Annotated in this window: 117 protein-coding genes (2 of these 117 only partly in view); 43 read left to right on the top strand and 74 right to left on the bottom strand. The window is 66.5% G+C overall.

All coding sequences use genetic code 11. The annotated features are described in order from the left end of the window. The 12 genes from metK to pyrR form a co-directional block, all read right to left on the bottom strand. On the bottom strand, positions 1-291 hold the start of the coding sequence (metK, locus tag NNX38_RS08480; RefSeq protein ID WP_255797589.1) for a methionine adenosyltransferase. Its footprint begins 933 nt before the window's first position; 291 of the gene's 1,224 nt are visible here — the first part of the coding sequence; its start codon is at positions 289-291; its stop codon lies beyond the left edge, outside the window. A 56-nt stretch (positions 292-347) separates the two neighbouring features. Next, a complete protein-coding gene (gene coaBC / locus NNX38_RS08475; RefSeq protein ID WP_255797588.1) occupies positions 348-1,625 on the bottom strand; it encodes a bifunctional phosphopantothenoylcysteine decarboxylase/phosphopantothenate--cysteine ligase CoaBC in 1,278 nt (425 codons plus the stop codon). A gap of 32 nt (positions 1,626-1,657) precedes the next feature. Then, entirely contained in the window at positions 1,658-1,921 is a 264-nt protein-coding gene (gene rpoZ / locus NNX38_RS08470; RefSeq protein WP_227921386.1) for a DNA-directed RNA polymerase subunit omega, read from the bottom strand. Positions 1,922-1,947: 26 nt separating this feature from the next. Continuing rightward, positions 1,948-2,517: a guanylate kinase gene (gmk, locus tag NNX38_RS08465; RefSeq protein ID WP_255797587.1), complete on the bottom strand. Its 570-nt coding sequence runs from the start codon at positions 2,515-2,517 to the stop codon at positions 1,948-1,950. Between the two features lie 41 nt (positions 2,518-2,558). Next, positions 2,559-2,876: an integration host factor, actinobacterial type gene (gene mihF / locus NNX38_RS08460; RefSeq protein WP_255797586.1), complete on the bottom strand. Its 318-nt coding sequence runs from the start codon at positions 2,874-2,876 to the stop codon at positions 2,559-2,561. A gap of 115 nt (positions 2,877-2,991) precedes the next feature. Beyond that, positions 2,992-3,861, bottom strand: a complete 870-nt coding sequence (pyrF, locus tag NNX38_RS08455; protein WP_255797585.1) for an orotidine-5'-phosphate decarboxylase — start codon at positions 3,859-3,861, stop codon at positions 2,992-2,994. Continuing rightward, a complete protein-coding gene (carB, locus tag NNX38_RS08450) occupies positions 3,854-7,147 on the bottom strand; it encodes a carbamoyl-phosphate synthase large subunit (RefSeq protein ID WP_255797584.1) in 3,294 nt (1,097 codons plus the stop codon). The genes pyrF and carB overlap by 8 nt, the downstream gene beginning before the upstream one ends. Beyond that, complete coding sequence (carA, locus tag NNX38_RS08445; RefSeq protein WP_255797627.1) at positions 7,147-8,283, bottom strand: glutamine-hydrolyzing carbamoyl-phosphate synthase small subunit; 1,137 nt, start codon at positions 8,281-8,283, stop codon at positions 7,147-7,149. Before carA ends, carB begins: the two co-directional genes overlap by 1 nt. Before the next feature lie 38 nt (positions 8,284-8,321). Beyond that, the gene (locus NNX38_RS08440; RefSeq protein ID WP_255797583.1) at positions 8,322-8,837 is read right to left on the bottom strand and encodes a hypothetical protein; all 516 of its coding nucleotides are present in this window, start codon (positions 8,835-8,837) and stop codon (positions 8,322-8,324) included. Continuing rightward, positions 8,837-10,165 (bottom strand): dihydroorotase, encoded by a 1,329-nt coding sequence (locus NNX38_RS08435; protein WP_255797582.1) that lies wholly within the window; start codon positions 10,163-10,165, stop codon positions 8,837-8,839. Before NNX38_RS08435 ends, NNX38_RS08440 begins: the two co-directional genes overlap by 1 nt. Beyond that, a complete protein-coding gene (locus NNX38_RS08430) occupies positions 10,162-11,157 on the bottom strand; it encodes an aspartate carbamoyltransferase catalytic subunit (protein WP_255797581.1) in 996 nt (331 codons plus the stop codon). Before NNX38_RS08430 ends, NNX38_RS08435 begins: the two co-directional genes overlap by 4 nt. Further along, a complete protein-coding gene (gene pyrR, locus NNX38_RS08425; protein WP_255797580.1) occupies positions 11,154-11,738 on the bottom strand; it encodes a bifunctional pyr operon transcriptional regulator/uracil phosphoribosyltransferase PyrR in 585 nt (194 codons plus the stop codon). Before pyrR ends, NNX38_RS08430 begins: the two co-directional genes overlap by 4 nt. Positions 11,739-11,884: 146 nt before the next feature. Between pyrR and NNX38_RS08420 the strand changes: the two genes are divergently transcribed. Continuing rightward, a complete protein-coding gene (locus NNX38_RS08420) occupies positions 11,885-13,105 on the top strand; it encodes a PrsW family intramembrane metalloprotease (protein ID WP_255797579.1) in 1,221 nt (406 codons plus the stop codon). An 88-nt stretch (positions 13,106-13,193) separates the two neighbouring features. On the opposite strand, the gene nusB is transcribed toward NNX38_RS08420, so the two are convergent. The 13 genes from nusB to NNX38_RS08355 all read right to left on the bottom strand — a co-directional run bounded on the left by nusB (position 13,194) and on the right by NNX38_RS08355 (position 25,624). Continuing rightward, positions 13,194-13,604: a transcription antitermination factor NusB gene (nusB, locus tag NNX38_RS08415; RefSeq protein WP_227921364.1), complete on the bottom strand. Its 411-nt coding sequence runs from the start codon at positions 13,602-13,604 to the stop codon at positions 13,194-13,196. After that, positions 13,601-14,164 (bottom strand): elongation factor P, encoded by a 564-nt coding sequence (gene efp / locus NNX38_RS08410; protein ID WP_227911484.1) that lies wholly within the window; start codon positions 14,162-14,164, stop codon positions 13,601-13,603. The genes nusB and efp overlap by 4 nt, the downstream gene beginning before the upstream one ends. A 102-nt stretch (positions 14,165-14,266) precedes the next feature. Beyond that, positions 14,267-15,388, bottom strand: a complete 1,122-nt coding sequence (gene aroB / locus NNX38_RS08405; protein WP_229951787.1) for a 3-dehydroquinate synthase — start codon at positions 15,386-15,388, stop codon at positions 14,267-14,269. Beyond that, positions 15,389-15,931: a shikimate kinase gene (locus NNX38_RS08400; protein WP_255797578.1), complete on the bottom strand. Its 543-nt coding sequence runs from the start codon at positions 15,929-15,931 to the stop codon at positions 15,389-15,391. It abuts the gene before it with no gap. Further along, entirely contained in the window at positions 15,921-17,129 is a 1,209-nt protein-coding gene (gene aroC, locus NNX38_RS08395) for a chorismate synthase (protein ID WP_255797577.1), read from the bottom strand. The genes NNX38_RS08400 and aroC overlap by 11 nt, the downstream gene beginning before the upstream one ends. 32 nt (positions 17,130-17,161) lie before the next feature. Then, complete coding sequence (locus tag NNX38_RS08390) at positions 17,162-18,031, bottom strand: shikimate dehydrogenase (protein ID WP_255797576.1); 870 nt, start codon at positions 18,029-18,031, stop codon at positions 17,162-17,164. A gap of 2 nt (positions 18,032-18,033) precedes the next feature. Further along, positions 18,034-19,248 carry an endolytic transglycosylase MltG gene (gene mltG / locus NNX38_RS08385; protein WP_255797575.1) on the bottom strand — a complete coding sequence of 405 codons (1,215 nt, stop codon included), beginning with the start codon at positions 19,246-19,248 and terminating at the stop codon, positions 18,034-18,036. Next, positions 19,245-19,817, bottom strand: coding sequence for a Holliday junction resolvase RuvX (gene ruvX, locus NNX38_RS08380; protein ID WP_255797574.1), 573 nt, complete (start codon positions 19,815-19,817; stop codon positions 19,245-19,247). The genes mltG and ruvX overlap by 4 nt, the downstream gene beginning before the upstream one ends. Before the next feature lies 1 nt (position 19,818). Then, the gene (gene alaS, locus NNX38_RS08375) at positions 19,819-22,512 is read right to left on the bottom strand and encodes an alanine--tRNA ligase (RefSeq protein ID WP_255797573.1); all 2,694 of its coding nucleotides are present in this window, start codon (positions 22,510-22,512) and stop codon (positions 19,819-19,821) included. 95 nt (positions 22,513-22,607) lie between these two features. Beyond that, complete coding sequence (locus NNX38_RS08370) at positions 22,608-22,862, bottom strand: hypothetical protein (protein WP_227921347.1); 255 nt, start codon at positions 22,860-22,862, stop codon at positions 22,608-22,610. A gap of 27 nt (positions 22,863-22,889) precedes the next feature. Then, on the bottom strand, positions 22,890-23,264 hold the full coding sequence (locus tag NNX38_RS08365; RefSeq protein WP_229951780.1) for a DUF948 domain-containing protein: 375 nt from the start codon (positions 23,262-23,264) through the stop codon (positions 22,890-22,892). Positions 23,265-23,493: 229 nt separating this feature from the next. Then, entirely contained in the window at positions 23,494-24,120 is a 627-nt protein-coding gene (rpsD, locus tag NNX38_RS08360; protein WP_104054795.1) for a 30S ribosomal protein S4, read from the bottom strand. Positions 24,121-24,328: 208 nt separating this feature from the next. Next, the gene (locus NNX38_RS08355) at positions 24,329-25,624 is read right to left on the bottom strand and encodes a replication-associated recombination protein A (protein WP_370646400.1); all 1,296 of its coding nucleotides are present in this window, start codon (positions 25,622-25,624) and stop codon (positions 24,329-24,331) included. 188 nt (positions 25,625-25,812) lie between these two features. Here NNX38_RS08355 and NNX38_RS08350 point away from each other — a divergent pair, with 188 nt between their 5' ends. Then, positions 25,813-26,400: a Vms1/Ankzf1 family peptidyl-tRNA hydrolase gene (locus NNX38_RS08350; RefSeq protein ID WP_255797571.1), complete on the top strand. Its 588-nt coding sequence runs from the start codon at positions 25,813-25,815 to the stop codon at positions 26,398-26,400. Here NNX38_RS08350 and NNX38_RS08345 read toward each other — a convergent pair. The 3 genes from NNX38_RS08345 to aspS all read right to left on the bottom strand — a co-directional run bounded on the left by NNX38_RS08345 (position 26,397) and on the right by aspS (position 30,209). Continuing rightward, positions 26,397-27,449, bottom strand: a complete 1,053-nt coding sequence (locus NNX38_RS08345) for a nitronate monooxygenase (RefSeq protein ID WP_255797570.1) — start codon at positions 27,447-27,449, stop codon at positions 26,397-26,399. The genes NNX38_RS08350 and NNX38_RS08345 overlap by 4 nt on opposite strands. A gap of 8 nt (positions 27,450-27,457) precedes the next feature. After that, a complete protein-coding gene (locus NNX38_RS08340; protein WP_255797569.1) occupies positions 27,458-28,294 on the bottom strand; it encodes a PhzF family phenazine biosynthesis protein in 837 nt (278 codons plus the stop codon). A gap of 121 nt (positions 28,295-28,415) precedes the next feature. Continuing rightward, positions 28,416-30,209 carry an aspartate--tRNA ligase gene (gene aspS, locus NNX38_RS08335; RefSeq protein WP_229951775.1) on the bottom strand — a complete coding sequence of 598 codons (1,794 nt, stop codon included), beginning with the start codon at positions 30,207-30,209 and terminating at the stop codon, positions 28,416-28,418. A 124-nt stretch (positions 30,210-30,333) separates the two neighbouring features. Here aspS and NNX38_RS08330 point away from each other — a divergent pair, with 124 nt between their 5' ends. Next, complete coding sequence (locus NNX38_RS08330; protein WP_255797568.1) at positions 30,334-31,635, top strand: APC family permease; 1,302 nt, start codon at positions 30,334-30,336, stop codon at positions 31,633-31,635. A 6-nt stretch (positions 31,636-31,641) separates the two neighbouring features. Here the strand turns inward: NNX38_RS08330 and NNX38_RS08325 are convergent, their stop codons facing one another. Both NNX38_RS08325 and NNX38_RS08320 read right to left on the bottom strand, forming a co-directional pair. Continuing rightward, on the bottom strand, positions 31,642-32,652 hold the full coding sequence (locus tag NNX38_RS08325; RefSeq protein ID WP_255797567.1) for an adenosine deaminase: 1,011 nt from the start codon (positions 32,650-32,652) through the stop codon (positions 31,642-31,644). Between the two features lie 44 nt (positions 32,653-32,696). Further along, on the bottom strand, positions 32,697-33,254 hold the full coding sequence (locus NNX38_RS08320) for a hypothetical protein (RefSeq protein ID WP_255797566.1): 558 nt from the start codon (positions 33,252-33,254) through the stop codon (positions 32,697-32,699). Positions 33,255-33,389: 135 nt separating this feature from the next. Here NNX38_RS08320 and NNX38_RS08315 point away from each other — a divergent pair, with 135 nt between their 5' ends. Together NNX38_RS08315 and NNX38_RS08310 are read left to right on the top strand one after the other, a co-directional pair. Beyond that, the gene (locus NNX38_RS08315; protein WP_255797565.1) at positions 33,390-34,709 is read left to right on the top strand and encodes a sensor histidine kinase; all 1,320 of its coding nucleotides are present in this window, start codon (positions 33,390-33,392) and stop codon (positions 34,707-34,709) included. Positions 34,710-34,765: 56 nt separating this feature from the next. Next, the gene (locus NNX38_RS08310; protein ID WP_370646399.1) at positions 34,766-35,377 is read left to right on the top strand and encodes a response regulator; all 612 of its coding nucleotides are present in this window, start codon (positions 34,766-34,768) and stop codon (positions 35,375-35,377) included. On the opposite strand, the gene hisS is transcribed toward NNX38_RS08310, so the two are convergent. Continuing rightward, positions 35,374-36,729 (bottom strand): histidine--tRNA ligase, encoded by a 1,356-nt coding sequence (hisS, locus tag NNX38_RS08305; RefSeq protein WP_255797563.1) that lies wholly within the window; start codon positions 36,727-36,729, stop codon positions 35,374-35,376. The genes NNX38_RS08310 and hisS overlap by 4 nt on opposite strands. 191 nt (positions 36,730-36,920) lie before the next feature. Between hisS and NNX38_RS08300 the strand changes: the two genes are divergently transcribed. The 3 genes from NNX38_RS08300 (at position 36,921) to NNX38_RS08290 (ending at position 39,885) form a co-directional block, all read left to right on the top strand. Next, positions 36,921-37,679 carry a peptidylprolyl isomerase gene (locus NNX38_RS08300; protein ID WP_255797562.1) on the top strand — a complete coding sequence of 253 codons (759 nt, stop codon included), beginning with the start codon at positions 36,921-36,923 and terminating at the stop codon, positions 37,677-37,679. Positions 37,680-37,732: 53 nt separating this feature from the next. Continuing rightward, complete coding sequence (locus NNX38_RS08295; RefSeq protein ID WP_255797561.1) at positions 37,733-39,163, top strand: DUF349 domain-containing protein; 1,431 nt, start codon at positions 37,733-37,735, stop codon at positions 39,161-39,163. A gap of 101 nt (positions 39,164-39,264) precedes the next feature. Beyond that, positions 39,265-39,885 (top strand): type IV toxin-antitoxin system AbiEi family antitoxin, encoded by a 621-nt coding sequence (locus NNX38_RS08290; protein WP_255797560.1) that lies wholly within the window; start codon positions 39,265-39,267, stop codon positions 39,883-39,885. Positions 39,886-39,898: 13 nt separating this feature from the next. On the opposite strand, the gene NNX38_RS08285 is transcribed toward NNX38_RS08290, so the two are convergent. The 8 genes from NNX38_RS08285 to NNX38_RS08250 form a co-directional block, all read right to left on the bottom strand. Next, positions 39,899-42,064 (bottom strand): bifunctional (p)ppGpp synthetase/guanosine-3',5'-bis(diphosphate) 3'-pyrophosphohydrolase, encoded by a 2,166-nt coding sequence (locus NNX38_RS08285; RefSeq protein ID WP_255797626.1) that lies wholly within the window; start codon positions 42,062-42,064, stop codon positions 39,899-39,901. 442 nt (positions 42,065-42,506) lie between these two features. Continuing rightward, positions 42,507-43,523, bottom strand: coding sequence for a protein translocase subunit SecF (gene secF / locus NNX38_RS08280; protein ID WP_255797559.1), 1,017 nt, complete (start codon positions 43,521-43,523; stop codon positions 42,507-42,509). Then, entirely contained in the window at positions 43,523-45,250 is a 1,728-nt protein-coding gene (gene secD, locus NNX38_RS08275; RefSeq protein ID WP_255797558.1) for a protein translocase subunit SecD, read from the bottom strand. The genes secF and secD overlap by 1 nt, the downstream gene beginning before the upstream one ends. Positions 45,251-45,343: 93 nt before the next feature. Continuing rightward, a complete protein-coding gene (gene yajC, locus NNX38_RS08270; RefSeq protein ID WP_255797557.1) occupies positions 45,344-45,763 on the bottom strand; it encodes a preprotein translocase subunit YajC in 420 nt (139 codons plus the stop codon). Between the two features lie 105 nt (positions 45,764-45,868). Further along, positions 45,869-46,960, bottom strand: coding sequence for a Holliday junction branch migration DNA helicase RuvB (gene ruvB / locus NNX38_RS08265; RefSeq protein WP_255797556.1), 1,092 nt, complete (start codon positions 46,958-46,960; stop codon positions 45,869-45,871). 1 nt (position 46,961) lies between these two features. Then, entirely contained in the window at positions 46,962-47,588 is a 627-nt protein-coding gene (ruvA, locus tag NNX38_RS08260; protein ID WP_255797555.1) for a Holliday junction branch migration protein RuvA, read from the bottom strand. Between the two features lie 73 nt (positions 47,589-47,661). Beyond that, positions 47,662-48,261, bottom strand: coding sequence for a crossover junction endodeoxyribonuclease RuvC (gene ruvC / locus NNX38_RS08255; RefSeq protein ID WP_229951763.1), 600 nt, complete (start codon positions 48,259-48,261; stop codon positions 47,662-47,664). An 11-nt stretch (positions 48,262-48,272) separates the two neighbouring features. Then, complete coding sequence (locus NNX38_RS08250; protein WP_227921280.1) at positions 48,273-49,031, bottom strand: YebC/PmpR family DNA-binding transcriptional regulator; 759 nt, start codon at positions 49,029-49,031, stop codon at positions 48,273-48,275. Between the two features lie 278 nt (positions 49,032-49,309). Between NNX38_RS08250 and NNX38_RS08245 the strand changes: the two genes are divergently transcribed. From NNX38_RS08245 to NNX38_RS08235, 3 genes are all read left to right on the top strand, one after another. Then, entirely contained in the window at positions 49,310-50,581 is a 1,272-nt protein-coding gene (locus NNX38_RS08245) for a Mur ligase family protein (protein WP_255797554.1), read from the top strand. Beyond that, on the top strand, positions 50,578-51,324 hold the full coding sequence (locus tag NNX38_RS08240) for a type 1 glutamine amidotransferase (protein WP_255797553.1): 747 nt from the start codon (positions 50,578-50,580) through the stop codon (positions 51,322-51,324). Before NNX38_RS08245 ends, NNX38_RS08240 begins: the two co-directional genes overlap by 4 nt. 61 nt (positions 51,325-51,385) lie before the next feature. Beyond that, positions 51,386-52,018, top strand: coding sequence for a bifunctional 2-polyprenyl-6-hydroxyphenol methylase/3-demethylubiquinol 3-O-methyltransferase UbiG (locus NNX38_RS08235; RefSeq protein WP_255797552.1), 633 nt, complete (start codon positions 51,386-51,388; stop codon positions 52,016-52,018). Here NNX38_RS08235 and NNX38_RS16910 read toward each other — a convergent pair. Next, a complete protein-coding gene (locus tag NNX38_RS16910) occupies positions 52,002-52,178 on the bottom strand; it encodes a GNAT family N-acetyltransferase (RefSeq protein WP_370646395.1) in 177 nt (58 codons plus the stop codon). The genes NNX38_RS08235 and NNX38_RS16910 overlap by 17 nt on opposite strands. A 21-nt stretch (positions 52,179-52,199) precedes the next feature. Beyond that, positions 52,200-53,339, bottom strand: a complete 1,140-nt coding sequence (locus tag NNX38_RS08230) for a DUF222 domain-containing protein (RefSeq protein WP_370646392.1) — start codon at positions 53,337-53,339, stop codon at positions 52,200-52,202. An 844-nt stretch (positions 53,340-54,183) separates the two neighbouring features. Here NNX38_RS08230 and NNX38_RS08225 point away from each other — a divergent pair. After that, positions 54,184-54,903: a class I SAM-dependent methyltransferase gene (locus tag NNX38_RS08225; RefSeq protein ID WP_255797551.1), complete on the top strand. Its 720-nt coding sequence runs from the start codon at positions 54,184-54,186 to the stop codon at positions 54,901-54,903. Between the two features lie 64 nt (positions 54,904-54,967). Here NNX38_RS08225 and NNX38_RS08220 read toward each other — a convergent pair whose 3' ends face one another. Further along, positions 54,968-56,311, bottom strand: coding sequence for a CapA family protein (locus NNX38_RS08220; RefSeq protein ID WP_370646391.1), 1,344 nt, complete (start codon positions 56,309-56,311; stop codon positions 54,968-54,970). Between the two features lie 114 nt (positions 56,312-56,425). Between NNX38_RS08220 and NNX38_RS08215 the strand changes: the two genes are divergently transcribed. Further along, positions 56,426-58,450 carry a M3 family metallopeptidase gene (locus NNX38_RS08215; RefSeq protein WP_255797550.1) on the top strand — a complete coding sequence of 675 codons (2,025 nt, stop codon included), beginning with the start codon at positions 56,426-56,428 and terminating at the stop codon, positions 58,448-58,450. Positions 58,451-58,603: 153 nt separating this feature from the next. Here the strand turns inward: NNX38_RS08215 and pgsA are convergent, their stop codons facing one another. The 5 genes from pgsA to NNX38_RS08190 all read right to left on the bottom strand — a co-directional run bounded on the left by pgsA (position 58,604) and on the right by NNX38_RS08190 (position 65,687). Continuing rightward, a complete protein-coding gene (gene pgsA / locus NNX38_RS08210) occupies positions 58,604-59,221 on the bottom strand; it encodes a phosphatidylinositol phosphate synthase (protein ID WP_255797549.1) in 618 nt (205 codons plus the stop codon). 3 nt (positions 59,222-59,224) lie between these two features. Further along, on the bottom strand, positions 59,225-59,809 hold the full coding sequence (locus NNX38_RS08205; protein WP_255797548.1) for an HIT domain-containing protein: 585 nt from the start codon (positions 59,807-59,809) through the stop codon (positions 59,225-59,227). A gap of 15 nt (positions 59,810-59,824) precedes the next feature. After that, positions 59,825-61,837: a threonine--tRNA ligase gene (gene thrS, locus NNX38_RS08200; RefSeq protein ID WP_255797547.1), complete on the bottom strand. Its 2,013-nt coding sequence runs from the start codon at positions 61,835-61,837 to the stop codon at positions 59,825-59,827. A 75-nt stretch (positions 61,838-61,912) separates the two neighbouring features. Then, positions 61,913-65,338 (bottom strand): DNA polymerase III subunit alpha, encoded by a 3,426-nt coding sequence (locus NNX38_RS08195; protein ID WP_255797546.1) that lies wholly within the window; start codon positions 65,336-65,338, stop codon positions 61,913-61,915. A gap of 37 nt (positions 65,339-65,375) precedes the next feature. Next, positions 65,376-65,687 carry a DUF6504 family protein gene (locus tag NNX38_RS08190; protein WP_229951751.1) on the bottom strand — a complete coding sequence of 104 codons (312 nt, stop codon included), beginning with the start codon at positions 65,685-65,687 and terminating at the stop codon, positions 65,376-65,378. A gap of 493 nt (positions 65,688-66,180) precedes the next feature. Here NNX38_RS08190 and NNX38_RS08185 point away from each other — a divergent pair, with 493 nt between their 5' ends. Then, positions 66,181-66,447: a hypothetical protein gene (locus tag NNX38_RS08185; RefSeq protein ID WP_255797545.1), complete on the top strand. Its 267-nt coding sequence runs from the start codon at positions 66,181-66,183 to the stop codon at positions 66,445-66,447. A gap of 13 nt (positions 66,448-66,460) precedes the next feature. Here NNX38_RS08185 and NNX38_RS08180 read toward each other — a convergent pair whose 3' ends face one another. Both NNX38_RS08180 and NNX38_RS08175 read right to left on the bottom strand, forming a co-directional pair. Continuing rightward, positions 66,461-68,071 carry an MDR family MFS transporter gene (locus NNX38_RS08180; RefSeq protein WP_255797544.1) on the bottom strand — a complete coding sequence of 537 codons (1,611 nt, stop codon included), beginning with the start codon at positions 68,069-68,071 and terminating at the stop codon, positions 66,461-66,463. Between the two features lie 34 nt (positions 68,072-68,105). Continuing rightward, entirely contained in the window at positions 68,106-69,788 is a 1,683-nt protein-coding gene (locus NNX38_RS08175) for an MDR family MFS transporter (protein WP_255797543.1), read from the bottom strand. Between the two features lie 286 nt (positions 69,789-70,074). On the opposite strand from NNX38_RS08175, the gene NNX38_RS08170 reads away from it, so the two are divergent. Further along, a complete protein-coding gene (locus NNX38_RS08170; protein ID WP_255797542.1) occupies positions 70,075-71,118 on the top strand; it encodes a DUF2776 family protein in 1,044 nt (347 codons plus the stop codon). 10 nt (positions 71,119-71,128) lie between these two features. On the opposite strand, the gene NNX38_RS08165 is transcribed toward NNX38_RS08170, so the two are convergent. From NNX38_RS08165 to NNX38_RS08145, 5 genes are all read right to left on the bottom strand, one after another. After that, entirely contained in the window at positions 71,129-71,908 is a 780-nt protein-coding gene (locus NNX38_RS08165; protein WP_255797541.1) for a tyrosine-protein phosphatase, read from the bottom strand. Next, positions 71,901-72,473 (bottom strand): DUF2087 domain-containing protein, encoded by a 573-nt coding sequence (locus NNX38_RS08160; protein WP_255797540.1) that lies wholly within the window; start codon positions 72,471-72,473, stop codon positions 71,901-71,903. Before NNX38_RS08160 ends, NNX38_RS08165 begins: the two co-directional genes overlap by 8 nt. Further along, positions 72,460-73,245 carry a hypothetical protein gene (locus NNX38_RS08155; RefSeq protein ID WP_255797539.1) on the bottom strand — a complete coding sequence of 262 codons (786 nt, stop codon included), beginning with the start codon at positions 73,243-73,245 and terminating at the stop codon, positions 72,460-72,462. The genes NNX38_RS08160 and NNX38_RS08155 overlap by 14 nt, the downstream gene beginning before the upstream one ends. A 19-nt stretch (positions 73,246-73,264) precedes the next feature. Further along, positions 73,265-74,086 carry a hypothetical protein gene (locus NNX38_RS08150; RefSeq protein ID WP_255797538.1) on the bottom strand — a complete coding sequence of 274 codons (822 nt, stop codon included), beginning with the start codon at positions 74,084-74,086 and terminating at the stop codon, positions 73,265-73,267. A gap of 84 nt (positions 74,087-74,170) precedes the next feature. Next, positions 74,171-74,509, bottom strand: a complete 339-nt coding sequence (locus tag NNX38_RS08145) for a chorismate mutase (RefSeq protein ID WP_255797537.1) — start codon at positions 74,507-74,509, stop codon at positions 74,171-74,173. Positions 74,510-74,605: 96 nt separating this feature from the next. Here NNX38_RS08145 and NNX38_RS08140 point away from each other — a divergent pair, with 96 nt between their 5' ends. Further along, on the top strand, positions 74,606-75,043 hold the full coding sequence (locus NNX38_RS08140) for a VOC family protein (protein ID WP_255797536.1): 438 nt from the start codon (positions 74,606-74,608) through the stop codon (positions 75,041-75,043). A gap of 7 nt (positions 75,044-75,050) precedes the next feature. On the opposite strand, the gene NNX38_RS08135 is transcribed toward NNX38_RS08140, so the two are convergent. After that, complete coding sequence (locus NNX38_RS08135) at positions 75,051-75,839, bottom strand: SOS response-associated peptidase (protein ID WP_255797535.1); 789 nt, start codon at positions 75,837-75,839, stop codon at positions 75,051-75,053. A gap of 134 nt (positions 75,840-75,973) precedes the next feature. Here NNX38_RS08135 and NNX38_RS08130 point away from each other — a divergent pair, with 134 nt between their 5' ends. After that, the gene (locus NNX38_RS08130) at positions 75,974-76,198 is read left to right on the top strand and encodes a mycoredoxin (protein ID WP_227933722.1); all 225 of its coding nucleotides are present in this window, start codon (positions 75,974-75,976) and stop codon (positions 76,196-76,198) included. Between the two features lie 120 nt (positions 76,199-76,318). Continuing rightward, the gene (locus tag NNX38_RS08125) at positions 76,319-76,828 is read left to right on the top strand and encodes a hypothetical protein (RefSeq protein WP_255797534.1); all 510 of its coding nucleotides are present in this window, start codon (positions 76,319-76,321) and stop codon (positions 76,826-76,828) included. Between the two features lie 31 nt (positions 76,829-76,859). Here the strand turns inward: NNX38_RS08125 and NNX38_RS08120 are convergent, their stop codons facing one another. Then, positions 76,860-77,876, bottom strand: coding sequence for a zinc-dependent alcohol dehydrogenase family protein (locus tag NNX38_RS08120; RefSeq protein WP_255797533.1), 1,017 nt, complete (start codon positions 77,874-77,876; stop codon positions 76,860-76,862). 211 nt (positions 77,877-78,087) lie between these two features. Here NNX38_RS08120 and NNX38_RS08115 point away from each other — a divergent pair, with 211 nt between their 5' ends. The 8 genes from NNX38_RS08115 to NNX38_RS08080 all read left to right on the top strand — a co-directional run bounded on the left by NNX38_RS08115 (position 78,088) and on the right by NNX38_RS08080 (position 83,533). Further along, a complete protein-coding gene (locus NNX38_RS08115) occupies positions 78,088-79,173 on the top strand; it encodes an S-(hydroxymethyl)mycothiol dehydrogenase (protein ID WP_227921218.1) in 1,086 nt (361 codons plus the stop codon). Next, on the top strand, positions 79,173-79,814 hold the full coding sequence (locus NNX38_RS08110) for an MBL fold metallo-hydrolase (RefSeq protein ID WP_229951738.1): 642 nt from the start codon (positions 79,173-79,175) through the stop codon (positions 79,812-79,814). Before NNX38_RS08115 ends, NNX38_RS08110 begins: the two co-directional genes overlap by 1 nt. Before the next feature lie 55 nt (positions 79,815-79,869). Further along, positions 79,870-80,409: a hypothetical protein gene (locus tag NNX38_RS08105; RefSeq protein WP_255797532.1), complete on the top strand. Its 540-nt coding sequence runs from the start codon at positions 79,870-79,872 to the stop codon at positions 80,407-80,409. A gap of 44 nt (positions 80,410-80,453) precedes the next feature. Beyond that, positions 80,454-80,984: a hypothetical protein gene (locus NNX38_RS08100; RefSeq protein WP_255797531.1), complete on the top strand. Its 531-nt coding sequence runs from the start codon at positions 80,454-80,456 to the stop codon at positions 80,982-80,984. 20 nt (positions 80,985-81,004) lie between these two features. Then, on the top strand, positions 81,005-81,583 hold the full coding sequence (locus tag NNX38_RS08095; protein WP_255797530.1) for a hypothetical protein: 579 nt from the start codon (positions 81,005-81,007) through the stop codon (positions 81,581-81,583). 66 nt (positions 81,584-81,649) lie between these two features. Then, positions 81,650-82,468 (top strand): DUF427 domain-containing protein, encoded by an 819-nt coding sequence (locus NNX38_RS08090; RefSeq protein ID WP_255797529.1) that lies wholly within the window; start codon positions 81,650-81,652, stop codon positions 82,466-82,468. 351 nt (positions 82,469-82,819) lie between these two features. Continuing rightward, positions 82,820-83,095, top strand: a complete 276-nt coding sequence (locus tag NNX38_RS08085) for a hypothetical protein (RefSeq protein WP_255797528.1) — start codon at positions 82,820-82,822, stop codon at positions 83,093-83,095. A 21-nt stretch (positions 83,096-83,116) separates the two neighbouring features. Next, entirely contained in the window at positions 83,117-83,533 is a 417-nt protein-coding gene (locus NNX38_RS08080; protein WP_255797527.1) for a hypothetical protein, read from the top strand. A 60-nt stretch (positions 83,534-83,593) separates the two neighbouring features. Here NNX38_RS08080 and NNX38_RS08075 read toward each other — a convergent pair whose 3' ends face one another. From NNX38_RS08075 to NNX38_RS08065, 3 genes are all read right to left on the bottom strand, one after another. Further along, positions 83,594-83,824, bottom strand: a complete 231-nt coding sequence (locus NNX38_RS08075) for a hypothetical protein (RefSeq protein WP_255797526.1) — start codon at positions 83,822-83,824, stop codon at positions 83,594-83,596. After that, positions 83,821-84,327: a CGNR zinc finger domain-containing protein gene (locus tag NNX38_RS08070; protein ID WP_255797525.1), complete on the bottom strand. Its 507-nt coding sequence runs from the start codon at positions 84,325-84,327 to the stop codon at positions 83,821-83,823. The genes NNX38_RS08075 and NNX38_RS08070 overlap by 4 nt, the downstream gene beginning before the upstream one ends. Positions 84,328-84,404: 77 nt before the next feature. Next, a complete protein-coding gene (locus NNX38_RS08065) occupies positions 84,405-84,761 on the bottom strand; it encodes a MerR family transcriptional regulator (protein WP_255797623.1) in 357 nt (118 codons plus the stop codon). Positions 84,762-84,816: 55 nt separating this feature from the next. Between NNX38_RS08065 and NNX38_RS08060 the strand changes: the two genes are divergently transcribed. Then, positions 84,817-85,539: an SDR family oxidoreductase gene (locus NNX38_RS08060; RefSeq protein ID WP_255797524.1), complete on the top strand. Its 723-nt coding sequence runs from the start codon at positions 84,817-84,819 to the stop codon at positions 85,537-85,539. Here the strand turns inward: NNX38_RS08060 and NNX38_RS08055 are convergent. Continuing rightward, positions 85,512-86,246 carry an NAD(P)-binding domain-containing protein gene (locus NNX38_RS08055; protein ID WP_255797523.1) on the bottom strand — a complete coding sequence of 245 codons (735 nt, stop codon included), beginning with the start codon at positions 86,244-86,246 and terminating at the stop codon, positions 85,512-85,514. The genes NNX38_RS08060 and NNX38_RS08055 overlap by 28 nt on opposite strands. Positions 86,247-86,250: 4 nt before the next feature. Beyond that, complete coding sequence (locus tag NNX38_RS08050; RefSeq protein WP_255797522.1) at positions 86,251-87,123, bottom strand: helix-turn-helix domain-containing protein; 873 nt, start codon at positions 87,121-87,123, stop codon at positions 86,251-86,253. Positions 87,124-87,273: 150 nt separating this feature from the next. Between NNX38_RS08050 and NNX38_RS08045 the strand changes: the two genes are divergently transcribed. The 3 genes from NNX38_RS08045 (at position 87,274) to NNX38_RS08035 (ending at position 90,006) form a co-directional block, all read left to right on the top strand. Beyond that, positions 87,274-87,957, top strand: a complete 684-nt coding sequence (locus NNX38_RS08045; RefSeq protein WP_255797521.1) for an SDR family NAD(P)-dependent oxidoreductase — start codon at positions 87,274-87,276, stop codon at positions 87,955-87,957. 16 nt (positions 87,958-87,973) lie between these two features. After that, entirely contained in the window at positions 87,974-89,197 is a 1,224-nt protein-coding gene (locus NNX38_RS08040; RefSeq protein WP_255797520.1) for an MFS transporter, read from the top strand. A gap of 296 nt (positions 89,198-89,493) precedes the next feature. After that, positions 89,494-90,006, top strand: a complete 513-nt coding sequence (locus NNX38_RS08035) for a PaaI family thioesterase (protein WP_255797519.1) — start codon at positions 89,494-89,496, stop codon at positions 90,004-90,006. Here the strand turns inward: NNX38_RS08035 and NNX38_RS08030 are convergent. From NNX38_RS08030 to NNX38_RS08020, 3 genes are all read right to left on the bottom strand, one after another. Next, positions 89,962-90,261, bottom strand: a complete 300-nt coding sequence (locus tag NNX38_RS08030; protein WP_255797518.1) for a hypothetical protein — start codon at positions 90,259-90,261, stop codon at positions 89,962-89,964. The two genes, NNX38_RS08035 and NNX38_RS08030, sit on opposite strands and share 45 nt — an antisense overlap. Before the next feature lie 80 nt (positions 90,262-90,341). Continuing rightward, positions 90,342-90,491 (bottom strand): hypothetical protein, encoded by a 150-nt coding sequence (locus tag NNX38_RS08025; RefSeq protein WP_255797517.1) that lies wholly within the window; start codon positions 90,489-90,491, stop codon positions 90,342-90,344. Positions 90,492-90,860: 369 nt separating this feature from the next. Beyond that, positions 90,861-91,667 (bottom strand): PIG-L deacetylase family protein, encoded by an 807-nt coding sequence (locus tag NNX38_RS08020; protein ID WP_255797516.1) that lies wholly within the window; start codon positions 91,665-91,667, stop codon positions 90,861-90,863. 117 nt (positions 91,668-91,784) lie between these two features. Between NNX38_RS08020 and NNX38_RS08015 the strand changes: the two genes are divergently transcribed. Beyond that, positions 91,785-92,327: a hypothetical protein gene (locus NNX38_RS08015; RefSeq protein WP_255797515.1), complete on the top strand. Its 543-nt coding sequence runs from the start codon at positions 91,785-91,787 to the stop codon at positions 92,325-92,327. 55 nt (positions 92,328-92,382) lie between these two features. Further along, positions 92,383-93,807 (top strand): lipase maturation factor family protein, encoded by a 1,425-nt coding sequence (locus tag NNX38_RS08010; RefSeq protein ID WP_255797514.1) that lies wholly within the window; start codon positions 92,383-92,385, stop codon positions 93,805-93,807. Positions 93,808-93,820: 13 nt separating this feature from the next. On the opposite strand, the gene NNX38_RS08005 is transcribed toward NNX38_RS08010, so the two are convergent. The 3 genes from NNX38_RS08005 to NNX38_RS07995 form a co-directional block, all read right to left on the bottom strand. After that, on the bottom strand, positions 93,821-94,594 hold the full coding sequence (locus NNX38_RS08005) for a winged helix-turn-helix domain-containing protein (protein ID WP_255797513.1): 774 nt from the start codon (positions 94,592-94,594) through the stop codon (positions 93,821-93,823). Positions 94,595-94,694: 100 nt separating this feature from the next. Continuing rightward, the gene (locus NNX38_RS08000; RefSeq protein ID WP_255797512.1) at positions 94,695-95,435 is read right to left on the bottom strand and encodes a lipoate--protein ligase family protein; all 741 of its coding nucleotides are present in this window, start codon (positions 95,433-95,435) and stop codon (positions 94,695-94,697) included. A gap of 3 nt (positions 95,436-95,438) precedes the next feature. Next, positions 95,439-96,224: a thioesterase family protein gene (locus tag NNX38_RS07995; RefSeq protein WP_255797511.1), complete on the bottom strand. Its 786-nt coding sequence runs from the start codon at positions 96,222-96,224 to the stop codon at positions 95,439-95,441. A gap of 98 nt (positions 96,225-96,322) precedes the next feature. Between NNX38_RS07995 and NNX38_RS07990 the strand changes: the two genes are divergently transcribed. After that, positions 96,323-97,297, top strand: a complete 975-nt coding sequence (locus NNX38_RS07990; protein ID WP_255797510.1) for an aldo/keto reductase — start codon at positions 96,323-96,325, stop codon at positions 97,295-97,297. 21 nt (positions 97,298-97,318) lie between these two features. Here NNX38_RS07990 and NNX38_RS07985 read toward each other — a convergent pair whose 3' ends face one another. Continuing rightward, positions 97,319-98,023 (bottom strand): SOS response-associated peptidase, encoded by a 705-nt coding sequence (locus NNX38_RS07985; RefSeq protein ID WP_227921180.1) that lies wholly within the window; start codon positions 98,021-98,023, stop codon positions 97,319-97,321. Positions 98,024-98,120: 97 nt separating this feature from the next. On the opposite strand from NNX38_RS07985, the gene NNX38_RS07980 reads away from it, so the two are divergent. After that, positions 98,121-98,450, top strand: a complete 330-nt coding sequence (locus tag NNX38_RS07980; protein ID WP_229951722.1) for a hypothetical protein — start codon at positions 98,121-98,123, stop codon at positions 98,448-98,450. A 2-nt stretch (positions 98,451-98,452) separates the two neighbouring features. Here NNX38_RS07980 and NNX38_RS07975 read toward each other — a convergent pair whose 3' ends face one another. From NNX38_RS07975 to NNX38_RS07965, 3 genes are read right to left on the bottom strand one after another with little or no spacing between them, the layout of a single operon-like run. After that, positions 98,453-99,322: an NmrA/HSCARG family protein gene (locus tag NNX38_RS07975; RefSeq protein WP_255797509.1), complete on the bottom strand. Its 870-nt coding sequence runs from the start codon at positions 99,320-99,322 to the stop codon at positions 98,453-98,455. 46 nt (positions 99,323-99,368) lie between these two features. Next, entirely contained in the window at positions 99,369-99,710 is a 342-nt protein-coding gene (locus NNX38_RS07970) for a hypothetical protein (RefSeq protein WP_255797508.1), read from the bottom strand. A 26-nt stretch (positions 99,711-99,736) separates the two neighbouring features. Further along, positions 99,737-100,582, bottom strand: a complete 846-nt coding sequence (locus NNX38_RS07965) for an aldo/keto reductase (protein WP_255797507.1) — start codon at positions 100,580-100,582, stop codon at positions 99,737-99,739. Between the two features lie 114 nt (positions 100,583-100,696). Here NNX38_RS07965 and NNX38_RS07960 point away from each other — a divergent pair, with 114 nt between their 5' ends. From NNX38_RS07960 to NNX38_RS07945, 4 genes are all read left to right on the top strand, one after another. Beyond that, the gene (locus tag NNX38_RS07960; protein WP_255797506.1) at positions 100,697-101,704 is read left to right on the top strand and encodes an NAD-dependent epimerase/dehydratase family protein; all 1,008 of its coding nucleotides are present in this window, start codon (positions 100,697-100,699) and stop codon (positions 101,702-101,704) included. A 163-nt stretch (positions 101,705-101,867) separates the two neighbouring features. Continuing rightward, positions 101,868-102,428, top strand: coding sequence for a TM2 domain-containing protein (locus tag NNX38_RS16815; RefSeq protein ID WP_304661593.1), 561 nt, complete (start codon positions 101,868-101,870; stop codon positions 102,426-102,428). An 87-nt stretch (positions 102,429-102,515) separates the two neighbouring features. Then, the gene (locus tag NNX38_RS07950; RefSeq protein WP_255797505.1) at positions 102,516-102,935 is read left to right on the top strand and encodes a LexA family transcriptional regulator; all 420 of its coding nucleotides are present in this window, start codon (positions 102,516-102,518) and stop codon (positions 102,933-102,935) included. Further along, on the top strand, positions 102,928-104,235 hold the full coding sequence (locus NNX38_RS07945) for a Y-family DNA polymerase (protein WP_255797504.1): 1,308 nt from the start codon (positions 102,928-102,930) through the stop codon (positions 104,233-104,235). The genes NNX38_RS07950 and NNX38_RS07945 overlap by 8 nt, the downstream gene beginning before the upstream one ends. A 3-nt stretch (positions 104,236-104,238) precedes the next feature. On the opposite strand, the gene NNX38_RS07940 is transcribed toward NNX38_RS07945, so the two are convergent. Further along, positions 104,239-104,823 carry a D-alanyl-D-alanine carboxypeptidase family protein gene (locus tag NNX38_RS07940; protein WP_255797503.1) on the bottom strand — a complete coding sequence of 195 codons (585 nt, stop codon included), beginning with the start codon at positions 104,821-104,823 and terminating at the stop codon, positions 104,239-104,241. A 269-nt stretch (positions 104,824-105,092) separates the two neighbouring features. Between NNX38_RS07940 and NNX38_RS07935 the strand changes: the two genes are divergently transcribed. Next, the gene (locus NNX38_RS07935; protein ID WP_255797502.1) at positions 105,093-105,659 is read left to right on the top strand and encodes an MOSC domain-containing protein; all 567 of its coding nucleotides are present in this window, start codon (positions 105,093-105,095) and stop codon (positions 105,657-105,659) included. A gap of 20 nt (positions 105,660-105,679) precedes the next feature. Here NNX38_RS07935 and NNX38_RS07930 read toward each other — a convergent pair whose 3' ends face one another. Together NNX38_RS07930 and NNX38_RS07925 are read right to left on the bottom strand one after the other, a co-directional pair. Continuing rightward, entirely contained in the window at positions 105,680-107,056 is a 1,377-nt protein-coding gene (locus NNX38_RS07930) for a CoA transferase (RefSeq protein ID WP_255797501.1), read from the bottom strand. Positions 107,057-107,120: 64 nt separating this feature from the next. Next, entirely contained in the window at positions 107,121-108,113 is a 993-nt protein-coding gene (locus NNX38_RS07925) for a YafY family protein (protein ID WP_255797500.1), read from the bottom strand. Positions 108,114-108,212: 99 nt separating this feature from the next. Here NNX38_RS07925 and NNX38_RS07920 point away from each other — a divergent pair, with 99 nt between their 5' ends. The 4 genes from NNX38_RS07920 to NNX38_RS07905 form a co-directional block, all read left to right on the top strand. Continuing rightward, the gene (locus NNX38_RS07920; RefSeq protein ID WP_255797499.1) at positions 108,213-108,641 is read left to right on the top strand and encodes a VOC family protein; all 429 of its coding nucleotides are present in this window, start codon (positions 108,213-108,215) and stop codon (positions 108,639-108,641) included. A 128-nt stretch (positions 108,642-108,769) separates the two neighbouring features. Further along, positions 108,770-109,603, top strand: coding sequence for an SDR family oxidoreductase (locus tag NNX38_RS07915; protein ID WP_255797498.1), 834 nt, complete (start codon positions 108,770-108,772; stop codon positions 109,601-109,603). A gap of 119 nt (positions 109,604-109,722) precedes the next feature. Beyond that, a complete protein-coding gene (locus tag NNX38_RS07910; protein WP_255797497.1) occupies positions 109,723-110,505 on the top strand; it encodes an alpha/beta fold hydrolase in 783 nt (260 codons plus the stop codon). Further along, a protein-coding gene (locus NNX38_RS07905; protein WP_255797496.1) for a DUF1697 domain-containing protein crosses the window boundary here: on the top strand, positions 110,502-110,842 show its 5' portion. The gene runs 229 nt beyond the window's last position; the window shows 341 of its 570 coding nt (coding positions 1-341); the start codon lies at positions 110,502-110,504; the stop codon falls past the right edge of the window. The genes NNX38_RS07910 and NNX38_RS07905 overlap by 4 nt, the downstream gene beginning before the upstream one ends.

The following is a 110,842-nucleotide window of genomic DNA, read 5'->3' as shown; positions in this document are numbered from 1 at the left end:
GTCGAAGCCGTTGGCCGAGGAATCGTAACCAATGTCCAGGATGGTGTCGCGCACCAGCTGCGGGATTTCAACGTAACCCTCGGTGGTTACTTCTCCGGCGACGTGCACCAGTCCGGTGGTCACCAGGGTTTCAACGGCTACCCGGGACTCGGGGTCAACCTTGAGCAGGCCGTCGAGGATTGCGTCACTGATCTGGTCACAGATTTTGTCCGGGTGGCCCTCAGTGACGGATTCCGAGGTGAAAAGGCGCAGATTGGACTGCGGCTTAGCGGGAGAGGAAGTAGAAGTCACGGGATTTACTCTACCGGGCCGCACCGACCATCCAAGCACGCGCAGGGTGCGCAGCCTCAGGCGGTGCGTGCAGCGAGCTCGGCGGAAATCCGCGCGATGATGCGTGCCGAAACGTCGGCTTTGGTACCGGCAGCGCTCTCGCCTGCATCCTCTGCGGCGTCTGCCGGTGAGAGAATCCTCACCTCGGTTTCGTCCTGGCCGAAGACAAGGGATTTGCCGACCCGGTTGAGGACCAGCAGGTCGCAGCCCTTGCGGGCAAGCTTCTTACGCCCGTATTCGAGCACATCGGAGGTGGCATCTCCGGTTTCGGCAGCAAAGCCGACAATGAGCTTGGGGGTGCGTGTTTCGGCTGCGTCGCGCGCCTGGACCAGTTCGCGCAGGATGTCGGGATTCCGGACGAGGGTAATCACGGGATCAGCTTCGTCGTCGCGCTTCTTGATTTTGGTGTCCACCACCTGTGAGGGACGGAAATCCGCCACAGCAGCGGCCATGATCACGACGTCGGAGTCCGCGGCAGCCGCATGCACAGCGGTACGCAGTTCGAGGGCTGTTTCAACGCGGAGAAGCTCGACGCCGCTCGGCGCCGGAACGTCCATGTGCGCCGCTATGAGCCGCACCCGGGCGCCGGCCGCCAGAGCCGCTTCGGCCAGCGCTGTCCCCTGCTTTCCTGAGGAGCGGTTGCCGAGGAACCGGACCGGGTCCAGCGGTTCACGGGTGCCGCCGGCAGTGATAGTGACGGTGGTGCCGGCCAGCGCGCCGGGGGCGGATGCCGGCTGGGCGGCTTCGGCGGCTGCTTTAGCTTCGGCGGCTGCTTTGACGGCGGCCAGTGCGGCGGTGAAGATAGCCTCAGGTTCCGGCAGGCGGCCGGGGCCGGTGTCCTTGCCGGTAAGCCGTCCGATGCCCGGCTCCAGCACCACGGCGCCCCGGCTGCGCAGGGTTGCGACGTTGGCGGTGGTTGCGGGATGCATCCACATTTCGGTATGCATGGCCGGCGCGAAAACCACCGGCCCGCGGGCCATCAGCAGGGTGTTGGTGAGCAGGTCGTTCGCCTGGCCGGCGGCAGCCCGGGCCAGCAGGTCCGCAGTGGCCGGGGCCACCACGATCAGATCCGCTTCATGTCCGAGCCGCACATGGTTAACCTTCTCCACTTCGTCGAAGACGGAGGAGGAGACGGGGTTGCCCGAGAGCGCCTCCCAGGTGGAGACGCCGACGAACTGCTTGGAGGATTCAGTAGGGACAACGGTGACGTTGTGCCCGGCCTCGGTGAAAAGCCGCAGCAGCGACGCGGCCTTGTACGCGGCGATTCCGCCGCCGACGCCCAGGACTATGCGCACGCTGCTGCCTTCCCCCTTGTGTTCGCTGAGCTTTACTCGGCGTTCTCGTTCGGGCGCACCACGAGCATGCCGTCGTTGATCTCGCGCAGGGCGATGGACAACGGCTTTTCGTTCAGCTTGGTTTCCACCAGCGGGCCGACGTACTCGAACAGACCCTCGTGCAGCTGGGAGTAGTAGGCGTTGATCTGGCGGGCGCGCTTGGCACCGTAGATGACCAGCGCGTACTTGGAATCGGCTGCTTCGAGCAGGTCGTCGATCGGCGGGTTGATGATGCCTTCAGACACAGGGTTCTCCAAAATTCTTGAACGGGATTCGCGGTTTGTCAGCGCGTGCGCGGACTGATTCCCATGAGTGATACAAGCTCAGCTGCAGCCCGCTGGACGTCATCATTAATGACGGTGTGATCGAACTCGGACTCGGCAGCAAGTTCCAGTTTAGCGGTTTCCAGCCGTTGCTGCTGCTCTTCGGACGTTTCGGTTCCGCGCCCCACCAGGCGCCGCACCATTTCATCCCATGTGGGCGGGGCCAGGAACACGAAATTCGCCTCCGGCATGGACTTCTTAACCTGCCGGGCACCCTGCAGATCGATCTCCAGCAACACGCTGCGGCCCTCGGCCATGGCTGCCTCGACGGTGCGGCGCAGGGTTCCGTAGCGGTTGCGTCCGTGGACCACTGCCCACTCGAGCATCTGGTCCTTTTCAACCATTTCGTCGAACTCTTCGGCGCTCACAAAGAAGTAATGTACGCCGTCTTCTTCGCCCGGCCGGGGGGCACGGGTGGTGGCCGAGACGGAAAGCCAGACCTCGGGATAGTTGTCCCGGATATAGGTGGATACAGTGCCCTTGCCAACTGCGGTTGGACCTGCCAGAACTGTCAGCCGCGGTTGCGACACGTAAACCTCATTCACTCGTTGTTATTGCTGGCCTCCGGAGCCTAATGGCCCGCCAGCAGGTCTATCAGCGCCTTGCGCTGATGCACGCCCAACCCCCGGACCCGGCGGGTCGGCGCGATACCTACCGTAGCCATTATTCCAGCTGCGCGGCGCTCCCCGACACCAGGCAGGGCGCGCAGCAGGTCCATGACCTTCAGCCGGCCGATTGCTTCCTCTCCGGAACGGGACAGGATGACTTCTTCGATGCTGAGGTCACCGGACTTGATTCGTGACTTGACCTCGGCGCGGACAGCCCGGGCCGCAGTGGCCTTTTCGCGGGCCAGCGTACGCTCGGCTTCGGTCAGTGGCTTGAGGTTCAAGAGACTCTCCCGGACGAGGACACACCGCTGTCAGCGGCTCTGCTGGTAGGTCCGAACCTATCCGTAATCGAAGCCCAATTGCAATGGAAACCGCTTCGCACCACACGCCGCTCCGCTAGCGTACGGATGCCAGCTCCGCTCCGGTCCGCAGCGCTGCCTCGCGCAGGGCCCGGGGATCGGGGCCGGCCCGCAGGATGCCGCGGCTGGAGGTCGCCAGGACGTTGGGGTACGCCGCAGCGAAGGTTGCGCGCAGGTCGGCGGCCGTGGCGCCCTGGGCGCCCAGTCCCGGTGCGAGCAGCGGGGCACGCGAGGCCGCGAGGTCAATCTCCAGGTCCGCCAGTGCCGTGCCGACGGTCGCGCCCACCACAAGTCCCACGGAACCCAGCTCCGTCCCGGGAACCACTCCCGCGCCGGCATTTTCCGCCGCTGCCGCGTCCACGATCCGGGCCGCTACGGAGCGTGCCGCTCCCCCGGCGCCGACGTGCTGAACGGACGCCCCTTCCGGGTTTGACGTCAGTGCCAGGACAAACACGCCCCGCCCGCTGGCAGCGGCGAGGTCCAGGGCGGGCCGCAGTGATTCGAACCCGAGATACGGACTGAGTGTCACGGCGTCGGCTGCCAGCGGCGAACCGTCCCGCAGCCACGCGTCCGCATAGGCGGCCATCGTGGAGCCGATGTCCCCGCGCTTGGCGTCGGCGATACTGAGCACGCCGGCGTCCGAACAGGCCGCCAGCAGGCGTTCGAGGACCGCGATCCCGGCGGATCCGTGGCGTTCATACAGCGCCGCCTGCGGCTTCACGGCTGCAACCTGTTCCCCCACCGCCGCGAGGACGGTGAGGGAGAAACGCTCCAGCCCGGCGGCGTCGTCGTTCAGGCCCCACTCGGCCAACAGGCCGGGATGCGGATCAATGCCGACGCACAGCTGCCCGCGGCGGTCCATGGCCGCGCGCAGCCGTGTGCCGAAAGCGGGTCGCGCCTCAGGCACCGGCTGCCTTCAACCGGGCCGCGTGTTCCTGCAGTGAGGTCACGTCCCATTCGTAGGAACGCATTGCTTCGATTGCCTGGACCGCAGCACCGAACTCGGAAACGGTGGTGACCACGGGGCAGCCGATGGACGTAGCCGCGGCACGGATTTCGTAGCCGTCGCCGCGGGCCTGACCACCGGAAGGCGTGTTGACCACGAGGTTGATTTCGCCGGCGGTAATCAGGTCGACGACGGTCCCTTCCCCGTTCGGTCCCGTACCTTCGCCGACCTTGCGCACCACGGTGGCGGCAATGCCGTTGCGGCGCAGCACCTCGGCGGTGCCGCCCGTGGAGAGAATCTCGAAGCCGAGGTCGGTCATCCGCTTCACCGGCATGATGATGGAGCGCTTATCCCGGTTCGCCACCGACACGAAGACCTTGCCGGCGGTGGGCAGGGCACTGTTGGCGGCGGCCTGGGACTTGGCGAAGGCGGTGTCGAAGTACTTGTCGATGCCCATGACCTCGCCGGTGGACCGCATTTCCGGGCCCAGCAGGGAGTCCACCACGGTGCCTTCCGGTGTGCGGAACCGGCTGAACGGCAGCACCGCTTCCTTCACGGCCACGGGGGCGTCCAGCGGCAGGGTGGACCCGTCGCCCACGGCGGTCAGCTTGCCGGCGGCCCGCAGCTCGGCGATGCTGCTGCCGGTGCCGATCAGCGCGGCGGCCTTGGCCAGCTGGACGCCGGTGGCCTTGGAGACAAACGGCACCGTCCGGGAGGCCCGCGGGTTGGCTTCGATGACGTAGAGGATGTCCGAGGCCAGGGCGAACTGGATGTTGATCAGGCCGCGGACGCCGACGCCGGCGGCGATCACCCGGGTGGCCTCACGGACCCGGTCGATCACGTCGGTGCCGAAGGTGATGGGCGGCAGCACACAGGCCGAGTCGCCGGAATGGATGCCGGCCTCCTCGATGTGCTCCATGATTCCACCCACGTAGAGGTCGGTGCCGTCGAAGAGCGCGTCGACGTCGATCTCGATGGCGTCTTCCAGGAACCGGTCCACCAGGACCGGATGGTCCGGGGTGATCTCGGTGGCGTTGGCGATGTAGCGGGAGAGGTTGGCTTCGTCGTAGACAATTTCCATGCCGCGGCCGCCCAGGACATAGGACGGGCGGACCAGGACGGGGTAGCCGATCTCATCCGCCACCCGCTTGGCGTCCTCGAAGGACACGGCCGTGCCGTTCTTGGGTGCGGTCAGTCCGCCCTCATCCAGGACCTGCTGGAACGCACCGCGGTGTTCGGCCAGGTCGATTGCGGCGGGCGAGGTGCCCAGGATGGGCACGCCGGCGTCGGCCAGGGCCTGCGCCAGCTTCAGCGGTGTCTGCCCGCCGAGCTGGACGAAGACGCCCAGGACCCCGCCGGTGCGCTGTTCGGCGGCGATGACCTCCAGCACATCCTCCAGGGTCAGCGGCTCGAAGTAGAGCCGGTCGGAGATGTCGTAGTCGGTGGAAACGGTTTCCGGGTTGCAGTTGATCATCACCGTCTCGTGGCCGGCTTCGCGCAGTGCCATGGTCGCGTGGACGCAGGAGTAGTCGAACTCGATGCCCTGCCCGATCCGGTTCGGGCCCGAACCGAGGATGATGATGGACGGCTTGGCGTGCTCGGCCACCTCGTCCTCCTCGTCATACGAGGAGTAGTGGTACGGCGTGTACGCGGCGAATTCGGCGGCGCAGGTGTCCACTGTCTTGTAGACCGGCCGCACGTTTAGGGCGTGCCGGACGCCGCGCACCACTGCTTCGGGGGTGTTGGTCAGTGCACCGATCTGCTCGTCGGAGAAGCCGTGCCGCTTGGCCAGACGGAGAATGTCCTCGTTGACCGACGGCGTGGCACGGATCTGCTCGGCGGTTTCGTTGATGAGCACCAGCTGGTCCAGGTACCAGGGGTCGATGCCGGTGGCTTCGAAGAGTTCCTCGATCGTTGCCCCGCCCAGCAGGGCCTGCTGCACCTGCTGCAGCCGGGCGGTGGTGGGCCGCCGGGAAGCCTCAATGAGTCCGGGCACGTCGGCGGCGTCCACCGGATCGAAGGACAGCGAAGAGCCCTTCTGCTCCAGGGAACGCAGCGCCTTCTGCAGGGCTTCGGTGAAGTTGCGGCCGATGGCCATGGCCTCGCCCACGGACTTCATGGTGGTGGTCAGCGTGGGATCCGCGGCCGGGAACTTCTCGAACGCGAACCGCGGAACCTTCACCACCACGTAGTCCAGGGTGGGCTCGAACGACGCCGGGGTCTTCTTGGTGATGTCGTTCGGAATCTCGTCCAGGGTGTAGCCGAGGGAAAGCTTCGTGGCGATCTTGGCGATGGCGAAGCCGGTGGCCTTGGATGCCAGGGCCGAGGAGCGGGACACGCGGGGATTCATTTCAATGACCACCACGCGGCCGGTGTCCGGCTCGATGGCGAACTGGATGTTGCAGCCGCCGGTGTCCACGCCTACCTCGCGGATCACGGCGATCGCGATGTTGCGCAGCTTCTGGTACTCGCGGTCGGTGAGGGTCATGGCCGGGGCCACGGTGATCGAGTCGCCGGTGTGCACGCCCACCGGATCGAAGTTTTCGATGGAACAGACAACAACCACGTTGTCGTTCTTGTCCCGCATCATTTCCAGTTCGTATTCCTTCCAGCCCAGGATGCTCTCTTCGAGCAACACCTCGGAGGTGGGGCTGTACTGGATGCCGGCGCCGGCAATGCGGCGCAGGTCCTCGGCGTTGTAAGCCAGGCCGGAGCCGAGCCCGCCCATCGTGAAGGAGGGCCGGACCACCATCGGGTAGCCCAGTTCCTCCGCGGCGGCGAAGGCCTCGTCCATGCTGTGCACGATGATCGACTTCGCGGATTCGGCACCGCAGCGCTCGACGACGCCCTTGAACTTCTCGCGGTCTTCGCCGAGTTCGATCGCGGCGATGTTCGCGCCGATCAGTTCCACGTTGTACTTCTCCAGCGCACCGCTCTTGTCCAGGGCGATGGCGGTGTTCAGTGCGGTCTGTCCGCCGAGGGTGGGCAGGATCGCGTCGGGCCGTTCCTTGGCGATGATCTTCTCGACCACCTCGGGGGTGATCGGTTCCACGTACGTGGCGTCGGCGAATTCCGGGTCGGTCATGATGGTGGCCGGGTTGGAGTTCACGAGGATGACCCGCAGGCCCTCCTCCTTGAGCACCCGCAGGGCCTGCGTTCCGGAGTAGTCGAATTCCGCGGCCTGGCCGATGACGATCGGGCCGGAGCCGATGACCAGGACGGACTTGAGGTCGGTTCTGCGGGGCATTAGATGCTTTCCTTGCTCTTGCTGGCGGCCATCAGGTCCACGAAGCGGTCGAAGAGGTACGCGGAGTCGTGCGGTCCGGCGGCAGCCTCGGGGTGGTACTGGACCGAGAAGGCGGGGATGTCGAGGCAGGCGAGGCCCTCGACGACGTCGTCGTTCAGGCTCACGTGGCTGACCTCCACCGGGCCGTAGCGGGCCTCGGGTGCGGTGACGGGGCCGTCCAGCGGGGCGTCGACGGCGAACCCGTGGTTCTGGCTGGTGATTTCCACCTTGCCGGTCCGCCGGTCCATGACGGGCTGGTTGATCCCGCGGTGCCCGTAGCGCAGCTTGTAGGTGCCGAAGCCCAGGGCGCGGCCGAGGATCTGGTTGCCGAAGCAGATCCCGAAGAACGGGATGCGGGCGTCCAGCACTTCGCGCAGCAGGTCCACCTGGACGTCGGCGGTGGCCGGGTCGCCGGGGCCGTTGGACATAAACACGCCGTCGGCGTTGAGGGCTTTGATGTCCTCGAAGGTGGCGGCGGCGGGCAGCACGTAGGTGCGGATGCCGCGTTCGGCCAGGCGCACCGGCGTCATGGACTTGATGCCCAGGTCGATGGCGGCGACGGTGAACAGCGGTTCGCCGGCCCACCCGTGGTCCGCCGGGTCAATGAGGTAGGTTTCGTCCACGCTGACCTCTTCGGCCAGCCGTGCGCCCTCCATACCCTGCTGGGCACGGACCTCGGCGAGCAGTTCGCTGTCCGGACGTTCGGCGTCGGCCCCGGAGAAGATCCCGGCCTTCATGGCGCCGCGTTCGCGCAGGTGCCGCGTCACGGCGCGGGTGTCGACGCCGGAGATGCCGACGACGCCCTGTTCCGCCAGCTGCTCGTCCAAGGTGGATTCGGAACGCCAGCTGGAGGGGCGGCGGGCGGCGTCGCGCACAATGTACCCGGCCACCCAGATGCGCCGGGACTCGGCGTCGTCGCCGTTTACGCCGGTGTTGCCGATATGCGGGGCCGTCTGGACCACGAGCTGCCGGGCATAGGAGGGGTCGGTGATGGTCTCCTGGTATCCGGTCATGCCGGTGGCGAACACCGCTTCGCCCAGGGCCGTTCCCTGCGCGCCGTAGGCACGCCCGCGGAAGCTGCGGCCGTCTTCCAGCATCAGGACGGCCGGGGTGGGATTGATGATTTCGTGCACTGTCACAGTTGTTCCTCGCTAGGGGTGGCCGATTCCGGCAGAAGTTCAGTAATGGCGCGGACCAGGGGTGTCTTCTCGTCCGCGGAGCGGGTGCGGAAGCCGGTGTCGACGCGCTTGGGTCCCAGCTGCCAGGTCACGATGACCAGTCCGTCCTTTTCCACGAATTTTCCGGCCATGCCGCGCTCCAGCCGGACGCTGTGCAGATCCTGCCGCGGAATCCAGAGGTCGTCGGCGCCGGAGCGGGCAAAGAGCACGCCTTCGGGGAAAACAGCGGCGGTGGCGTTGGATTTTACGCCCAGCCCGTAAACCGCCACGCGGTCCAGCCAGTCACCGGCGGTGGTGGTGGCGACGTATTGGCCCAGCGCCTGGAAGCCCGGATCGGACAGCTCGTCCGGCAGGGGCCGGGGGCGGGGCGTGTCCTGCTGGCGGCGTCGTCGGCCGCGCCAGCCCAGGGCGAACAGACCCAGGACCACGACGATAAGGGCGGCCAGGCCCAGGAAGAAAAAGACCAGTTCCATCAGGATTCCTTTGCGGCAGCGGGGTGGGGCGTGTTCAGTCTGCCGTTCAGGACGGTGGGGTGGCCGGCGTAGAAAACCGTTTCGACTCCACCGGGCAGTTCCAGTCCGGCAAACGGACTGTTGCGTCCCTTGCTAGCCATCTTAGAAGGGTCGACCCTTCTTCGCGCAGACGGGTTCACCAATATGACGTGGGCCGGTTCGCCGGCGGCCAGGGGCCTGCCCTGGCCCGGGACCCGGCCGATCAGCGCTGGTGTCGCAGAGGTGACGCGGGCGAAACCTGCCCAGTCCATCAGCCCCGTGTCGATCATCGCGTGCTGCACCACCGAGAGTGCCGTCTCCAGGCCGGTCATGCCCATGGCCGCCGTCGCCCACTCGCCTTCCTTGTGCTCGCTGGGGTGCGGGGCATGGTCGGTGCCGACAATGTCGATGGTGCCGTCGGCGAGGCCGCGGCGGACCGCCTGCACGTCCGCTTCGGTGCGCAGGGGCGGGTTCACCTTGTAGACCGGATCGTAGGTCCGCACCAGTTCATCGGTCAGCAGCAGATGGTGCGGGGTGACCTCGGCGGTGACCCGGATGCCGCGTTCCTTGGCCCAGCGGAGAATTTCCACCGACCCCGCGGTCGAGACGTGGCAGACATGCAGGCGGGAGCCTGTGTGCCGTGCCAGCAGGACATCGCGGGCGATGATGGATTCCTCGGCGACGGCGGGCCAGCCGGCCAGCCCGAGGACGGCACTGACTTCCCCTTCGTTCATCTGCGCGCCTTCGGTGAGGCGTGGCTCCTGGGCGTGCTGGGCAACGACGCCGTCGAATGCCTTCACGTATTCCAGCGCACGGCGCATCAGCACCGGGTCCGAGACGCACTTGCCGTCGTCGGAAAACACGCGTACCCGGGCGCGGGAATCGGCCATCGCGCCGAGTTCGGCAAGCTGCCGGCCCTCGAGGCCCACGGTGACCGCCCCTACCGGACGCACATCCACCCAGCCGGCCCGCTCCCCCAGGCTCAGGACCTGTTCCACCACGCCGGCGGTGTCTGCGACCGGCATGCTGTTGGCCATGGCGTGCACGGCGGTGAAGCCGCCGAGCGCTGCGGCACGGGTGCCGGTCTCCACCGTTTCGGCGTCTTCCCGGCCGGGTTCGCGGAGGTGTGTGTGCAGGTCCACCATGCCGGGCAGGGCGATCAGGCCCTCCGCCTCCACCACGAGGGCGCCCTCGGGCACCGGCAGCGCCGGGGCGACGGCGGTGATGGTGCCGTCCTCGATGCGGATATCCGCACGTTCGGTGCCGAGCACTGACGCTCCGCGGATCAAATAGGTGCCGGAAGTGCTCATCGCGTCTGCTCCTGCTGGGTACGGGGGGTGCTGTTCTCTCCGGAGAGCAGCAGGTAAAGGGCGGCCATCCGCACGGAGACGCCGTTGCGGACCTGGTCCAGGACGGTGGAGCGGGGCGAATCAGCGGCACGGGCGGAAATTTCCAGCCCGCGGTTCATCGGACCGGGGTGCATGATGATGGTGTCCGTCAGGCCCAGGGCGTCCAGCCGGTCGAGGCGGACGTCGTCCAGGCCCCAGCGGCGGGAATACTCGCGGACGGACGGGAAGAAAGCCGAGTGCATCCGTTCGCCCTGCACCCGCAGCATCATGACGGCATCCGGCCGGGTCGCCAGCGCCTCGTCCAGGTCGTAGCTGACGGTGCAGGGCCAGGACTCGACGCCGAACGGCAGCAGCGTGGGCGGTGCAACCAGGGTGACCTCCGCGCCGAGTGTCCGAAGCAGCCACAGGTCCGAGCGGGCAACCCGCGAATGCAGCACGTCCCCGGCAATCACCACCTTCATTCCGGCCAGGTCGGTGCCGGCGGATTCCGTGCCGTGCAGCCGCGCCCAGTGCCGCCGCATGGTGAAGGCATCCAGCAGCGCCTGGGTGGGGTGTTCGTGCGTGCCGTCCCCGGCGTTGAGCACTGCGGCATCAATCCAGCCGGAGGAGGCCAGCCGCGCGGGCGCTCCGGAGGATCCGTGCCGGATCACCACGGCGTCGGCGCCCATGGCTGCCAGCGTCTGTGCCGTGTCCTTCAGTGATTCGCCCTTGGAGACCGACGACCCCTTGGCGGAGAAATTGATGACGTCGGCGGACAGCCGTTTCGCGGCCGCTTCAAAGGAGATGCGTGTGCGGGTGGAGTCCTCGAAGAAGAGGTTCACCACGGTGCGGCCGCGCAGGGCCGGGAGCTTCTTCACTTCCCGCTCCCCTACCGCGGCCATCTGCTCCGCCGTATCCAGGATGGCCAGGGCGTCATCCCGGCCAAGGTCCAGCGTGGACAGCAGGTGCCTCATGCAATGCCCTCGATGACCACTTCGTCTGTGGCCGGCCCGCCTGCGGCCGAGCTGTCGCTTTCGGCCAGCCGGACCCGGACCTGTTCAATGGAAGCGGTGGGCAGGTTCTTGCCCACGTGGTCAGCGCGGATGGGCAGTTCGCGGTGGCCGCGGTCCACGAGCACCGCCAGCCGGACGATGCGCGGCCGGCCCAGGTCCACGAGGGCATCGAGCGCGGAGCGGATGGTGCGGCCGGAATACAGGACGTCGTCCACCAGCACCACCACCTTGTCATCAATGCCGGTGACCGGGACGCGGGTGGCGTAGGGCGGCCGGGTGGGCCTGCGGGCGAGATCGTCGCGGAACATGGTGACATCGAGCTGGCCGGTGATGGCAGCGGGATCGACGCCGGGGGCCGCCGCCGCGATCTTCGCGGCCAGGCGCTGGGCCAACGGATAGCCGCGGCGCGGAATCCCCATCAGGACCAGGTCTTCGGGGCCCTTGTTGGCCTCGAGGATCTCATAGGCAATACGCGTCAGGGCGCGGTCAATGTCAGCTGAAGACAAAACAGTACGGCTGGAAATGGCATCTTTGGCCGTCATATTCGCTTCCTCCTTCCCCGCCTCACAGGACGGAACTTAAAGGTTGAATGCGGCACCAAGCTATCACAGGCCACGCCGCCGCCCGCTGTGTGTGACGGTAAGTGCCGCGCTGCAACTATCCTGTCTGCTATGAGCAGGCCCAGCGCATGAGCGCACCCGGTATCTTCCCCGCCCAGCAGCAGCATCCAGCCCCTCCGGGCTACGGCCCTGCCGACGGCGCCGCACCCGTCCAGGCGTTCTGGTCCCCTCCGGCACCACGCCGGGACAAGGGCCTGGCCGCCACCGTAGTGCTGATTGCGCTCTCCGCCGTAGCACTGGCCTGGGTGGGCATGTACCTGGTCGACGGCCTCGGCCCGCCGGCCTTTATTATCTGCGGGCTCCTCGCGCTGGTTCCCCTGGGCATCTGTGTGCTGGGTATCTGGTGGGTGGACCGGTGGGAACCGGAACCGCGCAGCAGCCTGGTTTTCTCCTTCCTCTGGGGCGCCGGGGTTTCAGTGGCCATCGCCCTGCTGGTTGGCCCGTACTTCACGTATGCCCTGCTGGAGCTGGTCCCCTACGGCTCGGCGGACCTGCTGGGCGCGGTGGTCCAGGCTCCCGTGGTGGAGGAGATCGCCAAGGGCCTGGGCATCCTCCTGCTGCTGCTGGTGCGACGGCGGATCTTTGACGGGCCGGTGGACGGCATCGTGTTTGCCGCCGCCGTGGCAGCGGGGTTCGCCTTCACGGAAAACATCCTCTACTTCGGGTCGGCGCTGCGGACGGCCGGCCCGGAAACGGTGTACGAGCTCGGGTTTATTTTCATCCTCCGCGGGCTGCTCTCGCCCTTTGCGCATGTCCTGTTCACCGCCTGCACCGGGCTCGCCCTGGGCCTGGCGGCGCGGCGTGCGGGCAACGCGTGGATCCTGCCGGCCTTCGTGCTCGGCTTGATTCCGGCCATGCTGGGGCACATGCTGTGGAACGGCGGCCCCGCGTTGTTTTTCGGGGACTTCTTCCTCTTCTACTTCCTGCTCCAGGTCCCGTTCTTCGGGGCGGCGGTCACCGGCGTATGGCTGCTGCGCCGCGCGGAGCAGCGCCTGACCCTGCGACGGCTCTCCGAATACGCCACGGCGGGCTGGTTCACCCCTGCAGAAGTGAGGATGCTGGCCACCGGTGCCGGCCGCCGCCAGGCAATGGGCTGGGCCCGGGCCGCCGGGGCGGCACCGCACATGAAGGAATTCATCCGGCGGGCCACCCGCCTGGCCTTGACCCGGCAGCAGATCGCCTCCGGCCGGGATGTCAGCGCCAATATGGAGTACGAGCGGACCCTGCTGGGTGAAGTGACCGGCATCCGGACCACCATGCTGGCCGGGCAGGCCCTGCAGCCCCGGTAGAAACGGCTGAAAACAACTGGAAACGCCTGAGACGCAGAAAAGACCGGCCCCGCGGGGCCGGTCTTTTTTCTGGCTGTTTGGATCCTGGCTAGGCCAGCAGGGACGGCTTGAGTTCCTGCAGCCGTCCGAGCAGGCCGTTGATGAAGGCCGGGGATTCGTCCGTGGAGAGCGCTTTCGCCAATTCCACGGCTTCGCTGATGGCCACCTTGTCGGGAACGTCGTCGTTGTAGAGAAGTTCCCAAGTGCCCAGGCGGAGGATGATGCGGTCCACCGAAGGCATGCGATCAAGCGTCCAGCCCTGCGAATACGTGCTCAGGAACTCATCGATCTGCTCCTGCATCGCAACCACGCCTTCCACCAGGTCCATGGTGTAGGGGTTGATGGTCTGGTCGGTCTTTTCGCGGCGGGCCCGAATGGCATCGAAGGCAGAAACCGAACGCTGTTCGGCTTCGAAAAGGACCTCCAGTGCCCGGGTCCGTGCTTTACTGCGTGCACTCACTCGTTAACGCGTCCCAGGTAGTCGCCGGTGCGGGTGTCAACCTTGACCTTGGTGCCCTGCTCCAGGAACAGGGGCACCTGGATCTCGTAGCCGGTCTCGATGGTGGCGGGCTTGGTGCCGCCGGTGGAGCGGTCGCCCTGCAGGCCCGGCTCCGTGTAGGTGATTTCCATGGTGACCGACGGCGGCAGCTCGATGTACAGCGGCGAACCTTCGTGGATCGCGATGGTGACCATCATGGACTCCATCATGAAGTTCGCGTTGTCACCGACAATCTTGCCGGGGACCGTGAGCTGGTCGAAGTCGGAGGTGTCCATGAAGACGTAGTCTTCGCCGTCCTGGTACAGGTACTGGTAATCGCGGCGGTCCACGGTGGCGGTCTCGACCTTGATGCCGGCGTTGAACGTCTTGTCCACTACCTTGCCCGAAGTCACGTTGCGCATCTTGGTACGGACGAACGCACCACCCTTGCCCGGCTTCACGTGCTGGAACTCGATGATGCTCCAGAGGTTGCCTTCAAGCTTCAGCACGGTGCCGTTCTTGATGTCGTTGGTCGTCGCCACAGTTTCTCTTCCGTTGTTAGTCAGTCGTTAATCAAAGTACGTTCGTTAGTCAAAGTACGTTTTATTCAAGTCCGTCGACTATTCTACCCGCTCGCGCAGAACCTACAGGCTGAGGCGGATTCCGCCCTGCGGCTCGGAGGCGATCTCCTGGTAGGCCGCGAACAGCAGCGAGGTGTCCGGGACCTCGAGCATGGACGGTTTAGCCAGTCCGTCCAGCACCACGAAGCGCAACAGGTCCCCGCGGGACTTCTTGTCCCGGCGCATGCCGTCCAGCAGGGCAGACCAGCGGTCCTTGCGGTAGGTCACGGGAAGCCCCAGCGAGGAAAGGATTTCCTTGTGCCGGTCCGCCGTGGCGTCATCCAGCCGGCCCACCGTCCGGCCCAGTTCCGCGGCGAAGACCAGGCCGACGGATACCGCCGCGCCGTGCCGCCACTGGTAGCGTTCCGCCAGCTCGATGGAGTGGCCCAGGGTGTGCCCGTAGTTCAGGAATTCCCGGCGGCCGGATTCGCGCAGGTCCGAGGAGACAATTTCGGCCTTGACCCCGATGGAGCGTTCCACCAGTTCGCGGACGACGTCGGAAGCGCCGTCGGCCACTGCCTCCGGGTTCGCTTCGACCAGGTCCAGGATGGCAGGGTCGGCAATGAACCCGCACTTGATGACCTCGGCCATGCCGCTGAGCAGTTCGTTCTTCGGCAGGGTGGCCAGGGCGTCCAGGTCCGCCAGCACCCCGGCCGGCGGGTGGAAGGCGCCCACGAGGTTCTTGCCCTCGGCGGTGTTGATGGCCGTCTTGCCGCCCACGGCCGCATCCACCATGCCCAGCAGGGACGTGGGGATGTGCACCACTTTGATGCCCCGCAGCCAGGTGGCGGCGACGAAGCCGGCCACGTCGGTGACGGCTCCGCCGCCCACGGCGACAATGGCATCGGACCGGGTGAAATCGTTCTGGCCCAGGACCTGCCAGCAGAAGGACGCCACCTGGATGTGCTTGCCCTCTTCGGCGTCCGGGATCTCGGCGGTGACGGCGGTCAGGCCCGTGGCGGCGAGTTCGTCGCGTACGGTATCGCCGGTCGTACGCAGGGCGCGCGGGTGGATGACCAGGACGCGGCGCACGCGCTCACCCAGCATGTCCGGCAGCCGGCCAAGCAGGCCGTTGCCTACGACGACGTCGTAGTTCTCTGCGGGATTGGAGCCGGTCACCGGGATGATCGTGGGTTCGGAGGGCATCTAGTCTTCTCCTTTGATGAGGACGGAAGTCAGCCGGTCAATAATGGCCGGAACGGTGAGTCCCCTGGTGTCTATGGTGATGTCGGCCAGGGATTCGTATATGGGGCGGCGGATGTCCGCCAGCTCCTGCCAGCGCCGGACCGGGTCCGGTGCGAGCAGTGGACGGTGGCCTGCACGGGTGATCCGCGGAAGCACTGTGGCAAGGTCCGTATCCAGAAACACTACAGTGGCGCCGCTGAGCAACTGCTGCGTCCCCGAGTCCAGTACGGCTCCGCCGCCCAGCGAGATGACCGTGGGCACCCGGGCTTCGAGCGCCGCGGCAACGGTCCGCGCCTCGACCTCCCGGAAATAGTGCTCACCGTAGGCGCTGAAGATACCGGCAATGGGGCCGTAGCGTGCCACTACGGCCTCGTCGGTATCCAGGAACGGCATCCCCTGGCGGGCCGCGAACCCGCGGCCGACCACCGATTTCCCGGCTGCCATAAAGCCCATCAGGACCAGGTGCCGGTCGAGCGCCCTGGACCTGCCGTTCCTAGAGGACATCGGTACCGGCGGATTCCAGCGGCTGCGGGATGGCGGCCAGGTAGGCGTGCAGGTTCCGGGCGGTTTCGGGCACGGAATCGCCGCCGAACTTCTCGATCACGGCTTCGGCCAGGACCAACGCCACCATGGCTTCGGCAACCACACCGGCAGCGGGGACCGCACAGACATCCGACCGCTGGTGGTGGGCCCGGGCCGGTTCGGAGGTACTTACGTCAACGGTGCGCAGCGCCCGCGGCACGGTGGCAATGGGTTTCATTGCGGCACGTACCCGCAGCAGCTCCCCGATGCTCATGCCGCCTTCAATGCCGCCGGCGCGGTTGCCCGAGCGGACCACGCGGCCCTCGGCGTCCTGCAGGATTTCGTCGTGCGCGGCGGAACCGCGGCGGGTGGCAGTGAGGAAACCGTCCCCTACTTCCACGCCCTTGATGGCCTGGATACCCATCAGGGCACCGGCGATCCGGGCGTCGAGCCGGCGGTCCCAGTGAACGTAGCTGCCCAGTCCCGGCGGCAGCCCGTAGGCCAGCACCTCCACCACTCCCCCGAGCGTTTCGCCCTCCTTGTGGGCGGCATCGACTTCGGCAACCATGGCGGCCGAGACGCCTGCATCGAAGCAGCGCATCGGATCGGCGTCGAGCGCGTCGACGTCGGCCGGGAGCGGCAACGCCGAGTCCCCGGGCGCCATCACGCCGGCAATGCCCACGGTATGGCTGACCAGCTCAATGCCCAGCTGCTTCAGGAAGGCAGAGGCGACGGCGCCAAGCGCCACGCGGGTCGCGGTTTCCCGGGCGCTGGCACGTTCCAGGACGGGACGGGCTTCGTCAAAACCGTACTTCTGCATGCCGGTGAAATCAGCATGCCCCGGACGGGGGCGGGTGAGGGGCGCGTTGCGGGCAGAGTCGGCCAGGACTGCCGGATCCACCGGATCCGCAGCCATCACCTGTTCCCATTTGGGCCACTCGGTGTTGCCGATCTCGATGGCCACCGGCCCGCCCTGGGTTTTGCCGTGGCGGACGCCGCCGAGGATGCGTACCGCATCCTGTTCGAATTTCATCCGGGCGCCGCGGCCGTAGCCGAGGCGGCGGCGGGCCAGTGCAGCGGAAATCAGGGTGCTGTCCACTTCCACTCCGGCAGGGACACCTTCAACAATTCCGACCAATGCAGGGCCATGGGACTCACCGGCGGTCAACCAACGCAACATGCTTTCAATACTGCCATGCCCGGCGGGGGCGTTCAGCGCCGCGGGATTCCCACGGCGTCACACATGGCGTTTGTGACGCCGGGTTCGTCAAAGAAGGCTTCCCCGGTAAACAGCTTTACCTGCTCCACGGCCTGGTAGAGCAGCATCTCGATGCCCGGCACCACCGTTCCGCCGAACCCGGACCAGACGGACGCGATCCGGCTTGGCCATGGGTCGTACGCGGCATCCAGGAGGATGGCACCATCCCGGACTTCGGCGATGTCCTCTGCCAGGCCGTCGGCGCCGTGCGGCGGCAGCGTGCAGATTACGACGTCGGCAGCCGCACAGGCCTCGGCCGCCTCCTCCCACGGGCGCGGGCGGACAGCAACGCCGGTTGCGCGGCCTGCGTCTAATACCCCGGCCTGGCCGGGGGCGGGTTCCGGGAACCGACGGGCACAGACCACAGTTTCGGACGCGTCCAGCTGCGCGAGGGCCGCAATGGCCGCGCACGCCGTTCCGCCCGCACCCAGCACCACGGCGCGGGGCCGGGCACCGATTCCGGCGTACCGCAGCGCGCCGGCAATGCCTGCGACGTCGGTATTGTGGCCGGTCAGGACCGTGCGGGATCCCGTCAGGGAGAAGGTCACTGTATTCAGCACCCCGAGTGCCTTCACCAGCGGCTCGACTTCGTCCATCTGCGCCACCATGACCGCCTTCAGCGGCATAGTGACGGACAGACCGGTCCAGCCCGCCTGCCCGCGGAGGGAGGCCGCGAATCCCGCGGCCTCCTCAACGCGAAGGTCTATTGCCTCGTAGCTGCAGTCGAAACCCAAATGGGCGTATGCAGCCCGGTGCAGCCGGGGCGACCTGGAATGGCTGATCGGATGCCCCAGCACGGCTGCGCGCCGCGCAGTGCTATCCACCCCTAACCGCACCGCCCGGCTTTTTGGGTACTGCACCAGTTCTGGTATTCCTCGACGTACTTGGCGTGCTCGGCGAGGGTGGAGGAGAACTTGGTTTCGCCGCTGTCCAGGTTGACGGTGACCCAGTAGTAATACGGGACGTCATCCGGGTTGGCCGCTGCCTCAATGGCCTCCCGGCTCGGGGAACCGATGGGACCGACGGGCAGGCCGGGGTTGGCATAGGTGTTGTACGGGTTGGATTTGTCCGCTTTTTCCTCCGGCGTGAGTTCGTAGCTCTTGCGGTTCAGACCGTAGGTCACCGTGGCATCGGACTGGATCAGCCCGTTGGTTTCCTTGTTGTCCGGGCCCAGCCGGTTCTCGATGGAGCCGGCGACGGCGCCGTAGTCAGCCTCCCCGGCCTCGGCCTGGATGATGCTGGCCTTGGTCAGGATCCGGTACTGCTCGGCGGGATCGGTAATACCGGCCCCTTCGAGTTCAGCGAAGGTGTTATCCACCATCTCGGTAATGATCTCGGTGGCGTCCTTTTCGACGTCGAACCGGTATTCGCCCGGATGCAGGTAGCCCTCTAGGCTTACTGCTTCCTCCGGCAGGCCGAACTGCTGCGGGTCCGCGGCCAGCGCCTGGAACTCCGAAAGCGGGATCCGGGTGGAGGTGTTCAGGACTTCGAAGACCTCGCTCTGGCGCAGGTCGCGTGCAACGGCCGCGTAATGCACCTGGCTGCCGCCGTCCCCGAGCAAGGCATCCACGGCGGCCGAGGAGGACATCTGGTACTTCATTTCGTACGTACCGGGCTGGATTTCCCGTCCGTCCGACTGGGCGGTGAAGGCGTTGACGAATTCCTTGGACGTGGCGACGATGTCTTCGGCTTCGAGCTTTCCGCCGATCAGCAACGGGCCGTCACCTTCTGCAACGGTAAAGGCCACGGTGCCGTTGCCGGCACCCTCGTAGTCCTGGATCTCGTTCATGCCAAGCAGGTCCCGAAGGAACATAATGAGGCCGAAAATCACCCCTGCAAATACGGCCAGCACGGTGACCATGATGATGGTCCGGCGACGGCGGCGGCGCTGCTTTTCACGGCTCGGCCGTTGGCTCCTGCGGCTGGGCAGGTCCGCGGGCTCCTCGAAGAACACACCCACGGGGAGTTCATCACTGCCGCCCTGTCCGGGCCTGCGGTCTGGCTCCGCCATGGCCGGGTAATCGGGATATCTGTGGCTCACGGCGTATTACCGCCTTCGCGCTCGATGTCCTGCGAAATGTCGAACTCCTCAGTCGGGGCCGGCACCCCGCCGCTCTCGCGGCGCGGCCGGCGCAGTGTAACCAGCTCCCCTACGTCCCGGTTCAGGGATCGTTGTGTGTCAATAGACTGCTGCAGAATAGCCACAGCGGCCGCTTGATCAACCACTGTACGGTGATTCCGGCTGTTCATTCCAGCTTCGCGCAGGGAACGGTGCGCGGAGACCGTAGTCAGGCGTTCGTCCACCAGCCGCACCTGCTGTTCCTGGCCGGCGTCGGCCAGGGCGCGGACCAGCGCCTGCGCGTAGTCCCGTGCCATCTGCGTGGAGGCGGTTTCGCCGCCGCCCAGGCTGCGGGGCAGGCCGACAAACACTTCAACGGCACCCCGCTCCGCAGCCTCCCGGACCACCACGCGGATGTCACTGTTCTTCTTCGCGTCCCGCTTCAGCGTCCTGACCGGCATGGCCAGGACGCCGTCGGGGTCGCTGGCTGCGAGGCCGACCCGGACCAGGCCGACGTCGACGCCCAGCTTCACCCCGTGCAGACCACTCAAGTCAGCTCCGCCCGGCCACGGCTTCGCGGATGGCCGTGAGGGCATCTCCGATCCTGCCTGCGTCGGAGCCGCCGCCCTGGGCGACGTCGTCCTTGCCGCCGCCGCCGCCGCCGAGCACGCCGGCCGCAACCTTGACGAGTGCACCGGCCTTGACGCCGGCGCCGCGGGCGCCTTCATTGGTGGCAACAATCACTACGGGACGGTTGTTGGAGACGCCTGCGACAGCCACCGCTGCGGGCTCGCTGCCCAGACGGGAACGCAGGTCGAGGGCCAGGGTGCGCAGATCATCCGCTCCCCCGACCTCGCCGGCGTTGTGTGCCAGGAGCCGGACGCCGTCAACGTCAACTGCAGTGCCTACGAGGGCGGCAGCGGAAGCGGACAGCTGCTCGCGGCGCAGCCTTTCGAGTTCCTTCTCGGTGGACTTCAGCTTTGCCAGGGTGGCGGCAAGGCGGTCCGGGAGCTGCGCCGACGGGACCTTGAGCATCTCGGACAGCTCGTTCACCAGTGCCCGCTCTGCGGCCAGGTGACGGAAGGCATCCATACCCACGAAGGCTTCGACCCGGCGGTTGCCGGAGCCCACGGACTGCTCGCCCAGCAGCGTCAGGCTGCCGATGCGGGACGTCGAGGCCACGTGTGTACCGCCGCAGAGTTCGCGGGACCAGTCGCCGTTCATTTCCACGACCCGCACGGTGTCGCCGTAGGCTTCGCCGAACAGTGCGGTGGCGCCCAGGGCCTTGGCGTCCGCCAGGGACATGACCTTGGTCTCGACCTGGTAGTTGCTGCGGATCGCGAGGTTGGAGACCTCTTCGATTTCGGACTTCGCGGCGTCGGAGAGGCCTTCGCCCCAGGAGAAGTCGAAGCGCAGGTAGCCGGCCTTGTTGAAGGAGCCGCGCTGCAGCGCTTCCGGGCCGAGGATCTGGTGCAGGGCGGCATGCACAATGTGCGTGCCGGAGTGCGCCTGCTCCGCTTCGTGGCGGCGCTGGGCGTCGACGGCGGCCAGCACGTTGGCGCCGGCAGCGATCTCGCCTTCGCGGACAATCGCCTTGTGTACGCTCAGTCCCTTGACCGGGCGCTGGACGTCCTGCACCTCGAGGACGAAGCCGTCACCGGTGATAAGGCCGGTATCGGCGGCCTGTCCGCCTGCTTCGGCGTAGAACGGGGTGGAGTCCAGCACCAGGGAAATCTCCGAACCCTGCCCGGCGTATTCCACCCGGGAGTCCCCGGAAATGATGCCGCGGACCTTCGATTCGGTCTTCAGCTCGTCGTAGCCGGTGAACACTGTGGAGCCGGCGGCCAGCAGTTCGTTGAACACCGACATATCGGCGTGCCCGTGCTTCTTCCCGCGGGCATCTGCCTGGGCGCGCTTGCGCTGCTCGGACATGAGGGAGCGGAATCCGGCCTCGTCGACCTTCAGTCCCGCTTCCTCGGCCATCTCCAGCGTGAGGTCGATGGGGAAACCGTAGGTGTCGTGCAGGGCAAACGCTTCTTCGCCGCTCAGCGGAGCTCCGGCAGCCTTGGACACCTTGACGGCTTCTTCCAGGCGCTCGGTGCCGGAGGCGATGGTGCGCAGGAACGCCTTCTCCTCGGCGTAGGCAATCCGGCTGATCCGGGCGAAGTCCGCTTCAACCTCGGGGTACGTACCCTTCATGGCGTCGCGGGAGACGGGCAGGAGTTCGGGCAGCACGGCGGTGTCCACGCCCAGCAGGCGCATGGCACGCACGGCCCGGCGGATGAGGCGGCGCAGCACGTAGCCGCGGCCTTCGTTGGAGGGGCTCACGCCGTCCGAAATCAGCATCAGGGCGGAGCGGATGTGGTCGGCAACCACGCGCATCCGGACGTCGTCCGTGTGGTGCGGGTCCGAGGGGTCTTCGGAGCTGGTGTAGGTCTTGCCGGAGAGCTCGGCGGCCTTGTCCAGCACGGGACGGACCTGGTCCGTCTCGTACATGTTCTCCACGCCCTGCAGGATCATGGCCAGACGCTCAAGGCCGAGGCCGGTGTCGATGTTCTTCTGCGGCAGTTCGCCGGCCACGTCGAAGTCCGTCTTGGAGCGCACGGCGGAGAGCTGGTACTGCATAAAGACCAGGTTCCAGATCTCGATGTAGCGCGTCTCGTCTACTGCCGGGCCGCCCTCCTGGCCGTAGGCCGGGCCGCGGTCGTAGTAGATCTCGGAGCAGGGGCCGCCCGGGCCGGCCTGTCCGGTGTTCCAGTAGTTGTCCGCCTTGCCGGTCCCGATGATGCGTTCATTCGGAACACCGACTTTGTCCCGCCAGATGGCGCGTGCTTCGTCGTCGCGCTCGTCGCCGTCTTCATAGACGGTGACCCAGAGCCGCTGCGGGTCCAGCCCGTAACCGCCCTTCTCCACGTCGGAGGTCAGCAGTTCCCAGGCGTAGGTGATCGCTTCTTCCTTGAAGTAGTCACCGAAGGAGAAGTTTCCCGCCATCTGGAAGAAGGTGCCGTGGCGGGCGGTCTTGCCCACTTCTTCGATGTCCGCGGTGCGGATGCACTTCTGCACGCTGGTTGCCCGGCTGTACGGCGCCTTTTCGCGGGCGGTGAGGTAAGGGATGAACGGCACCATGCCGGCCACGGTGAACAGCAGCGAGGGATCGTTGGAGACGAGCGACGCCGAGGGCACCACCGTATGTCCCTTGTTGCTGAAGTAATCCAGCCAGCGGCGTGCAATCTCGTGGGACTTCATGGTGCTTCTATACCCTTCCGGTAATGGTGTTTCGGCATGCAGGTGGAACTGCGTGCGTAATGCTGTGCTGCCAGTGACGAAGAAGTGCCGGCCGCTTAGCGGCGCGTGGACCTCAGCGTTTCGGCAACGTTGTCGGAGTTGTCCAGGCCCAGGGCGGCGCGCAGCTCGCCCTCGCGCTGGCCCATGCCTTCACGCAGGGCTTCGGCGAAGCTCTGCACGGCACCTGCTGCGGAATCCACCGCACGGTTGATCCCCGCCTGGCTCAGGCTGGTCTTGGCTTCGGATACCCGGCGGACGGCGATGACGCCGATGGCAACGCCAATGGACATCCAAAATACGCGCTTGATCATGGCTGGCTCCTGTAGTTGTTGGTGTGCTTAGCGGCTGCGTCGGCCGCGGCCGACGGTCCTGCGGGAAGCGAGGGCGGAACGGACGCCGTAGCTGAATGCCGAGACCTTGATCAGCGGGGAACCCACGGTGGCGGCCACCAGGGAGGACAGAGCGGACAAGTTGGCCGATGCGTCCGAAACATTCGAGGAGATGCCGTCCACCTTCTGCAGCTGCTGGTTGGTGGTGGACACCGTTGTGGTGACCTCGTCGATCAGCGGAGTGGTCTCCTCGCTGAGCGTACGGATGGCGCCGCGCATCTCGTCAAAGACCTTCCCCAGTTTCCAGACGGGAACGGCCAGCAACGCGACCAATACGGCAAACACACCGGCCGCGATCAGACCGGCTATATCTCCACCCGACATGGGACTCCTTCTTGCGCAAAAATTTGTGGTTCGCATCACCGTGACCGGATCTGCCCGGAAGGTCCCGCCTGGATACGGCGAAAGACTCCGCTATGTACCTTACCTACTGCAACGCCGCGGCACTTACTTTTGCCGTGTACGCCACGAAAGGAGGAATACGGCCCCGGATAACGGAACAGCCCGCGGCACAAGGCCGCGGGCTGAACAGTAAACGGAAAAGTTTCCGTTATTAGCGTGCGTAGTATTCCACCACGAGCTGCTCTTCGCAGGTCACGGGGACTTCCGAGCGCTTCGGGCGACGCACGAGGCGTGCCTGCAGCTTGTCCAGGGAAACATCGAGGTAACCCGGAACGGCGGGCAGGACGTCGCGGTGGGCGCCGGCTGCGGCAACCTGGAACGGCGTCATGGTCTCGCTGCGCTGGTGCACGTGGATGAGCTGGCCTTCGGAAACGCGGAAGGACGGACGGTCCACGCGGGCGCCGTCAACCATGATGTGACGGTGCACAACCAGCTGGCGGGCCTGGGCGATCGTGCGGGCAAAGCCGGCACGCAGTACGAGTGCGTCGAGACGCATTTCGAGCAGTTCGATCAGGTTTTCACCGGTCAGGCCGGCGGTACGGCGGGCTTCTTCGAAGACACGGGTCATCTGTGCTTCGCGGATGCCGTACTGTGCGCGCAGACGCTGCTTTTCACGCAGACGTACGGCGTAGTCGCTGTCCTGCTTGCGACGGGCGCGGCCGTGCTCACCCGGGGGGTAAGGCCGACGCTCGAAGTACTTTGCTGCCTTGGGGGTCAAAGCAATGCCGAGGGCGCGCGATGCGCGTGCCTGCCGGCGTGCACGTGTGTTGTTAGCCACGTTCACCTTTCACTGTTTGGCGGTTTGGCCACGGCGGTAGTACGTGCCGTGACTGCTGCGAAATATGCTGGCCTCCATTAGGGAGAGCTCCGGCCAACCGCTGCCGTCTGCTACAGCCGAGGGTGTCGAAATCGACAACCGGCTTGCCAGTCAACCATCAATGCTAACACGCACTGCGGCGCCCGCCGGCAGGAGCAGCCGGGGCAGGTCAGGACTTCTCGCCCCGAATGATTCCCCGCAGCCGCTCCAGCCTTGCGGAGATGTCGCGCTCCACTCCGTTGCCGGTGGGTTCGTAGTAGTTCTTTCCAACCAGGTCATCCGGCGCGTACTGCTGGCGTGCGACGCCGTGCGGGGAATCATGCGAATAGACATACCCCTTGCCGTGCCCCAGCTGCTTCGCGCCCGGGTAGTGGGCATCGCGCAGGTGGGATGGAACGCCCTGCCCGCGCCCGGCCCGCACGTCGGCGATGGCCGCGTTGATGCCGTTGTAGGCAGCGTTGGATTTCGGTGCGGTGGCAATATGCACCACGGCCTCGGCCAGGATGATCCGGCCTTCGGGCATGCCGATCAGCTGGACGGCCTGGGCCGCCGCGACGGCGGTCTGCAGCGCCGTCGGGTCCGCCATTCCCACGTCCTCCGAGGCGGAGATGATCAGCCGCCGGGAAATAAACCGCGGGTCCTCCCCCGATTCCAGCATGCGGGCCAGGTAGTGCAGGGCGGCGTCGACGTCGGATCCGCGCAGGGACTTGATGAACGCGCTGGTGATGTCGTAGTGCTGGTCCCCCGCACGGTCGTAGCGCAGCGCGGCGACGTCCAGTGCCTCTTCGGCATGCTTCAGCGTGACTTCCGGGATGTCGTCGCCGTCCGCTTTCTCGGAGTAGGCGACGCCGGCGGCGGCCTCGAGCGCGGTCAGGCCGCGGCGGGCGTCCCCTGCCGCCAGCCGGACCAGGTGCTCCAGCGCCTCAGCGCTAAGCGTGACCCGCCCTGCGAGTCCCCGTTCATCCTCGACGGCGCGTTGGAGCAGGGCGGCAATGTCCTCCTCGGTCAGCGGCTTCAGTGTGAGCAGCAGGGACCGGGACAGCAGCGGGGAAACCACGGAGAAGGACGGGTTCTCCGTGGTGGCTGCCATCAGGACCACCCACCGGTTTTCCACTCCGGGCAGCAGTGCGTCCTGCTGTGCCTTGTTAAAGCGGTGGATCTCGTCCAGGAAGAGGATGGTGGTGACGCCGTGCAGGTCCCGGTCCGTCAGGGCCTGCTCCATGACCCGGCGGACGTCCTTGACGCCGGCCGTGATGGCGGAGAGTTCCACGAACTTGCGGCCTGCGCCCCGGGCGACGACGTGCGCCAGCGTGGTCTTGCCGGTGCCCGGCGGCCCCCACAGCATGACCGAGGAGGGTCCGGCGGGGTTGCGTTCGTCCGCGGACGAAGCCAGTGTGCGCAGCGGCGAACCGGGGCCGAGCAGGTGCTGCTGCCCCACCACCTCGTCCACGGTGCGCGGGCGCATCCGGACCGCCAGGGGGCTGCGCGGCCGCACTCTCGTACCCGGGGCTGCCCCGGCGTCGTCGAACTCTGCGTCGTCGTCTCCGTCTACGCTGAACAAATCATTCCCCGGCAAACCATTCACGCTTCAAGGCTACTCGTGCCGTAACCTGAGCAGGTCCACCCCTCTTTTCGTTGAAAGCAGACCCGGCCATGCCTGCCTCGCGCACCACCTATGTTCCGGCAGAGCGGCTGGCCGGCTGGCTGGAACGGTTCGAGGCGAACCAGGGGGCGCTTCAGTTCCTGCCCGTGAACGAGGGTATCCGGGTCCGGGCGGCGTCCGGGGCCGAGGCCGAACTGCTCGGACCCTGGCCTGCCGACGGCCGTCCCGGGCGGGGAACCAACGACGTCGAACGCCTCGCCTCACTGGCCGGGCAGGCCCGGACCCTGGGGCTGGTGCTGGTCCGCCGCGGCGGATATGCCGTGGGCGTTGCCAGGGAAGGCCGCCTGCTGGGCTCGAAAACGGGCTCACCCAACAGCCGCCGGGCCAACGCAGCCGACGCGTTGGCTACCATCGCCGCGGAGCAGGCAGCGGCCGTATTCGGCGGTGCAACCCCGGAGTACCTCGTCTTCGGCGGCGACCGGATGCTGGCCGAGCAGGTGGCTGGACGGCGGGAGTTTGCGCGCTGGGCCGGCCTGCCCCGGCTGCGCCCGCTGGACGTCGCAGATCCGAAAGCTGCGGTGCTGGCGCAGGCGGCCCGCAATGCGGCGTCGGTGTTCGTCCGGATCAGCCTGCCCTAGGAACGGTTAATGCGCCCACCCAATCGCGCGACCACGGCGGCGGCCGGTTCCGGCAGTGCCGACCGGTAACCGGTTCCGGCCCAGAGGCTGGTGCCGTGCGGGTCCCCCGCGGCCACCGCCTGCGCCCGAAGCCCCTTGGTGATCTGGTTGACCAGCGGGTACGCGGCGGGAGCGTCGGGGTGCCCGGCCATAAAACGATTGGCCAGTCCCCGTGCGGTGCGGCCGGAAAAGGCCCGGGTCAGTGCGGTCTGTGCAAACTGCGGATCCTGCAGTGCCGCTCGGTGCACGGGACTGGTCCCGGCCTCCGGGCTCAACAGCAGCGCGGTGCCGATCTGCACGGCGTCCGCGCCGGCGGCCCGCAGGGTCCGCACCTGTGCAGCGGTGCTGATTCCTCCGGCGGCAATGAGTTCGACCCGGGCTGAGCTGAAGGTGTCCCGGACCGCACGTACCAGGTCGACCAACGGCTGCGCGGCCGGCTCCGCCGCGGCGTCGAACGTGCCGCGGTGGCCGCCCGCCTCCGGCCCCTGCAGGCACAGCATCCGTGCGCCGGCCGCAACGGCGAGTTCCGCTTCCGCTGCGGTGGTCACGGTGACGGCAACGGCGGTGCCTGCGTCCCGGAGCGCAGCAATAACGTCCCTGCCGGGCAGGCCGAAGGTAAAGGACACCACCGGTACCTGCAGGCGGAGGACTGCTTCGAGTTTGGCGTCCCAGCCGTCGTCGTCCTCCGGATCCGGCAGCGGCAGCAGCTCCGGCGGATAGTCCCGGGTGAGCTGCTCCCGGTAGGCAAGGGCGGCAGCGACCTGCCGGGACGTTCCGGAACCGCCGGTGTTCGCGGCGTCCGGCACGAAGAGGTTTACTCCGAACGGCCGCCTGGTCAGTGCCCGGGCCGCGGTTATTTCCTCCGCCAGCGCCTCCGGGCTTCGATAGCCGGCGGCCAGGAACCCCAGGCCGCCGGCGTTGCTGACCGCCGCGGCCAGCGCCGGAGTGGACGGCCCGCCGGCCATGGGTGCGCCGACGACGGCGTGCGGAAGGGACCCCAGAGTAAACATGCCCGCGGCTACAGCTTTACGGTGCCGTCGATGCAGGTGACCGTTTCCCCGCCGACCCAGATTTTCCGGTCCCGGGTAAAGATCCGCACCAGCCCGGAACGCTCCAGCACGGTGCCCTGCGTGACGGTGTAGCGCTCCGGCGCCAGGCCGGCTCCGATCAGCCACTGTGCCAGTCCGGCGTTGAGGCTGCCGGTGACGGGATCCTCCGGCACCCCGTGCCCGGGCGCAAAGGCGCGGACTTCGAAGTCCGTTTCGCCGCCGTCGGGCTGCGGGCCGATAACCCCCACGGCCAGGGATCCCATAGCTGCCGGATCCGGCGTCAGGGACAGCACGGTTTCGGCATCCTTCAGGAGCAGGCCCAGCCAGCCGGGCCCGTTGTCGATCCAGTTCGAGGCGGAAACCTGGTCCCGGCTGATCCCGAGGGCCTCCACGGCCTGCTTCAGCACGGCTTCCTCCAACTCGCCCGCGCGGATCAGCGGCGGTGCACCGAACGCAGCCATCCCGGCCGAGGCGTGCAGGGTCACCAGTCCCACTTCGCATTCGGATATTACGACGCCGGGGTAGTGCGGAATGTTGCCGGCTTCGAGCCACGCATGGCAGGTGCCCAGGGTGGGGTGTCCGGCGAAGGGGATCTCTCCCCCGGGCGTGAAGATGCGCACCCTGTAGTCGGCGCCGTCCTGCGTGGGCGGCAGCACGAACGTCGTCTCCGACAGGTTCGTCCACCGGGCAAAGGAGGCCATGGCGGCGTCGGAAACGCCGTCTGCGTCCAACACCACGGCCACCGGGTTGCCCAGATAGGGCTTGGTGCCGAATACGTCCACCTGCTTGAACCAGCGATCTCTCATGCCCAAACACTATCGGGTGCCGGTGCCGGACTGTCCAGCGGAAACGGGCATGTCCAAAACGCGGTTAAAGCACGGTACCCGGCCGCATGCTGCGACCGGGTACCGTGCCTGCGGCGGAGAGCTATGCTTCCTTCGCGGCTGCTTCCTTGTCCTTCTTCGCCTCAGGCTTGAAGTCCACGCCGGCTTCCTTGCGCTGCTGCGGCGTGATCGGTGCCGGAGCCTGCGTCAGCGGGTCGTAGCCGCCGCCGGACTTCGGGAAGGCGATGACGTCGCGGATGGAATCGGTGCCGGCCAGCAGGGCCACCACGCGGTCCCACCCGAACGCGATGCCGCCGTGGGGCGGTGCGCCGTACTTGAAGCCTTCAAGCAGGAACCCGAACTTCTCCTGGGCGTCTTCCTGTGAAAGGCCCATGACCTTGAAGACACGTTCCTGCACGTCGCGCTGGTGGATACGGATGGAACCGCCGCCGATTTCGTTGCCGTTGCAGACAATGTCGTAGGCGTAGGCCACTGCCGACTCGGGATCCGTGTCGAAGGTATCCATGAATTCGGGCTTGGGCGAGGTGAAGGCGTGGTGCACGGCCGTCCAGGCGCCGCCGCCCACGGCCACGTCACCGGCGGCAACAGCGGCCGACGCCGGCTCGAACATCGGCGCGTCGACAACCCAGACGAAAGCCCAGTCCTTGGGGTCGATCAGGCCGGTGCGGTGGCCGATCTCCACGCGCGCGGCACCGAGCAGGGCACGCGCCTCGCTCTTTTCGCCGGCACCGAAGAAGATGCAGTCACCCGGCTTGGCACCCACCTTTTCGGCGAGGTTCTCCCGCTCGAAGTCGGTCAGGTTCTTAGCGACCGGACCGGTCAGCGTGCCGTCTTCCTGGATCAGCACGTAAGCCAGGCCCTTCGCTCCGCGCTGCTTGGCCCATTCCTGCCAGGCATCAAGGGTGCGGCGTGCCTGGGAGGCGCCGCCCGGCATCACCACGGCGCCCACGTAGGGAGCCTGGAAGACGCGGAAGGTGGTGTCCTTGAAGAATTCGGTGAGCTCGGTGAGCTCCAGGCCGAAACGCAGGTCCGGCTTGTCGGAACCGTAGCGGGCCATGGCATCCGCGTAGGTCATCCGCGGGATGGGGGTGCTGATCTCGACGCCGATCAGCTTCCACAGCGACTTCACGATCTGCTCGCCCAGGGCGATGATGTCGTCTTCTTCAACGAAGCTGGCTTCAATGTCCAGCTGCGTGAACTCCGGCTGGCGGTCGGCGCGGAAATCCTCGTCGCGGTAGCAGCGGGCAATCTGGTAGTACTTCTCGAAACCGCCCACCTGCAGCAGCTGCTTGAACAGCTGCGGGGACTGCGGCAGGGCATACCAGGAACCCGGGGCCAGGCGTGCCGGAACCACGAAGTCGCGGGCGCCCTCGGGGGTGGAACGCGTCAGGGTGGGGGTTTCGATCTCCACGAAGCCTTCGTCGTGCAGCAGTTCGCGGGCAACACGGTTGGCTTCCGAGCGCAGACGCATGGCCGCGGCCGGCGCCGGGCGACGCAGGTCCAGGTAACGGTGGCGCAGGCGGGCTTCCTCGCCGACCTCCACATGCTCGTCGATCTGGAAGGGCAGCGGGTCCGAGGTGTTCAGGATAACGACGTCGTCCGCGATCACCTCTACTTCGCCCGTGGCCAGCGCCGGGTTCTCGTTACCCTCGGGCCGCTTCTGCACGGTGCCGGTGATCTGCAGGACGTACTCGTTGCGCAGCCCGTGGAAGACATCCTCTTCACGCACCACAACCTGCGCCACACCCGAGGCATCGCGGAGGTCGAGGAAGGCGACGCCGCCGTGGTCGCGCCGTCGGGCGACCCATCCTGCGAGAGTAACGGTCTGTCCAATATGCTCGGCCCTCAGGGAACCAAGGGCATGAGTGCGCAGCACAGCTGTCCTTTCGAAAAACTTGCGGAAACCACTGTTTCCGCCCATTGTAAATACACGGTCTACTTGAGAGTTTACCGGTGAACCGACCCCCACCCCGCCACGTACCTACCGATTGGACGGCCTGTTGTCCGGCACTACCCAGCCGCGTGTTCCCCTGGGCGGCTTTGATGCCACCACTGCCGGCCTAGGCTCCATCGTCGGTGCGGGCGCGTTCGTCGCCTTCGCTCCGGCTGCGGCTGCAGCAGGACCGGCGCTGGGCGCGGGCCTCGGCATCGCCGCGGTTGTGGCCTTCCTCTGCGGGCTCTCCACCTTCCAGCTCAGCAGGGCCGTCTCACGCCGGCTCCCCGAGGACCGCGGCGGGGACGCCACGGCGCGCACGGCCGCGAGGATCCTGCTGGGGCCATACAGTGGTTTCCTTTCCGGCTGGACCCTGGTCTGGGCGCTGCTGCTTTCCTCGGCTGTCCTGGCACTCGCGTTCGGCGCTTATGTATTTCCTGAGCATCCCAAGGCCGGCGCGGCCGGGGCCGTGGTTGTTATGGCCGCAGTGAACCTGCTGGGAGTGAACAGGGGTTCCTGGGTTACCCGCTTCATAGTGGCCTTTGTCTTCAGCGTCCTGGCCTTCACCGTGGTGGTGCTCTTCAACGAGGCACCTCACCAGCCACTGCGGGTGGGTGCGGAGATTGAGGCCAGCACCTCGGGTGTGCTGCAGGCAGCCGGGCTGCTGTTCTTCCTTTTCTCCGGGTACACGCGGCTGGCCACGCTGGGTTCGGGTGTACGTAATCCCTCACGCAACCTGCCGATCGCGATCCCCGCTGCCATTGCCGTGGCCTTCGCACTGTATTGGTTCATGGGTTCCTCAATGCTGGCCTACTACGGTGCGGCTGCCCTGTCCGCCGAGACCGCTCCCCTGCTTGATCCGCTGGAGAGCGTGGGCGCAGGCGTGGGTACGGGGGCCGTCATCCTTGCCGTTGCCGCCGCCGCCCTGGGCGGACTGTGGTCGCTGATGGAATCGGCAGGCCGGACAGCCTCCGACATGGCCGCCGACCGTGACCTTCCCCCCTTCTTCGGTTGGTCCAGGGGATCCCGCTTCGGCCGCGGACAGACCCCTTGGGCTGCAGAAGCCGCGGCCGCCGCCGTCGTCCTGATGCTTGTCGTGCTGGGGGATCTGGACGCCCTGCTGGGGATGGCGTCCTTCGCCCTCCTGTTCTACGCGGCCATCACCACTGTGTGTGCTTTCACGCTGAAGGACCGCACGCGCTACGCACCCCGGGTCCTGAACCTGGCCGGCGCCTTGGGCGCGCTGCTGCTGGCCCTCGCCCTGCCGCCCGTGTCCATCAGCCTGACCCTGATCATCCTCGTAGCGGGGCTCGTGGTCCGGTTGAGCTTCCGGCGGCCGCGGACCCCCAGGACCCCGCCGCCGTTCTAGGCCCGCCTAGGCGCCGGCCGCCTCCCATGCACGGACTTCGCCCAGCAGCTCTGCGCGGCGTCCGGCAGACGCGAACGAGGCTTCAATGGAGTTGGCGGCCAATAGGGCAAGCTGCGCCCTGCTGAGCCCGAAGGTTTCCTGCACCGCCCGGAAATTGTCATCCACGTAGCCGTCAAAGTAGGCCGGGTCATCCGAGTTCACGGAAATATTCAGGCCGTGTTCGAGCATCCGCGGCAAGGGATGCTCTGCCAGCCCCGGCACCGCCTGCAGCCGCACGTTGGACAGCGGGCAGACGGTCAGCGGCACTTTCTCCCGGACCAGGCGGTCCACAAGGTCCGGGTCATCCAGGCAGCGGATCCCGTGGTCGATGCGGTCTGCCTGAAGAAGGTCCAGTGCCTCCTCGATGTAGGCGGACGGGCCTTCCTCGCCCGCGTGCGCTACGCTCCGCAGCCCCGCCTCCCGGGCACGCCGGTACAGGTCTATGAACGACGACGGCGGGTTCCCTACTTCCGCAGAGTCCAGGCCGATCCCGATGATCGGCGCGTCCATGGCCAGCAGTTCCTCCAGCACTTCCAGCGCTTCGGCCACCGGGTGGTCGCGCAGGAACGCGGCAATCAGCTCGGTGGAGATCCCGAATTCTTCCTCGCTGCGGGCCAAAGCCGCCCAGACGCCGCCCACAGACACACTCAGCGGGACGCCGCGGACAAGGTGCGCCTGCGGATCCATCATCATCTCCACATGCCGCACCCCGGCCGCCGAGGCCCGGCGCAGGTAGGCGCGGGTCATGTCGGTGAAATCCGCCTCGGTCCGCAGCACATCCATATTGGAGTAATAGAGGTCCAGGAAGGACTGCAGGTCCGTGAACCGGTACCGCGCACGGAGGTCCTCGAGGCTGTCGTAGGGCAGGTCGAGGCCGTTGCGGGCGGCCAGTTCGAAGATCAGCTCCGGTTCCAGCGTTCCCTCGATGTGGAGGTGGAGTTCGGCGCAGGGCGGGGTGCGAATCAGGTCAACGGGCATGGGTAAAGCCTAGGGGCCTGTGCCGTGCACCGCCACGGATGCGGCTAGCTGCGGCCGGCCTTTTCCCGGGGAGCGGTTTCAAACATTCCGTACACCGGGCCGGCCAGCAGCCAGATCCCTGCGACCAGGCCGGCCCGCTTCACCCAGTCCCACAGCACCTCCGCTTGCCCGGGTGCGGCCACGATGGTGATCATGGCCAGCAGGACGGCGACGGTAATCCCGGTGGCCAGCAGGACGCGTCCGTATTCGGCCCACAACGACCGCCGGTACTCCGGCGTCCCCTTCGCCGGCTTCACGGGTGCCGGTCCCCCGGCAAACCGGTGGGCAACCCGTACATCCGCCCACCGGATCAGGCTGTGGCCGAAGGCAACACTGAAGCCGAGGTAGAACGCCGCAAGGCCGTGAATGGACTCGGCCCGTCCGCCCAGCGCGAGGTCAGCCGCGGATGCCGCCAAAAGCACGACGTCGAGCAGGGGAACGCACGCGAGCAGCACCATGCCCAGCCGGCGCCGGTGAAGCACGTAGCGGGCGCCCAGGCCCGCCGCCAGCAGGACCCAGAAGCCGACCTCTGAGCCGATGATCAAATACACGAGGATGTCCATAACCCCAGCCTTCCGTGCGGGGAACCGGGTGTCGTCGGCGAAAGGTGCCACCGGTTGGGTGCCTTCCGTCATCCCTTTGGAGGACATAGCGCTGCACCGGGAGGCAGGCGAACGCCGCTCATTTAGGCTGAACCCATGCAAAAAACCGCAGACCAGCGTGCCGGGAACGGAATTTGGCCTTCCGGCGCCGCCACGGCTGCCGGCTACCTGGTGGGCGGTACCGTGCTGGAACTCCTCGGGGTGAACGCTGCGGGCCTGTTCCCGCCGATTCCGGGCGCACCGGGCTGGGCCTGGGTGCCCGTCCTGGTGCTGGGTTGCGCGGGACTGCTGTTCCGCCGCCGGAATGTTCCGCTGATGCTGGCCGTCACCGGAACGGCAACCTGTGCCGGCGCAGTGCTGGGCGGCGGGATCATCACCTATCTGCTCCTGTTCGAGGTGCTGTACGCCGGGATCCTCTTTGGCTCGCCTCGGGTGAGCCGCGGCGTGCAGCGCGCGGCGGTCACCGGCATGGTTGTCCTTCCCGTTTCCGTAGGACTGGTGTACCGGGAGTGGCCGTACCTGCTCTTCGGTTTATTCCAGGCGGTTTTCGTCTGCCTTGTTCCGCTGTGGTGGGCCGGCTCCCTGCGCCGCCAGACCGAGCGGGCGGAACGCGAACGGCAGCGGGCGGAAACAGAACGCCTTCGGGCCGAACGCACCGCCCAGCTGGCTGAACTTCGCCTCCGGGTTGCGGTGGCGTCGGAGCGCGGCGCCATGGCACGCGAACTGCACGACGCGATTGCCGGGCATCTGTCCGCCATAGCACTCCAGTCCGGCGCTGCGCTGGCGGCGCGCGACGCTGCCCTGGACCACCGGGTGCTGGCCCAGGTCCGGGCGGAAAGCGTCTCCGCCCTGCAGGAAATGCGCTCGATGATCGACCTGCTCCAGTCCGACGGCCCGTTGGACGGCAGGGAGCAGGCGGAAGCCGCTGCAGCCGCAGGCGGCCTGGGCCAGCTGGAATCCCTGGCAGCGTCCGCCCGGCTGGCCGGAAGCCCGGTGGAACTGGATCTGCCCGGGGACGTTGAGGTGCCGGTGCTGGTAGGCAGCAGCGTCTATCGGATCGTGCAGGAATCGCTGGCCAACGCGGTCCGGCACGCGCCCGGCTGCCCCGTCAGCATCTCTGTCCGACTGCGGGACAGGCGGCTGGAGCTGAGCATCAGCAATGCGCTCCCCGCATCCGGCGGCGGCAGTTCCGCGGCCGCCGGAAACGGTTCGGGCCTGCGGAACATGAACCTGCGGGCAGCCCAGCTCGGCGGAACTTTCTCTGCCGGACGGGTCGCAGGTAGTTCCCCTGGGCAGGATCTGCGACCCGTCTGGCTCGTCGAAGCCGCCCTGCCCATAGAAGACGCCGTGGAAGCCTCCCTGCTCCCCCGCGTGCTCCCCCGCGTACTCCCCCGCCAGCCCCAGGAGACACTTTGACCGCCGCCACCGTGCTGCTGGCGGATGACCACTCGGCCATCCGCGGCGGCCTGCGCATGATCCTGGAGTCCATCGGCGGCTTCACGGTCGTCGGCGAGGCTGCCGACGGAGCCGGAGCCGTGCGCATGGCACGTGCCCTGCGGCCCGACGTCGTACTGATGGACCTTCGCATGCCCGGAATGGACGGAATTGCCGCCACCGCCGAGATCACCGGAGAGGGCCTGTCCGCGGTGCTGGTGCTGACCACCTTCGACATTGACGAGTACGTTTTCGCTGCACTGCGGGCCGGTGCCGCCGGTTTCCTGTTGAAATCGGTGGAACCTGCCGAACTGGTCCGTGCGGTGCAAAGCGTGGCCGACGGCGACAGCGTCCTCTCCCCGGAGGTCACCGGCAGGCTGATCTCCGCGTTCGTGCAGTCACCGGTTACGGCACCCGCAGCGGCAATGGCTGCCGGGAACATCGCGGCTGAGCCCCTGACCGCACGGGAGGAAGCCGTCCTGGCCTGCATCGGCGAGGGACTGTCCAACCAGCAGATTTCCCGCCGGCTGGGCATCGCCGAAACCACCGTCAAGACCCATGTCTCCCGGGTCCTGGCCAAGCTGGGAGTCTCCTCCCGGGTGCAGGCCGCCATCGCGTTCCGGGAACGCGGCGGCGGCCCGGGCCGCTAGGCGGACGGCACCTGAACGGGGGTTACCTGCACGGTGAGGTCCTCGGCCGGCGGGGTCCAGAGCGCGGGATCCGCCGGCACCTGCTCACCGGTCCGGATGTCCTTGACCTCGTGGCTGCCGTCTTCGGCGGTGAACCAGACAAACGGGATGCCCCGGCGGTCTGCGAACTTGATCTGCTTCCCGAACTTCTCCGCCTTCGGGGCAACTTCCACTGAAATCCCGCGGCTGCGCAGCTGGGCGGCGGTGTCCTGGGCTTCGGACCAGGACTCGTCGGTGGCCAGGGTCAGCAGCACCGTGGTGGGAACGCTGCGCGAAGCCTGCGCGAATTCCTGGCTGAGGATGCGCATGACCAGCCGGGTGACGCCAATGGAGAGTCCGACGCCGGGGAAGGTGCGGTTGCCCTTGCTGGCCAGGGAATCGTAGCGTCCGCCGGAGCAGATGGAGCCGAGCGCTTCATGCCCAACCAGGACCGTTTCGTAGACGGTGCCGGTGTAGTAGTCCAGGCCGCGGGCAATGCTGAGGTCCGCGAGGACCCGGCCCGGAGCGCGGCGGGAGGCTTCGCTGATGACCTGGAACAGTTCATCGAGGCCTTCGTCCAGCAGTTCGTTGGACACGCCCAGTGCCCGGACCTGCTCCACGAACGAAGTGTCCTCCGTGCGGATGGAGGCCAGTTTCAGGGCAGCCTCGGCCTGTTCGGGGGTGGCACCGAGTTCTTCCTGCAGGAGCTCGGCTACGCGCTGCGCGCCGATCTTCTCCAGCTTGTCGATGCTGCGCAGCACTCCGGCGGTGTCTTCCAGGCCGATCCCGCGGTAGAAGCCTTCGGCCAGCTTGCGGTTGTTGACCCGGATCTTGAACTCGGGGATGGGCAGCGCGCCCAGGGCTTCGGCGATGACCAGCGCCAGCTCGACGTCGTAGCGGAACGGCAGCTCTCCGTCACCCACCACATCGATGTCGGCCTGCGTGAACTCGCGGGCGCGGCCTTCCTGCGGACGCTCGCCGCGCCAGACCTTCTGGATCTGGTAGCGGCGGAACGGGAAGGAAAGGTGGCCGGCGTTCTCCACCACGTAGCGGGCAAACGGCACGGTCAGGTCGAAGTGCAGGGCCAGCTGGTTGGGATCTTCCTTGCCGGCCGCCTCGCCCTCTTCGGCCTGCAGCCGGCTGAGCGCGTAAACTTCCTTGTCGATTTCGCCCTTGCGCAGCAGCTGGCCCACCGTCTCCACGGCACGGGTTTCGATGTTGGAGAAGCCGTGCAGTTCGAAGGTGCGGCGCAGTACGTCCAGGACATGGAGTTCAACAAGGCGCTCCTGCGGTAGCCATTCGGGGAAACCGGACAGTGAGGCCTTGCGTGCCATGGTGGCAACTCCTTAGGTGGGCGAAACGGCACAGGCGGAACCCCGCCCGGCCACGGTGCACGCAACCGCGTGCATAAACTATGTGCGGCACTCATTTTAGCCGCTTGGGAAGCAGCCCCCGTTTCAGACCCGCGCGTCGAACCCAGGCGTCGATCCCCGATCCCGACCACGATCCAGTACAGGAGGCAACGGTGGCAGCAAACCGCACCAGCCGTGAAGACAGGCGCCGGCTGGCCCGGATGGAAGCACGGAAGGCCTTCGCTGCTGCCCGTGCCAAGCGGCGCAGGCGCGACAATCTCTTCGCCGCATCCGCCGCCGTCGTTATCCTGGCCCTTGCCGTTGCACTGCAGGTGGCCTGGTTCAGTTCCGACCCCACTGCGGAAGACCTGGAGCTGCTGCGGGACCAGGCCGACGTCGCCGAACTGCCCGACGTTCCGGATCCCTCCGTCGCCGAGGGCAAGACCTTCACCGGATCCCTGGCCCTGGGCCAGGGCGAGATCGGCGTGGAACTGGACGGCAATGCCGCGCCGCAGGCAGTTGCCTCTTTCAAAACGCTTGCCGATGCGGGCTACTTCACCGGCAAGGACTGCCACCGCCTGACCGCCACCGAATCCACCTCCGTGCTCCAGTGCGGTTCGCCGAACGGGGACGGAAAAGCCGACCAGGACTTCCTGTGGGGGCCGGTGGAGAACACACCCGCCGACGGCTTCTACCCCGCCGGCACCATCGCCGTCGCCCGCGGCGAGGACGTCATGAGCCACGGCACACAGTTCTTCATTGTTTACAAGGATTCGACGCTAACGCAGGAAACCGGCGGCTACACGATAATGGGTAAGGTAACGTCAGGTCTTGACGTACTGGAGGCCATTGCTTCCTCGGGGACAGCCTCCGGGGAGACCGATGGTTTCCCGAAAGACCCGGTGACGATTAACTCGTTCACCCTGAATTAAGTGGCGGCGCGGGCTTCGCAAACTGCCATCCATCGAGTGAAAGACTTTTAGCGGTGACAGACAGTCAGAAATCCGACGAAACAGCAGGCCCGTCCACTACGGAGACGTCCCGGCCTGCCACTCCGAGCCCCGCAGCACTTGCGGCGCGACGGCCCTCCCCCGCAGCCGTAGGCTCCCGGCCCGGCGCGGCCGCCCAGCCGGTGGTGGCTGCCCCCGCGGCCCACTCCACCCCGCTGGAGGAAGCCGCCCGCTTCGCGCGGGTCGAGGAGGACGGCCATGTCTTCCTGATCGTGGACGGCGAGGAATCCGCCGTCGGCCAGTTCCCCGACGCCTCCAAGGAAGAAGCACTGGCCTACTTCGTGCGCAAGTACGACGACGTCGCCAGCCAGCTCCTGCTTCTTGAGCAGCGGGTGCAGGTCAAGGCTCCGGCTGCGGACATCCACAAGACCCTGAAGCACCTTGCCCAGCAGGTGGCCGAGCGCAAGATGGTGGGCGACATCAAGGCGCTTGATGCCCGCATCGAAGCGCTCGAAACCTCGCTGAAGGAAGCCGAGGCCGCCGAGCGTGCCGAGGCTGAGGCCGCCAAGGCGCGTGAGCTTGCCGCCCGTGAAGCCATTGTTGCCGAGGCGGAGGAGATCGCAGCCAAGGACCCGGCCACGATTCAGTGGAAGACCAGCAGCAACCGGATGAACGAGCTGTTCGATGCGTGGAAGACCGCGCAGAAGAACGGCCCGCGTCTGGGCCGCAGCACGGAGGACACCCTGTGGAAGCGGTTCCGCTCCGCCCGCACGGTCTTCGACCGCCACCGCCGCGCCTACTTCTCCCAGCTGGACAGTGAAAACTCGTCCGCCAAGGCTGCGAAGGAGGCTCTCATTGCCCGCGCCGAGGAACTGGCCACGTCCACGGACTGGGGCAACACCGCCGCCGAATACCGGCAGCTCATGGATGAGTGGAAGGCCTCCAAGCGCGCCAGCCGCAAGGACGACGATGCCCTGTGGGCCCGCTTCCGTGCGGCGCAGGATAAGTTCTTCGCCGCCCGCCAGGCAGCGAACGAGGTTATCGACGAGGAATTCGCCGCGAACCTGGTGGTCAAGGAAGAGCTGCTGAGGGAAGCACAGGCCCTGCTGCCGATCACGGACCTGAACTCGGCCCGCAAGGCCCTCCAGTCGATCCGTGAACGCTGGGAAGACGCCGGCAAGGTACCCCGCGCGGATATGGGACGCATGGAAACCGGCATCCGCAAGGTCGAGGAAGCCGTGAAGGCTGCCGAAGACGAGCACTGGCAGCGGAGCAACCCCGAGACCAAGGCACGCACCAACTCTGCCCTGTCCCAGCTGGAGGCGACCATCGCGTCCCTCGAACAGGACCTGGCCGACGCCGAGAAGGCCGGCAACGCGAAAAAGATCGCGGACGCCCGCGAGGCCCTCGAAGCCCGTCAGCAGTGGCTGGCAATGCTGCAGAAGTCCGCGCAGGACTTCGCCTAGGCCCTGTAGCCCGTCCACGGCGCAAGCCCCGCCCCTCCCGTTATCCACAACGGCCGGGTCGGGGCTTTCGCTTTGCCCGCAGGCTGCACATGCTGGTGTGCATGCCTGCGCAGCTCTTTCCCTACCCCGGTGCCCTCCCGCAGATCACTTCCACGGGCGGAGCGCTGTTCACCGCCGGGGACGTGTTCCGGCACGAGGAACTCCAGGCCATGGCGATGGACGGGCTGCTCCGCCATGTGTACGCGGGAACCTTTGTACGCTGGGATGTCCGGCCGGACCCGGTGGTCCGTGCCCTCGCGGCGTCGGCCGAGCTGCCCGTGCAGCTGCGCCGCCGGCTGACCATGGGGAGAATGACCGCTGCCTGGATCTACGGCTGCGCTCCGCGGCCGTCCCGCCTCGATGTCCTGGCGGACCGCCGCAGCCGCACCGGTGCCCTGCAGCCCTTCAGCACCGCAGTCCTCCACGAGGTCCTGCTGGGCCCTGCCGACCGTGCGGACGTAGGAACGGTGTCCGTTACCTCACCGCTGCGGACCGCCGTCGACGTCGCCCTCTATGCCGGCACCGCAGAAGCGGTTTCCACCCTGCGGCGCCTGGCCGCGCTCCCGGCCCTGAACTGCCGGCTGGACCTCGTGCAGCGTGCCCTGGAAGCCGGAAACCGGATACCGGGCAAAGCGGCGGCACTGGACCGTGTTGCGGCTGCCGCCGCCGAGCCGATCCGTTAGCGGACCGCGGGAACTAGACCCGCCGCTGCGACCCGGTGGTGCGGTAGACGTCGAATACGCCGTCGATCTTGCGGACCGCGCTGAGGATGTGGTTCAGGTACTTCGGGTCCCCCATCTCGAACACGAACTTCGACATCGCCACGCGGTCGCTGGAGGTGTTGACGCTGGCGGAGAGGATATTCACGTGGTTCTCCGAGAGGACCCGCGTCACATCCGACAGCAGGCTCTTGCGGTCCAGCGCCTCCACCTGGATCTCGACCAGGAAGACGCTGGACTGGGTGGGTGCCCATTCCACCGGGACAATGCGGTCCGGTGTGGCGCGCAGTTCCTGCACGTTCCGGCAGTCGCTGCGGTGTACCGAAACACCCGAGCCGCGGGTCACAAATCCGATGATCGGATCCGGCGGAACAGGGGTGCAGCAGCGGGCAAGTTTGACCCACACATCGCCGGTACCGCGCACGGTGACGCCGGAATCGGAGAACTTGGGACGGCGGGCCGCGGTGGCCACCGGCGTTTCGGCCAGGTCCTCCTCGGCGCCCTGGTGCCCGCCCATCAGGTTGACCAGGTGCTCAATGACGTTCTGGGCGGAGGTATGGCCGTCGCCCACCGCGGCGTACAGCGCGGAAATGTCCTGGTGGTGCAGTTCTTCGGCCACCGCCACCAGCGCATCATGCGTCATCAGGCGCTGCAGCGGCAGGTTCTGCTTGCGCATGCCGCGGGTGAGCAGGTCCTTGCCCTTTTCGATTGCCTCTTCGCGGCGTTCCTTGGTGAACCACTGCCGGATCTTGTTCCGGGCGCGCGGGCTCTTGACGAAGCCCTGCCAGTCCTGGCTGGGGCCGGCGCCCTCGGCCTTGGAGGTGAAGATCTCCACCCAGTCGCCGTGCTGCAGTTCGCTGTTGAGCGGCACGAGTTTCCCGTTGACGCGTGCACCGATGGTCCGGTGTCCCACCTCGGTGTGGACGGCGTAGGCGAAGTCCACCGGCGTCGACCCGGCCGGAAGCGCCATGACCTCGCCCTTGGGCGTAAAGACGAAGACTTCGCGCGCATTGATCTCGAACCGCAGCGAATCCAGGAACTCATCGGGATCCGAGGTTTCCTGCTGCCAGTCCACCAGGCTGCGCAGCCAGCCCATGTCGTCAGGGGCTTCGGGGCCCTTATTTCCGTCCTTGTACTTCCAGTGCGCGGCCACGCCGTATTCGGCGCGGCGGTGCATGTCGTGCGTGCGGATCTGGATTTCCACGGGCTTGCCCCCGGGGCCGATCACCGTGGTGTGCAGCGACTGGTACATGTTGAACTTCGGCATCGCGATGTAGTCCTTGAACCGCCCGGGCAGGGGGTTCCACCGCGAATGCAGGGCACCGAGGGTCGCGTAGCAGTCGCGGACGGAGTCCACCAGGACGCGCACGCCCATCAGGTCATGGATGTCGTCGAAGTCTTTGCCCCGCACGATCATCTTCTGGTAGATCGAGTAATAGTGCTTCGGCCGGCCGGTGATGGTGGCCTTGATCTTGACCGCATGCAGGTCATCGGCGATCTGCGACCGCACGGTGCCCAGGTACTTTTCCCGTTCCGGCGTCCGGTCCCCCACCATCCGCACGATTTCGTCATACACCTTGGGGTGCAGCGCGGCGAAGGAAAGATCCTCCAGCTCCCACTTGATGGTGTTCATGCCCAGCCGGTGGGCCAGCGGGGCGAAGATTTCCAGGGTTTCGCGCGCCTTCTTGGCGGACGATTCCGGTGACACAAACCGCCAGGTGCGGGCGTTGTGCAGCCGGTCCGCGAGCTTGATGACCAGGACTCGGATGTCCTTGGCCATGGCAACGACCATTTTCCGCACGGTCTCGGACTGCGCCGCATCGCCGAAAGTGACCTTGTCCAGCTTCGTGACACCGTCCACGAGCATGGCTACCTCGGGGCCGAACTCGCTCCGCAGCTCGTCCAGCGTGTAACTGGTGTCCTCCACGGTGTCATGCAGCAGCGCCGCGGCGAGGGTGGTGCCGGTCATGCCCAGCTCCGCCAGGATGGTCGCCACCGCCACCGGATGCGTGATGTACGGATCCCCGCTCTTGCGCTTCTGGCCCTCGTGGCTGCGCTCGGCAACCACATAGGCGCGCTGGATCAGCTCCAGGTCTTCCTTGGGGTTGTTGACCCGGACCGTGCGCAGCAGCGGTTCCAGCATCGGCGAGTAGCCGGGGTTGCCCCGGCCTGCCAGCCGGGCGAGCCGTGCACGCGTGGAGGCACGGCGGCCGGTCGACGGCGCACGGCCTGCGCCGCTGCCGACTTTCGCCGGAGCGGAAGCCGGGCCGGGTACAGGAAGCAGGGCGTCAGTGGTGCTTGCGGCAGCATCCAATGCCGCAGCTTCGCGCGCTGCGGTGCTCTTCTGCCCCGGGTCGATTCCCGCGGTGCCGCTGTTTCCTGCCTCATCGGCAGGCGTTGCACTGTTGGCCACTGACGACCTTTCTTCCGTGCTCTCAAAAGCAGGTGGTCAAAACGTTTTGGCGGCCGCGCTTTACGCAGCCCTGTCAACCAGTCTAAGCCTGCCCGCACCGCACTTAAACCGCCGGTTCCGTACTCACTTGGCATGGAGTACGGAACCGGATGGTCGGAGCGGGATTTACCCCTTAGGCGCTGACCGCCGTCGAGCCCTTGGCTTCGCTTGCACGGCGCTCGGCCACCCGCTTGGCCTGCTTGCGGATGTCCGGTTCATTCCGGCGCAGCCACGCGTACAGCGGCGCTGCAATATAGATGGTCGCGATGGTGCCCAGGATGATGCCCACGAACAATGCCAGGGACAGGTCCTTCAGGGTTCCGGCGCCCAGCAGCAGCGCACCGATGAACAGGATGGAGGCCACCGGGAGGACTGCCACCACGGAAGTGTTGATGGACCGCACCAGGGTCTGGTTCACGGCCAGGTTCACTTCTTCCGCGAAGGTCCGCTTGGTGCGCTTGTCCAGGTCCTTGGTGTTTTCCCGGACCTTGTCGAACACCACCACGGTGTCATAGAGCGAGTAGCTGAGCACGGTAAGGAAACCGATGATGGCCGACGGCGTGACTTCAAAACCGCTCAGGGCGTAGACGCCCGCGGTGACCACCATAACCACCAGCAGCCCGACGACGGCGGCAACCGACATCTTCCAAGTCCGGAAGTACAAGGCCATCAGCACCGCGGCCAGTGCCACGAAGACGACGAGGCCCACGAGGGCCTGCCGGCTGACGTCGCTGCCCCAGGTGGGACCGATGAAGGTGGAGGTGACCTCGTCCTGGCTTACGCCGTAGGTATCCGCCAGCGATTCCTTGACCTCGATGGTCTGGTCATCGCTCAGCTTCTCCGTCTGGATCCGCATGGTGCCCGGGGCGATGTTGGTGACCTTCGGGTCGGCTGTCCCGGCAACCTCGGCCACGGCCTTCTCGCCGCCGCTGACGTCGGTGTTGCTGACGTTGGAGACGGTGAATTCGGAGCCGCCGCGGAACTCGATGCCGAGGTTGAATCCGCCCTTGGCTACCGGTATGGCGATCGAAAGCAGCACGGCTGCCGCTGCGATGATGAACCACAGCTTTGCCTTGCCAACGAAGTTGTAGGACCGCTTTCCCGTGTAAAGGTCGTTGCCGAATGCGGCGAAACTGGGGAGCTTACTCATTACTCGCCGTCCTTCTCGGAGCTGCGGCCGCTACCGGCCATTGATTCCTGCTTTTCGGCAAGCCGCCGTTCGGCGATGGTCATCCGTCGTTCGGCTTCCTTGGCCGCTCCCTTGTTCTTGCCGCGCGCAGCAGGAACATCGGAGGGATTCCGCAGGCGTCCGGCACCGCGGTACAGCGGTACGGCGCCCAGCTTGCTCGGATCGAGGCCCGAGAAGCGGTGGCCGTCGCCGAAGAACTTGGTGCGGGCCAGAAGCACCATGGTGGGGTGCGTGAACATAAAGACCACAATGAGGTCCGCAATGGCGGTGAGGCCCAGGGTGAACGCAAATCCCCGCACGTTGCCCACTGCCACGAAGTACAGGACGACGGCGGCGAGGATGTTCACGGCCTTGGAGGCCAGGACGGTGCGCTTGGCGCGCTTCCACCCGTTGTCCACCGCGGACACCAGCCCGCGGCCGTCGCGGAGCTCGTCACGGATACGTTCGAAGTACACGATGAACGAGTCCGCAGTCTGCCCGATGGCGACGATCAGGCCGGCCACGCCTGCCAGCGAGAGCCGGTAGTTGTGGCTCCAGCCCAGGATGGCGATGGCCAGGTAGGACAGCAGACCGGCCACGACGAGCGAGGCGATGGTCACGAAGCCCAGGGCGCGGTACTGGAACAGCGAGTAGACGGCTACCAGGGCCAGGCCGATCAGGCCGGCGATGATACCCATCTTCAGCTGGTCGGAGCCAAGGGTTGCCGAGACCTGCTGTTCGCTCTGGATCTCGAAGCTGATCGGCAGGGCGCCGTATTTCAGCTGCTCGGAGAGCGCTTCGGAGCTTTCCTGGGTGAAGTTGCCGGTGATCTGGGGCTTGCCGTCGGTGATGACCGCGTTGACGGTCGGCGCGGAAATGATCTGCCCGTCGAGGACGATGGCGAACTGGTTCCGCGGGTCGCCCTGGGGGAAGGCGAAGAGACGCTCGGTAACCGAACGGAATTTGTCGGTGCCCTCGCCGTTGAACTCGATGTTCACGGCCCACTGGTTGGTGGAAACACCGTTGTTGCCCTGTGCCATGCCGAAGCTGGCCGTGGAAATGTCCACGCCGGGAACTTCGACCGGGCCCAGGATGTATTTGCCGGCGGTGCCGGGCTCGCAGGCGACCATGGGCTGGTCGGCCGGCGCCTGCTCCGCGTTTGCGATGGTATCCGGGTTCAGGCAGTCAGTGGTTTCGAACTGCGTCTGCAGTTCCGGTGAAATCCAGTTGGTGTCCGAAGCATCGGTGGGTTCCGCCGACGGGGTAGGCAGCTGTTCCGCGGGAGTGGGATCCGTTACTGCTGCACCCTGTCCCCCGCCGCCGGCCAGGACCGGGCGGAACTCCATGTTCGCGGAAGCCTGGATCAGCTCGCGGGTCTCGGGATCGGGGACACCAGGCAGCGACACCACGACGTTGCGGTTGGACTGCGTGCTGATCTCCGCTTCGGAGACGCCGCTGCCGTCCACGCGCTGGCGGATGATCTCCACGGCCTGGTCGAGCTGCTCGGTCGTGATTTCGGAGTCACCGCCCTGCACCTCGGGAGCAAGGATCATCTGGGTGCCGCCCTCAAGGTCGAGGGCGAGTTTCGGGGTCCAGCTGGCGTTGCTCCACATGGAACCACCGCCAAGCAAAAGGGCCAAGGCAGCAAAAATGACGCCCAACCAGAGGAGCGTCTTTTTCGCGGCCGAGCCGGGGCCGGTACGGGGCATAGGGAATTTTCCTTAAGGGCGAAGATCACCGGGACCGTCATGGTCTCCGGGCGGCAAGCGGGGCACCGATGCCCCGCTTGGCTCGTGGAGAGTCTAGTTCTCTTTTTTGTCGTCGCGGTTCAGGCGCTTGAGTGTTTCTTCAGGTGTCTCGTCCTGCACGGCGTCCTGGCGCTCGGAGGTGTCCTTGCCGAGCGTGAGGGAAGAGGCGTCATCGGGGACCGCGGCGGCGTCATCGGCCGGTGTTTCTTCGGCGGGAACGGTGACGACCTTGGTCAGTGCCTGGAGGTGCACCGTGGCGGTGTTGCCGGGGGAAAGCTCCAGCACCGCCTTGTTTTCTTCCTGGTCCACGGAAACGATCCGGCCGAAAAGCCCGAACTGGGTCATGACCTCGGTACCCGGAAGCATCTGGGACCGCTGCTGGGCAACCGTCTGCTGTGACTTCTTCTGCTTGCGGAACATCATGATGACGAAGACCGCCAGCAGAAGAGGGAGAAAGAGATCAGCGGGATTCACGTGGATGGTTCCTGTTTCTGTTGGGGAAGGGTCAGGCGGGGTCCGGGCATTGTGCCGGGACCGTGCCCAAGGGCCAGTCTAAACGGAAAACGTGGGAGCGGACTGTTAAGTTTCCGGCACGCTCTCGTCGACTGCCGCGGACGAGGTGTTGGTACCCGGGCCGGAAAACATGTTCTGCGGCATGGCAGCGGCCACGTGCTCGGGCATCTGGAGGCCCAGATGCTCCCACGCGGCCCGGGTCGCAATGCGGCCCCGCGGAGTCCTGCCGAGCAGGCCTTCACGGACCAGGTACGGTTCAGCCACCGTCTCCACGGTCTCCGGTTCCTCGCCGACGGCGATTGCCAGCGTGGAAAGTCCCACCGGTCCCCCGTTGAACTTGGTGACCAGCGCGGTCAGCACGGCGCGGTCCAACCGGTCAAGGCCGAGCACATCCACCTCGTACATATCCAGCGCGGCCCCGGCCGAGCGGGCATCAATCTGCTCGATACCGTGCACCAGCGCCCAGTCGCGGACGCGGCGCAACAGCCGGTTCGCAATTCGGGGAGTGCCGCGCGAGCGTCCGGCAACCTCGGCGAAGCCTGCGGAGTTGACCTTCATATCCATCAGCATGGCCGAGCGGCGCAGTACCAGTTCCAGTTCATCCGTCGAATAGAACTCCAGGTGGCCGGTGAATCCGAAACGGTCCCGCAGCGGACCGGGCAGCAGGCCGGCGCGGGTGGTGGCTCCCACCAGGGTGAACGGCGGCAGGTCCAGCGGAATGGCCGTGGCACCGGCTCCCTTGCCGACGATGATGTCGACGCGGAAATCCTCCATGGCCATGTAGAGCATTTCCTCGGCCGGGCGGGACATGCGGTGGATTTCGTCCAGGAACAGCACCTCGCCCTCGGTCAGGGAAGACAGGATGGCTGCGAGGTCGCCGGCATGCTGGATGGCCGGCCCGGAACTGATCCGCAGCGGTGCGTTCATTTCCGCGGCAATGATCATGGACAGGGTGGTCTTGCCCAGTCCGGGCGGACCGGACAGCAGGACATGGTCGGCGCTGCGGCCGCGCAGCCGTGACGCTTCGAGTACCAGCGACAGCTGCTCACGCACGCGCTTCTGCCCCACGAAGTCGTCCAGGTTCTTGGGACGCAGCGCGGCTTCAATGGCTTTGTCGTCCGGATCGGGCCCCGGAGCAACCAGGGAATCAGCGGACACCTCAGCCAGCCTTTCGGCGCGAGGAGGCCCGGGCGCCGTCGGTCCCGAGGCGTCGCAGCGTCAGTTTCAGGATTTCCCCCACGTTGCCGGCGGCAGCGACGTCGGGATGCTCGGCGGCGGTATCGTCCATGGCGGCGGTGGCGTCCTTTTCGGACCAGCCGAGACCGGTCATGGCCGCCAGGACCTGTTCCTGCCAACGGGGTGCGGCCGGGTTTTCCGCGGTGCCGTGCGGCACCAGCTTGTCCGCCAGCTCGAGGACAATGCGGCGGGCGCCCTTGGGGCCAATGCCGGAGACCTTGCTGAAGGCCTTGTCGTCGCCGGTGGATGCGGCCACCCGGATGGCTTCGGGGGTGTGCACGGCCAGGACAGCCAGGGCTATCCGGGGGCCCACGCCGCTGACGCCGAGGAGGATTTCAAAGACCTCGCGCTGATCCGCGTCGCTGAACCCGTACAGGGTCATGGAGTCTTCGCGGACGATCATCGCGGTATGGACGCTGGCTTCACTTCCCGTGCGCAGCGAAGCCAGAGTCTGCGGAGTGGCCTGGACGAGCATCCCGAATCCGTTGACATCAATGACGGCAGAGGTAAGGCCCACGTGCGAAACGACCCCGCGGAGGGAACTGATCATGAAGGAACTCCAGAGGCTGTATAGAACATATCTACGAATACCCTACTTGCTGGCGCCCGCATTCCCCTGCTGTTCAGTAGCTTCCGCGTTTTGCCCGCGCTTCCGCTTCGGCCCAGAGCCGCTGGGCCGGAGTCAGTCCGGTAGCCGGCGCCGTGCCCCGCGACGCAGAGCCTGCGGTGGGTCCGGGACCGGCGACGCCGCGGCGCCAGGCGTGGGTGATCGCCAGGGCAAGGGCGTCGGCTGCGTCCGCCGGCTTGGGCATCTCGTCCAGCCGCAGGATCTTAGTCACCATCTTGCCCACGGCGTCCTTGTTGGCCGAGCCGGAGCCGGTGACCGCCGCCTTGACCTCAGTGGGCGTGTGCAGGGCCACCGGGATGCCGCGCCGGGCAGCGGCGGCAATGACGACGCCGGACGCCTGGGCGGTACCCATCACCGTGCTGACATTGAGCTGGCTGAACACCCGTTCCACGGCCAGGACATCGGGCCGGTGGGTGTCCAGCCACAGCTCGATGGCTTCGGAAATGACCAGCAGCCGTGCGTCCAGCGCGGTTCCGGCCACCGTGCCGACAACTCCGACGGCCACGAGGGTGGCCCGGCGGTTTCCCTCGACCTCAACTACTCCAAGGCCGCAGCGGGTGAGGCCGGGGTCCACCCCCAGGACGCGTAAAGACACTGATTCGGCGCTTAGTCGTCTTCTTCAAGCTCGGCCATAACGGCGGCCGGGATATCAGCGTTGGAGTAGACATTCTGTACATCGTCGAGGTCTTCCAGCGCATCCACAAGCTTGAGGAACTTGCGGGCAGCGTCGGCGTCCAGTTCCACGTGCATGGACGGGACGAATTCGGCTTCATCGGTCTCGTACTCGATGCTCGCCTCTTCCAGCGCACCAACGACGGCGCGGAGGTCCTGCGGCTCGGAGATGATCTCGAAGTTCTCGCCCGATTCCTTCACTTCGTCGGCACCGGCGTCCAGGACGGCCATAAGCAGATCGTCTTCAGTGAGGCCGTTCTTGGGGAGGTTCACCACGCCCTTGCGGGTAAACATGTAAGCCACCGAACCGGGGTCGCCCATGTTGCCGCCGTTGCGGGTCACGGCGAGGCGGACCTCGGAAGCAGCACGGTTCTTGTTGTCCGTGAGGCACTCGATCAGGAGGGCGGAACCCTGCGGACCGTAGCCCTCGTACATGATGGTCTGGTAATCAACGGCTTCACCGAGCAGACCGGCGCCGCGCTTGACCGCACGGTTAATATTGTCGATCGGCACCGACGTCTTCTTGGCCTTGGAAACGGCCAGTTCAAGGGCCGGGTTGCCTGCCATGTCGGCTCCGCCGGCACGTGCTGCAACTTCGATGTTCTTGATCAGCTTGGCGAAGGACTTGGCGCGCTTGGCATCAATTACGGCCTTCTTGTGCTTGGTGGTTGCCCATTTAGAGTGGCCCGACATGCTCTACGCTTCTCCTCTGATCGATAAAAAAGTCCGGCTGCTTGCCGCCCGTCCAGGACTCCGGGGAACCCGGGGCCGAACAGGGAGACCAGCTAAGCTTCCCGAACGCACTGCCACAATTCTAGCGACCGATTCCGTTTCCGGGGCCGGAAACGCTTCCTGGCTCCGGGTCGGGGACGGATCCCAACGGATATAACCCCGCTGACCTGCCCCGATGCGTGCAGCCTCACTCCTTCGGATCGGTGCTGTATCAAGGGTGTGCGCTATATTCAGTAACCATGAGTTCTTTTTCCATCCTGGTCGGAAAACTGGTCCGCAGTGCCTCCAAACTGCGTGGCGGCGGCTCCGCCCTGCCGGGCCTGGTGGTGGAGAAGATCGATCCGGATTTCATCCGCCGCACGCTCGCAGACCTGCCGCTCGGCGTCGCCGTCGTGTCCGGAACCAACGGCAAGACCACCACTACCAAGATGGTGGTGGAGCTCCTGGAGAGCCAAGGGCTGAAGGTCTTCACCAATCGCACGGGCAGCAACTTCACCCGCGGCGTCGCCGCAGCCCTGCTGGGCGAAGTGAACCTGCGCGGGCACCTGGATGCTGACATCGCCGTCCTGGAACTGGACGAGGCCCATGCCGTGCACTTCGTGAAACTGATCCAGCCGCGCTACAGCCTGCTGCTGAATGTCCTGCGTGACCAGCTGGACCGGTTCGGCGAAATCGACAAGACCACCCGCCTGCTGGAATCCATTGCCCGCGCGACCACCGAGACGGTGGTGCTGAACCGCGAGGATCCCCGCGTGGCGGGCATTGCCGATTCCCTGAACGGACAGCGTGCCGTGTACTTCGGGCTCGACGCGTCGCTGCGCAGCACCTTCCCCAACGACGACGAGATGCGCGGCAGCCTCGCCGAGGCGCTGGCGGCAACGCAGGAGGCCGACGTCGTCCTTGAACGCGTAAGTGAGACGGACGCCGATTTCCTGGTCGACGGACAGGTCCGCACTACCGGACTGAAGCTGCGCGGTGTCTACAACATCTTCAATGCCGCCGCCGCCCTCGCCTTTGCGCGGACGATCAAGGGCAAGAACCTCGACTCCGACGCGTTGTTCGAGGCGCTTGCGAATGTGGAGCCTGCGTTCGGGCGCGGCGAGTCCCTGACCGTCAACGGCCAGCCGCTGGAGCTGGTGCTGGTCAAGAATCCCAGCGGCTTCCGCCTGGGCCTGAAGTCCTTCGCCGCCCACGGCTATTCAACAATGATCGCCATCAATGACAACTACGCCGACGGCCGGGACATGTCCTGGCTGTGGGACGTGGACTTCGAATCCCTGGCCGAGGGCGGAGTCGACGTCGTCAGCGGCGTGCGCGCCTACGACATGGCGCTGCGGCTGAAGTACGACGACGTACCCGTGCGCACCATCGAACCGGACATCACGGATGGATTGAAGCGTTTTATCAAGGACTCCCCCGGGGTTCCCATGCGGATCTTCTGCACGTACACGGCCATGCTGGCCGTACGCCGGGAACTCTCCAAGATCACGAAGGTAGAGGTGGTCTCATGACCGAGGACCGCACAATCAAAATCCTGCAGCTGTACCCGCGGGAAATGAACATTTACGGCGACTGGGGCAACGTGCTGGTGCTCAAGCAGCGCCTGAAGTGGTACGGCTACCAGCCTGTCGTCGAGGAGTACAACGCCGGGGACGAGTTCCCTGCCGACGTCGACATCATTGTCGGCGGCGGCGGCCAGGACAGCGGACAGGTGGTGATCCAGCAGGATCTCCAGCAGTTGGCGCCTACCCTGCAGTGGCTTGCCGAGGACGGCCTGCCGATGCTGGTGATCTGCGGTCTGTACCAGTTGTTCGGACGGTTCTTCAAGACGCATGAGGGTGCGCTCATTCCCGGCATCGGCATCCTGGACATGGAGACCCACGGCGGTGACGTGCGGTTGATCGGCAACGTGCTTTCGGTCAGCGAAGAATTCGGCGAGATCCACGGTTACGAGAACCACAGCGGCCAGACGTTCCTCGGCCCGGGCGTGAAGCCGCTCGCGGAGATCCGCAAGGGTGAAGGCAACAACACCAAGGACAGCACCGAGGGCGCCCGGTACAAGAACGTAGTGGCCAGTTACCTGCACGGTTCCCTCCTTCCCAAGAACCCGGCCATTGCGGACTTCCTGATCGAAAAGGCAGCAATCCGGAAGTACGGCAGCTTCTCTCCTGTTCCCCGTTCGGAAGAGGATCTGGCTGAGCTGTCGAAGCTCTCGGAGATGGCACGCCAGCACGCCGGGCAGCGGCCGCGCTAGGGACTCGCTGCGTGGGACGCTTTTCGTCCGGGTGCCGGGGCTGCCCGTTAGTCTGATGGTCATGATGCCCAGTGCTGACCTTGATTCCTACGCCAAAAAGATGCTCCGGCTAGTGGAAATAGGAACCGACCTTGAGGTCGATGCCCGGTTTATAGACATGCTGGCCCCCCGCAACAGCCGGATCCTTGATGTCGGCTGCGGCATCGGCTCGGCGGTTAATGCGCTGCGTCAGAGTGGGCATCACGCGTACGGCATCGATCCGGCTCGTGCCGTTTTGGATGTCGCCGCCGACATCTTCGATAGCGAATGGTATCGACAGCTGGCCGTGGACGAACTCTCTGATGAGCGCCTGCGTAGTGAGGGTCTGCCCGGCAGGTACGAGGTCATCTTGATGTCTGGAAACGTGCCGGCATTCCTTTCCAGCGAGGCTTTGCAGGACGCTTTCAGGCGAGTCTGTGGGCTCCTGGTTGACGGTGGCCTGTTTGTGGTCGGTACCACCGTTGACACAAGGGGCGGTCCGCAGGCACAGGATGCTGCGGCGGGTTCCGCAGGGCTACCGTTACTGAATCGATTCTCAGACTGGCACCTCGGCGCTTTCGATGAGGACTCAGGCTGGTCCGTAAGTGTTTACGCGAAACCAGGTGCGCTAAACACTCGTACCGGCCCGGACGGGATATTCATTCTGAAGCGCTGATACGTAGACAAGCTAAGTGTGTCGCATTTGTCATGACCGTGCCGTATCCGCGGCTGCGGTGTTCCTGATGAACTGCCAGTCGTTCGATCAGTCCAGGACGCCCTCCTCCGGCAGACCACACCGCGGGGACAGCGACGACCTGGCCGTCTCGGCATCGCACTTAGCGCTGCGGCTCGAACGATCAGGTGCCCGGCAGCGGCGGCGCCGTGGATTGATAGGTGTGTCCGGTCGGCGTGGTGATTTCAACCGTGTGCCGGCCAGGACTTCCACTGCTTTCAGCACGCCATCCAGGTGCTTCCTTGGCCTGGTTGCAGGCTTCGCAGAGTCCCTGCAGGTTCTTTGCATCGGTGGCGCCCCCGTCCCGGTGCCGGCGGATGTGGTCGCGGTGCCGTATTGGCGCGTTGCACCACGGTGTCCGGCAGGTTTGATCCCTTGCAGAGATGAATTTCGCCAATGAATCGGGGACGAACCGCGCCTTTGAGTCCATGCCGATGAGTTCACCGGTGGCCGGGGCCGTGTAGAGGCGTCGGAGCCAGAGGTCCGGAGAACCGGATCCTCCACTTCGAGTTGCCCGGCCTTTTCGTCCCGCGTTGGGCGTCGGGCCGCTTCCGGTCGTTTCACCGCTAAAGCTGCGGCTTCCGGTCTGGCCGGCAACTGCCTGACGGCTTCGGGTCTGGTCGGCAACTGCCTGACGGCTTCCGACTTGGTTGTCATCAGCAGTGTGAAATTCAGCCACCCCTCCGCCGCCGCTGCGAGTTCCGGCTTTTCGTACCGCGTCGCGCGCCCACATGGCCGGTACCACACCGTATCCCTGGAGGTAGGCCGGCTCATCCGAGCCCGCAAGAAGCGTACGGTCGCTCATGACGAGTTGGACCTCCAGCGGCACACGGTCAGCTTGGGTAAGACCGGTGATTCTTTCAACCAGCGTGTCAGCCATGATCTGGCCCCGGCCGCGTTCATCGCCACTGGCCCGGAGTGAATCTGCTTCACGGCTGAGGGCGGCAAAGACGGCAACACCCTGGGCCACCGGCAACAGGCCGGTCAGGTAAGTCATGGTGTCCGGGGCAGGCCGGCAGGAAACATAACGGTCGGCCTGGGCCTTGGCTGCCCGGCGGACCAGCGCCTCCTGATCGATCCGGTAGGTTATTTTCCGGATCCGGCCGATCAGGCGTCCGTCCCCCAAACCCTCCAGCCCTGCAGGGTCTCCGGCCACTTCCCGGTCCACCAGCCGACGGTCCGATACTGACAGGCACGCCGTCTCGCGGACCAGCAGCGTTGCCCGCCATTCGTTGAGCCCTCGGACAGCGCCCGGAGTGTGCACGGCATTTCATGTGCCAGTGCCTTGGAAAAGCCAAGGATCCGCCCGCCGCGGGCAGGCGATTCGCGTCGGGCGAGGGCAATTTGAGCTGCGACTCCTCTCCCCTGCTGCTCCAGGGGAACCCCGGAACGGGCATGTGCTGCGCGTACGGAAGCATCGAAAGCGGCGGTAACCCGGACCTGGGCTGCTGCAGCGGCAGCCTTGAGTTCTTCGAGTACTCGCAGGCGGTTTATCAGACCCGCATCTGTATCGGAGGCGATGTCTTCCAAAGCCCGCCCGGACGACAGCTCGGAGATCCACGTGGTGACCGGCGAGGATGACGGTTCGTTGCCGCAAGGCGCTTTGTCAGGGGTTGCCGTGCCACGGCACTGACGGCTGGACATCGCTGGCGCAGAAGCCCGTCCGTTGCTGCCACCGCGGTATCCAGGAGGTGTACCGCCGGAGGGCTCAACGCCATCAACAGGTGGTTGGTAATCCGGATTTGATTCGAACATGTGTTCGATGCTATGAGCTCAAAACCATGCCTGCGATAGGAGTTTTCGTCCTTGTGGAAAACCTCCTCCATCCCCGAGTACCCCTGCTCTGACCTGCAGAAACACTTGAAAGCGTGGGGCCGGTTCCTGCCTCCATCGGTCGATCCGGAATGCTCGCCCGAGGCCTGCCATCGTCGACTCGAAGGCTAGCCTGGATCTGCCGCAGTGCGCAGGCAGGGCGTCCCGACCCATCCGTCGTCCGGGCTCGCCGCGCGTGTTAGCGTTCCGGCGGAAGCCCCACCGGAAGCCCCACCGGAAGCCCCACCGGAAGCCGCCAGCCCCGACTGAAGCGAGACCTCACAGAAATGAGCCGCATGACTGCATTGAAACCGGCTAACTACTACGCCGTCCCTGAACTTGCGGCAGCCTACGACGCCGACAGCGAAGCCCGGCAGGACCTCCCGTTCTATCTGTCCTTGGCGGGCACATTGGGAGCCCGCCGTGTTGCGGACATCGGCGCAGGAACGGGCCTACTGTGCAGCCTGTTGGCCGGGCAAGGGCATGAAGTGATCGGTGTCGAGCCGGAAGAAACGATGCTCTCGCTCGCTGCATCCCAGCCGCATGCCGGCACCGTCATCTGGATTCAAGGAACCGCGGAAAGCCTGCCGGATGCCTGGACCGATCTGGTTCTGATGACCGGACATGTCGCGCAGTACTTCCTTGATGACACCTCCTGGGTGCAGGTACTCACGCATGCCAGACGAGCACTGCGGCCCGGAGGCAGCCTGGCCTTTGAAGTACGCAACCCGGACGTTGAAGCCTGGCGCAGGTGGGAGGGCACGCACAGTACCAGCCGGGGAACAGTCACCCAGACCGTCCAGCGTGAGGATGACCGGATCACCCACACCGATACCTGGACCGACGGCTCCGGAACGCGAACGACGACCGAGACACTGCGCTTCCCTGCCTGGAACACTGTGACCGCAGGGCTGCAAGCCGCAGGATTCACCGTCGATCAGTGCTGGGGTAACTGGGATGGAAGCCCGGTACGGCAGGATTCACCGGAGTGGATTTTTCTCACCGAAGCGGTTTAGCCCTCATGCCCGGCTGTCCCGCACAACGCCGCACGACCCCGACACCCCACAACCACGCCCTCGCCTACCCTCCCCCGCCGCCCTGCGACACGAGCCATTCATGCGCCCCGGCGTCGGCCGCCCCCAGAGACTCGACCACCGGAACGGTCCGTGCGCGCACCGCTTCCCGCTGGGCCGGCGGCGCGCATTCCCCCTGCGGCAGGTCCCCCGCAACGGAACACCACCGGTACGGGTCCCGGACGATCACCGACGGCGCCCAGGCGAGGTCGCTGACTGTCCACGCCCCGGCGTCGTCGCGGGCGAACTGCGCCCGGACTATCAGGCCCTCGTTGTTGACGTCGTACCAGGGCGACAGCTCCGTCACGGCATTGCCGAGCCCGTAGACAATCCAGGTGCCGTTGTAATTCTCGATCGGCAGCACCGAATGCGTGTGGTGGCCGTAAATGAAGTCGAATTCGCCGCTGTCCGCCAGCGCGTGGGCGGTTTCCACCTGCTGGACATTGGGCACCGACGCGTATTCCTCGCCCGCATGGATGGCCGCGACGACGACGTCGGCCCCCTCCGCCCGGGCCGCCTTCGCCTTCGCGATCATCGCCGGGGCGTCGAGCAGGTCCACCTGCCACGGATACTCGGCCACCAGCCCGTTCAACCCGTAAGTGGCCTCGATGACGGCGAGCTCCCCCGCCGGAGCGGACAGGCGCATGGGAGCGCCGGCGCCGGTCTCGGCGGCGTACGAGCCGGTGTGCGCCAGCCCCAGGGAATCCAGCACGCCCAGCGTGCGGTTCAAGCCGGCCGTACCGGCGTCGATGGTGTGGTTGCTGGCGGTGGTGCAGCCGGAATAGCCGACGGCGGCCGCTGCCGTGAGGATCTGCGGCGGTACGTTGAACATGGGATAGCCCGTATACGGCCCGTCCGGTTCGGCCACCGGGGTTTCCATGTGGCACACGGCCAGGTCCGATCCGGAAATGTAGGTCCGCTGCCCGGCCAGCAGCGGCTCGAAGTCCAGAGGTCCCTTGCCCGTGGCACCCGCATCCGCCGCGGCCTGCTCCCACAGCTGCGGATGGACCAGCAGGTCGCCGGCAAGCATGAGGGAGAAGCAGTTCTCCGTGGGACAGTCCGGCCCCTTGCCGGGGTTGCCGGGGTCCGCGGACGGTAACGACGGCGACGCTGACCGGGCAGGCGACGCGGCGGGCGAGGCGGACGAGGCGGACGCCGACGACGGCGCGCCGGCACCTTGGCGCCCCTCCGGCCCGTCGCTCCCGCCTCCACCGTCCGCCATGCAGCCGCCGAGCAGCAGGGCCAGCGCCAGCACCGCCGCAAGCCCCGGCAGGCGGAGCACCCCCGCAAGCAGCCCGGCACCTAGCCCCGGACCACGCCCCGGAAGACGAATACCCAGGTTGCGTTTCATGAACCCCCCCACGCATCTCCCCAGGCCCGCAGGCTGCGGCAGCGGGGAATCGGACCGATCCTACTGCAGTGTCAGGTTGGAGCGGGATGCCCCGCTGTGCCAGTCTTGGGCTTTATGGACAACCCTTTCCTTTACCCGAGTAGCCTGCCGTACCAGCTGCCTCCGTTCGCGCAGATCAACGAAGACGTATTCCTGCCCGCTTTTGACTCCGGAATCCGGGAGCACGCCGCGCAGATTGAGCGCATTGCCGCGAACCCGCAGGTCCCCGACTTCGAAAACACCATCGCCGAACTGGAGTCCTCGGGCCAGGAACTGGGGCGCACCGCCGTCGTTTTCTTCACCCTCTGTGCCGCGGACGCTACGGAGGGCGTGCAGCGGATCCAGCAGGAGATCGGCCCGCGGCTCGCCGCGCACGAAGACACGATTTACCTCAACCGGCAGCTTTTTGCCCGGGTCGAAGCCGTCGCGGCGAACCTCACCGGCCTGGACGATGAGCAGGTCCGCCTAGTGTCGGAGTACCGCCGCCGCTTCATCCGCGCCGGGGCGCAGCTCGATGACGCCGGGCAGGCCCGCATGCGGGAGTTGAACGCCCGGCTTTCGGAACTGGGCACGGACTTTTCCCAGCGCCTGCTGAAGGACACCAACGCTTCGGCCCTGGTAGTGGACGACGCCGCCGAACTGGACGGCCTGCCCGACGACGACATCGCTGCCGCAGCGACCGCTGCGAGGGAAGCGGGACACGACGGCAAGTATCTGCTGTCCCTCGTGCTGCCTACCCCGCAGCCAGCCCTGGCGTCGCTGACCAACCGGGAGAGCCGCCGTCGGCTGCATGAAGCCGCCCTACACCGGGGTTTCCGGAACAACGACGGGAACACGCTTGCCCTCGCCGCCGAGATGGCCGCGCTGCGGGCGGAGAAGGCTGCACTGCTCGGTTTCGCCAACCATGCCGAGTACGGCACGGATGACCAGACCGCACCGTCCCTGGACGCGATCCACGAGATGCTGGACAAGCTCGCCCCTGCAGCCGTGCGCAATGCCAAAGCCGAGGCCGAAGAGCTGCGCGAAGCGGCCCGGCGGGACGGACACGAACTGGCCGCCTGGGACTGGGCGTATTACTCCGAGCAGGTCCGCCGGGAGAAGTTCGACGTCGACTCCTCCGCCCTGCGCCCGTACTTCGAACTGGAGCGCGTCCTCACTGACGGCGTCTTCTACGCCGCCAACCGCCTCTACGGACTGACCTTCACCGAACGGACAGACCTCGCGGGCTACCACCCCGACGTCCGGGTCTGGGAAGTGAAGGACGACGACGGCACCGGGCTCGGCCTGTTCCTGGGCGACTATTACACCCGGGACACCAAGAACGGCGGCGCCTGGATGAATTCCCTGGTCCACCAGTCCCGGCTGCTGGACGCCCAGCCCGTGGTCATCAACAACCTGAACATTTCCAAGCCCCCGGCCGGTGAACCCACGCTGCTGACCTTCGGCGAGGTGGTCACGGCGTTCCACGAATTCGGCCATGCGCTGCACGGATTGTTCTCGGACGTCATCTATCCCCAGTTCTCCGGCACCTCCGTGCCGCGCGACTTCGTGGAATACCCGTCACAGGTCAACGAGATGTGGATGCTGTGGCCGGAGGTGGTCAGCAACTTCGCAAAGCACTACGTCACCGGGGAGCCGCTGCCGCAGGAGGAAATCGACAAGGTGAATGCGGCGGCCGTCTGGGGCGAAGGATTCTCCACCACTGAGTACCTGGGTGCCGCCCTGCTGGATCTGGCCTGGCACGAACTCCCCCCGGGCGAAACGGTGCAGGATCCGGAAGCCTTCGAGGCAGCGGCCCTGGCGGCGGCCGGCGTCGACCTGGACCTGGTTCCGCCGCGTTACCGCACCGGCTACTTCAAGCACATCTTTGCCGGCGGCTACGCTGCCTCGTACTACGCGTACATCTGGAGCGAAGTGCTCGACGCCGACACGGTCGAGTGGTTCCGGGAGAACGGCGGCCTGACCCGGGAGAACGGAAACCGTTTCCGGACGGAGCTGCTGTCCCGCGGCAACAGCATCGATCCGCTGCAGGCGTTCCGGAACTTCCGCGGACGCGATGCGCAGATCCAGCCGCTGCTGGACCGGCGCGGCCTGGCCTAAGCCTCGGCGGCCTAAGTCCGCCGCTGCGGCAGCCGCCCTAAGTCCGCCGCTGCGGCAGCCGCAGCGGCCCGGCAGCGGCCCGGCAGCGACCATAAACAGAAGGCGGGAACCGGTGATCCGGTTCCCGCCTTCTGTTGCGTCTGGTAAGCCTGCCTAGGCCGGGTTGCCCATCCGCGCCTGTTTCCGCACGGTGTGCATCCGCTGGCCGATGGTCACGCAGCTGGCCAGGGTCAGCAGGATCAGCACCACCAGCAGCAGGACCTCGGGTACACCCAGGCCCACCAGTCCGGTGGCGACCAGCAGGGAGACCAGCCGTTCGGCACGCTCGGCTATGCCGACATTGGCGGAGAAACCCAGCGACTCGGCCTTGGCCCGGATGTAGGAAACCAGCATGCCGACCACCAGGCAGAGAACAGCCGCGGTGCCGATGGCGTCGTTGCCGCCGCCGGTGAAGAACCAGATGGCGACGCCGGCAAACAGGGCGCCGTCGGCGAAGCGGTCGAGGGTGGAATCCAGGAACCCGCCCCAGCTCCCCTTGCGCTGCTGCTGCCGGGCCATGATCCCGTCAACCACGTCGGAGAAGATGAAGACGGTGATGAAGATGGTGCCCCAGAACAATTCACCCAGCGGATAAAAGACCAGGCCGCCGATCATCACGCCGAGCGTGCCGGCAATGGTGACCATGTCCGGGGTCACCCCCCGGCGCAGCAGCCAGGTGGCCAGCGGGGTGAAAACGGCAGTGAAGAATCCCCGTGCGTATTTGTTGAGCACGCGTCAGTCCTCGCTGTCCGGGCCGGAGCCCTCTTGAGGCCAGGCGTCGGCCACTTGCCGGCGCACATCGCCCAGGGTCTGGGTGATGGCCTTGGTCTGCGCGATGATCGGAAGGAAGTTTCCATCACCGCCCCACCGCGGAACGATGTGCTGGTGCAGGTGGGCGGCAATCCCGGCCCCGCCGGTTTCGCCTTGGTTCATGCCCAGGTTGAAACCGGTGGGGCTGGACACCTTCCGCAGCACGCGCATGGCGGTCTGGGTCAGCGCCGCGATTTCCGCCGTCTCCTCCGGGTCGATGTCCGTGTAGTCCGGCACATGCCGGTACGGGCAGACCAGCAGGTGGCCGGCGTTGTACGGGAAGAGGTTCAGGATGACGAAGGCATGCTTCCCCCGGTGGACAATCAGCGATTCCTCGTCCGACCGCTCCGGCGCGGCGCAGAACGGGCAGGTCTCCTTTGAGGAGACCTGCTTCTGCCCGCCCTTGATGTAGGCAAGCCGGTGCGGGGTCCAGAGCCGCTGGAAAGCGTCGGGGACGCCGGCGAGTTCAAACGTGTCCGTCACCGCGGCGTCGTCAGGCTGTTCTCCCATAGCGTCCCCGCCGCCCTACTTGTCCCGGTTACGGACGGCTTCGACAATCCGCTTGACGGCCTCTTCAACGGGTACGCCGTTGTCCTGGCTGCCGTCGCGGAAGCGGAAGGACACGGCGCCTGCCTCGGCGTCGTCGCCGCCGGCGATCAGGACAAACGGGATCTTGTCCTTGGACGCCGTGCGGATCTTCTTCGGGAAGCGGTCGGTTCCGGTGTCCACCTGGGCGCGGATGCCATGGGCCTTGAGCTTGTCGACGACGTCGAACATGTAGTCGTTGAACGCTTCGGCCACGGGGATGCCGACTACCTGCACCGGTGCCAGCCAGGCCGGGAACGCGCCGGCGTAGTGCTCGGTGAGCACAGCCATGAAGCGTTCCACGGAGCCGAACAGGGCGCGGTGGATCATAACCGGGCGCTGGCGGGTGCCGTCAGCGGCCTGGTACTCGAGCTCGAAGCGCTCGGGCAGGTTGAAGTCCAGCTGGATGGTGGACATCTGCCAGGTGCGGCCGATGGCGTCGCGGGCCTGGACGGAAATCTTCGGGCCGTAGAAGGCTGCTCCGCCCGGATCCGGGACCAGGTCCAGGCCGGAAGCTTCGGCAACCTCGGCGAGGGTGCGGGTGGCTTCCTCCCAGATGTCGTCGGAGCCGACGAACTTCTCCGGGTCCTTGGTGGACAGCTCCAGGTAGAAGTCATCCAGGCCGTAGTCCTTGAGCAGGTCCAGCACGAACTTCAGCGTGGTGGTCAGCTCGTCCTTCATCTGCTCGCGGGTGCAGTAGATGTGGGCGTCGTCCTGGGTCATGCCCCGCACACGCGTCAGGCCGTGGATCACGCCGGACTTCTCGTAGCGGTACACGGAACCGAATTCGAACAGCCGCAGCGGAAGCTCACGGTAGGACCGTCCGCGGGAACGGAAGATCAGGTTGTGCATGGGGCAGTTCATCGGCTTCAGGTAGTAGTCCTGGCCGGGCTTGGTGACCTCGCCGGTCTCCGGGTCGGTGACCTCGTCCACGTGCATGGGAGGGAACATCCCGTCGCGGTACCAGTCCAGGTGGCCGGAAACCTCGTACAGGTGGCCCTTGGTGATGTGCGGGGTGTAGACGAACTCGTAGCCGGCCTCGGTGTGGCGCTGGCGGGAGTAGTCCTCCATGGCCTTGCGGATGATGCCGCCCTTGGGGTGGAACACCGGCAGGCCCGAACCCAGCTCATCCGGGAAGGAGAACAGGTCCAGTTCGGTGCCCAGCTTGCGGTGGTCGCGGCGCTCGGCCTCGGCCAGGCGTTCCTGGTAGGCCTTCAGCGCGTCCTTGGTGGGCCAGGCGGTGCCGTAGATGCGCTGCAGCTGCTGGTTCTTCTGGTTGCCCAGCCAGTAGGCGGCGGCGGAGCGGGTGAGGGCGAAGGCGTTGGAGATCAGCTTGGTGTTAGGCAGGTGCGGGCCGCGGCACAGATCGCACCAGACGACGTCGCCGGACTTGCGGTCCACATTGTCGTAAATGGTGATCTCGCCGGCACCGACCTCGATGCTGGCACCTTCGCCGGCTTCCTCGGCGCCGTCCTTCTTGCCCAGCAGTTCAAGCTTGTACGGCTCGTTCTTCATGGCTTCGCGGGCTTCGTCTTCGCTGACCACGCGGCGGGCAAACTTCTGGTTCGAGTTGATGATCTTCTGCATCATCTTCTCGAGGGTCTTCAAATCCTCCGGCGTGAACGGCTCGGCTACGTCGAAGTCGAAGTAGAAACCGTCCTTGATGTACGGGCCGATGCCCAGCTTGGCATCCGGACGCAGCTGCTGCACGGCCTGGGCCATGACATGGGCGGTGGAGTGGCGCAGGACATTCAGTCCGTCTTCGGACTCAATGGTGACGGACTCCACGATGTCGCCCTGCTCCAGCGGCGTATCCAGGTCCTTGAGGACGGAGTGGACGCGCATCACGACGACGTCGCGGCGGTCGAAGAAGAGCTGCGCACCAGTGGTGCCAGTATCCACCGTGGTCTCTTCGCCGTCGACGATGAGGGTGAACTTCTCTGGCACTGACACGATTGTCTCCTAGATTTCGTTGTACGGCGTCTGCTGCACGGCCTGGACACGGCCGCACTTCCGCCCGTACCGATGTTATCCGCTGCGCTTGGACCCCACCAACATGCCGCGCTGACGGCCGGGCTTCGGAAGCGAGTCCGTGTCCGCCAGGTTCCATGCCTCGAGGGCCTGGAGGCTGATGCCCCGCGGGCCGGTGCGGCGGGTCAGTCCGCGGACCAGCAGCAGCTCCGTGCCGAAAAGCAGCGGACCGGATTTCTCCTGCGCCTCGTGGAAGAACGTGCAGTCAATGCACCCGGTGCCGTCGTCGAGGCTGATGAACACCACCCGGCGTCCCCCACGCATGGGCGGAGTCTGCGTGGCCACCCGGATCCCGGCGACCAGCACCTCGGTCCCGTTGCGCAGGTCCATCAGTGCTTCCGCGGGAGTGACGCCCAGCCCGCGCAACAGCGGACCGTAGCTTTCCATCAGGTGCGCGCTGACGTCCACGGACAGCAGGTCCAGTTCGGTGCGGACCTTTTCCCGCAGCCCCGGTTCGGGCAGGTGATGGTGCAGGTTCGCCAGCTCGGTATCGCCCAGCGGCAGGGCCAGCTGCCCGGGAATCGGATCGTGCTTCCGGGACGCGGACTTGGCCGGTGCGGCGTCCAGGTACTGGATCAGGTCCGCGCGGCTGCCCTCGGAGCCGGTCTGCTTGCTGAGTGAGTCGAACGCACCGAGCTGCGCCAGCCGGCGCAGCGTGGGCCGGGAGACCTTCGCGCGTGCCCGCAGGTCCGCCAGGGAGTCATAGGGCTGCCCGGCGGCAATACGCTTTAGCTCGACGGCGGACAGCCCGTAGATCCCGGCCAGGGAAAGCCGGATGCCCAGCCGTCCGTCGTCGAGCCGTTCCACCCGGTAGGTTTCGCCGCTGCGGTTAATGTCCAGGGGCAGGATGGGGATGCCCATCCGCCGGGCCTCGGCCACGAGCAGCCGGCGGGGATACATCCCGGGATCGTGCTCGAAAATCCCGGCGAGGAACGCTGCCGGGTGGTGCGCCTTCAACCACGCGGACTGGTAGGTGGGTACGGCAAAGGCAGCGCCGTGGGCCTTGCAGAAGCCGAAGCTGCCGAAGGCCTTGAGCGTGTCCCAGACCTTGTCGATGGTCTCCGGAGTGTAGCCGCGGGCGGCGGCCTTGCTGCGGAAGTATTCCTCCACGCCGGGCTCGGCGGTTTCGTTGCCCAGCAGCCGGCGCAGTTCATCCGCCTTCGCCAGCCCGCAGCCGGTGAAGACGTTCAGGGTCCGCAGCACCTGTTCGTGGAAGACGGTGACGCCGTGCGTTTCGGCCAGCACCGGGCGCAGCGCCTCGTGCGGGTACACCTCGGGGGAAAAGCCGTGCCGGTGTTCCAGGAACGGGCGGACCATATCGGATTTCATCGGGCCGGGCCGGAACAGGGAGATGTCGATGATCAGGTCATTGAACTCCCGCGGCGCCAGCTTGCCCACCAGTTCACGCTGTCCCGGGGATTCGATCTGGAAGCAGCCCAGGGTATGCGTGCTGCGGATAAGTTCGTAGGTGGGTTCGTCGTCGAACGGCACGGCATCCAAGTTGATCCGGCCGTCCGCTTCGACGAACTCCGGGTCCGGGGAGTCCGGCCTGTCCCGGTGCTTCCCGGCGGCAATGACCTCTTCACGGGAGGAGTGCACCCGCACCACTTCGCGGACGGCAAAGGCCATGGCGCTCTGCATCCGCACGCCCAGCACGTCGAGTTTGAGCATGCCCATGGGGTCCATGTCGTGCTTGTCGAACTGGGACATGGGCAGGCCCAGGCCGCTGGGCTGCACTGGGGTGCGGTCCAGCAGGGAGGTGTCCCCCAGGATCACTCCGCAGGGATGCATGGAGATGTGCCGGGGCAGCCGGTCCAGGCGTTCGGTGAGGTCCACCAGCAGGTCCAGCTGCTGGTTTTTTTCCACCTGGCCGGAGAATTCCCGCAGTTCGGGCTTTTCGGCGAGCGCCTCGCGGAAGTTGCGGGCCGAGAAACGCCACAGCTGCTTAGCCACAGCGCCGATCTCCTCCTCGGGCATGCCCAGCGCCAGTCCGGCGTCGCGCACCGCTCCCCGTGCCCGGTAGCCGTTCTGCATGCTCATCAGCGTGACGCGTTCGGAGCCGAAGCGTTCGAAGATGCGGTGATAGACGTTGTGCCGCTCGGCGCTCTCGACGTCAATGTCGATGTCCGGCAGCGTGGACCGGTCCCGGGAGAGGAAGCGTTCAAAGATCAGGTCATGATCCAGCGGGTTCACGTGGCTGACGCCCAGCAGGTAGTTCACCAGCGAGGAGGCTCCCGACCCCCGGGCGGCGGCGCGTACCCCCATCCCGGTGATCATGTCCGAGACTTCCGCAACGGTGAGGAAGTACGAGGCGAAGCCCAGCTGCTCGATGATGCCCAGCTCGTGTTCGAGCCGGTTGCGCAGTTCGACTTCGGCAATGGAGTCCCGGGCACGCAGCCTGCGGGTAATCCCCGCCTCGCAGCGCTGGCGCAGTTCGATCATGGGTTCGGCCTCGATGCCGATCACCGAGGCTTCGGGCACCACGGGCTGCTTCCAGCCCATGTCCGCCACGGGATCTATCCGGCAGCTATCCGCGAGCGCCGCAGTGTCGGCCAGCATCCGTGCCGCTCCGGAGGAACCGTAGCCTGCCTCTGAGCTGATCTCACGGGCCAGTGCGGTCATCTCCCGTGTCCCCTTGAGCCAGCCCTGTCCGTTGGGCTGTAAGTCCGGGAGGTGGGAGAGCGAGGTCAGCGAGCGCGCGGCGTCGAGCACGTCGGCGGTGGCGGCTCCATCCTCGTCCACATAGCGCACGGCATTGGTGAGGATGCCGGGCACGCGCATCTCGTCGGCCAGCCGGAACATGCGTACTGCGTGGGCAAGGCTGAGGTTCTCCCCCGGCGCAGACAGATGCGTGACCACCTCGACGGCGAGCGCCCGGGCAGGGATCAGCGAGCGCCAGCGGCCGAACAGGGTGCGGGCGACGGCGTAGCTTCGGCTGCGCATGGCCTGGCCGACGTCGGACTGCGGGCCGACGAGGACGGTCAGGACCGGTTCGGCCTCCTCCTCGGGGACGCCTTGCCCGGCCCTTACGCCGCCGACGTACCCGGCAAGCTGCTCCATGGTGACGCCTACCGGTTTGCCGGCGCGTGCCCGGGAGGCGGAGGTGGCGGCGTGCGCGGCGGAGATCAGCCGGCACAGGGCACGGTAGCCTGCTCCTCCGGTATGCCCGTGGGCGAGAATGACCACCCGTCCCGTGACGGCGTTACTGCCATCCAGCACAGCCAGGTCCACCCCGACGATGGGATCGATGCCCGCCTCCATGCACGCCCGCAGGTGCTTGACCGTTCCATAGAGCCCGTCCCGGTCCGTGCAGGCGAGCGCATCCGCGCCGTCGGCAGCAGCGGCCTGCGCCATCTCCTCCGGCCAGGACACCCCGTAGTGGGCGCTGAACGCAGTGGCTGCGTGCAGGTGGATAAAGCTCATTGTTTAGGCGCCGTCTTCCATTAGGCACTGTCTTCCATTAGGCGCTGTCCCTCAGGGCATCGTGGATCCGGATCAGGCGCCAGCGGTCGCTGCGGACGTGATGCGAAAGGTCGAGGGTGCGCAGGTCGGAGCGGTCATTGACGCGGGCCTGGACCCGCCAGATCTCGGTATCCACCAGTCCAGCGCCGTGGCCGCGTTCGGCACGGGTTTCCTCTTCCCACCAGTTGCGGCGCTCATACCAGCGCACCGGATCGGCCCCCACCTTGTAGGTGCGCCCGCCCCAGATAAGCCGGAGAGGCTGGCCCGCGGGCGAGCACACCACCTCGATTGCTTCGCTGAAGGTACCCATTCAGCTTCCTCCCCGCCCCGGTAGACAGGCACACCGCCTACGTCTCTCACCACTGGTTATCAGTTGGCAACTAATTCGAACATATGTTCGAACAGCTCCGCCACCAGTGTACGACCAGCCGGGGACAAACGGCACCACGCGGAGGTGGATGGGAAAGGAGATCCGCTCAGAAGCAGCAGAGCCCAGGTGTGCCGCTGCCGGAGCCGATGCCCGCATGGTGCACACTGTTTCCAGACAGCTGGATTCTGCGCAGGATGCCTTGGTCCAGGCAATACTCATCGGATGGGGGCCGGTTATGGCAGCAGACAGCAACACACCGCCTAATGGAGGGCAGCAGTCGGAACCGTGGAATCCGTTCGGGCAGGGACCTGAACCCCAGCACCGGAATCCATATCTGCAAGACGTCCTGCCTGCGGATCAGGGCCCGGTTCCCCCAGAAGCGGCCTCCCGGAAAACACGGTTCAGCGCGGCAGCGATAACGGGAATGATCCTCGTGTCGATCGTCTGGGCGATCGTCGTCCGCCCCCTCGTCATCCTCGCCCCCTGGGACGTCTCCGACTTCTCCATTTTTGGCTTCTTCGCCTTTTCCGGCCTGTTCACCCTGCTCGCAGGAGTGACGGGATTCATCGCGGCGCTTATCCAGGGGAACAAGAAGCTTGCCGCCCGCCTGTACATCATTCCCTCCCTGATCTGGCAGGCAGGCCTCGTGGCAGCGCTTTTCCTGCTGGTGATCGCCCTATCCGGTTATGACGGCACCTAACGCCAGGCCGCTCCTATCTCCCGCTGTCCACGTCCACCTTCACCCGCGCCGTGGTGGACAACGGCGTCTCCCGAATGAACAGGCACAGCACCAGGGCAACTGCCACGATGGGCACACTGAGCAGGAAAATGGGAGGCAGGGCCTGCCCGAATGCCGCAGCAATGAAGTCCTGCGCCGGTGCGGGGAGCCCGCGGAGCATAGCCGGACTCAGCGAATTGATGTCCCCTCCGAGGGCAGTCCCGGCCCCCGGCGGCGCCGCGGCAATCTCATTGCCCAACCGGTGGATGAAGATCGACCCGAACAGCGCGATCCCGAACGAGGCACCGATCTGGCGGAAATAATTCGCTGCTGAGATAGCCGCGCCCATGTCCCTGCCCGGCACGCTGTTCTGCACAATCAGCACCAGGTTCTGCATCAGCATTCCCAGCCCGAGTCCCATCACCAGCATGCCGATTGCGGTGAACCCGTATGGGGTGGTGTCCGAGATCCGTGAGAGCAGCACCAACCCGGCAATGATCACCGCACACCCCAGCACCGGATAGATCTTGTACCGGCCGGTGCGGGAAATCAGCTGCCCGGTGCCGATGGAGGTCAGCAGCAGCCCGCCCATCATGGGCAGCATCATCAGGCCCGACTGCGTGGCGGTGGCCCGGTTGACCATCTGCAGGAAGGTGGGCAGGTAGGAGATGGTGGAGAACATCGCGATTCCGACGGCGATGCCCACCAGCACCGGCAGCAGGAAATTCCGGCTGCGGAACAGGCCAAGCGGCAGGATGGGTTCCTCGGCCCGCCTCTCCACCAGGACAAATGACGTGCCGGCCGCCAGCGTCACCACGGCCAGGGCAAGAATCTGCGGACTTGACCAGGCGTACGTGGTGCCGGCCCAGGTGGTGAGCATCACCAGGGCGGCGCTCGCGAGCGCAAGCAGCCCGGCGCCTGCGTAATCCAGTTTCGGGCGCCTGCCCCGGGGTTTGGGCAGATGCAGCGAAGACACGACGACGGCGAGCGCCACCGCGCCGATGGGCAGGTTGATGTAGAACACCCACCGCCAGGACCAGGCATCGGTGATCCAGCCGCCCAGTAACGGACCGCCCACGGACGCCAGCCCGAAGGCCGCCCCGATCAGGCCCATGTACTTCCCGCGCTCCCGCGGGGAGACCAGGTCCCCGAGGATGGCCTGCGCCCCGATCATCAGCCCGCCGCCGCCTACCCCCTGCAGCGCACGGAACCCGATCAGCTGGCCCATGTTCTGGGCCAGTCCGGATAGGACCGAGCCGGCGAGGAACACCACGATGGCGAAAATGAAAATGCTCTTGCGGCCAAACAGATCACCGAGCTTGCCGTAGATCGGCAGGCCGATGGTTGCCGCCAGGATGTACGCGGTGACCACCCAGGACAGATGCTCCAACCCGTTCAGGTCCCCCACAATGGTGGGCAGGGCCGTAGCGACGATGGTTTGGTCCAGGGCTGCCAGCAGCACCGAGAGCACCAGCCCCGTGAAGACCGGCACGAGGTTCCGCTTCGGTTCCGCGCCCCGGGCGGCGTCCACCCGGTGCTTCGGCAGGGCGGTCCCGGAGCGGGCCGCGGGCGCCGCGGTGCGCGGCGTTATTGCTCTGTGGGACATGGCGGGTTTCTTCTCTTCATGGTTGTTGTTGGCCCTACGTTGCGTCCACGTTCACCCGCGCCGTCCGGGACAACGGCTGCTGGACAAGAAACAGCGTCAGGACAAAGGCCGCCCCCAGGATCGGCACCCCGAGCAGGAAGATCGGCGGCAGCGCTTCGCCGAACGCGGATTTGATGAAGTCCTGCGCCGGAGCGGGCAGGGCCCTGATGCTGTCCGGACTGATTGAATTGGCGCCGCCCGACGCCGCGTCGCCGGCTCCGGCCGGCGCGGAGGCCAGCTGGTCGTTCAGCCGGCGGATGAACAGGGAGCCGAAAAGGGCAATCCCCAGCGAACCGCCCATCTGCCGGAAGTAGTTGGCGGTGGAAACCCCGGTGCCCATGTCCTTGGCAGGGACGCTGTTCTGCACAATCAGCACCACGTTCTGCATCAGCGCCCCGATCCCCAGTCCCAGCACGAACATGCCCAGCGCGGTGAGGGAGTACGGCGTCGTACTGGAAATGCGCGAGAGCAGCAGCAGTCCGCAGATCATGGTGAGTGAGCCGAGAATCGGATAGATCTTGTACTTGCCCGTGCGGGAGATCAGCTGCCCCGTCCCGATCGAGGTGGTGAGCAGCCCCGCGGTCATGGGGAGCATCATCAGCCCGGACATAGTGGGACTGGCTCCGTTGACGATCTGCAGGAAGGTGGGCAGGTAGGCAATGGACCCGAACATGGCCAGGCCTACCGCGAGCCCCACCAGCGTGCAGATCAGGAAGTTGCGGATCCCGAACAGGCGCAGCGGAAGGATCGGTTCGGACGCGCGCAGTTCCACCGGAATGAAGATGGCGACGGCGACGGCGGCCACCGCTCCCAGCGTGAGGATGGTGGGCGAGGTCCAGGCATAGTTGTTGCCGCCCCAGCTGGTCAGCAGCACCAGGGCGGCGCTGCCGACGGCAAGCAGTGCGGCCCCGGCATAGTCCAGCCGGATCCCTTTGCGGTCGGACCGCGGCAGGTGCAGCGCGGTGATGATGACCGCGAGCGCCACCGCACCGATGGGCAGGTTGATGTAAAACACCCACCGCCAGGACCAGTAGTCGGTGAGGTATCCGCCCAGCAGCGGTCCGCTGACGGAAGCGATGCCGAACGCCGCGCCGATCAGGCCCATGTACTTGCCGCGCTCGCGGGCGGGCACAATGTCGCCGATGATGGCCTGCGCACCGATAATCAGCCCGCCGCCGCCTACGCCCTGGACGGCGCGGTAGGTGATGAGCTCGGTCATGCTGTGCGCCTGCCCGGACAGGGCGGAGCCGCCCAGGAAAACCACGATAGCGAAAATGAAGATGTTCTTGCGCCCGAGCAGGTCCCCGAGCTTCCCGTAGATCGGCAGCCCGATGGTGGAGGTCAGCAGGTAGGCGGTGATCACCCAGGAGAGGTGGTCCATGCCCTGCAGGTCCCCCACGATGGTGGGCAGGGCGGTGGAGACGATGGTCTGGTCCAGGGCGGCGACAAGCACCGCGAGCATCAGCCCGGCGAAGACGACGGCGATCTGCCGCCGCGAGTGCCCGCCTCCCGCATCGGCGCGGCCCTGTGCACTCTCCCCGCCCGTTGGCGGGCCGCTCCGGGCCTGCGGCGTGTGCGCCACCAGGGGGACGGCATTGACCGGTGCTCCCATGGCACCGGCCATACCGGCTATCGGATGGGTTGCTGCGGTTCCGTGGGGAGTAAACCGGTCGGCCATGCACTCCTCCTTGGAAATTTCCGCCGGATGAGGGGCACTCCGGTCGGAACTTCCATTCGACGCCCACCGTCCTGCCAAGTCAACGGTCGGCGGCGGCCACCCATGCCGCCGGTACCGGCAGGCGTCGTGGCTGTCTGGTCCAGGGCAGGGACGGAGCGAAGTTCCATAGCCTGGGGAACTGCTCCCTGCCTCGGCGTTGTTCCACGGTTAGGACAGGCGCAGACTGGCACTAAACGCGGACCGGCCACGACGTCGAAGCCGCACGGGATCGCCTTCGGGGTACACCATGAACCGGACAATAAGTGTCATTTTCCGCGCCATACCGCTTCTCATGGGCGCTGTCTGCCTGTCCTTCGGCCTTTACATCCTGGCCGGGCGGAACGATGCCGATCACTTTGTCGCCGGACACGTCAACGTCGGGCTGACCGCCATCTGTTATGCACTGTTCACCACGGCGGCCACCATCATCAGGCAGCTCATCAACCGCTATGGGCGCGCGTGGGCGATCATCCTGCCGCTGTCCGGCTACGTGGCTGCTGCCGCCGCCATCATCTGGGGCATCGCTCTGGCCAACCGGGACAACACGGCGGAGAACCTCACGGCGGGCTTCGTTGTGATCGGCATCGGCTTCGTCGCCGCGTGCGTCAGCACCGTCGCGGCCGCGTCCACAAAATTCACGCTCATCCAGTCAGCACAGTTACTCGAGCCTCAGGGCGGCCCGCCGGAAGGTGCCCACTCCCGCGCCGTCGGCGCCGCGCTGCTCGCAGTTCCGGTTGCGGCCGCCGTCGTCGGTTTCTCCCTTGCGATCGGCCTGTTGGTGCGCGGAGATACTCCCGGATTCGTTGCCGGCCACGTCCTGATCGGCCTGTCGGCGATCTGCACGTCGCTGATCGCCCTGGTCGCGAGCATCGTGCGCCAGGTGCGCAACGAATTCAGCGGCGGCGAACGTTCCGCCTGGCCCTGGCTCGTGGCTGCCGCCGGCACGATCAATGTGCTGCTCGGACTATTCGTGCTGTTCAGCTCACACGAACCCTACCGGCTGGCCCCGGGATGTGTGCTGATCGGCCTCGGGCTGATCTGCTTCAGCATCCTGTCGAAGGTGCTGTTGCTCGCCCTCGTCTGGCGCCGCACGTTTGCCCTGGCCAACCGCATCCCGCTGATGCCCATCGGAACAGCGCTCACCTGTCTGTTTTTCGCCGCGTTCCTCTTTGAAGCCGCAGGCACAGACCCGGCGTTCTTTGTCCCCGCGCACGTGCTGGTTGGGCTCGGAGCTGTCTGCTTTACGCTCTTCTCAATCGTGTCGATCCTCGAAGCGGGGACGTCGGAGTAGCAGAGCAGCGCTAAGGCTCGGCGGTAACTGCTCCCCGCCAGGTGCGGATGCCGGTGCGGACTGCTTCCGGCAGCCCGGCATCGTCAAAGAGCCGCTGCAGCGAAAAGCCGTCCACCGCCGCGCGGAGGGCACCGTCCATGCTGGTTCCGTGCTCGGCGCACAGTTTTTCGCTCTGTGCCTCCGGATTGGGCCGTCCCGTTGCTGCTGCGAAGGCGTCCGCGTTGCGGACGGTTTCGAAGTAGTCCTCCCGGATCTCCTCCGGCTCCGCGTCCACTGCCGCGAGCAGGACCATTGCGGTCATTCCGGTGCGGTCACGTCCCGCCATGCAGTGGAAAAGCACCCCGCCCTCGGGTGCGCCGGCCAGGGCGGTGAGGACGGCGCCCATCCGGTCCGGCAGTCGGGTCAGGTGCGGCAGGAAGTACAGCGGCGTGCCCATCAGCCCGTTGTCCCAGTACCCTTCCCAGAACTCCGGGTTCTCGGCCAGGCCGTCCAGGTCCACGGGAACCGTGGTGAGCCAGTCCGGGCGCGCGGTGGTGTCCCGTGCACGTTCGGGCGGCTGGCGGAGGTCGACGACGGTACGCACTCCCAGCGCATACAGGGTGTCCCAGCCGCCGGGCCGGATCAGGTCCACCGTTTCGGAGCGGAAGAAGACCCCGTGCGGCGTAAGCGTGCCGTCTCGCCGTCGTCGGCCGCCCAGATCGCGGAAGTTCACCAGGCCCTCCACGGTGGCGGGGGTGCCGGGAGCCTCGTTGGTGGCAGTGAGCTTGGCCGTTTCCGGGAAACTAGGCAAATTCCATTCCTTCCGCCGGGCGGGGACGGGTGAGCCAGTACTGGGTGCCTGCGGCATCCCGGGCCACGATGCCTTCATCCACCAGATAGCGGCGGATGGCAGCGGGATCTGCGGTGAAGGCCGTCAGCCGGGTGGTGAGTTCCTTCTCCGACAGGACCGGCCGGAGCCCCGGCTCCGGCGACCGTGCATGTTCAAAGACCTCCCCGGCCAGGAAATGGAGCAGCTCCAGCCGGTCGGAGCGTTTGCGCGGGTAGGACTCGAGCCTGCCGTTGACCAGAAAGCGGCGGGCCGACGTGTCGGGTGTGCGTACCCCGGCGGCCAGCAGATCAGCGAAGACCGAGGCTACGGGTTCCACGCCGCGCTCGCCGACGCGGACCAGGCCGGCGTTCTGCAGCACGGCCAACGACTTGGTCTCGGAAGAGGTGAGATCCTCCGGGTCCAGGCATGCGCCGTCGTTGTCCGCCAGCACGGCTCGGGCGTACAGGTGCAGGCGCCGGCGGTCAGCGAGCGCCGCCGCCACGGGACGCCAGCGGTTCCCCTCCGGCGTCGGATCAGTTTCCCCCATGGTTCCCTAGCACCTGGACCGGCGGCATCTCGTGCATCATCCCCATGACCTGCAGTTCGGCGTACACATCCGCCACGGCCGGGGCATGCCAGTCCTTCACCGTGATGAGCGTTCCGTCCGGGTAGTTTTGCACGGCGGCAGCAGCAATGTGGAAGGGGAGCCGCCCGTAGGCCGTCCGGGAGAACCAGTTGAGGTATCCGACGGCGGGTTCCCGGTGAGATGTATGTGCCGGCAATCCCAACCGGGTCCGGCGCTCGCTGACCCTGTCATAGGATTCCCGGCTGGTAAGGCTCGCCGTTTCCGGTTCCCAGATGCGGATCAGCTTCCGGAACCAGGCGGAGGCCTCATCAGGGGTGCCGATAGTGAAGCCCCCCGGCAGTTTCAGGGAGATTTTGTTGGGTCTCGGGCCGAGGTTCCGGCCGGCGGTAACGTCCAGGGAGAACAGCGGTTCCTTGGCACCCGTGTCAGCGTAAAGCAGGAACTGCATCTTTCTGGTGCCGGTGGAAAACGGCGAGTCGGGGGCGTCGCGCTCCCGGTGGCTTTCAATTGCCCGGCCCAGTGCGGACGGGTCCGTAAAGTCCGCAGCGTCCCTGAACACGAGTGCGGGGCCGTGCCACTCACTCTCGGCAGCATCAAACCGTCCCCGGAACAGGTCCAGCATCCGCAGGATCCGGGCGGCCACCTGCTCCGCCGTTTCCCTCCTGGCTCCCCACAGCAGCCCGATACGGACCGCCTTATCCTCCGGAAACAGGTCGGCCACAGTGAGTGTCATGCGGCACAACCTACCCGATTCAGGCCCGGTCTTCGTGGAAGGGACCATCGGGAACCTGGTGATCCGGCATCTCGTGCAGCATCCCCATGGTCTCCAGCTCGGCATACAGGTCAGCGACGGCGGCGGCGTTCCAATCCGGGACGGCAATCAGCGTCCCGTCCGGGTCCTCACGGGTCACCGCGTCCAGCGGGAAAGGAAGCCTGCCGTACCCGGTGCGCGAGAACCAGTTCAGATAGCCCACAGACGGAGCGCTGAACGGCCGGTGCCCGATCCCCAGTTGACCCCTCCTCTCTCTGCAGAGGTCCATGGTTTCCGGGGTCATAAGGCACGCAGTTTCGGGTTGCCAGATTCGGACCAGTTCACCGAACCAGCCGCGGGCTTCCTCAGGGGAACCGAGAACGAATTCCGCAGGCGGCCGAAGTGAAATGCTGTTTGCCGGCAGCGTCCAGAAATGGCTGCGGCCGGCAGAAATATCAAACAGAAACAGTCCGTTCTCCGGATCGCCGCCCGCGGTCAGTGAAAATTTTGCCTTCAGGGTTCCGGTGTCCACAAGGGAGTCGGGGACGTCGCGCTGGCGGGGACTTTGAATCAGCGCTCCGAGTGTTTCCGGCCCGTCAGGGACGTCGATCCATTGGAGTCCGGGCGCGAAGAGGGTCTTCACCGACATCTGCCACGCTGCGTCCAGTTCCGGAAACCTGTTTCGAAGCAACGGGAGCGTCAACAGGATCCGTTCCGCGACCTGCACCGGAGTCTCCTTGCGCGATCCCCATTCCAGGGACAGCCACGCGTGGACCCGTTCGCCATCAGGTAAAGGGAAGAGGCCACCGACGGTTTGTGTCATGCGGCACAACCTACCCGATGCGGGCAACCCCGCGGTTGAGAACGCCGACGGCGTGTGGCGCGGCGTGCCGGAAGCGGACCCCCGCTAGCTGCGGCTGAAGGCGTCCAGCTTGCGCTGGGTCTCCATCTCGTGGCGGACCTTCAGCTCGTAGTCGATGAAGGCCTCGATCATGGCCTTGTACGTGCGTTCCACCACGTTGCAGTCGCCGTCCTGCTCCTGGGCCGCATGGCGGACATGGGCAATGACTTCCTCCATGCGCTTGGGCGAGCGGACGGCGTCGTCGTTGTCCTTCAGTCCCCCGGCGACGCGGACCAGCCGCTGCCGCCGCCAGATCAGCGCGACAATTTCCTCATCGATTTCGTCAATTGCTGTCCGGACATTATCTAGCTGTCCCGAAACGGATTTCTGCTCAGCTGATTCCATCCCTTAAGAGTAACCATTCCCGGGCCGCAGGCGCCGCACCGGGCCCCCGCTACCCGGGTAATGGCCGTCCGGCGCTTTCATGGCAGGATCATAGGCGTGAATCCCCACGTTTCCGTGGTCACCGTAGGCGTACGGGACCTCGAAGTAACTCACGCGTTCTACGTTTCGCGGCTCGGCTGGGAAACAGTGCAATACGTCCCCGACGAGGTGATCTTCTTCCAGATCAACCATGGGCTGCTTCTGGCCTTTTTCCGGGCCGACCATCTGGCTGCGGAAGCCGGTGCGGTCGGCGAACTCCACAACGCCCCGGTTACCCTCGGGCACAACGTGGACTCGGCCGCCGAGGTGGACGCCGTGCTGGCCAACGCCGCCGGCGCCGGCGGGATCATCACCGCCCCCGGAACCCAAATGAGCTGGGGCGGCTATTCCGGCTACTTCACGGACCCCGATGGACTGCGCTGGGAAGTCTGCTTCAACCCCGGCCTCAGGGTGGACGACGCCGGCCGGGTCACCCTGGCAGTGATTTCCGAATAAGTTCCCGCTAGAACAGCACGTCCTCCGTCGGCACCGTCTCCGCCGGGTCGGGATGCAGCAGGTACTCGCCGTCGTTGCGCACGTTACCCACGGCAGGATGGGCTTCGGACAGCACCCAGTCCGCCGCCGTCGGGTAGGCCTGCGCCGTAGCCAGGGCTACCAGCGTGCCCGCATCGCGCCGCGTCGGATCCAACCAGGCAGCCATGGCGTCCCGGGACAGCGGCAGCGGCAGCCGGTCATGCAGCCCGGCCAGTTCGCGCAGTGCCGGTTCGGCGCTCTCCGCCGGGGGCGAGGCGACGGTCAGGATCGACGTCGAGAGCAGCCACATCTCCGGGTCCCCTTCGGCCTTCGCCGGATCCCGCCACCACTCATACAGGCCGGCGAAGTAGATCGGGGCGCCGTCGGCCCGGGAAACGTGGAACGGGCGGCGCGCCTTGCCGGGGCCCACCTTCCATTCGTAGTAGCCGTCCACCGGCACCGCACAGCGGCGCGAGAGAACTGCCTCACGGAACGTGGGCTTTTCCAGGACAGTCTCGCTGCGGGCGTTGAACGCACGTACGCCTACGGATGCATCACCTGCCCACCCCGGCACCAGGCCCCACCGGGCAACGTGGATCTGGCGCACCTGCGTCCGTCCCCGGCCCGGCACGTCCACGAACCGTTCGAGGACAACGGGGACGTCCGACGTCGGGGCTACGTTCCAGGACGCGCGCAGTTCCAGGTTCGCGTCAGCCTCCGCTTCTGCCTCGGCCACGAGGTCCCCCGCGGAGCGGGCCATGACGTATCTTCCGCACATGCCTCCAGTCTGCCACCGGGAATGCCGCCGGCCGGAATACTGTTGGATCAGGCAACAATCCATTTCGACGAAGAGGAGCAACCATCGTGGCTGCCACTGCTGAAGCTTTCACCCCCGCAACCGGAACCATCACCATGTTCTCCACCTCCTGGTGCGGATACTGCCGACGCCTGAAGTCACAGCTGGATGCCCAGGGCATCGGCTACACCGAGGTCAACATCGAAGACGTGGAAGGTACTGCGGAGCTGGTGGCCTCGCTCAACGGCGGCAACCAGACCGTACCGACCGTGATTTTCCCGGACGGTTCCGCGGCCACCAACCCTTCGGCATCCGAGGTAAAGTCCCGCCTCGGCCTCTAGCGGATAGGGCCCCTCGGGCCCGGCGGACGGCGGAACCACGTGCTTGACTCTCGGTTACTGAGTAGTAGTGTGGGGGCTCTTCCAGAGGGAACGGGTACTACCGGGACACGAAGGAGCGAGATGAAGACCACTATGACACGGACCGCCGTCCTCCTATCGACAGCCGGACTGATCGCCGGTTCCGCGGTTTTCGCGGCACCGGCCTCAGCGTCCGTCACCGAATGCGAACCAGGATCCACGGCAACCACCTTCACCGGGTCCACCACAAGCCAGGAAACAGCCGGCACGGCAACGCTCACGAACAGTTCCACGGTCACTGCACCTGTCGCGCTCACCAGTGAACGTACCGTGACCAGCCAGGCGTCTACCAAGGGGCCGGTACCGCTCAGTGCGATCCTCCCCGCAGTGCGGACCGAGGTCAGCCCGCTGGCGTTCGAAACCGCCAGCTGGCGTGCCGGAGAGTCGGTATTCCAACTGACCTTGCCGGCGGGCCAGTCACACGATGTGACATACGGGTTCAACCTGATGTCGTTTTCCGGTTCGCAGCAGGAATGCGGACTCGACGGACGCTTCGGTTCCGCAACGGACTTCAGCGGCACCGTTTCGACCGGAACCTACGTAGACTTCTAGCGCTGCGGGTGGGAACCTGCCGGGCGGTGAGTCAGGGACGCAGCAATGCCTTTATGGTCCGCCGTTCGTCCATGGCCCGGTAGGCGTCCACGGCCTCACCCAGCGGCAGCTCCAGGGTAAACACCTTCCCCGGGTCGATCTTGCGCTGCAGGATCAACCCCATGAGCTCGGGCAGGAACCGGCGCACCGGCGCCGGGCCGCCCAGCAGGTGAATCTCAGCGAAAAAGAGCTGTTCGCCGGGTAGCTGCACGCCGTGCGGCACCCCCACGTAGCCCATATGGCCGCCAGGGCGGGTGCAGCCGATGCCCTGCAGCATCGAAGCCTGGGTTCCCACTGCCTCCACCACGCTGTGGGCACCCAGCCCGCCGGTCAGCTCACGCACCGCTGCCACGCCGTCGTCCCCGCGCTCAGGGACGATGTCCGTGGCTCCGAACTCCCGGGCCAGTTCCTGCCGGTCCGGGTGGCCGCTCATGGCGATGATCCGTTCGGCGCCCATCTGCCCGGCGGCCAGCACGGCCAGGAGACCCACCGCGCCGTCGCCCACCACGGCGACCGTCTTGCCGGGCCCGGCCTCGGCAGCAGCCGCACCGAACCAACCGGTACCGAGCACGTCCGAAGCGGCGAGCAGCGACGGGATCACGTCTGCATCCGGTGGCTCCGCGGTCGCCACGAGCGTGCCGTCCGCGAGGGGAACCCGCAGATACTCAGCCTGTGCTCCGCCGACGCCGACGGCATGGACACACCGGCTCTGATAACCCGCGGCGCAGATTTCGCAGGTGTTGTCGGAGGCGAAAAAGGAGCCCACCACAAACTGGCCCGGCCGGATCAGCGAAACCGCCGCCCCGGTTTCTTCGACTACGCCCACGTATTCATGCCCCATCGGACGGGGGCGGCGCACCGGGTCGATGCCCCGGTACGGCCACAGGTCCGATCCGCAGACGCAGGCCGCCACCACTCTTAGGATCGCGTCAGTGGGTTCCTGGAGTACCGGCCGGGGGACATCCTCCACCCGGACATCCCGCTCTCCGTACAACAGGGTTCCTAGCATGGGGCACTTCCTGGTGTTGGCGGCTGTCACTCCGGACCCGTTCCTGCCTTCCATGCTAGGACGGCGCCCGGCCCGGCGGCAGGCCCTGACGGTTGAGCCGGGAGCGGAAGGGCAATTCCGGCTTCGCCCCCGGCGCCCCGGGTCCATAGGATGGGAAGCGGGATGCCGGACTCAGGCTTCCCGCCCGGACATCGAAAGAGGCAGCACACTCATGGTTCATAAGGTTCAGGCCGTAGTCGTCAAGGAAAAGAACGCCCCCGTCTCCCTGGAGACCATCCTGGTACCGGACCCCGGGCCCGGCGAAGCGCTGGTGGACATCCTCACCTGCGGCGTCTGCCATACCGACCTGCACTACAAGCAGGGCGCCATCAACGACGACTATCCGTTCCTGCTCGGGCACGAAGCCACCGGCGTCGTTTCCGCCGTCGGCCCCGACGTCACCGAGGTAGCCCCCGGGGACCGTGTGGTGCTGAACTGGCGCGCGGTGTGCGGCGAATGCCGCGCCTGCCGCAAGGGCGAGCCGCAGTACTGCTTCAACACCGCCAACGCCACGCAGAAGATGACTCTGGAGGACGGCACCGAGCTGACGCCCGCCCTGGGCATCGGCGCGTTCGCCGAGAAGACCCTTGTCGCCGCCGGCCAGTGCACCAAGGTGGACGACGACGTCGACGCCGCCGCGGTGGGCCTGCTCGGCTGCGGCGTTATGGCCGGCATCGGTGCCGCCATCAACACCGGCGCCGTGCAGCGCGGGGAATCCGTGGCCGTGATCGGCTGCGGCGGCGTGGGCATTGCCGCCGTCGCCGGCGCAAAGCTGGCCGGAGCCACCACCATCATCGCCGTGGACATCGACTCGGCCAAGGTTGAACTGGCCATGGCCCAGGGCGCCACGCACGGCATCAACTCCAAGGACGAAGATCCGGTGGAAGCCATCCGCGCCCTCACCGGCGGCTTCGGCGCCGACGTCGTGATTGACGCGGTTGGACGCCCGGAAACCTATAAGCAGGCCTTCTACGCCCGTGACCTCGCCGGCCGCGTGGTGCTGGTGGGTGTGCCGAACCCGGAGATGAAGATCGAACTGCCGCTGGCGGACGTGTTCGGCCGCGGCGGCTCCCTGAAGTCCTCCTGGTACGGCGACTGCCTGCCCTCCCGGGACTTCCCCATGCTGGTGGAACAGTACAAACTCGGCCGGCTGGACCTGGATGCCTTCGTCACCGAGCGCATCGGCCTGGGCGACATCGAGGAAGCCTTCACCAAGATGCATGACGGCAAGGTCCTGCGTTCGGTGGTGGAACTGTAATGTTCCGCATCGACAACGTGGTCACCTCGGGAACCTTCTCCCTGGACGGCGGCACCTGGGACGTGGACAACAACGTCTGGATTGTCGGCGACGACCTCCAGGTGATCGTCATCGACCCGGCGCACAACATCAACGCGATCGCCGAAGCCGTGGGTGACCGGGAGGTCATGGCCATCCTGCTCACCCACGGGCATGACGACCACATCCGCGCCGTCGGCAAGGCCCGGGACCGCTTCAGCGCCCCGGTGTTCCTGCACGCCGCGGACCGGATGCTGTGGGACGCCGTATTCCCCGACGAGGGACCGGACGATGTGATCGAGGACGGCGACACGTTCGAGATTGCCGGCCACACGCTGCGCGCCCTGCACACGCCGGGGCACTCCCCCGGATCGGTCTGCTTCTCGCTGGCCGCCGGCGAGGACGTTCCGGAGCCCGTGGTCTTCAGCGGCGACACGCTGTTTCAGGGCGGCCCCGGTGCCACGGGCCGTTCCTACAGCGACTTCCCGACCATCATCGAATCCATCCGGGAACGCCTGCTGACGCTGCCGGCGGAGACGAAGGTGCTCACCGGGCACGGGGATTCGACGTCGATCGCCGCCGAAGGTCCGCACCTGCAGGAATGGATCGACCGGGGGCACTAGGACCCGCCGGGATCTTCCATGCGCATGCCTTGACCGCAGGGGTTAGGGTGTGCGCATGGGGGATTCTCGCGCACAGCTGCTGGATTTGTCCGTCGACGAAGCCGACGCCGAAGGGCATTTAGTCCGGGTGCGGGACTGGTTCCGCCGCACCGGGTGGAGCGAAGCCGATCCTGCCGCCTATGACGAGTACTACGAGATGTACCCCGCCGATTCCTTTGGAGAGCGCAGTTCCAGGCTGTTTGCGGGAAACGGCGTGTACTCGTTTGTGCCCCTTCACGGCATCTACATTGGCGGCGGTGATTCCTACGGTCCGCGTTGCCGGAAATGCGGCACGGAATACGACCTCGACGAAGCTGTCCAGCTGGCCATTGCTTGGGACAGCCACGTGGAGCCGGTCCTGTCGTGTACGAGCTGTTCCAGGCAGGAGAGGATGGGCGACTGGGAGATCCTGGGTTCCCTGACGGTGGCCTCCTTCGCCATCATCGTCGATGTCCACGACCATTCGTTGAATCCCGATCCACTCATCGCCGCCCTGCTGGAAGAACTCCGCAGCCAGCTTGGCGGACGCTGGGTCCATATGGTCGAGAACATCTGATCTGCGGGGAGCCCTGCTCTCCAGAGCTGGGTTAGGGTCAGCGCATGGGAGATCACTGGGAACAGCTGCTGGATCTGTCCGTGGATGAGGCCGGCGCGGAAGAGCGCCTTCAGGAAGTCCGAAACTGGCTCAGGACCAACGGCTGGACCAAGGCTGATCCGGACGCCTGCAAGGTCTACTTCGAGACGCGCCCGGCAGACGCCTTCGGCCCCCGAAGCCTCCCATTCGCGCATGATCCGGGTGACTGCTATGCCTTTGTTGCCAAGCGGGACCTCTACCATGCCGGTGACAGTGCAGGCGGACCAGTGTGCCGAAGATGCGGGACGGAACTTCCGCTGATGTCAGTCATCTCCCGGATAAGTGACTGGGACCAGGGCGGGGCCGAACCCCTCCTCACCTGCACGGAATGCTCCTGGACTGCACTGCTTGGAGATTGGAAGATTTCCTCATGCATGGCCGTGGCACACCTCGCAGTCATCATTGACCACACCTGGTCGAACCTCGCCGACCCGCTGATGGAGGCACTGCGGACGGATCTCGGCGGTCGCTGGGCCTATGTCCACCGCCACCTTTAGCCCTGCGTTAGGGTATGCGCATGGGGGATACTCGTGCACAGCTGCTGGATTTGTCCGTGGACGACGCAAACGCCGAAGCGCGCATGCACGAGGTACGGAAATGGTTCCGGGACAACGGTTGGAGCGCACCCGACCCACAGGTCTACGACTACCGGCACAGCCAGGAAGTGTCCGACGGACCCGGACCCCTTCTCATGGGGCAACTGGATCCCCGCCGGCCATACTTTGTCTTCACCTTTATTCCCGGCCTCGACGTCTATTACCTGGGCGACAGCACGGGCGGACCGAAGTGCCGGAAATGCGGTGAGGAACTGGACATCGACAAGGTTGCCAGGATGATCCAGGGGTGGCTGGACTCGGGTCAGGAACCGGACCTGACCTGTCCCCGCTGCTCATGGCACGCCCCCTGGGGGCGCTGGGAGCTCAGCACCTCCCTGGTTGTCGCCTCGTTTGCCGTCATCATCGACCGGGACTGGCATGTCCCGATCGGCCAGGATTGGCGTACCGCGGTGGATCCGTACGAACTTCCGCGGCATTTTGTGGAGCAGTTACAGGCCGATCTCGGCGGGCATTGGGTGTTTATGTATTTTCACGACTAAGACCTTGCGAAGCGGCCGAATCCGCAGGCCCTTGTATCGGGTGGCAGCCCGCCAGAAACTTGTTCCATGGCCCTGCACATCAGTCCCGCTTTCTGGAAACTCCTGCCGGAGCTGCGCTACGAACCCACGCCGCGGCGTATCCGGGCACAGCTCGGCGGCAACACCGTGGTGGATTCCACCAGTGCGGTGCTGGCCTATGAGCCGAGGCGAGTCACCCCCATCTACGCCGTACCCGCCGGAGATATCTCAGCGGAGGTGACGGCTGCTTCCGAGCCCGACGGCGACCCGCTGGCCGAGGTGCCGCCGGGCGCCCTGATGGACCCGCGCTATCCGTTCTCCGCGCACACTGCCCCCGGCCAGCCACTGGACCTGCGCGCAGGTGCGCATGAGCTGCCCGGTGCGGGGTTCCGTCCGGATGATGCAGATCTTGGCGGGTATGTGTTGCTGGACTTCAATGCGTTCGACCGGTGGCTGGAGGAAGACCAGGTGGTCGAGGGGCACCCCCGGGATCCCTTCCACCGGGTCGACGCCGTGGACTCCTCGCGTGCCGTGCGGGTGCACCTGGACGGACAGCTGCTGGCCGAGACCCGCCAGCCGCTGCTCGTGTACGAAACCATGCTTCCGCCGCGGACCTACTTTCCACGCTCGGACGTGGACTGGGATGTCCTCAACGCATCGACCTTCCGGTCCGTCTGCCCGTATAAGGGGACCGCGAACTACTGGTCGGTGACCGGGCATCCGGCGGGAACGGACCTGGCCTGGTCGTATGAACGGGTGCTGCCCGACTCGGCGCAGCTCAAGGACCGGGTCTCGTTCTTCGACGAGCGCACCGACGTGTACGTGGACGACGCCAAACAGGAAATCAACTCCCTGTTCCGCTTCTAAGGCTGCTTCAGTCCGCAGTATCGGCGATCTGGATGAGGTTGCCGACGGTGTCGGAGGGATCCCGTCCGATACCAGCGCCTCCGTGAATGGTGCGACGGCGGGATGCCCGGCCGGTTCGAGCAGCAGTTCCACCCCGGCGTCCTCCCCCGGCACCCCCACGGTCAGCCAGCGCGCCCCGCCCGCCGGCACATCCTGCCGCTGTTCGAATCCCAGCACCCGGCTATCCGGTGCACCAGGCAAATGCGGGAGGGGGGTCCTGTCAAACCCCCGGATGTGCGGGGCACTGGCCGCTGATACCCGGGATTTGTAGCGTTGATGCCCCAACACCGCATCTGAAAGGAAGACCACACCATGTCAACGCCTAATGAATCGTACGAACTTGCCCGCCGCCGCGTCATCGCGAAGACCATTTACAAAGGGGTGGTCGGTCTCTGCCTGCTGCTCGCGGTCCTTCAGGTCGCTATCTGGTACTTCACGACGCCGGACGGGTACTTCTGGCCGGTCTGGCCGATCCTGGGGACTCTTGTCGCCGCGGTCATTGCGGGGATCCCTGTCTACGCAGGCCGTCCCGCCATATCGGATCGCCGGATTGAAGCCGAAGTGGCTCGGATGCGGCGAGACGGCTGACCCGTACCGGGAGGGAACATCATGCTCGATAGCACTCACCAGGTCATCGCCGGCGTCGTTCTCCTCACCGTCATCGGCGTCGCATACGGCGGCCGGTTCGTCTTTACAGCGGTAACCGCACGATTCCCGGCGAACGACCTTCAAAAGAGCTTCTTCCGTGCCGGCCACGCCCACGCGGGAGTGCTCATCATCCTCGGCCTCCTGATCATGGTCATCGTGCAGGCGAACGGCGTGCCCGAGCCGTTCGCCACGATTTCCCTCGGCGTCCTTGCGGCCGCAATCCTGATGCCCACCGGTTTTTTCGTCTCCGTGATCGGCCAGGATCCCGCACGGCCCAACCGGGCCATTATGCTTCTGTGGAGCGGCCGTGCTGGGCGTCGGCCTGCTGGCCGCCGGCGTCGGACTCATCATTCAGGGAATCACGTCATGAACCCTTAGTCCGCTGCACACGGCTGCCGGCGATTGCCGGCGCTCCTTTCGCGGACTTACTGCTCACGCTCACCTGGGACCCACCAGCAGGTGATACCGGCGCTCCGCCTGCAGCCTTCGAGCCTTCTGGTCGGAAACGTTCCGGTACTCCAGCATGATGTTCTGCCGATCGGCACTAAGGCGCGGCTCCAGCGCTTTACGAAGCAGCCAGAGCCCGGCCGCATGCAGCAGGCGCGAGCATAGATTTGCGGTATCCGGAAGGCGGTACTGGCTGTGTGTCGCCGGCATTACTGCAGTCATGACGAACCCTCCTTCGAACGATGGCGGCGTACCCGGGCGCGCGTTGCGCAACGAACGGAGCAGAATTCCCGCACGCCTGCCGTTGAGGTGTCGAGAAAAGGCATGATGCACGGCGCGGAAACGCATCTGCCCACGCGGGCTCGGCATCCTTCGCTCACCGCCTGCATCAAGTCCGCCAGAATCTGCGCCCAAAAGGCGCCCTCAGCGGTTCCGCTAAGAGACAGGAAGTAGGGTCCGTTCCCGTCTATCCGGGGCACGACGGCGTATGTCGCTGCCACACTGTTCAGGGCGCTCCGGGCCTCCGCATCCGTACCGTCGACCAGGACCGCGGCCAATAAATCGCGGGCATGCCGGGCAACTGCCACATCATCAATCAGCGCGGCGGCGGGTGCCGGGTCTCTGAGGAACCTATGGAAAACATCAAGGTCCAGTTGCTCGGGCCACTGGCCTTCAGCTCGTGTCGAGGCAACTTTCACCAAGGCCCCAATCAGATCTTCATTCATGCCTGCAACCTAGCATCTGTGTAACGGGCATAACCAGAGCTGCCCGTTACGCAGGGGTGGCCCTGTGAGGACCCGGTCTAGTTATGGGTGACGAGCCGGTGGCGGGCTTCAATGATGAGGTCATCGAGGCGGTCCCTGGTGGCGAGGAGCTCACGGGCACGCCGGTCGAGAAGTTCACGTTGCTCGTCCAGGCGTTTGACCATGGAAGGTGTTGTCGTTCCCGAGTAGATACAGGGCAGCAGTTGCACGATCACAGCACTGGTCAGGCCGGCAGCCATCAGCTCCTGGATGAGGATCACCCGGTCGACGGCGTCGTCGTCGTACTCACGATGCCCGCCGCCGGTGCGGGACGAGACCAACAGCCCCCGGGTTTCGTAATACCGCAGCGATCTCACGCTCACTCCGCTGCGAGCAGCCAGCACCCCGATACGCATATGGATCCTTCCTGGACTTGAACCTGACACTCACGTCAGGTTTTACGGTGGAGCTATGAATGAGACAGTTGCACTGGTAACCGGAGCGAACAGGGGCCTGGGACGGGAGTTCGTGATCCAGCTGGTTGAGCGGGGTGCACGGAAGATCTACGCGACAACCCGTCAGCCCGGAAAGGTCAGCCTCCTTGAGCAGCTCGGAGCACCCGGCCAGGTTGAGGCGCTCGTAGTGGACATCACCGATCCGGCCACCGTTGAGGCGGCGGCCGCCGCGGCGACGGATGTGAATCTGCTGATCAACAATGCGGGCATTGCCACGGCCACGAATCTGCTGACTGGGGACCTCGGCCGTATCCGGGCAGAAATGGACACCCATTTCTGGGGCACCCTGGCAATGACACGGGCCTTCGCGCCGATCCTCGGTTCCAACGGCGGCGGCGCGATCATGAATGTCATGTCCCTGCTGTCCTTCCGCTCGTATCCGGGAAACGGTGCCTACGCTGCCGCGAAGGGCGCCGAGTGGCAGCTCACCAACAGCACGCGCCTGGAGCTTGCCGGCCAGGGCACGCATGTGATGGGCGTGCACCTCTCTTCCACCGATACCGACATGATGAAGGGCTGGGACATTCCCAAGAACGACCCCAGCGTGATCATCTCGGATGTGCTGGATGCCCTGCTGAAGGGGCCGCACGAGTTTCTGGATGCAGACACGCAAGCCGTCAAGGACCAGCTGAGCCTGCCTCCCGAAGCTCTTTACGCAGGCATGGGCCCCTTCGCCTGAGCCGCTGCCGGGGTTGAGGTGACGGACCGTTGAGCGCGCTGCAGATTGCGGATGAGTTCCTCGCGGCTTTGTCCATCGACGTGGTGGCGCCACATCGGCGTACCGGGGCTGCTGCGCCAGGATTCGCTCAGGGGGCTGTTATCAACTGCGTCGAAACCTAGATCGTCATAGAACCGGGTAACCAGTTCGACGGCCTCCGGATAGTCGCTGGAGACGACCAGCGCTTTACGGTCTGGGGCTCCGGCCGGTCGCGCCAGCCGCATGATGGCCGGCAGCGCGTCGCTGGGGACACGGAGGTGGAAGCGCTCATGGAACTGGACGTGGTTGAACGCCTTGACGACCTTCGAGGCGGGCAGCTGTTCCTGACGTAACTCATGGACTGTCTTGAGCCCGGAGTCGACGTCGGGGAAGTTCCCGTCGCGCCAGACCATGTAATTGTTGTTGTCGATCACGACCTTTCCTGCGAGTTCCTGCACCGGCAGCCGGTCACCGGGCGCGTACGGGAACGCGGTGACGGCGAAGTCGGCTGCAGCCGCGGCCTCTGCCGCGTAGGCGGCGCGCGCCCGCCGTCCCAGGTCATTGACCAGCCGCCGCAAGGTTTCGGGTCCCCGCGAATTCGCGATAACGACGTCGTAGCCCGCCGCCGTTGCCACCCGGGCAAGCGTTGCTCCGGCCTGGCCTGCGCCGAGGATGCCGATAGTAGTCACGGTATTACTCCCTGGTCAGTCTGGCGCCGGTTTGCGGATGATCCTGACTCGTGTTCGTCGAGAAGGCCGCGGAGGCAAGGAGTGCAAGTTTCTCGGCATTGTCCGAGCCGGCGTCGGGGTGGTAAATGACGAGCATCAGTCCGTCCGCTCCGTTGATGCCCAGCCGCTCCCGGTTGAGAGTCATTTCCCCGACCTGCGGATGGTTGAGCCGCATCGGTGTGCCTCTCTGGGCCCGCACTTCATGCCGTGCCCACATCCGGCGGAAGTAGGGGCTCGCCAGCGAAAGCTCTCCGACAAGTTCAATGAAACGGGGATTATCGACATCCTTGCCCACGGACTGCCGAAGGTTCGCAATGAAGCACTCCGTCACCACTTCCCACTCCGGATAAAGGGCCTGCTCTGCCGGGTCGAGGAACATGTCCCTCAGCTGGTTCCCCCCGAGATCAAGACGCGGCGAGAGCGCTTTCGCCAGGCTGTTCGCGGCCAGGATATCGAAGTACCGCCCCTCGATGAAGGCGGGCTGGGCGAGCGAATCCAGCAGCTTGAGTGCACCAGCGGGAGCGGTTTCCTTGGACGGCCGGCGAACGCGCTGCCGGGGAACGTCCGCGACCAGCGTGAGCAGGTACGCGAGGTGGTCGTCGTCAAGTTGGAGCACGCGGGCGATGGACTCGAGGACCTGCACGGACGGGTGCCGGTCCCGTCCACGCTCCAACCGCAGGTAGTAATCGGCGCTGATGCCGGCGAGCATGGCCACTTCCTCGCGCCGCAGTCCGGGCACGCGCCGCACACCTATGTCCGGGATGCCGGCCTGCTTCGGTGTTACCAGCTCGCGCCTGGCCCGCAGGTAGTCGCCAAGGGCGTTCGATGTCTTACTCATGGGAGCCAGCCTAGGACCTGGCAGGGCAGGAGGGACAGCGGCAGAGGGGGTCCTGCCACTCCCCCGGCTGGACAGGGCTCTGGCCGGTGGAAGCAGGCATTCGTAGCGTTGCAGTGGTTCAGCTGGAGCTGGCCTACCGAGAGGACAAAAATGACCGTCACACTAATCACCGGGGCGAACAAGGGCATCGGATTCGAGACTGCCAGGCAACTGCTGGAGTTGGGGCATGTCGTTTACATAGGTGCCCGTGATGCCGAGCGGGGTGAGAAAGCCGCAGCAGGGCTGGGCGCTCGATTCGTGCAGCTCGATGTAACGAATGACGCCTCAGTCACCAGCGCACTGGCGAGCATTGATGCCGCCGAGGGGCGGCTCGATGTCCTGGTGCACAACGCAGGCGTCCTGGAGACGGAGATGGACGGCCCTTCCGCCCTCCGGGCCTTCGATACCAATGCCGTAGGTATTGTCCGCGTCACGCAGGCGGCGCTCCCCCTGCTGCGCAAATCCGCCAACGCCCATGTAGTCACCATCTCGAGCAGCGCCGGGTCCTTCTGGGCGGTAACCAACCCCGATCGACCCGAGTTCGACCTGCCGCTTGCCCTCTACTCGGCGTCGAAGACGGCGGCGACCATGCTCACCGTGCAGTACGCCAAATCCCACCCCGGCATCAAGTTCAACGCGCTCGAACCCGGCACCACTGCCACGGATATGACGGCCCGCTTCGGTATCGGGAGGTCACCGGAAGAAAGCGCACGAGTCGTTGTACACCTCGCCACCCACGGCTCGGAGGGCCCAACCGGAACCCTCCGGGACGAAAACGGCGTGCTGCACTTCTAGTAGAAGGGTCAACACAATGACCGCCACCCCTGCACACATCGCCAAAGCAGACAAGACAGCCTCCTGGGGCGGTGTCGTCTCGCTCGGCCTTGGAATCTTCGCGATTGTTATGTCTGAGTTCCTGCCCGCGAGTCTCCTTCCGCGTATCGCCGGATCCCTGGACGTATCAGTCGGTGCTGCAGGACAAAGCGTGACAATGACGGCCGTCGCTGCTGTTTTCTCGGCCCTCTTTATCGCAGTGGTCCTCCCCCGCACCGATCGCCGGCGGGTCATGATCAGCCTTACCGCCTTGGCCATCCTCTCCAACGTCCTCGTTGCCCTGGCACCCGGCCTTTTCGTTCTTCTGTCCGCGCGGCTCCTGCTCGGTGTTGCCCTTGGCGGCTTCTGGGCAATGGCCACCGCCATGGCCGCTCACTTGGTGCCCGCCGACCATCTCGGCCGTGCGCTGACCGTCATCAACGCCGGTGTAGCGGTTGCAACCATCGTTGCCGTACCTCTCGGCGCCTGGCTCGGTGAGATCTGGGGATGGCGGGCCGTCTTCTTCATCGCCGCTATCGTCGCCGCTCTGGCCCTGCTCGTGCAGGCGGCCACGCTGCCGGCCGTCAGGCCTACAGGAGTGCGCGGGCTTCGCGCCCTCGGATCGACCCTTCGCTCCGGAGTGGTCGTAGTGGGATTGGTTGCGGTCCTGCTGGTCTTCGGCGGCCACTTCGGCGGATTCACGTATATCCGCCCGGCGGCAGAAACCGTGTCCGGAATCGATGCCGGTGGTCTGGCCGTGCTGCTGCTCGTGTTCGGAGCCGCCAGCGTCCTGGGCACTCTTCTCAGCGGCCCCCTGGCCGACCGTGCGCTTCGGGCCGCCGTGTTCCTCTTCCCTGCGGTATTGGGACTCGGAATGCTCGTTATGCTCCTCGCCGGCGAATCAATCACAGGCCTTTTCACCGGCGCCGCACTCTGGGGTTTTGGTTTCGGCGGAATCCCGACCGCAGTGCTCAGCTGGGGTGCCAGGACTGTACCGACACGCCTTGAGCAGATCGGCGGGCTTATCGTGACGGTCTGCAATATCGCGATCGCCGTCGGAGCGAGCGTCGGCGGAGTCCTCGTCGACGGCGCCGGGGCGACCTACGCTCTGACCGTAGGCGGAATTGCGGCGATTGTCGGCGCTTTGATACTGACGGGTCTTCCCCGTACAAAACGACAGTGGTCTCAACCGGTCAACGCACCGCGGTCAAACCAATTCTAGTGACGGGGCTGCGGCATGGCCGCGGACCAGGCAGTGCCGGGCCAGTTGCCGAAGGTGATAGCTGGTGGCTCACCTCGATTCCCCCACCCGTTTTCCCATGCTGCTCGCTGTCTGGGGACAGCTGCACCCGGAGCGGGTGGGCGAGGGCCTTGAGAACGGGCCGTCGAGGACGCGGTCGCCCGCGTTGGTCGGCTGCCGTGCGGGGCTGGGATCTGCGGTCATGGACCAGCATGACAGAATGGCCTGCATTACTGTGTCTATGAGTCCCAGCACTCACCAGCCCTGAAGGAGCTCCGATGCCCGCTTCCGAAATGCGTTCGAAAACGCTCGAATACTCCCCTGCAGAGCGGGACGTCGCACGCATATTCTCGCGGACCGGACTCGAGCACTTGCAGGCGCTTGCCGCCGGCGAGGTTCCCGCCCCGCCGATCAGCAGCCACGTGGGGCTGCGCCTCGTCAGCGTGAGCGAGGGGGATGTGGTGATGACGGCGGAACCGGACGAATCGCACTACAACCCGATCGGGTCCGTCCACGGCGGCTTTTTCGCCACCATCCTGGACTCCGCCTGCGGCTGCGCCGTGCACTCCACGCTGCCGGCCGGCGCCGGCTACACCAGCCTCGAACTCAAAGTGTCCTTCCTGCGGCCCGCCACCGCGAACACGGGCACCGTCACCGCCCACGGATGGGTGACCAAGGCCGGGCGCAACGCAGCGTTTGTCGAAGCGGACCTGCGCGACGCCGCCGGCCGGGTTCTCGCTACCGCGTCAAGCACCTGCCTGGTGGTGGGTCCCGAGCCGTCGGGAAGTTGAGCCGGCGGTGAGGGAGACGGTGACGACGACGGCGCAAAGCAGCACCGATGTCAGCAGCAAGACCAGATAGGCCACCGTTACCAGCACCGCGACCGGTGCCGTTTCCCAGACCGCGGAAAGCGGCATCGAACTCAGGCTGTCCGCTACGCCGAAGTTCCTGTTGATGAACGGCCCCAGAACGAGCAGGACCGCCGCTGCGGCACCAAACCTTGTGCCACGCCTCAGTGCGATCTTCGCTGGTGCTCCACGGGACATGTCACTCCTAGGTTCATTCCTGCCGTAGCCCCGAATATGCGCGAGGCCTGCGGCAGCATCAACACTTGGCTTGGGGCTCGCTACAGCAGCACGCCGCCGGAAACCTCGATGCGCTCCCCCGTTGCCCAGCGGAACTCGGTGGACACCACGGCAGCGATCGCGTCGGCGATGTCCTCCGGCTCGGGTTCCTCCTCAAGAGTGCAGAGCCGGAATTCCTGCCTCGCCGCCATCCGCACGATCCACAAAGGGCAATCCGTCGTTGCTGCCGACTGAGATTGGCATCCATCGATCGGGGCGATTCACCATATCTGCCTTGAGCTTGTCTTCTTCCACCGTCTGTTCGTGAAAAAGCTGCACCGGCTTGGCATCAGCAATCCATTCAGCAGTGTCCCGCTCGTTCCACCCGCCGCAGGGCAGGTCCGTCGGCAATATTATGAGGAACAGCGCGTTGCATATGAAGAGGGCTACCGAGGCGTACTCGGGATGGCTTATTCCTGCCTAAGGGGGTAGGAGTCCACAGCAACTCACCGTCACCCGGCGGGCAGACATGCTGGCGTTCCAAGGGCCGCGCAACTCGGCATCCGGAACGTCGACGCCGTCTAGTCCAACCCCTCGAAAACATCACCCAGTACGGCTGCCCCGGGCTGCCGCGGCGGCCAGGCAATGACCAGGGGCTCCACTGAGACGGAACGGGCCCAGCCGGCATCCTCTTCCGAATCCGGGGGCACCCCCGGGGAAACCACGTGCCGCTGGGTCCGATGCTCCATCAGCCCCGCCACGATCCGGTGCGCCACGCTGCCGACGTCCACCTCCATGCCGATCAGGTCGTCCGGAACCGGACGTACGTCATACACCCTGCCCTCATCCCAGGGTTCCAGTCCGTGCCGGACCCGGCTGCGGTTCCACCGTTCCCAGGTGGAGCGGCGGACACCGCCGTGCAGCAGGCGCTGCAGCCCCGGACCGCCGTCGGCCCGAAGGCCCGTGAACGCTGCATCGGTGGCCGCACCGACTGCGATGTGGTCCGGGTGCCCGGTGATTCCGTCGGGGCCGAAGGTGGCGACGACGTCGGGCCGCTCCTGCGCCAGGATGTCGCCGATCCGCTCCACCAGTTCATCGAAGGGAACCTGCGCCACTGCACCGTCGTCGTAGTCCAGCCACTCGTGGCGGTCCGGCGGCCTGCCGTGCGCCGTCCATGCGGCTTCCATTTCCCGCCGCCGGATCCGCCCCAGCGGTTCGTTGACCGGCGGATAGGACGGATCAATCTGCCCGGCGCCGCCGTCGGTCGCGTGGACCAGGACGAAGCGGAACTCCGGATCGTCTTCGTGCAGCGCCACTGTTCCCGCCAGCCCGTACGCGTCGTCGTCGGGATGGGCGACGACGAGGGCAAGGACACGCGATCCGGTCATTTCCGGCACCTCCCGCGGCAGAGGGTTCTGCCACCGTTCCAGCGTAGGACGAGGGGCAGGCAAGAGGAACCTGCTGCTCTTTCGGGTATTTTCCGGCGGCATTCGTTACGGTGTGGCATGAGCGATAACCGGGAACAACTGCTGGACCTTTCCGTAGACCCGGAAGGAAGCGAGGAACGATTCAGCCAGGTACGGAGGTGGTTCCGCAGCACCGGCTGGAGCATGGCCGACCCTACGGTCTACGACCCCTACTACGACAAGCACCCCGCCGACGCCTTCGGACCGCGCACCTTGGCGGCATCCGCAGACGCCAACGGAAGCTACAGCTTCGTCGCCGGACGGGACTACTACTTTGCCGGTGAGGGTACCGGGGGTCCCGTTTGCACGCGCTGCACTTTCCAGTTTCCGCTCGAGCTGATTGTTCCGCTGGTCAGTGAATGGTACGACGGCGGCCCCGAGCCCCGGCTTGCCTGTCCCGACTGCTCATGGGCGGGACTATTCGGTGACTGGGACCTGGGGAGTTGCATGGCCATGGCGTCCTTCGCGGTCATCATTGATACCGGCACCGGCGGGTATTCACCCGAACTCGTTACGACCCTGCTCGAAGCCCTCCGTACAGACCTCGGGGGACGCTGGGTGTACATCAATAAGTACATTTAAGCCGGCGCCTGTAACGGGCGGCGCCGGCCCGCCGCTGGAGCTAGGCTGACATGCCATGGAGTGGTTCAGCGCCGAAGGATACGAATTCGCCCGCCAGGTGCTGCAGCGCGGCATCGCCGCCGTGTACCTGATCGCGTTCCTCTCCGCGGCCGCCCAGTTCCCGGCGCTGCTCGGCGAAAACGGCCTGCTCCCGGCCCCGCAGTTCCTGGCCCGGATCAAGGGCAGGGGAATTCCCACCCTCTTCCACTGGCACTATTCGGACCGGTTCCTGCTCGCCGTGGCGTGGGCAGGCGCCGTCGTCTCCGCGCTGCTGGTGGCGGGAGTGCCGCAGTCCGGGCCGTGGTGGCTGCCGATGGCAGCTTTCCTGTTTATCTGGGGGCTGTACCTGTCCGTGGTGAACATCGGGCAGACGTTCTACGGGTTCGGCTGGGAATCGCTGCTGCTGGAGGCGGGCTTCCTGGCCGCGTTCCTGGGCTCCGACGACGTCGCGGTTCCGGTCGCGGTGCTGTGGGCCTTCCGCTGGCTGGTGTTCCGGCTCGAATTCGGTGCGGGCCTGATCAAGATGCGCGGCGACAAGGTGTGGAGGGATCTCACCGCCCTGTACTACCACCACGAAACCCAGCCGATGCCGAACCCGGCCAGCTGGTTCTTCCACCATCTGCCAAAGCCGCTGCACCGGATGGAGGTGCTGGGCAACCACTTCGCCCAGCTGGTGGTGCCGTTCTTCCTGTTCTTCCCGCAGCCGGTGGCTTCGATTGCCGCGGCGGTGGTGATCTTTACCCAGTTCTGGCTCGTCCTTTCGGGGAACTTCGCCTGGCTGAACGTGCTGACCATCCTGCTCGCGTGCACGGCCCTGAGCGATTCGGCCGTGCAGGCGGTGCTTCCGGGAGTGCAGTTCGCCGCACCGGATCCGGAGGCAACCCCGGCGGCGTTCGCCGTCGTCGTCGGCGCCGTAACCCTGGCGGTGCTGTACTGGGCGTGGGAACCGCTGAAGAACCTGGTCCGCCGCGACCAGCTGATGAATGCCAGCTTCAACCGCTGGCACCTTTCCAATGCCTACGGTGCGTTCGGCAGCATTACGCGGCGGCGGGACGAGGTGGTCATCGAGGGCACCAACGATCCGCCGGGGCCGGACGCCCGCTGGCTGGAGTACGAGTTCAAGGGCAAGCCCGGGGACCCGCGCCGGATGCCGCGCCAGTTTGCGCCCTACCACCTGCGCCTGGACTGGCTGATGTGGTTCCTGGGCCTGGGTGCCGCCGGTGCCTGGTTCCCGGTGCTGCTGCGGAAGCTGCTCGCCGCCGACCGGCGGACCCTGCGCCTGCTGCGCAGGGACCCGTTCGACGGCGAGCCGCCCCGCTGGATCCGTGCCCGGGTCTACCGCTACCGCTACTCCACGCCGGCGGAACTGCGCCGCGAACGGGTCTGGTGGGTGCGGGAGCCCCGCGGGTTCCTGGTGGACCCCGTTGAGGGTCCGGGCTAACGCCGGGCCGGTCCTAGGCGGTTGCCTTGGTGACTACGTTGTGCGTGGCGTGGTCATACAGGAAAGTCAGCGGACCGCCGGTATGCCACAGCTCGATATTGCCGCCGTCGCGGTGTGCGTCGAACCCGTAGTTTTCGTCCCACGAACCGTTCAGTGCCACCTTGTAGGTGTACGTGCCTTCGGGCAGGTCCACCGTGAGCTTCCACAGTTCGTCGTGGCGGTCGAACGCGAACTGCGCGCCGGCCGGATTCCAGTCCTCGGTGCCGAGCGCCGCGCCGAAATCGCCCGCGAGGGCCACGGACTCCGGCTGCGGGAAGGACGGCTCCGGGATGCCGGTCTCCGGGTGCGAGCCGTGCTGTTCGGCCGGAGCGGAAGGGACGGCGACGGCGTCGCGCAGGACCTCTTCCACTACTTCCTCTGCCGGCGAAGCGGTTTCTGCCGCTGCCACCGGCTTCCCGCTGAGGGCGGCCGACAGGTGCGCCGGCTCCGGGAAGTCCTTCAGGGCCCGGCGGCCCTCGTTGGTGATGCTCCAGCCGGAGCGGGCTTCCTTGAGGATCCAGCCCGCCTTGACGAGTTTGGTGGTGGCGTTCACCAAGGCACGCTCGCCGCGCGTGGTGCCGCTGGCCAGGGCCTCCGCTTCGCGTCCTTCGAGCGGCACACGGTCCAGGGCGGCACCGAGTACCTTTGCCCTGCTGACCTTGCCGGTAGCTGACGGGTCCTCTGCTGCGAGGATCTCCAGGACCGCCTGCAGCCGCAGCGCAGTGTTTTCAACGGTGTCTGAGCCCAATGGAATTCCTTTGTTACGAATGTTGATAGCCGCTCCGGTTAAGCCGGCTCACCGCCATCAACACTATCCCCGGCAGCCGCCGGGACGAAGCGACGCGGCCCTAGTGTTGCGCAACTCTCCCCCGCAGTGCGGTGAAGTCCCCGTCAACGAGGGGTGCGTAGCCGGCGTAGGCGGCCAGGACGGCGTCCTGCACCTGGACCATATCCAGTCCCGGTGCGAGGTCCCGGGCGGCTCCGGCGGTGCGCGGGTCCCAGCTCAGCCCGAGCTCGGCATAGCAGTCGGTCAAGACCCGGCGGAGCGGGAGGGCGTTGTCCACCACCAGCACTGAGGAAAACAGCCAGCCGCCGGCAATCACCCGTTGGGCGGTGCCCACCAGTTTGATCCGCTCCCCGCCGGGAGCCTCGCCGGAGACGGTGAATTCCCCGGGGCAGTACTCCCCCGGGATTTCGCCTACATTGGCGGTCAGTCCGGCCTTGCGGAACGCGCCGGCCAGCAGCTCGCCGAAATCAGCGAACCGGCGTCTCGAGCCGGCGAGCGCGTCGGTGTCCGGCTCCACATGATCCAGGATCAGGCAGCCCTCGTGGTAGGCGGCGGCCCGGCCGCCGGCCTTTCGGACCAGCGGCTCGAAACCTTGCCGGCGGCAGGCAGCCTGTGCCGCGGCGAAGCCGGGCAGCTTGGCGTCGCGCTGCCCCAGGGCGACCGTGGGGCGGGGACGGTAAATCCGCAGGGCCGGGCCGAGCCCGCCGCTGCGGACGGCGTCGAGCATGGCGAGCGCAAAGTCGAGGTCGGCGGCGGCGCCCAGGGATTCCTCCTGCCGGAACACTTCCAAGGCGGAGGGCACCGCCTACGCTCCGCCGAGCGGCCGGACGGTCAGGATCTGCTCGCTGCGCCCAAACGGTCCCTGCAGGTCATGCAGGACCGTCGAAGTCAGGCCGATGCCGTCGGCACCGAAGGTTACCTGGGTGTCCAGGCCCAGCCATTCCCCCCGGGGTTCGCGGTGCAGGTGCAGCTGCAGGTCCACGTTCGGGAACATGTAGCTGTCACCGCCCGGGGGCACGCGGGTGGAAATACCGTTGGCGGTGTCTGCCATGCCCACGAGGCGGACCAGGTCCGACGTCGGCGTGCCTTCCACCATTTCGTGCGGGGTGCGCAGCCACGCCCGGCCGCGGCCCGGACGCAGCCCCGGCAGCGCCCGTTTCTCCAGGGATTCAATAAACGCCCCGGGCCACTCGGTCATGCCTTCATGGGTGCCCGCCTCTGCCGGGCCGGGCATGGCATCGTCTTCCACGGCGGCCACCTCGGCCGTCGAGCCGCGGGCAAGGCGCCAGGCGGTGGCGCGAACGGCGGTGCGGCCCTCAACCACCATCTCGGCCTGCACCAGTTCAATGGTCCGTCCGGGGCGCAGGACGGAGGTTTTCACCTCGAAGGCGGTGCGCGGGATCAACCCGAAAATGTCGTAGCTGATCCGGGCCATGCGCAGCTCGGGGCGTGGACGGAACTGCTCCAGGCAGTGGGCCAGCAGGCCGGAAATGGGAGCCATGTGCTGCTCCTGCGGGTTCCAGGCCCCCTGGGTGTGGATGGTTGCCTCATAGGCGTCGTTGCCCAGCGAGCGGTAATACGATTCAGCCACGTGCTTGCTTCTCCCTGCCGTTCCGGAATTGGCTTTCAGGCTACCCCAGCACCGTCCGACGGCTGGCCCCGCAACGTAACGGGGAGCACACTGGCCGGATGGAATATACGCATCTCGGCCGCTCCGGCCTGTCCGTGTCCCGCCTGTGCCTGGGCACCATGAACTTCGGACCCAAAACCGACGAGGCGGACGCCCACGCCATCATGGACTCCGCCCGGGATACCGGCATCAACTTCTTCGATACCGCCAACGTCTACGGCTGGGGTGAGCGTAAGGGCTGGACCGAGCAGATCATCGGACGCTGGTTCGCCAAAGGCGGCGGGCGGCGCGAGGACACCGTCCTCGCCACCAAGCTCTACGGCTCCATGAGCGAACGCCCCAATGACACCTACCTCTCGGCCTTGAACATCCGGCGCGCCCTGGACGCCAGCCTGAAGCGGCTGCAGACCGATTACATCGACCTCTACCAGTTCCACCACGTTGACCGGAACACGCCGTGGGAGGAGATCTGGCAGGCCATGGAGGTGGCGGTGGTGCAGGGCAAGATCATTTACAACGGCAGCAGCAACTTCGCCGGCTGGCACATTGCCCGGGCGCAGGAAAACGCCAGCCGGCGGAACTTTGCAGGGCTGGTGAGCGAGCAGAGTATTTACAACCTGATCAACCGGTCCGTGGAACTGGAAGTCCTTCCCGCGGCGCAGCAGTACGGGCTCGGAATCCTACCGTGGTCCCCTCTGCAGGGCGGCCTGCTCGGCGGGATCCTGGCGAAGGAGGCCGACGGCGGCGGGCGGCGTGCCGAGGGCAGGGTGCGGAACCTGCTGGAGAAACACGAGGAGCAGATCCGGCAGTACGAGGCACTGGCCGCGGAACTGGACATCCTGCCCGGCGTCCTGGCACTGGCCTGGCTGCTGCACCAGCCAGCGGTGACGGCGCCGCTGGTGGGCCCGCGCACCCAAGAGCAGCTGGACGAGGCACTCCTCGCCCTGGACGTCACCCTGGATGCACGGACGCTGGCCCGGCTGGACGGGATCTTCCCCGGGCACTCACCGGCGCCGGAGGACTACGCCTGGTAATCCACCGGGGTTCACCAGGTGTCAGGCGCTCGCAGGCTCGATCAGTTCCGGCCCGTTGTTGCGCACCGAGTTGACCTCGCGGGACACCACCCGCGGGGTCAGCGTGGGTTCGGGCACGGCGTCCAGCAGCTGGGCGACGTCTGCCCCGTCCGTCAGCTTCGGGTCCAGCCAGTCAGTGTAGAGGTCCGGCGGAATGATCAGCGGGGTGCGGTCGTGGATGTGGCCGAGCGCGTCCGTGGCTTTCGTGGTGATGATGGTGACGCTCAGCAGCCACTTGTGTTCGTGGTCCTCCGGCAGCGCCGGGTCCGGCCAGAACTCATACAGGCCTGCGAACGCCAGCGGGTCCTGTTTGCCGGAGTACAGGTAGGTGGGGATCTTGCCGTCCGCGGACTTTTCCCACTCGTAGTAACCGTCGGCCGGCACCAGGGCACGGCGCTTCACGGCCGCCTTGCGGAACGCCGGTTTCTCCAGGATGGTTTCCCGCCGGGCGTTGATCATCCGGGATCCGATCTTGGGGTCCTTGGCCCAGACGGGAACCAGCCCCCATTTAGCCGTCGCCAGCCGCCGCACCGGTGCTTCATTGGAGAACCGCTCGGTGACGATCCGCACATCATCCGTGGGGGCAACGTTCCAGGACGGGAGCACGTCCGGTCCCACCGTTTGCTCGACGGCGAACGCCGAGACCAGATCCGACGTCGCCCTTGCCATTACGTACCGTCCGCACATGGCACCTATTGTGCACCATGGACCTGCCGCCGGCATGAGCATGGCAGGGACCCGGCCCGGTTACCCGCTTTCGAACATATGTTCTATTTTTAAGAGTATGAACCAGGACGCCGCCGAGCGGCTGGCGGCCCGCTATGCACGGCGGGCCGAGCCGATCAGCCTTACCCCGGAAGAGCTGGACTTCGAGCACAATCCGGTCACCACGTCGGTGCCCGGGGTGCCCGTCTGGGCCTGGATCCGGTTCCCCGGCGCTGCCGAGCGTGTGAAGGGCGAAGCCTGCAGCTGGTCGTCCCGGGCGGTACAGGTGCTCTGGGAGGACGCCGGACTGCGCCGGGCCACCTGGGTCTGGGCCTCGGCCGTCACCCGCCGGACCAACAACTCACGCAAGGAAACCCTGGGTGACCGCACGGCCCGGGACGCCGGGTGAGGTCAGCCCGCCGTCCATCCCGAGACTTTGATCCAACCGGGCAGATCCAGCGGGGCATCCCCCAGCAGGGCGCGGGTTGCCTCGAAGTCGCCCTGGTAGGCGGAAGTTTGCCCGAACCAGCGGAACATCGCCGCCAGATCCCCCTGGGACTCGACCACCTCCAGCGGCAGCGCCTCATAACGGGCCGGCAGCCCGGCGGCCTCACCGAAAGCTGCTGCGATCTGCGAGCCGGTGAGCTCATCCCCCGCGATTTCGACGGCGCCGCCCTCCACATCGGTGCCGCCGGCCAGGATCGCAGCCGCAGCCCGGCCGACGTCGTGCACGGCGACCATCTGCAGCGGGATGTTGTCCGGCAGCGGCATCCGCACCACCACTTCACCGTCCTCCGTGCTGACGCCGAAGCCTTGAAAGTTATCAGTGAAGAACACGGGGCGCAGGAACGTGGCGTGCAGGCCCAGGGCCTCGATGTGCTCCTCGACGCGGCGCTTGCTTTCAAAGTGGGGCACCCCCGACTGCCGTTCGGCTCCGCCGACGGAGCTGTAGAGAAGATGCGGCAAACCCGTCCGCCGGGCCGCGTCCGCGAGCGCCACGCCGTTGGCGGTTTCCTGTTCCGTTCCGCCGGGCCCGGCCATGGTGGCCATCGCGTAGGCGGCGTCCGCTCCCTTGAGGAACGCATCGAGGCTGTCCGGGTCCGTCAGGTCTCCCGGAACCAGTTCGACGCCGCGGTCCGCGAGCGACGCAGCGCGGCTGCCGGAGGGGTCCCGGACCAGTGCGCGGACCTTCGCGCCGCGCTCAAGCAGCGCGGTCACGACGGCGCTGCCCTGATGCCCGGTGGCACCGACAACGGCTATCAAGGGGGATGGATCATTCACGGCATTCTCCTGTCACAGGTGGAGCGAGTGAAAGCTCATTGCCGTGCTAACCCGGAAGGCTGCGGACATATTCCAGCGCCTCGCGGGTGAGTGCCGTCCATTGGAGTGCCGTGGCCCCCGGGTCCGCGGCGGACGGCACCTCGACCCATTCCCGCATGGTGCGCTTACCCATGGTGACCGGCCCTGCGGCACCTGCAGCAATGAGCTCCTGGGCGCGGGCTTTCGGCAGCTTCACGATCAGGTAGTCGCCGGAACCGAGGAAGGCCACGATCTTAGATCTGGTACGCAGCCCCGGGCTGCGGAACATGGTGCCCACGGTCAATGGACCGTCCTGCAGTTCGTCGCCGATGGCGTACAGGAGATCCAGTGCTTCCTGAGACGGCCGCATCTACCCTCCCTGGACTGTCCGGCAGGTCAGAACTGGCTGAAGTCCGCCGTCGCCGGATCGGCACCGATCCGGCGTCCGCCCTCCAGCCCGTCCAGGAGGTCCAGTTCCTCCTGCGTCAGTTCCAGACCGACGGCGGCCAGGTTCTCCCGCATCCGCCCCGAGTCGGACGATTTGGGAATGACGATCCTTCCCGAACCCAGGTGCCAAGCCAGCACCACCTGCGCTGCCGTGGCTGCGTACTTCTCTGCGAGCGCCGCCACTTCCGGCCCGCCCAGTTCCCTGCCCTGCCCCAACGGACTGTAGGCCTCGACGGCGATGCCGCGGGAAATGGTGTCGGCCGCGAGCGCCGCCTGCTGGAACCCGGGATGCAGTTCGATCTGGTTCACGGCCGGCAGGACCTGGCTCTGCTCGTACAGGGCATCCAAATGGTCGGCGAGGAAGTTGGAGACCCCGATGGCGCGCATATAGCCGTCCCGGTACAGGGCCTCGAGTTCCTTCCAGGCCTGCACGAACATCCCCTGCGAGGGCACCGGCCAATGGATCAGGTAGAGGTCGACGACGTCGAGGTTCAGCGCTCGCCGGCTGTCCAGGAACGCGGCCCGCGCCCTCCCCTGGTCTCCGTTGCGCAGCTTGGTGGTCACGAAGATCTCGGACCGGGGAATGCCGGATGCGGCGATGGCCGCTCCCACTCCGGCCTCGTTGCCATACGCGGCAGCGGTGTCGATATGACGGTATCCGGCAGCCAGGGCGTCCTCCACCACTTCCTGCGCCCGGTCAGCCGGGACCTGGAAGACGCCGAACCCCAATTGCGGAATCCGTACGGAGTTGCCGAGCGTCAGTTCCGGAACAACGGTGCGGGGACTCTCTGTCATGGCGGTGCCTTTCCTGCCGTGCGGTCATCTAGGCTGGGTGCAGTTCGGAGCCGGGCACCTCCACCTAAGCCCGGCTCCTTCCCCCAGTCAAGGACACCCGTAAGGAAACCCGCAATGACGCATCCCGCGGCTCTTGATCTGCTTTTCATCGGCGGCACCGGCGTGATCAGTGCCGCCGCCGTCGCGCACGCTGCCAGCCTCGGGCATCGGGTGACAGTGCTGAACCGGGGCGTGTCTGCGCTGCGTCCGGCGCCGGCCGGCGTCGAGGTCCTGTCCGCCGATGTCCGGGATACGGGTGCCGTTCGGGGCGCCCTGGGCAGCCGGACGTTCGACGCCGTGGCGGACTTCCTGTCCTTCACCGCCGAGCATGTGGCAGCGGCGGTGGAACTGTACCGCGGCCGAACCGGGCAGTATGTGTTCATCAGCTCGGCCTCGGCGTACCAGAAGCCGCCCGCACGGCTGCCGGTGCGGGAGTCGACGCCGCTGCGCAACCCGTTCTGGCAGTACTCCCGGGACAAGATCGCCGGGGAGGACATCCTGGTGCAGGCCTACCGGAGCGAGGGCTTTCCGGGGACGGTCGTGCGCCCGTCGCATACCTATGACGCCACAATGGTCCCCCTGTCCGGGCACTGGACGGACATCCACCGGATGCGCGCCGGGCTGCCGGTAGTGGTGCACGGTGACGGCACGTCCTTGTGGACGCTGACGCACAGCCGGGATTTCGCGAAGGCCTTCGTAGGCCTCCTGGGCCGGCCCGCCGCCGTCGGCGAAAGCTACACCATCACATCCGACGAGTTCCTGCCCTGGGACGCCGTTTACCGTTCCCTGGCGGCTGCCGCCGGTGTCCCCGACCCACTCCTGGTCCACGTGCCATCGGAGACCATCGCAGCGCTCGATCCGGGGCGGGGCCCCGGCCTGCTGGGCGACAAGAGCCATTCGGTCATCTTCGACAACAGCAAGATCAAGTCCCTGGTGCCGGATTACCAGGCGGTGATTCCGTTTTCCGAAGGTGCCCGCGAAATCATCCAGTGGCACGATGCCCATCCTCAGGAACAGGTCCTGGACACAGCCTGGATGGAAGCCAGCGACCGGCTCGCGCGCTGGGCACGGGCAGGCGCCTAAGCAAGTCCGTCCGGGCGCGGGCGGGTCTGGGGCTTCTGTTACTGGCGGCTGTTAGAGTGCAGGCAGCAGGTATATCCGGATGATTGCGGCGATCGCTGCCGGAGTTGAAGCTGAATCTCGACGCCCCGTCCGGATGGCTTCGAAAAAAACGTTGGAGGAAACCATGTCAGGTAACGGTCCCGGCCAGGGAAACAACCACGGAAACCGGTGGTCCGACGAGTGGGACGAGCAATACGCCTCCCCCAAGAAACCCGAACCTACCGCCCCCGCCGGCCAGCAGCCTCAGCACCCCCAGCCCCAGAATCCCCAGGGATACGGGCAGCAGGCACCTCACTATCCTTCACCCGGCTACCCGAACCAGCCCGGCCAGGGGTATCCCGGCCAGGGCTACCCGAACCAGGCCCAGGGGTATCCCGTCCAGGGTTACCCGTCCGCCGGCCACCAGCAGGCCCAGGGCTACGGCCATGCCCAGTTCGGCCACGCACCGCAGGGCCCGGGTTACCGGCCCCAGAAATCCCGCGTCACCGCCGGACTGCTCGGAATTTTCCTCGGCGGCTTCGGCGTCCACCGCTTCTACCTGGGCAACAACAGCGTGGGCATCGCGCAGCTTGTCCTGACCTGTTTCACGGGCATGGGAGCCGTCTGGGGCTTCGTCGAAGGCCTGATGATTCTCTGCAACGCCCGGTCCTTCCGCACCGACGCGCACGGGATCCCGCTCAAGTAACGAATAGCAGTCCGGTGCTAGGCTTGGGGTTCGAAAGTATGTTCTAGAAATATCCCCGTTCTAGAAATATCCCCAGGAGGCCTCGGCATGGCGGTGTTCTCAGCAGACCGTTCCCGCCGCCCCGCTCCGCCGTCGGAGTCCGACGCCGCGACTGCCGCAGGGTTTCCCAGTCCGGCCCGGGACTATTTTGACGGCCGGATTGACCTCAACCGGCACCTGATCCGGGACCCCACCTCCACCTACGTGGTGCGGGTGGAAGGCGATTCCATGGCGGGCACCGGTATCTGCAACGGGGATGAACTGATTGTGGACCGTTCGCTCACGCCGCGCGACGGCGCCGTCGTCGTCGCCGTGGTGGACGGGGAACTCACGGTCCGGCGGCTGCTGCTGAGCGGGCAGCGGATCGTGCTGCGGGCCGAAAGCCCCGGGTATCCGGACATCCTCGTGGCTGAGCCGTCGGAACTGTCCGTGTGGGGCGTTGTGACCCGCTGCCTGCACCATGTCTGAGCCGTCCGCGCCGCCGGCAGCCGCCCAGCGGATCGCGCTGGTGGACGTCAACAGCTTCTACGTCTCCTGCGAGCGCGCGTTCGACCCCAAACTGGCAGGGGTGCCGGTGGTGGTGCTGTCCAACAACGACGGCTGCGTGGTGGCACGCTCGGACGAGGCGAAGGCACTGGGCATCAAGACCGGCACGCCGTGGTTCAAGCTCGCCGAATCCGCGCCGCGCGTGGGCCTGATCCAGCGCTCGAGCAACTACGAGCTCTACGGAGATCTCAGTTCCCGTGTGATGGAACTGCTGGGGCGTTACGCGCTGTGGCAGGAGGTGTACTCGATCGATGAGTCCTTCCTCGGACTCGCCGGCACGCCGCGCGATCTGGAGGCACAGGGGGCAACGATCCGCACCGCCGTCGCCCGCCACACCGGCCTGCCTGTCTGCGTGGGCATCGGCACCACCAAGACCCTGGCGAAGTTCGCCAACCGGATCGCCAAACAGAACCGGCACCTGCAGGGCGTCTGCAACCTCGAGACCATGGACCCGGCCGCCGTAGAAGCCATCATGTCCCGGGTGCCGGTCACCGGCCTCTGGGGCGTGGGGTCCCGGCTGGGCACGAAGCTGGATGCGATGGGGATCACCACCGTCGCGGACCTGCGCGCAGCCGATCCGGCGCTGATCCGCCGGAAATTCTCGGTCACCCTGCAGCGCACCGTGCTGGAGCTCAACGGCACCGCCTGCATCCCGCACGAGGACGAGCGGGCGGACCGCAAACAGCTGATCTTCTCCCGGAGCTTCTCGACGCCGGTCACTACCGGTGCGGAAATGCGGCAGGTCATGAGCATCTACGCGCAGCAGGCGGCCGCACGGCTGGAGCGTGAGGGACAGCAGGCCAGCATCCTCACCGCTTATGCCGGTACGTCGCACTTCAGCGAGCGGGCGGCGTCGTTCCCCTCCGCCACGGTGCGACTGCCCACTCCGACGGCGGATCCCGTGGTCCTCAGCCGGGCCGCCGTCGGCGCGCTCGAGTCCCAGGTGGTCGAGGGTGTGCCCTACACCAAGGCCGGGGTGATGCTCAGCGGATTGGAGTCCGCCGGCGCGCAGCCGCTGTTCGAGGAGTTCGTCTCCGCACAGGAACGGCGGAACCTGGGCGAACTGCTGGGGAAAGTCACGGACAAATACGGTGCGGCGAGCATCGGGCTCGGACTGGCGGGGATGTCCACGGCGACGCCGGAATGGACCATGTCGCGCAGGTATTCCTCGCCGCGGTACACCACCGAGTGGAGCGAACTGCCGGTGGTGAAGGCGGTTTAGCGGTCAGTAGTTCGGCGCGGCCGGAAAGCCGAGAAACTCCTCCAGCGTCACCCCGGAGTCATGGACTCCGCCGGCCACCTCCGGCCCCACGTAACGCAGGTGCCAGGGCTCGTAGGCATACCCGGTGATGTGTTCCGCCCCGGCCGGATAACGGATCAGGAAGCCGTACCGGTGGGCGTTCGCAGCGGTCCATGAACCGGCTGCCGTTCCTTCGAAACAGGTTTCCAGCGCGCATAGACCGTCCGGATTGCCGATGTCCACGGCCAGCCCGGTCTCATGCTCGCTGTGGCCGGGCCGGGCGGAGAGCGAATCGGCTCCCTCCTGCCCGTACTTCTCGGTGTAGGAGGCGTGCAGCCGGGACTGTTCTTCCCGTGACCGGTAGCCGCTGACGGGAGAAACGGCGACGCCCTCCGCCGCGGCATCACCAACCATCCGGGCATAGGCTTCAGCCGCTTCGGCGCGCAGCAGCAGCCCGCCCGCGTCTGTCAGATCGGCCGGCACGTAGTCCGCCGCGAGGGGTCGGTTCTTGTTGATCACGAGCGTGAAACTGTCCGGCGGCTCTGCTTCGGGGGCAGCCGCCGCGTCCATCGCCGGCTCCTTGAAAAGGTGAGCAAACACGGCGAGCGACACGACCAGGCTCAAACACAGCAGGCCGGCCATGGACGCACATGTCCTCAGGTACAGGTACCGCATTGTTCCCCTACCCATCCTTCGTCCGGCACGGCGCCCTCGCCGTTTCGCGCCATCCTCGCACGTGCGGCACAACGCGGGCGGCACCGGCACGCCCGTGCCAACCTCCCCCACTGATGGAATGAGCGGCGGCGTCCCGTCCACGCAGGAGCGGTTAGCGTGGAGGCATGAGTTATGCGTACGACGTCGAGATCCTGCACCTGCTCGTCTCGCCCGCACACGCCTACTTCGGGCGGGCCAAGGACGGGCCGGCCGACGTCGTCACCACCGATGCGGACCAGGCTGAGGTAGTTGCCGGCAAGGGGATTGTCGGTGACCGGTTCTTCGGCAAGGCCGCCCATATGGATGCGGCCGTTACCTTGTTAGCTGTGGAGTCGTTGGAGGCCATCGCCGCGGAGCTTGGTGCCGATCCCTTTGACCCGCTGCTGGCGCGCCGGAACGTGGTGCTCCGCGGTGCCGAACTGTCCCCGCTGCTGGGGCAGGACTTTGTCCTCGAATCTGCCGACGGCCGGGTGGAATTCCACGGCGGCAGGCAGGCCCACCCCTGCGCCTGGATGGACCGGGTCCTGGCTCCCGGTGCGCACAAGGCGATGCGGGGCCGGGGCGGGCTGCGCTGCCGGCCGTTGAGCAGCGGGACGCTTCACCGCGGACCGGCCCTGCTCATCAGCCCGATGCCGCTGGACCCGGGCCGGGCTGCCGTTCCCTCGTTGCTGAGGCCGGGTAGGCTTCCCTAACGGACGGACCGGAGACGGGGTCATTCCCACACCAGCGCAGAACTGCCGTAAGGCTGCGGCGGCCGGCTGTGCTCAAGCTGCCTCCCGTCCACCTGCAGGGGCGGCGGCGCAAACGTCAGCTCGCCGTAGACACTCGGCCAGGTCCGGAGCTCCGGTTCCAGTTCGCTCCGCTCGGTGCCCGAGGGCGGAGCAGGCAGCCGCATCAGCTCCAGCGCGGTGCGCGCCAGCGACAAGTGGGCCGATCCGCTGATCCCCCGATTCCGGGCGCCCATGAGCGCCACCGCAGCGGCGGCCGCCCCGAGGCCGGTGGCATAGTCCAGCGCCTGGACCGGCAGCGCCCCGGGCCGCCACGAGTCTCCCTCCCCGCTGCCGTAAATGGCGGCAATGCCGCTGGCAGCCTGCACGATGCTGTCGAAACCCCGCCGGGCGGCCCACGGCCCGGCGTTGCCCCAGGCGTCGAAGCTCACCACGCCCAGCCCCGGGTAGTCCGCCCGCAGCGCGTCCGGATCCAGTCCGAAGCGGGCCAGGGAGCCGCCCCGGTACCCCAGCAGCACGACGTCGGCCGCCTCGAGGAGTCCGCGGAACCGCCGGTAGGCGGCCGGGTCGGTGAGGTCGGCCACCGCACTGCGCTTCGAGAAGCCGGTGTCCAGATACTGTTCCTCCAGCTCCGGCATGCCGGGCGGGTCGATCCGCAGCACGTCGGCACCCAAAGCGCCCAGGATCCGGCTGCCCGACGGACCGGCGATCACCCTCGTCAGGTCCAGGACGCGCAGGCCGTCCAGAATCCCGCCGGACCCGCCGCGCAGGGCAGCCGGCACACTGCGGGGAGGCGCTGGTGCCGGTGCGGTGTCCACACGGATCCACGGTTCCCCTTGGAACGCCTCGACCGCCGGGGAGCCCGCCCACTCCTCTGGCGGACGGACCGGGGCTGCCACTCCCCCGTGTGCCGTCACCCGATCCTCCACCTCCATGGCCGTCATCCGAAGCAGTGCAGCGTCTACGGCGTCGGCGGAGGCAACCCCCAGTGCAGTGAACAGGGCACGTTCGTGGTGCGGGTAGTTGGCGTGCAGCCGAACCCATCCGTCAATGGTGCGGCGGAAACCCGACAGCGGCGCAAACCCGCCAACCGCTCTGCCATCCACCCGCAGATGCGAATAGGAGGCGAACGATGCCGCCGCCCCGCGGGAGGTGAGCGCGATGTCCCGGCCCGTCCCGGCGGCGAGCGCCGTAGCCAGCGCCTGCAGGGATGCCAGGGCCAGTCCCTCCACGTCCAGTGCGCCCGCCCACCACCAGCGCGGTCCCGTCCAGGGTGCGGGCGCAGGATTCTCCGGCAGCAGCGGGGCAAGGTCCCGCCAGAGTGCGGGAAGGGGATTCGTGTTCCGGTGGTCGGCAGCCATAACGGCATTATGCAGCCCGATGCCTCCGCCGGGCCTGCTCGACCGAAGCGCAGATGTCATATGCCTACCGGGCGGCCGCCGCCGCGAAGCGCGCCGCCAGCGTTCCGAAGGCGGACGCCAGCTCAGGCGGACCAACCACCTCAAGTTCGGCGTCGAACCGACCGAACGACGCCGCCAGCGCTACCCAGGACCAGGAGCCTGCTTCCAGCCGGCACCTGCCGGGTCCAACGGCTTCGACCGTGCCGTCGCCGGCAAACGGTACGACGGCGGCCGCCGGCAGGTGCAGGACCACGGCACCGCGGCAGGGCCAGCCTTCACCGGAACCCCTGCCCGGTTCCGTTCCCCGGAACCGGGCGGAAAGGAAATCATGCACGCTGCCGCCGGGCAGTTCCCGCTCCCGGAACCGCCCACCCGCAGGGAGCCGCGGAGTGATCCGGTCGGCCCGGAAGATCCGCCAATCATTCCGGTCCAGATCCCAGCCCACCAGGTACCACCGTCCGCGGGAGGCCACCAAATGATGCGGTTCCACCCGCCGAGGCGGCGCACCCGCGGCGTCACCCGCTTCCGGCCGGCCCGCCGCATAGTCAAAGCGCAGCACCTGCCGGGACCGGACCGCATTGGCCAGGGTCAGCAGCCGTTCCGGCGGTACGGATTCGGCCGCACCCGGACGTCCCGGCAGCACGGTGAACTGCAGTGCGTCGAGGCGATGACGGAGCCGGGAGGGCATCACCTGCCGGACCGTGGCCAGCGCGCGGGCGGCGGCCTCCTCGATGCCGGCTCCGGTCATGGGCGCGGACTGCAGCGCGACGGCGAGGGCCAGCACCTGGTCGTCGTCAAAAAGCAGCGGCGGCAGCTCGGCACCGGCGTCCAGGCGGTAACCCCCGTCCGGCCCCTTCAGCGCGGAGATGCGGTAACCCATTTCCCGCAGCCGGTCGACGTCGCGGCGCACGGTCCGGGGGCTGATCTCCAGACGGTCCGCGAGCACCTGCCCCGGCCAGTCCCGCGGGGTCTGCAGAAGTGAGAGGAGCAGCAGGAGCCGCGACGTCGTAGTGGGCATACGAGAAAGATAAACGAAATAGCGGCCAGAACCTGACCTCTACTAGGAGAAGAGTGGGTGTTACCGGGAAACACCCGGTCTACCCCGAAGGAGCAACCCATGTCTGTCACCACCACGCCCCACCTGAACTTCCGCGGCGATGCCCGGGCCGCCCTCGAGTTCTACCACTCGGTTTTCGGCGGGCAGCTTATCGTCGTCACCAATGAGGACGCCTACAGCGTCGAGCGCCCGGAGGAGGCGGGCCAGGTCAAGTTCGGGCAGGTCCTCGGCGGGAACGGATTCTCGATCATGGCCTACGACGTTCCCGCCAGCGTGTCCTACGACCAGGGGGATAAATCCTCCTTCGTCTCGGTCCGCGGCGACTCGGCCGAGGAAATCACCGGCCTCTGGGACCGGCTAGTCGACGGCTCCACCGTGCTGCAGGACCTGGCACCCTCGGCTTTCTCCCCCGCCTACGGAATGGTGCAGGACCGCTTCGGCATCATCTGGGTGCTCGACGTCGCCGTCGCCTATGACCCTGCCGGCTAGCGCGGGCATCCTGCCCTGTAGGGGCGCGGACGGTCTCAGCCCGTCCGCACCCGCCACTCCGGCGGGCACCCGCTATTGTCGAGGGACCGGCAGTTTCTTCCGCCGGTCACCTCTGACATGGGAGCGTTATGGCCTCGGACGTACTGGTAGTTATCGGCATGGGCGGCATGGGGCAGGCGGTTATGCGCCGGTCCGGCGCAGGACGGAAAATCCTGCTGGCCGACTTCAACGAAGACCTGCTCGAAACGGTGCACGCCGCAGCACTCGGCGAAGGCTACGACGTCGTCTCCCAGCAGGTGGACGTTTCCTCGCGGCAGTCGGTGGCCGCGCTGGCCGCAACCGCCCGTGAGCTGGGCGCCGTAACCGGCGTCGTCCACACCGCCGGGCTCTCCCCCGTCCAGGCACCGGTGGAGGCCATCTGGAAGGTCGACCTCTTCGGCGTGGCCGTGGTGCTCGAGGAATTCGAAAAGGTCATCGCCCCGGGCGGTGCCGGCGTCGTTATCTCCAGCATGTCTGCGTACATGGCAGGCGGCCAGGTGCCCGCCGACGTGCTGGCGAGCCTGGCCACCGTCCCTGCGGACGATCTGCTGCTGATTCCGTTTGTTGCCGGCATCGACCACCCGGGACACGCCTACAGCGTGGCCAAGCGCGCCAACCAGGTCCGCGTCCAGACCGCCAGCCTGCGCTGGGGTGCCCGCGGGGCACGCGTGAACAGCATCAGCCCCGGCGTCATCTCCACCCCGATGGGCCAGCAGGAACTCTCCGGCGAATCCGGCTCGCAAATGCGCGCCATGATCGAGGCCTCCGGCACCAAGCGCCTCGGCACCGCCTTCGACATCGCCAACGCCACGGCCTTCCTGCTCAGCCAGGATGCCAGCTTCATGACCGGCGCGGACCTGCTGGTCGACGGCGGCGCGGTGGCCGCCGTCGATACCGGCCAGCGCAGCCAGGTCGCCGGCTAGGTCCGCTGACGGGGCGCGGCGGCAGAGGGTGCCGGAGGCGCGGGAAAAAGATGGCCGCCGAGAGCCGCGGATGCGAGCCACTGATTGCCGCGGCTTCGTCGGCATGATCGAATCTGGGCATGTTGTACGCAGACTCAGCAGACGGCACCCGGATCGCGTTCGACCAGACGGGCCACGGCACGCCGGTGGTCATTGTCGGCGGTGCGTTTTCAACCGCCGACGCCGGCGCCCCGTTGGCCGCCGCGCTCAAAGCCGCCGGTTTCCAGGCGGTGACGGTGGACCGACGGGCCCGCGGGAAAAGCACGGACACTTCCCCTTACTCTCCGCGGCGGGAGGTGGAGGACCTCACGGCGGTCCTCCACGCCGTCGGCGGCGACGCGGCCGTCCTCGGACATTCATCCGGCGCCATGCTCGCCCTGCTGGCGGCGGCCGAAGGGGCACCGATCAGCCACCTGTTCCTGTCCGAACCGCCGTTCCTCTTCGGCGAGGGGGAACCGTCGATGGACCTTCCGCAGCGGCTTCAGGCCCTCGTTGATTCAGGTAACCCGGCCGACGCCGTCACCACCTTTCAGCGCGAAGGCATCGGCCTGCCCGAAGCGTTTATTGAGCAGATCCAGGCCAGCCCCATGTTCGATTCCCTCGTTCCACTGGCGCAGTCCGCCGTCTACGACGCGCTGCTGTCGCAGGCCGTGTCCACCCCGACGGCCGCGATGGCCCAGGTTTCGGTGCCCGTCACCATCCTGCGCGGCACCACCACGTACCCGGTCATTATGGACGCCACCGAGAAGCTGGCGAGGCGCATGCCGCAGGCTGTCCTGGTAACAGTGCCCGAATCCCACGACCACTCCCCCGATCCGACCGGCACCGTGCGCGAAATCCGCCGCCGCATCCCGGTGCAATGACCGACAGCCCGGCCGCGGATACTTTCCCGTATCTGGCTCTCCTGCGCGGCATCAACGTCGGCGGGCGGAACAAGGTCCCCATGAAGGAGTTACGGGGGCATCTGGAAGGCCTCGGGTTTCAGCAGGTGTCCACCTACATTGCGAGCGGGAATGTCTTCCTGGCATCGAATGACGACGCCGGCTCCGTCGGCCGGCAGATCGAGGCCGCACTCACGGATAACTTCGACCTCGACGACGAACTCATCAAGGTCCTGGTGCTGGATCGCGCGCAGCTGCAGGCCGTCGTCGAACACCGGCCGCAGCACTTCGGTGAGCGGCCGGACCTCTACCACTCGGA

Origin of the sequence: Arthrobacter sp. zg-Y238, from assembly GCF_024385525.1 — a bacterium.
GTDB lineage: Bacteria > Actinomycetota > Actinomycetes > Actinomycetales > Micrococcaceae > Arthrobacter_B > Arthrobacter_B jinronghuae.
Note: the sequence above shows the minus strand (reverse complement) of the source record. Positions and strands in the feature narration are given on the sequence as shown.

Excerpts from the sequence above, each read along its gene's own strand:
- NNX38_RS08195 (WP_255797546.1), bottom strand. The coding sequence starts at position 65,338 with ATGAGCTTTATCCACCTGCACGCAGCCACTGCGTTCAGCGCCCACTAC.
- NNX38_RS08250 (WP_227921280.1), bottom strand. The coding sequence starts at position 49,031 with ATGTCGGGCCACTCTAAATGGGCAACCACCAAGCACAAGAAGGCCGTA.
- NNX38_RS16815 (WP_304661593.1), top strand. The coding sequence starts at position 101,868 with ATGTCAGGTAACGGTCCCGGCCAGGGAAACAACCACGGAAACCGGTGG.
- NNX38_RS08320 (WP_255797566.1), bottom strand. The coding sequence starts at position 33,254 with ATGGACATCCTCGTGTATTTGATCATCGGCTCAGAGGTCGGCTTCTGG.
- NNX38_RS08115 (WP_227921218.1), top strand. The coding sequence starts at position 78,088 with ATGGTTCATAAGGTTCAGGCCGTAGTCGTCAAGGAAAAGAACGCCCCC.
- NNX38_RS07985 (WP_227921180.1), bottom strand. The coding sequence starts at position 98,023 with ATGTGCGGACGGTACGTAATGGCAAGGGCGACGTCGGATCTGGTCTCG.
- NNX38_RS08180 (WP_255797544.1), bottom strand. The coding sequence starts at position 68,071 with ATGTCCCACAGAGCAATAACGCCGCGCACCGCGGCGCCCGCGGCCCGC.
- NNX38_RS08060 (WP_255797524.1), top strand. The coding sequence starts at position 84,817 with ATGAATGAGACAGTTGCACTGGTAACCGGAGCGAACAGGGGCCTGGGA.
- NNX38_RS08070 (WP_255797525.1), bottom strand. The coding sequence starts at position 84,327 with ATGAATGAAGATCTGATTGGGGCCTTGGTGAAAGTTGCCTCGACACGA.
- NNX38_RS08135 (WP_255797535.1), bottom strand. The coding sequence starts at position 75,839 with ATGTGCGGAAGATACGTCATGGCCCGCTCCGCGGGGGACCTCGTGGCC.
- NNX38_RS07960 (WP_255797506.1), top strand. The coding sequence starts at position 100,697 with ATGACGCATCCCGCGGCTCTTGATCTGCTTTTCATCGGCGGCACCGGC.
- NNX38_RS08100 (WP_255797531.1), top strand. The coding sequence starts at position 80,454 with ATGGGAGATCACTGGGAACAGCTGCTGGATCTGTCCGTGGATGAGGCC.
- NNX38_RS07980 (WP_229951722.1), top strand. The coding sequence starts at position 98,121 with ATGAACCAGGACGCCGCCGAGCGGCTGGCGGCCCGCTATGCACGGCGG.
- NNX38_RS07930 (WP_255797501.1), bottom strand. The coding sequence starts at position 107,056 with ATGGCTGCCGACCACCGGAACACGAATCCCCTTCCCGCACTCTGGCGG.
- NNX38_RS08075 (WP_255797526.1), bottom strand. The coding sequence starts at position 83,824 with ATGACTGCAGTAATGCCGGCGACACACAGCCAGTACCGCCTTCCGGAT.
- NNX38_RS08035 (WP_255797519.1), top strand. The coding sequence starts at position 89,494 with ATGCCCGCTTCCGAAATGCGTTCGAAAACGCTCGAATACTCCCCTGCA.
- NNX38_RS07935 (WP_255797502.1), top strand. The coding sequence starts at position 105,093 with ATGAGTTATGCGTACGACGTCGAGATCCTGCACCTGCTCGTCTCGCCC.
- NNX38_RS07910 (WP_255797497.1), top strand. The coding sequence starts at position 109,723 with ATGTTGTACGCAGACTCAGCAGACGGCACCCGGATCGCGTTCGACCAG.
- carB (WP_255797584.1), bottom strand. The coding sequence starts at position 7,147 with ATGCCCCGCAGAACCGACCTCAAGTCCGTCCTGGTCATCGGCTCCGGC.
- NNX38_RS08130 (WP_227933722.1), top strand. The coding sequence starts at position 75,974 with ATGTTCTCCACCTCCTGGTGCGGATACTGCCGACGCCTGAAGTCACAG.
- NNX38_RS08205 (WP_255797548.1), bottom strand. The coding sequence starts at position 59,809 with ATGGGAGAACAGCCTGACGACGCCGCGGTGACGGACACGTTTGAACTC.
- NNX38_RS08190 (WP_229951751.1), bottom strand. The coding sequence starts at position 65,687 with ATGGGTACCTTCAGCGAAGCAATCGAGGTGGTGTGCTCGCCCGCGGGC.
- NNX38_RS08435 (WP_255797582.1), bottom strand. The coding sequence starts at position 10,165 with ATGAGCACTTCCGGCACCTATTTGATCCGCGGAGCGTCAGTGCTCGGC.
- NNX38_RS08020 (WP_255797516.1), bottom strand. The coding sequence starts at position 91,667 with ATGACCGGATCGCGTGTCCTTGCCCTCGTCGTCGCCCATCCCGACGAC.
- NNX38_RS08430 (WP_255797581.1), bottom strand. The coding sequence starts at position 11,157 with ATGAGGCACCTGCTGTCCACGCTGGACCTTGGCCGGGATGACGCCCTG.
- NNX38_RS08225 (WP_255797551.1), top strand. The coding sequence starts at position 54,184 with ATGACTGCATTGAAACCGGCTAACTACTACGCCGTCCCTGAACTTGCG.
- NNX38_RS08350 (WP_255797571.1), top strand. The coding sequence starts at position 25,813 with ATGCCTGCCTCGCGCACCACCTATGTTCCGGCAGAGCGGCTGGCCGGC.
- NNX38_RS08365 (WP_229951780.1), bottom strand. The coding sequence starts at position 23,264 with ATGTCGGGTGGAGATATAGCCGGTCTGATCGCGGCCGGTGTGTTTGCC.
- carA (WP_255797627.1), bottom strand. The coding sequence starts at position 8,283 with ATGCTGGAAGACGGCCGCAGCTTCCGCGGGCGTGCCTACGGCGCGCAG.
- NNX38_RS08030 (WP_255797518.1), bottom strand. The coding sequence starts at position 90,261 with ATGTCCCGTGGAGCACCAGCGAAGATCGCACTGAGGCGTGGCACAAGG.
- ruvA (WP_255797555.1), bottom strand. The coding sequence starts at position 47,588 with ATGATCAGTTCCCTCCGCGGGGTCGTTTCGCACGTGGGCCTTACCTCT.
- NNX38_RS08400 (WP_255797578.1), bottom strand. The coding sequence starts at position 15,931 with ATGTCCTCTAGGAACGGCAGGTCCAGGGCGCTCGACCGGCACCTGGTC.
- NNX38_RS08090 (WP_255797529.1), top strand. The coding sequence starts at position 81,650 with ATGGCCCTGCACATCAGTCCCGCTTTCTGGAAACTCCTGCCGGAGCTG.
- NNX38_RS07990 (WP_255797510.1), top strand. The coding sequence starts at position 96,323 with ATGGAATATACGCATCTCGGCCGCTCCGGCCTGTCCGTGTCCCGCCTG.
- NNX38_RS08145 (WP_255797537.1), bottom strand. The coding sequence starts at position 74,509 with ATGGAATCAGCTGAGCAGAAATCCGTTTCGGGACAGCTAGATAATGTC.
- NNX38_RS07915 (WP_255797498.1), top strand. The coding sequence starts at position 108,770 with ATGGCCTCGGACGTACTGGTAGTTATCGGCATGGGCGGCATGGGGCAG.
- NNX38_RS07940 (WP_255797503.1), bottom strand. The coding sequence starts at position 104,823 with ATGGACGCGGCGGCTGCCCCCGAAGCAGAGCCGCCGGACAGTTTCACG.
- NNX38_RS08325 (WP_255797567.1), bottom strand. The coding sequence starts at position 32,652 with ATGCCCGTTGACCTGATTCGCACCCCGCCCTGCGCCGAACTCCACCTC.
- aroB (WP_229951787.1), bottom strand. The coding sequence starts at position 15,388 with ATGCCCTCCGAACCCACGATCATCCCGGTGACCGGCTCCAATCCCGCA.
- NNX38_RS08045 (WP_255797521.1), top strand. The coding sequence starts at position 87,274 with ATGACCGTCACACTAATCACCGGGGCGAACAAGGGCATCGGATTCGAG.
- NNX38_RS07950 (WP_255797505.1), top strand. The coding sequence starts at position 102,516 with ATGGCGGTGTTCTCAGCAGACCGTTCCCGCCGCCCCGCTCCGCCGTCG.
- NNX38_RS08085 (WP_255797528.1), top strand. The coding sequence starts at position 82,820 with ATGTCAACGCCTAATGAATCGTACGAACTTGCCCGCCGCCGCGTCATC.
- NNX38_RS08285 (WP_255797626.1), bottom strand. The coding sequence starts at position 42,064 with ATGCTGGAACCGCTGCTGCGCACGGTCCGGGTCAACAACCCCAAGGAA.
- NNX38_RS08235 (WP_255797552.1), top strand. The coding sequence starts at position 51,386 with ATGATGCCCAGTGCTGACCTTGATTCCTACGCCAAAAAGATGCTCCGG.
- NNX38_RS08420 (WP_255797579.1), top strand. The coding sequence starts at position 11,885 with ATGAGCGCACCCGGTATCTTCCCCGCCCAGCAGCAGCATCCAGCCCCT.
- NNX38_RS08160 (WP_255797540.1), bottom strand. The coding sequence starts at position 72,473 with ATGGGGGAAACTGATCCGACGCCGGAGGGGAACCGCTGGCGTCCCGTG.
- NNX38_RS08245 (WP_255797554.1), top strand. The coding sequence starts at position 49,310 with ATGAGTTCTTTTTCCATCCTGGTCGGAAAACTGGTCCGCAGTGCCTCC.
- NNX38_RS08355 (WP_370646400.1), bottom strand. The coding sequence starts at position 25,624 with ATGCGCCCGCGCACCGTGGACGAGGTGGTGGGGCAGCAGCACCTGCTC.
- NNX38_RS08105 (WP_255797532.1), top strand. The coding sequence starts at position 79,870 with ATGGGGGATTCTCGCGCACAGCTGCTGGATTTGTCCGTCGACGAAGCC.
- NNX38_RS08310 (WP_370646399.1), top strand. The coding sequence starts at position 34,766 with ATGATCCTGGAGTCCATCGGCGGCTTCACGGTCGTCGGCGAGGCTGCC.
- NNX38_RS08040 (WP_255797520.1), top strand. The coding sequence starts at position 87,974 with ATGACCGCCACCCCTGCACACATCGCCAAAGCAGACAAGACAGCCTCC.
- NNX38_RS08340 (WP_255797569.1), bottom strand. The coding sequence starts at position 28,294 with ATGAGAGATCGCTGGTTCAAGCAGGTGGACGTATTCGGCACCAAGCCC.
- NNX38_RS08155 (WP_255797539.1), bottom strand. The coding sequence starts at position 73,245 with ATGACACTCACTGTGGCCGACCTGTTTCCGGAGGATAAGGCGGTCCGT.
- secF (WP_255797559.1), bottom strand. The coding sequence starts at position 43,523 with ATGAGTAAGCTCCCCAGTTTCGCCGCATTCGGCAACGACCTTTACACG.
- NNX38_RS08220 (WP_370646391.1), bottom strand. The coding sequence starts at position 56,311 with ATGAAACGCAACCTGGGTATTCGTCTTCCGGGGCGTGGTCCGGGGCTA.
- NNX38_RS08290 (WP_255797560.1), top strand. The coding sequence starts at position 39,265 with ATGCCTGCGCAGCTCTTTCCCTACCCCGGTGCCCTCCCGCAGATCACT.
- NNX38_RS08050 (WP_255797522.1), bottom strand. The coding sequence starts at position 87,123 with ATGAGTAAGACATCGAACGCCCTTGGCGACTACCTGCGGGCCAGGCGC.
- NNX38_RS08370 (WP_227921347.1), bottom strand. The coding sequence starts at position 22,862 with ATGATCAAGCGCGTATTTTGGATGTCCATTGGCGTTGCCATCGGCGTC.
- NNX38_RS08215 (WP_255797550.1), top strand. The coding sequence starts at position 56,426 with ATGGACAACCCTTTCCTTTACCCGAGTAGCCTGCCGTACCAGCTGCCT.
- NNX38_RS08175 (WP_255797543.1), bottom strand. The coding sequence starts at position 69,788 with ATGGCCGACCGGTTTACTCCCCACGGAACCGCAGCAACCCATCCGATA.
- NNX38_RS08120 (WP_255797533.1), bottom strand. The coding sequence starts at position 77,876 with ATGCTAGGAACCCTGTTGTACGGAGAGCGGGATGTCCGGGTGGAGGAT.
- NNX38_RS08345 (WP_255797570.1), bottom strand. The coding sequence starts at position 27,449 with ATGTTTACTCTGGGGTCCCTTCCGCACGCCGTCGTCGGCGCACCCATG.
- NNX38_RS08125 (WP_255797534.1), top strand. The coding sequence starts at position 76,319 with ATGAAGACCACTATGACACGGACCGCCGTCCTCCTATCGACAGCCGGA.
- NNX38_RS08110 (WP_229951738.1), top strand. The coding sequence starts at position 79,173 with ATGTTCCGCATCGACAACGTGGTCACCTCGGGAACCTTCTCCCTGGAC.
- aroC (WP_255797577.1), bottom strand. The coding sequence starts at position 17,129 with ATGTTGCGTTGGTTGACCGCCGGTGAGTCCCATGGCCCTGCATTGGTC.
- NNX38_RS07945 (WP_255797504.1), top strand. The coding sequence starts at position 102,928 with ATGTCTGAGCCGTCCGCGCCGCCGGCAGCCGCCCAGCGGATCGCGCTG.
- NNX38_RS08065 (WP_255797623.1), bottom strand. The coding sequence starts at position 84,761 with ATGCGTATCGGGGTGCTGGCTGCTCGCAGCGGAGTGAGCGTGAGATCG.
- NNX38_RS08010 (WP_255797514.1), top strand. The coding sequence starts at position 92,383 with ATGGAGTGGTTCAGCGCCGAAGGATACGAATTCGCCCGCCAGGTGCTG.
- NNX38_RS08150 (WP_255797538.1), bottom strand. The coding sequence starts at position 74,086 with ATGACACAAACCGTCGGTGGCCTCTTCCCTTTACCTGATGGCGAACGG.
- NNX38_RS07925 (WP_255797500.1), bottom strand. The coding sequence starts at position 108,113 with ATGCCCACTACGACGTCGCGGCTCCTGCTGCTCCTCTCACTTCTGCAG.
- pyrR (WP_255797580.1), bottom strand. The coding sequence starts at position 11,738 with ATGACGGCCAAAGATGCCATTTCCAGCCGTACTGTTTTGTCTTCAGCT.
- NNX38_RS08170 (WP_255797542.1), top strand. The coding sequence starts at position 70,075 with ATGAACCGGACAATAAGTGTCATTTTCCGCGCCATACCGCTTCTCATG.
- NNX38_RS08025 (WP_255797517.1), bottom strand. The coding sequence starts at position 90,491 with ATGGCGGCGAGGCAGGAATTCCGGCTCTGCACTCTTGAGGAGGAACCC.
- NNX38_RS08315 (WP_255797565.1), top strand. The coding sequence starts at position 33,390 with ATGCAAAAAACCGCAGACCAGCGTGCCGGGAACGGAATTTGGCCTTCC.
- NNX38_RS07965 (WP_255797507.1), bottom strand. The coding sequence starts at position 100,582 with ATGACAGAGAGTCCCCGCACCGTTGTTCCGGAACTGACGCTCGGCAAC.
- NNX38_RS08015 (WP_255797515.1), top strand. The coding sequence starts at position 91,785 with ATGAGCGATAACCGGGAACAACTGCTGGACCTTTCCGTAGACCCGGAA.
- NNX38_RS08095 (WP_255797530.1), top strand. The coding sequence starts at position 81,005 with ATGGGGGATACTCGTGCACAGCTGCTGGATTTGTCCGTGGACGACGCA.
- alaS (WP_255797573.1), bottom strand. The coding sequence starts at position 22,512 with ATGAAGTCCCACGAGATTGCACGCCGCTGGCTGGATTACTTCAGCAAC.
- NNX38_RS08440 (WP_255797583.1), bottom strand. The coding sequence starts at position 8,837 with ATGGAACTGGTCTTTTTCTTCCTGGGCCTGGCCGCCCTTATCGTCGTG.
- NNX38_RS07970 (WP_255797508.1), bottom strand. The coding sequence starts at position 99,710 with ATGCGGCCGTCTCAGGAAGCACTGGATCTCCTGTACGCCATCGGCGAC.
- hisS (WP_255797563.1), bottom strand. The coding sequence starts at position 36,729 with ATGGCACGCAAGGCCTCACTGTCCGGTTTCCCCGAATGGCTACCGCAG.
- NNX38_RS08080 (WP_255797527.1), top strand. The coding sequence starts at position 83,117 with ATGCTCGATAGCACTCACCAGGTCATCGCCGGCGTCGTTCTCCTCACC.
- secD (WP_255797558.1), bottom strand. The coding sequence starts at position 45,250 with ATGCCCCGTACCGGCCCCGGCTCGGCCGCGAAAAAGACGCTCCTCTGG.
- NNX38_RS08240 (WP_255797553.1), top strand. The coding sequence starts at position 50,578 with ATGACCGAGGACCGCACAATCAAAATCCTGCAGCTGTACCCGCGGGAA.
- NNX38_RS07920 (WP_255797499.1), top strand. The coding sequence starts at position 108,213 with ATGTCTGTCACCACCACGCCCCACCTGAACTTCCGCGGCGATGCCCGG.